This window comes from Telluria sp. GW821-FHT07G12 (assembly GCF_059418525.1).
This window is the reverse complement of the sequence record NZ_JBWKQA010000001.1, coordinates 795,338-907,225: the sequence shown is the minus strand read 5'-3', so window position 1 is coordinate 907,225 and position 111,888 is coordinate 795,338. Positions and strand designations below refer to the sequence as shown.

Genomic DNA, 111,888 nt, shown 5'->3' with positions numbered 1-111,888 from the left:
GTGTTCCACTCGGCGGATCGCGGCAAGACCTGGCGTCCGGCTTCGACGCCGATCCCGGCCGGCGCGGCGGCGCGCGGCGTGTTCTCTGTCGCCTTTCTGAACGCGAAAGAGGGCTTCGCGGCCGGCGGCGACTACAAGGAGACGCAGATGGACGGCATCAATGGCGCGCTGACTACCGATGGCGGCAAGACCTGGGCGCCGGTGCAGGTAGCGCCTGCCGGCTACATGTCGGTGGTGGTGCCGGTGCCGGGGGCGCCCCGTTCGCTGGTCGCTGCGGGCCTGGCTGGGTCGGGCTACTCGCGTGACGGCGGCAAGAGCTGGACGATGCTCGACAAGACGCCGATGAACACGGTCGGTTTTGCTTCGCCCTCCAGCGGCTGGGCGGTGGGCCCGAAGGGCTTGCTGATGAAGTACATCGGGTGGGGGCTGGACGGCAAGGGCGGGCAGTAAGGACGCGCCCCGGGCGCCGCTTCGGCTGGCGTTTTGCCAGGGACTTCAAGCGTCTCCCGGGCTTGCGGTGGCTACCCTATAATCCAGAGCTACCGGAAAAGTCAGAAGGGCTCGTCATGCGTGTCAGCGCCGACGGCTCGCCGCATGATAGCGAGCTCAATTTGCAGGTACTGGCGGATTCGATTCCGCAAATCGTCTGGATCGTCGAGGCTTCGGGCGAAGCCGTCTACTTCAACCGCCAGTGGGTGGCCTACACGGGCGTTCCCATCACCTCCACCACACCGGCGAGTGTCGCTGGCGAATTCGTCCACCCCGAAGATCGCGAGATCACGGTCGCCGCATGGAACGCTGCCTATGAACAGGGCGGCAGCTTTCATGTCGAGCATCGCATCCGTTCCAAGGCAGGCGACTACCGCTGGTTTCTGGTGCTGGCCGAACCCTACCGCAATGAGGCGGGCGAGATCGAACGCTGGTTCGGCACATCGACCGACGTCCATGAGCAAAAGCTGGCCAAAATCGCCCTGACCGAAAGCGAATTGCGCTTCCGTGCCCTCGTCAATGCGACCTCGGACGTCATCTATCGCATGAGCCCCGATTGGCGCTACATGCATCAACTCGACGGACGCGGCTTCCTGAAGACCACCACCAGTCTTGCCGAATATCGCATCGAGGAGTATGTCCATCCTGACGACCTCGAATTGGCGCGCAAAACCATCGCCGCCGCCATCGCCAACAAGTCCTTCTTTTCACTGGAACACCGCGTGCTGCGGGCGGATGGGAGTCACGGCTGGACCTATTCGAGAGCGGCGCCGATACTCGATGACAAAGGCGATATTCGCGAATGGGTCGGCATGGCCAGCGACATCACGGAGCGCAAGGCCGCGGAAGAGCAACTCGAGGAAGCCAGCAAGCATAAGGACGAGTTCCTCGCCATGCTGGCCCATGAGCTGAGAAATCCTCTCTCGCCCATCAAGGCGGCGGCCCAGCTGTTGCAGCGCGGGCCGCTCCCCGCCGAACGCATCCAGCACACCAGCCAGATCATCGAACGGCAGGTCGTGCACATGACGAATCTCGTGGATGAGTTATTGGACGTTTCGCGGGTCTCGAAGAACCTGGTCACGCTCGACCGCGTGCCGCTCGATGTCCGCCATGTGGTCAGGGATGCCGTCGAACAGGTCACGCCGCTCATGCAGGCCCGGCGCCAGCATCTGGAAATCCACTTCGGCCCCGACACCGCCTTCGTCGCCGGCGACAAAAAGCGCCTGGTACAGACGATCGCCAATCTGCTCAACAATGCCGGCAAGTTCACGCACGAGGGCGGCCATGTGCGGCTGAACGTGAATGTCCTCGACGAGCACGTCCGGATCGACGTGATCGATAACGGCATCGGCATGGCGCCCGACACGGCCAGGCATGCATTCGATCTGTTTTCACAAGCCGAGCGCAGCTCCGACCGCTCGCTGGGTGGACTGGGCTTGGGACTGGCGCTGGTCAAGCGCCTGGTCGAACTGCACGATGGCACGGTCGCCTGCCACAGCGAAGGCCTGGGCAAGGGCAGCACCTTTACGGTCTGTCTTCCGCGCTTGCCCGTCCGCGACTTGCTCGAGGAAGCGCGGCCTGGCCAGGCCGCGCCGGACCCGGATTCGCACCGCTTGCAGGTCCTGGTCGTCGATGACAACGAAGATGCGGCCGGCATGCTTGCCATGCTGCTGGAAACGATGGGGCACAAGGTCGCCGTCGAACACGGGCCGAGGCAGGCGCTCGAGCGTGCGGAGAAGGACGCGCCGCAGGTCTGCCTGCTCGACATTGGTTTGCCCGAGATGGACGGCAACGAGCTGGCGAAGCGGCTGCGCGCCAGGCCTGGCACCGCCGGCGCGATCCTGGTTGCGGTGACCGGTTATGGCCAGGAGAGCGACCGCAGGAAATCGATGGAGTCCGGGTTCGATCATCACCTGGTCAAACCCGTGGACATCGAAAAACTCAGTCTCATCCTGTCGGGTGTGAATCGTCAAAATTAAAGCAATATTGTTGTGTTGGCACCACTAATTGAGCAATTTGTCGATTTTTCGCTCTCAATTCAATTAATTTCAGAAGAGCATGATATATTTACATTTATCAACACTAGTTATTAAATTGATAAATGAAAACGACGAGCAAACTCTGTGCAGTACTGCTGGCCTGTGCCACCCTTAACGCCAATGCCAGCCTGATCTCGGTGCAAACCGGCCAGCGCAGCACGGGTTCGCAGTCGAGTGCCGAAGCCTACCGCAGCGTGGTCGAGGCGGACCTGAAAAACACCGGGCCGGGTTACGGCAGCGCCACCCTGGAGTCGTATGACAATGTGCGCAGTTCCTGGTCCTTGGGCGCGTACAGCGATTTCGCATGGAAGTCGACCGTCGACTTCGGCGTAACCGCGGCCCAGGCCGGCAATTGGGACTTCCGCGCCGGCGTCGACTTCGATTACGGCGGTGCGATGTTCATCGACGGCAAAGCAGTCGATTTCAAGTCGAACAATATGTGGTGGGCTGGCAGCTACGGTAACGCCTCGCAGATCCTGCAAGCTTCGCTGGCCCTGGGCGCCGGTAACCATACGCTGACGATTTATGGCATCGAAGGCTGCTGCGACGGCGCGGCCCAGACCCAGTTCAAGTACGGCAGCCAGCAGTTCGTCAGCTTCGCCAAGACCGATGGGCTCGACCAGGTATCCGACGTACCGGAGCCGGCAACCCTGGCCAGCATGACCCTGGGATTGGGCTTGATCGCGGGGCTGCGCCGCCGCCGCAACAAGAAGGACTAAGCAGCTTCCATGAGCCGCGCTGGACGCCGCAGGATTCCGAAAGGACCTGCGGCGTTTTTCGTTACAATCGGCGCCTACAACAAATCCTGGAGACCAAGACCCACCATGAAAAACCTGCTCACTCCGCTCGCCGCCGCCCTGCTGGCCGCCGGCGCCATGTCGATCGCCCACGCCGCCGCCCCGGCTCCAGCTCCAGTCCCTGCCAGCGTCGCCGAACTGAACACGATGGCCAAGCGCTTCGCCCCCGTCGACCTGACCGCCGACACCAGCAAGCTCTCGAAAGGCGACCGCGTCGCCATCGAGAAGCTGATCGAAGCCGCCAAGATCGTCGACACCCTGCAGCTGCGCCAGCGCTGGTCGGGCAACGAGGCGCTGTGGGCCGCGCTGCAGAAGGACACGACGCCGCTGGGTAAAGCGCGGCGCGACTACTTCTGGCTGAACAAGGGCCCGTGGTCCATCATCGATGGCAACCGCTCCTTCATGCCGGCGACCTTCGGCGGCGTGCAGATCCCGGGCGAGAAGCCGCTGGGCGCCAACTTCTATCCGGAAGGCGCGAGCAAGCAGGAACTCGAGACCTGGATGAACAGCCTGGCGCCGAAGGACAAGGAGCAGGCGCAGTGGTTCTTCACGGTTATCAAGCGGACCAAGGACGGCAAGGGCAAGCAGCAATTCACCAGCGTGAACTACTCGGACGAATACGCCACCGAGCTGCAGCAGCTCTCGAAGCTGCTGAAGGACGCGGCGAATGCCACCGACAATGCCTCGCTGAAGAAATTCCTGAACCTGCGCGCCGACGCCTTCCTGTCGAACGACTACCTGGCGTCGGACTTTGCGTGGATGGACCTCGATTCGCCGGTCGACGTCACCATCGGCCCCTACGAGACCTACAACGACGAGCTATTCGGCTACAAGGCCGCCTTCGAAGCCTATGTGAACGTGCGCGATGCGAAAGAGACCGAGAAGCTGAACTTCTTCGGCAAGCATATGCAGGAGCTGGAAAACAACCTGCCGCTCGATCCGAAGTACCGCAACCCGAAGGTCGGGGCGATCGCGCCGATGGTGGTGGTGAACCAGGTGTACGGCGCCGGCGACGGCAACATGGGCGTGCAGACTGCCGCCTACAACCTGCCGAACGACGAGCGCATCATCAGCAAGCGCGGCTCCAAGCGCGTGATGCTGAAGAACGTGCAGGAGGCGAAGTTCGCGTCCACGCTCAAGCCGATCACCAAGCTGGTGCTGCGCCCGGCGGACCAGAAGGACCTCGACTTCGATTCCTTCTTCACCCACATCCTGGCGCACGAGATCATGCACGGCCTGGGCCCGCACGCGACCACGCAGAACGGCAAGCCGTCGACGCCGCGCCAGGACCTGAAGGACGCCTATTCGACCATCGAGGAAGCCAAGGCCGACGTGACCGGCCTGTGGGCGCTGAGCTACATGATGGACAAGGGCCAGCTCAAGTCCTCGCTGGGGCAGGGCACCGCCGCCGAGCGCAAGCTGTACAACACCTTCCTCGCCTCCGCCTTCCGCACGCTGCACTTCGGCCTGACCGACTCGCACGCGCGCGGCATGGCGATCCAGGTCAACTACCTGCTCGACAAGGGCGGCTTCGTCTCGCATGGCGACGGCACCTTCTCGGTGGATTTCAACAAGATCAAGGGCGCCGTGGCCGACCTCGACCGCGAATTCCTGAGCATCGAGGCGACCGGCGACTATGCTAGAGCCCAGGCGCTGATGAAGCAGTACGTGGTGATCCGCCCGGACGTGCAGAAGGCGCTGGACAAGATGAAGGCGGTGCCGAACGATATCCGTCCGGCCTTCACGACGGCGGCCAGCCTGACGGCAGCCGCAAAGCAGTGAAATTTGTACTTCTGGTAAGTTTGCACATTTGAACATCCAGTAAAAAATTTCCTGGCGAGGGGTTCACCGAGGGATAGAATTGCCGTTAGGCATGTTATCTATCCAATGGGGAATCCCTCCATGTTCAAGTCCGTCCTCGCCGCCGCTGCCTTGTGCGCGGTATCCCAGGCTGCCAGCGCCGCCGCCGGCTCCTCCGACCTCACCGCGCTCGAAAAGCGCTGGCTGGTGGCCGCCTATCCCGTCCTCGAATATGCGCGCAGCCTGCTGCTGCCGATCGACATCGTGGTCCAGCCGCAGGCCGGGCCGGACGACGTGCCGCTGGCGATGGGCTTTGACGGCGGACGCTGCAAGTTGGTGATCTCGCTGCGCGGCAATCCGGATGCGGAAAAGCAGCTGGCCGGTGTGGCCCCGGCCGAGCAGGGCCAGCTGATCGAAGCGATGGCGGCGCACGAGATCGCGCATTGCTGGCGCTACGCCCAGGGCGCCTGGCATGCGCTGCCGGCCGGCTTCGTCGAAGTGGGCGAGGAAACCGCGGCCGATCCGTCGCTGCTGGAAGCCTCGAAGGCGATGCGCGACATGCGCCGCGAGGAAGGCTACGCCGACCTCGTGGCGCTGGCCTGGACCCGCCACAGCCATCCCGGCGACTACGCCCGCGTGCATGCCTGGCTGGACAAGCTGCGCGCCGTGCAGCCGGTGGCGCGCAGCGGCCACGATACCCGCGTGTGGGTCAAGCTGGCCGCGGACGGCGGCCGTTTCGGTGTGGCCGCAAAACCATTCGACGATGCGGCAGTCCTCTGGAAAGACGGCCTCGTCAGCGACGACTGAGCGCGTAACAGAACCTTCATGGCGGCGTTGCATCGTCTCGCCGTACTAGCGTACTGTCTTCGACGATGCGCCTTGCCCTGAAGGTCTGTTACACGCTCAGTAGCCGGCTGAGCCCGGTATTTATGGTTTTTTCGACAATTGTACGGTGTCGCACAGATAGTCGGTTCAGGCAGGCGTCTAATCGTCTGCATTACAACAACCGATTACAAGGGCTACCCAAATGAAAACGCTGATTGCGACTTTGCTCGCGACGGCCGCCGGCGCCGCTTTCGCCGCTCCCACCTTTGCGCTCAACCACGATCCGGCCAGCTACCGCGCCGCCACCCAGAAAGCCGCCGCCGACTACAAGGCGGCGACCGCGAAGTGCGGCAGCATGAACGGCAACGACAAGGACGTGTGCATGGCCGAGGCCAAGCTGACCCGTACCCGCACCGAAGCCGACGCCCTGGCCCAGTACAACACCAGCGCTGTCAGCAAAGCCAAGGCGCGCAGCAACATGGCCGATGCCGAGTACGACCTGGCCAAGGCCAAGTGCGGCGCCAAGGCCGGCGCCGACAAGGACGACTGCATGAACAACGCCAAGTCGGTGCACACCGCCGCCCTGGCCGATGCCAAGTCCGCCACCACGGCGACCGGTGCCAGCGCCGCCGGCGCGACTGCTGCGGGTAGTGGATTGGTCAGCACCACCGACAAGACCACTGCAGCCGACAAGTGCGCCCAGCAGGGTGACAGCAAGACCGGCTGCCTGGTGCAGACCAAGCCGTCGACAGTGAAGGAAAACGCGGTCGAGATCGCCAACCGCACCGAGAACGCCGCCGACCACGCCGGCGACAAGGCCGCAGCCGCCACCTCGACCGCCGCCGCCAAGACCAGGGAAGTCGCCGCAAGCGCTGCCGACAAGACCAAGGCCGTGGCTGCCAGCGCTGCCGAGAAGACCAAGGAAGTTGCCAAGGCCGCCGTCGAGAAGACCAGGGAACTCGGCGCGACCGTCGCCCAGAAGACCGACAACGCAGTGGACCGCGCCGGCGACAAGACCCGCGACACCGCGGACGTCACCGCACAGAAGACCGACCACGCGATGGACAATGCCGGCGACAAGACGAAAGACGCCGCCTCGAAGACCAAGCTGGCCGCGTCCGACACCGCCATCACCACCAAGGTGAAGGCAGGCCTGGTCAAGGAGCCGAACCTGGAATCGCTGGGCATCCACGTCGAGACCGAGAAGGGCGTCGTGATGCTGAGCGGCTTCGTGAATTCGAAGGCCGAGGCCGACAAGGCGGTCAAGGTCGCCAAGGGTGTCGACGGCGTCACCAAGGTGAAGAGCGCAATCAAGGTCAAGTAAGCACTTACCCGCGCCTGTCCGGGGCGCATCCGATTTCTGCCATTTTCGGCCGGCTTTCTCTAGCCGGCCGTTTTTTTGCAGCGATACCACAGCGCGTCGGGTACGCGCCGGGAATTGCCTGTAAGCTAAATTTTGCGGGATATAATCGGCCAGTGAACAGAATCGAAGCCTTCGGAACCATCGCCGCCCAGGCAGCGCGCGGCGACATTTCCTTCCCCACCAGCGTCAACGCCGTGTTGCGCCTGCAGCAGGCGCTGAACGATCCCGATTGCCATCTCGAGGAAGCGATCCGGCTGGTGCTGGGCGAGCCGCAGCTGGCGGCGCGGACCGTGGCGCTGGCCAATTCCTCCGCCTTCAACGCCGGCAACCAGTCCATCACCAACGTGCGCGCGGCCGTCACCCGGGTCGGTTACCGCAACCTGCAGATGCTGGTGGCCAGCCTGGTGGTGCGCCAGTTTGGCAATTGCATCCAGGATCCCGCCTTGCGCGCCAAGGCCGAGCAGCTATGGGAGCACACCGTGCAGGTGGCCGCGCTGGCTCAGGTGTTCGCGCGCCGCCTCAGCTTCGTCAATCCGGATACCGCGATGTTCGCCGGCATCGTCCACGAGATCGGCGCTTTTTACCTCTTGCTGCGCGCCGGCGACTTCCCCGGCCTGCTCGACGACGACGAGGAACGCTGGGGCGAGCTGTGCGAAGACGTGGTCACGCGCGAAGTGGGACGCCGCCTGTTCCTGCCGGAGCCGGTGGCCCATGCCGTGTTCGAACTGCGCGGCGCCGAGTTGCACACGCCGCCGGCCTCGCTGCTCGACACGCTGCTGCTGGCCAATCTGTATGCCGGGGTGCCGTCGCCGCTGGGCGCCGCGGCGCCAGTGCCGGAGGATGGCCTGGTCGATGCGGCGATACTGCAGACGATCCTGGACGAGGCCGCCGAGCTCAGCGCGTCGATGGGGCAGGCCGTCCTGGTCTGATCAGCTCCAGCCCAGCACCCCGGCCTGCCAGGCCGCCGTCCGTTCCACCATCTTCCTGCTGTGCAGGATTTTCAGCAGCGCCGCCACTTCCGGCCGCCGCATCGCCGCGGCTTCGCCGGCCAGCGCGAAACTGCGCCTGGCCGGGATCGGCAGGGCCAGGGTGCGCACGCCTTCCGCTTCGGGAAACACCGCCAGTCTCGGCATGATCGACCAGCCCATGCCGCGTCCGACCATGGCGGCGATGCTGGTGTCGTTGGCCAGCCGGCGCCCGGACTGCACCGCCAGACCGGTGGCGCGGCAGCGGTTCAGGGCCTCATCGGCCCCGGGGCAGGCGAGTTGGAGAAAAGGCAGGCCGTCCAGCTGGTCCCAGGACAGCGGCTGCGCGATCCTGCGGCCCGCCGGCAGCACCAGCACGTAGTCGTCGTATAGCCAGGGGAGCGTCGTGAACGGGCGCTCGACCGGCAGCTGGGCGATGGCGACATCGGTGCGGCCTTCGCGCAGCGCGGCCTGCAGCGCGTCGCGGTCGAGGTGGCTGTCGTCGATGTCGAGCAGGATGCCCGGATGGGCGGCTGCGAGGGCCTCGGCCGCATAGGGCAGCAGGTGGGTGCCGACGCTGCGGAAGCAGGCCACGCGCACCACGCCGGACAACGCTTTGTCATCGGCGGCGCTGTCGCGCAGACCCTGTTCCAGCTGCAGCATCTGGCGCGCCTTGTCCAGCACGCGCCGGCCGGCCCCGGTCGGCGCCGAGCCGCCGTGCGAGCGGTCGAGCAGGCGCACCGCTAGTTCTTTTTCGAGTTCGGCAATGGCGTGGCTGATGCGCGATTGCGTGCAATCCAGCTCGGCGGCAGCCGCGCTGAAGCTGCCGTGGTCGGCGACGGCGACGAACATCCGCAACTGGTTGAGCTTGAGAGCCATCGAAATCCTTCATGCTTGAAGCGGCGATTATCCGGGATTTCGGTAGCGCGTGGCGAGGCAGGGCGCGAGCATGCAGCTTCTCGCTCATTTGAAAGGAAAGACCCGATGCCATTGCCTGCGAATACAGCTCTGATCCTGATCGACGTCCAGCAAGGCTTCCTCGACGCGCGCTGGGGCCAGCGCAACCATCCCGCCGCCGAGGACAGGATCGCCACGCTGCTGGCTGCCTGGCGCGCCGCGCGCATGCCGATCGTCCACGTGCGGCATTCTTCGCCGAGCCCGAACGGCGCCTTCCGCGCCGGCACGCCCGGCTTCGCCTTCAAGCCCCAGGCTCAGCCGCGCGAAGGCGAAACCGTGATCACGAAGGAGGTCAACAGCGCCTTCATCGGCACCGACCTGGAGCGGCAGCTGCGCAAGGCCGGCATCGGCAGTGTCGTGCTGTGCGGCCTGACGACCGATCACTGCGTGTCGACCACGGCGCGCATGGCCGGCAATCTGGGTTTCGAGACGGTGGTGGTGGAGGATGCCTGCGCTACTCACGAGCGGATCGGGCCGGACGGCCGCCATTTCACGGCGGAGGAGATGCATGCAACCGCGCTGGCCAGCCTGAACGGCGAGTTTGCGCGCATCCTCGGCACCGCCGAGGTGCTGGCGGCGCTGGAGGCCGCCGCCCGGCCCGTCATGGGCTGAGCGGGCAGCCGGACCTCAGGCCAGGGCGCGCACGCTGCGGCGCCCGTGCGCGTGCATGGCGATGGCCAGCACCAGGCCGGCGCTGGCGAGACCGGCCGCGACCCATTGCGGCGAGGCGTAGGAAAAGCCCAGGACCAGCGGAATGCCACCCAGGAAGGCCCCCAGCGCATTGCCGATATTGAAGCCGGACTGGCCCAGCGAGGAGCCCAGCATCTCGGCTTCGCGCGAGTGCTCGATCAGCAGCATCTGGATCGAGGGTCCCAGCGCCAGCGCGTTGGCGCCGACCAGGAAGGCCAGCACCACCATCGCCGCCTGTGAGGATGCCAGGAAGGCGTTCAGCACCAGCAGCACGATCATCGAAGCCAGCAGGATCTGGATGGCGCGCAGAGGATGCACGCGGTCGGCCAGCTTGCCGCCGAACTGCACGCCGGCCGTCATGCCGACCCCGACCACGGTCATGATCAGCGGGATCATGTCGGCGTGGAAGTGGGTGACTTCGGTCAGCAGCGGCGCGATGTAGCTGAGCCAGGCGAACAGGCCGCCGGTGCCGATCGAGGTGATGCCCAGCGCCAGCCACAGCTTGGAATTGCGGAAGATGCGCAAGTCCTTGGCCAGGCCGGCGCGCTGCGTGCCTTCGAAGTAAGGCACCACTTTGCGGGTCATGAAGGCGGTGGCGAGGCCGATCGCGGCAACGATCAGGAACACCAGGCGCCAGCTCATGTGGTGGCCCAGCCAGGTGCCGGCCGGCACGCCGACCACGTTGGCGATGGTGAGGCCGGAGAACATGCTGGCCAGCGCCGCCGCTTCCTTGCCTTTATCGGCAAGGCGGGTGGCGACCACGGCGCCGACGCCGAAGAAGGCGCCGTGCGGCAGGCCCGCCAGGAAGCGGAACAGCATCATCGCGTGGAAGTTCGGCGCAAAGGCCGACAGCGCGTTAAAAGCGGCGAACATCAGCATGAACAGGACCAGCACGCCGCGCGGCGGACGGTGGCCGAAGATGCTGACCAGGGTCGGGGCGCCGACCACCACGCCGACGGCGTAGGCGGAAATCAGGTAACCCGCTTCGGGGATGGAAATGTTCAGGCCGGTGGCGATGTCTGGGAGGATGCCCATCATGACGAATTCCGTCATGCCAATGCCAAAACCGCCGAGGGCCAGTGGGGCCAGGCTTTTCTTGATCACGTGTGTGCTTTGCTGTGCGGGGAATCGGCAATTATCGCGCCGCACGACGGGCGAGTCCGCTTTCGAGTCGTGATGTCCGGTATAGCCTGGGGTGATGGTGTCAGCGGCTGGCTTCGCTTCTGGCCGGCTCGAGACGAAGATTGCTGCCGTTCAGGGAGCAGTGATAGGACATGGCGAGGTAGACCAGGTAGAGCAGGGAGCGGCCGATCGCGTACCAGAGCACGCTTTGGCACAGCGACAGCGGGGCGCTGAACACCGCCACCGTCATCAGGAACAGTGCGATCTGCCAGCGCAATTCCATCTTCTGCTTGCCGGCGATGAAGAACACGTAGCTCAGCGGGCTGGCGACGAAGTTGAAGAAGCACAGCGGCGCCAGGACGCGCGCAAATTCGCCGGCAGGCCGCCAGTCGCGGCCGAACATCCAGCTGAACAGGTCGGGCGAAAACAGGAACAGCATCAGCGAGGGCACCAGGGCCAGCAGCACCAGGCCCCGGAAGGTGGCGAGGTAGACGCTGCGACAATTGCCGTGGGCCTGGAACTCCTGCACGGCCTGGCGCTTGAACACTTCCAGCACCGAGGCGGCGACCAGGGTAACCGGGGCGCTCAGCACGCGCTGGGTCAGGGCGAACAGGCCCGCCGCCAGCGCGCCGTGGCGCAGTCCGATCATGAACAGCGGCAGTTGCCCGACCAGTGTATTGAGCAGGCTGGACGGCAGGGAAAAGCGCCAGAAGGCCTGGTGCTTGATGAGGTAGCTGCGCTGTGCGGCATCCAGCCGCAGCCCGAGGCGAGGCGCAGGCGGCGCCAGCAGCTGCCGCGCCGCCCAGAGCCCGGCGGCAAGCCCGATCAGCTGGCCCGCCAGCAGGGCCGTGCCGGCCAGGCCGGCGTAGAGAAGGCTCACCTGGGCCAGGGCGATCGTGCCAGCCTGCATCATTTTCGCTTGTGCCGCCTTGCCGAACAGCCTGTGCGAGGCGGCATAGGCGAGTGTGGTCTGCATGATTGCGGTGAGCCAGGTGCCGGCGCCGATGGTGAGCAGTTCGAGCCAGGTCATGGTCTGCACGACGGGAAGATCGACGATGCACGCAGCGACCGCGGCCAGGGTCAGCGCCAGCGCCAGTGCGCTCGCGGCCCAGGCCACGACGCTGAAGCAGAGGCGCTGCTGGCCCAGGCCAAGGTCGAGGACCATGACCGTGTCGATGCGCAAGGTGGCGACGATCGAGGTCACGGCAATCACGCCCAGCCAGACACTGAAGGCGCCCATCTCCGCCGGCGTGCACATGCGCGTGAGCAGCGGCGCGACCAGCAGCGGCAGGGCCTGGGCGCCGGTCGCCCCGGCGAGGACAGTGATCACGTTCTTCCAGAAGCCCGGCTGCGACATGTTCGGCTGGCGTAGAGGGTGGATGGGTTGTGCTTCGGCCATCTTAGTTTGATGCGCCGGGCAGCCTTCCAGCCGCGTCGAAGGGGCAGCGTAAATCTGTGTAAATCGGTGTTAAGGCTTTAGTTCCCGACAGCAGGCAGCGCCCTGCTGAGCGAGCGCAACGGAAAGCTGTGCCGGCTTGGAGGAATGCCGCTGGGAATCAGGCGTCGCTGTCGTCGTCGGTGATCCAGGCGATGCGGCCGCTGCCGGCATCGTTCAGGCGCGCCACCAGGGCATCGGCCTTGTCGTCCGGCAGGGTGAAGGTGAAGCGCACGTCCTGTTCGTGTTCGACCTGCTCCAGCGTCGCCCCGGCCAGTTCCAGTTCGCGCCGCAGCATGCCCTCGAGCGGGTAGGGCAGGGCGCAGCGCAGGGTGCGCTGGCGGATGATGGCGATTTTTTCCGCTTTCAGCAGGGCCTGGGCCACGCTGTCGGTGTAGGCGCGCACCAGTCCGCCTGCGCCCAGCTTGACGCCGCCGAAGTAGCGCACCACGGTGGCCAGCACGCCTTCGAGGTCCTGGTGGCGCAGCACGTCCAGCATCGGGCGTCCGGCGGTGCCGCTCGGCTCGCCGTCGTCGACCGCGGCCGATTGCCCGCCCGCCAGCAGGGCCCAGCACACATGGGCGGCGCCGGGATGCTCGGCACGCAGGCGCGCCACTACCTGCTGCGCGCCGGCGCGGTCCGGCATCGGCTGCACGCAGGCGAGGAAGCGGCTCTTCTTGATGATGAGTTCGTGGTGGACGGGGGCGAGGATGGTTTGAGGCATTGCAGGAACGAATAGGCTTACAGAGGCTGGACTTTACCCGAATTCAATAATGTCGTTGTCGACAGACTTTACATATTCTTCACAAATGAATCGGCGGCATTTTCTTGTGAAAAATAAATTCGTTGAAAATCAGCATTTTGCTTAATTGCATGTGTTTTTGAAGCGAGGTGGAACACTTTATGCGTATAAGCGTTTGCAGTCTGAAATGCCAAGTGTAATGACGGAAAAGCAGCTCGACGGTCAATGTGCAGCTCACTCTTCAAAACTGGGAAAAATGATGAAAATGACAAAGCTACGAATTTCCTTGCTGGCCCTGGCCAGTACAATGGTTCTTGTTTTTGGCAATCCCGCTCAGGCGTCGGTCATCACTGAGATAGGCGACGCCGGCAAGCTTACGACGACGGCGCAAACAAGTTCAGGCAGTGCTGCTATCGAGGCTATCCGTGGATCCCTGCTGAGCTCGAGCAGCGACGATTACGCCGACATTTTCCGCATCTACCTGAAAGCAGGCAACCAGTTCTACGCGACCACGACTGCCTCATCATTCGTCTTCAACAATTTCGACACCAGCCTGTTCCTGTTCAACAGCGCCGGCCTCGGCGTGGTGGCCAATGACGACGATCCGAACGTCGGACCGACCTCGACCATCGGATATACCTCCAGCACGTCCGACTATTACTACCTCGCGATTGCTGGCGCGGGCTACACACCGGCCAGCGCGTCGGGTGCCATCTTCGGCAACCTGATCGGCCAGGACCAGGTCGGCCCGACCGGGATGGGCGGTGCAGACGCCCTGTCGAACTGGACCAGCGTGACCAGCGAAGGCGATAGCTATGAAGTCCAGCTCAGCGGCGCCTTCGCGGGCCCGCAAGCGGCCGATGTGCCGGAACCGGCTTCGCTGGCGCTCGCCGCACTGGGCCTGGGCGCCTTGCGCGCCAGCCGCCGGCGGCTTGCTCGCCATTCCGCCTGAGTCACCCTTGCCATCCATAATAGAACTGGGATCAACCATGAAAAAAGTGTCATTGGCACCAATGATGGTGCTCTTGCTATCGGCCTTTTCGGCCGCCCAGGCCGGTCAGCTCGACAGCCGTCTTTCCGATCTGGTTGCTGCGCAAAAGGCGAGTCAGGGCCTCAGGCAGGAAGCGCGCACGGCGCAATCCGTCGATGCTCCAGTGGCTCGTAGCGGCGCAATGTTCGATGCCGCCGGCCGCGTACTGGTCGACATTCATCTCGATGGTAAGGAGCCGATCGCCGTGATCGTCGAGCGTTTGAAAGCGAGCGGCGCCGAGATAACGGGCGTCAATCCATATTTCCGCAATGGCACCGTGTCGGCCTATATCCCGATCGACCAGATCGAAGTTCTCGCAGCCAGCAGCGGCCTGAAACTCATGAAGATGTCGCTGCGGCCCGCCAGGAACGTCGGCGCCGTCACCTCGCAGGGCACCAAGGTGCTGCGCTCGGACGCGGCCAACGCCAGTGGCTTCAATGGCGCGGGCATCACGGTCGGCGTGCTGTCCGATTCATATAACGCTTCAACCACCGGTTTCACCACGATCCGCGCCGCCAACGACATCGCAAGCGGCGATTTGCGCATGCCGAAACTGGTGATCGACATGCCGGTAAGCGGGTCGAATACGGACGAAGGCCGTGCAATGATGCAGATCGTGCAGGACGTTGCGCCGATGGCAGACCAATGTTTTGCGACTGCGTTCGCCGGCGAGTCGGCGTTTGCCGCCAACATCCGCGCCCTGCGCACCAATCCCGTCTGTAATGCGGACATCATCGTCGACGACGTGTTCTATTATGACGAGCCGTTCTTCTCCGATGGTGAAGTCGCCGAGGCCGTCAACGACGTGGTGACCAGCAGCATATTGCCAGGGAAAAAGGTCAGCTACTTCTCCTCGGCCGGCAATCAAGGCGGCGCCGGCGGCGGCGGCGCGATCGACGTGCCCAACGCGAGCTTCTCCACCACGCCTACCGGCTTGGGCAACATCAACCTGGCAAGCGCCAGCAGCTGTACGAGTGCGCCATCCAGCGGCAGTACCAAGGCCAACGTGGCGGGCGGATGGCTCAACTTCGGTAGCGGCGTCTACGCGCTGCCTGTCACCTACAGCGGCAGCGGCTCGACCTTCATCATGCAGTGGGACGATTTGTTTTATCAAGGCAAGGTTACGACGGACTTGAACTTCTACATGTTCAATAGCGCCGGCAACTGCGTATTTAGCTTCGCCGCGAATAACATTAGCGATGACAACGCAATCGAAGTGGTCGGCTTGGCCGGCGGTGCTTCCGGCACCTATCGCATCATGATCGGCCGCACCGGCGCCGGTAGCAACCAGGCCACGCGAGTGCGCCTGGTCAACCTGGAAGGCTGGGGCGGTTCCATCCTGAACACCGCGAGCAATCCGACTACCTTCGGACACAGCGCGGCGGCGAACGCCAACAGTGTGGCAGCATATCGCTACACAATGCTGAATCCTTCGGTCATGCCGTACAAGCCGGGGCTCGAAGGATTCAGCAGCCCCGGGCCATCGACGATGTATTTCGATGCCGCCGGCAATCGCCTGGCCGTGCCGGAAACCCGCAAGAAACCCGACATGGCGGCTCCAGATGGCGGAGACACGACCTTTTTCTATCCTGGCCAGGACTATGAGGGCAACGGCCGTCCGAACTTCTTCGGCACCAGCGCAGCTGCGCCACATGCGGCAGGTGTAGCCGCGCTGATGTTGCAGAAGGCAGGCGGACCAGGTTCGCTCACGCCGAAGCAGGTCAAGTCGATCATGCAAACCGCCGCGCCGGCACGCGTGGCGCCATTCTCGGGTGGTTCGGCGACCAAGGTATGGAGCATCTACGACGGCTTCGGCTTGATCGATGCTGTTGAATCGCTCAACAAGTTGAACTGAGCGCCAGACGAAAAAAGGGCCTCCCGAAGGAGGCCCTTTTCTTACTGCTTTTGTACTTGGTAGGCCGTGCGGGGCTCGAACCTGCGACCAACGGATTAAAAGTCCGCTGCTCTACCAACTGAGCTAACGACCCAACGGCGAGCATTATAGCGGCTGGTCGGCATCTGGCCAAGGGCTTTCGTGCAGGAAAGTAACGCCTCAACGAAACGCTGATATGCAAAAAGAATCACTGAGCAATAAATCATATATTAGACAAATCACAGGTGCTGCGGCAATCTGATGCCTCGCAAATAGCCGTTCGAGGAGACATCATGCCGACTTACCGTTCACGTACCACCACCCAGGGCCGTAACATGGCGGGCGCCCGTGCCCTGTGGCGGGCAACCGGCATGAAGGATGGCGACTTCGAAAAGCCGATCGTCGCCGTGGTGAACTCGTTCACGCAGTTCGTGCCCGGCCACGTGCACTTGAAGGACCTCGGCCAGCTGGTCGCGCGCGAGATCGAGGCGGCCGGCGGCGTCGCCAAGGAATTCAATACCATCGCCGTCGACGACGGCATCGCCATGGGCCACGGCGGCATGCTGTACTCGCTGCCTTCGCGCGATCTGATTGCCGATTCCGTCGAGTACATGGTCAACGCCCACTGCGCTGACGCCATGGTCTGCATCTCGAACTGCGACAAGATCACGCCCGGCATGCTGATGGCCGCGATGCGCCTGAACATTCCGGTGGTGTTCGTGTCGGGCGGGCCGATGGAGGCTGGCAAGGTCATCAAGACCGTCAACAACGACAGGAAGATCATCAAGCTCGACCTGGTGGACGCCATGATCAAGGCCGGCGACAGCACCGTGTCGGATGCCGACGTGGCCGAAATCGAACGCTCGGCCTGCCCGACCTGCGGCTCCTGCTCGGGCATGTTTACCGCCAATTCGATGAACTGCCTGACCGAGGCGCTGGGTCTGTCGCTGCCGGGCAATGGCACCATCGTCGCCACCCACGCCGACCGCAAGGAACTGTTCCTGCGCGCGGGCCGCCTGATCGTCGACCTGGCCAAGCGCCACTACGAAGGCGACGACTATTCGGTCCTGCCGCGTAGCATCGCCACCAAGACCGCCTTCGAGAACGCGATGACGCTGGACGTCGCCATGGGCGGCTCGACCAATACCGTGCTGCACCTGCTGGCCGCGGCCCACGAGGCCGGCGTCGAATTCACGATGGCCGACATCGACCGCATCTCGCGCAAGGTGCCCTGCCTGTGCAAGGTGGCGCCGATGACGGACAAGTACCACATCGAGGACGTGCACCGCGCCGGCGGCATCGTCGCCATCCTTGGCGAACTGGCGCGCGCGGGCCTGCTCGACACCTCGGTGCCGAGCGTGCACAGCGCCAGCCTGGCCGAGGCGATCGAGAAATACGATATCCGCCGCAGCGACGACCCGGCCGTGCACCAGCTGTTCCGCGCCGCGCCGGGCGGCGTGCCGACCCAGGTCGCGTTCTCGCAGGCCGAGCGCTTCGACGACAACGACATCGACCGCGCCGCCGGCTGCATCCGCGACCTGGCCCACGCCTATTCGAAGGACGGCGGCCTGGCGGTCCTGTATGGGAACATCGCGGAAAAGGGCTGCATCGTGAAGACGGCCGGCGTCGATGAAAGCATCCTCAAATTCTCCGGCAAGGCGCGCGTGTTCGAGAGCCAGGACGCGGCGGTCGACGCCATCCTCGGCGACAGCGTGCAGGCCGGCGACGTCGTCATCATCCGCTACGAAGGCCCGAAAGGCGGCCCCGGCATGCAGGAGATGCTGTACCCGACCTCGTACATCAAATCGAAGGGCCTGGGCAAAGCCTGCGCGCTGTTCACCGACGGGCGCTTCTCGGGAGGCTCGTCCGGCCTGGTGATCGGCCACGCCTCCCCGGAAGCGGCGGAAGGCGGCGCGATCGGCCTGGTGGAAGAGGGCGACCTGATCGACATCGATATCCCGGGCCGCACCATCGACTTGCGCGTCACGACCGAGGAACTGGCGCACCGCCGCGCGAAAATGGAAGCGCGCGGCGCCGACGCCTGGAAACCGGCCGGCCGCGAGCGCGTGGTGTCGCAGGCGCTGCAGGCGTATGCAGCGCTGACGACCTCGGCGGACCGCGGTGCGGTGCGCGATCTGTCGCAGCTGAAGCGCTGACCGGCTAATCCAGCCAGCCGCGCCCCGGCCTCGGCCCGGTCGAGAACATCACCGGCGGATGCCCGCCGGGCGCACGCATGTACTCGACCGCGATGCGCTCGGCGTCGTCGCGCTCGCGCTCGGGCTGGAAGCGGATCGAGACGTCGCCGTCCGGCGACGCGAAGTGGCGCGGTCCGACCAGCTGCAGTTCTTTCTGCGGGCCGGCGCCGATCCGGACATAGAGCTTGTCGTCGAGACCGAAGAGGTGGGCGCGGTAGCCGTCCTGCAGGCCGTAGAGGCCTTCGGCGTTGGCGATTTCCTGGGCCGTAGGCCGGCGCGGATAGTCGCCGCTGGCGCAGCCCGCACAGCCCAGCACCAGGGTAAGGGTACACACAAGAATTCGCATGATCGCTCCTGGGGGAACATGTCGATACCCCTTGGATGCGCCCTATGGTGAGAGGTTCAGAAGCCGAGATGCAGCTTGGCTGCCGGCGAGGACTGCGCCTGCAGCCTGGAAAAATTGTCTATGCCCCGCCGTTGAACCGCCGCGCGCGCGCCAGGGTCCAATACCAGGACATCCGGACGGGGGACTGACATGGCCAAGTATCTGGTGGAAGCAAGCTATCTCAGCAAAGGCATCAACGGGCTGATGAAGGAAGGCGGCACGCGGCGGCGCGAGGCCGTCGACGAGTTGTTCGGCTCGCTCGGCGGGAAGGTCGAAGCGTTTTATTTCGTGTTCGGCGACCGCGACGTCGTCATCATCGGCGAGCTTCCCGACAACACCAGCGCCGCGGCGCTGGCCCTCAGGGTGAATGCCGCCGGCGTCACCACCTGCAAGACCACGGTCCTGCTCACGCCGCAGGAAATCGACAATGCCGTGACCAAGAGCGGCACCTACCGTCCACCGGGCCAGGACGTGCCCTACGAGGTCGAGAACTGGGAGGGCGAGGGCGGCCACCTGGCGGGCGGCTCGTGATACGGAAATCTGCGGCTCGCCGCGGATCTGCTTCATTTCGCATCGATCTAGACTCCATCGGGGTGAGACGGTTTCGTGATGCCAGGCCTGTATGGCTTGCGGCACGGGGGCCTCGCCCTAGACTGGACTTACCAGTCATCTTGTTTTCAAGGAGCGATCATGCGTTCTCGAGTACTGATTCTTCCCGCATCCATGCTGCTGCTGATTTCCAGCGCGGGTGCGCAGACACAAGCGCAAACCCAGGCGCAGACACAGGACTACCCACTGACCACACCCGAATCGATTTCCACGGTGGAGGTGGTCGCCCCGAGCCCGGCCTTCACGTTCCGGGACTACGAGGCGGAGGCGATCAGCGGCGGCTATGCCATGTCGAACGGCTGGCGCCTGAAAGTGGACCCGTCCGCCGACGGCATCGTCGCGCAGATCGACAAGCAGCCCGCGATCCGGCTCGTCGCGCTGTCGCGTGACAGGTATGCCACACGCGACGGCAATGTGGCAATGGAGTTCAACCGCGGCAGGCAGGGCGATGAAATGTTGATGAGCTATGTGCCGGCTTCGCGTACGGCGCAGCTTGTCGTCATCACGACGAGGCTGGCGCAGCGTTGAAGAGGGCGTTTTCTACGATGGCCCTGAAAAGCAAAAAGCCCACGCACCGAAATGCGTGGGCTTCCTGGTAATACTGGTAGGCCGTGCGGGGCTCGAACCTGCGACCAACGGATTAAAAGTCGCCGGGTCGGCACGGACAACCTTTATTAATCAGTGACTTGCAACGCTTGCCAGATGCGATAACCAGTCACACCAAAGGGGAGGGATGGTAACTTATCGGGAGTCACGTCACAAGTACGGCACATGGCTGTGGCGGGACAGTTATCGACCCTCTTAATCGCGCATGCACGAAAGTGGGGCATCCGGCGACACGCTACTAACGACAGCCATGGCTCAGTAGTTGTCGCGCAGTGTGTGTCCGCCGTCTGTTTGCGATTATCCTTGCGGGGTTTGTGACTGTGCTTTAGCACACGAGCGCTCCCGCAAGCGTCGTTCGATGGAAGCTGCCAGGAAATATGATCCAATTGTATACAGGGCGATCAACAGCACGAATCCAGCCGTGTTTGGCTCTGCTATGAGCCAGCCTCCAGCACTCAACCCTACCACGGCAAGGAGTGGTGCTGGCGCGATCAACAGGAAGTAACCGGGCAGCAGAACCAAATTTAGTGCAGGAGAGCGCACAGCAAACGCGAAGACTGCGAGAACGAGATAGGCCATCGTTCCAACCGCGACCCCAGCAGCTACCTTTGAAATAGGGCGGTCTGTCATAGTGTCTCCATTGTGTCCATAACTTCAGGAAACTCATACTTTGAGGTGGTGAGAGAGCCAGCCAATTAGCGGTTAACTCACAACGACGTTATCAATTTTGCTCCACATTCGGTCACGTCGCCATCATAAGCATACGCCTTGCCTTCGTGTCGTGCGCCTGCGCCATCAGGCTTGATCGCAAATTTACCCTTGCACTTCGGGCACTGTGTCATGTCATCTTGAAGTGCTGCGACTAAGCCCATTACGGTTGTGCCGGAAGATGCACTGATGACCTGGCCACCGTGATTGGTCTTGTCATTCAGGCGGATTACGCCGCGTCCTTGATGCTTCATTGTTCGTCCTGTTCGTCCTGTTCGTTCTTGTCGAGATCGTGATTGAACTTCACTGGCCTGCAATTGCAGCGTCGGCTTTACCTGGCATGAAATACGAACCTTCCGGAGCTCTCGGCACCTTGACACGGAACTTCAGGCCGGAGAGAAGCTTGTCCCATAGCGCGACTGCTTCGTTATCGCTAAGTGATGCTAATTTAGCGGCTCCGACAGTATTATGTTCGACCTTTGTGAACATCTGGGCGCTGAAATCAGAAGGATTGGCAATGTCCTTCGGGGTTCCAACGAGAGCCCATTCAAAGTCGTGCGTGCCATCCTTGCGCTTAATGAGTGATTCCTCGCCATGCCAGTGTTGAACGTTGCGCTTTCCTTCACGCAGGACCGTGCGACTGGGATAGTGAATGCCCTGATCATCTTGCGCCTCCTTGATGCGAGCGAGCAGAGAAAGTTTAGGTCGTTGGATTTTTTCGAACTCTTCAGGGGCATAGTCGCCATACGCGTCTTTATTCGAGCTCACTGAGAAGCTTACATCTGGAAAGCTTGGGATGACTATTCCCACACTGACCATCTCTTGGTCACCATAAAAGGAACTGGCCATAAAACCATGCTCGATGCAATAACCCGCTTCTGTAGGGACTTCATCTGGCATGCGCAGGCGTAAGCTCTTTGCTCGCACTGCCTCCCTAGATGCCGTTGCATCTTCGGTTTCATTGTCTTCAATCGCGCCGCCGAGAACGAACGTCGGATCCCCTTTGTTGATATAGGTATCAAAGATATAGAGACCTTCAGATTTTGCATTTTTGCTAGGGTAGTACCGGATTTGCCAGCTGTTTTCGACCGGACCTGCTTGGTTATATTTAATCTCTACAGTTTTATTGTCCTCTTTTAACTTTGCAATGTCATCCTCGATCCGTTGCTTGCTTGTATCTAAGCCGCCGGGGAACACCTCGACCTTAGACGGAAAAGAAGCGCTTCCCCATACGAGTTGCGCTTCTTGGGGAACCTCCAAAGCATAGCGACCGAAGCAGACGAGCTTAGTTTTCGAGAACAGCTTGCTCAAGCGGGGGCTCAGTTGTATAGGTTCAGGCACGGCTGTCTCCTTATTTGAATAGTTGGGCGAGCAGGCTTGTAATAAAACTAAAAATATTAAAGCTACCCAATACTTTACGTGTTTTGATGACATAGTGGTGCCTTAATCCCATTTCGCTGCCTTGGCTATTTGGACGATTGAATACAGCATGGATGCCAGAACTTTCGGGTCCGAATAGCTCGCTTGGTGCTCGTAGCTTTCGCCTTTTGTTCCACCATGCACGAACAGATTGCCTTTGATTAACCGCGCAGAACGTTCCGCAGGAACGGTCTCATCACCGGGCGCGTTAGGATGCTGTAATAACAGAAATAGTTTTTTCTCCCCTGCCTGGACTTTAAGCTCACCTCCGCCATCTTCAGCTAATAGTTTCCATGTCTCGGGCGAGGGCAGTGCCGTGCCAGTTTTTCCAGTCTGCCATAAGAAATTCTGGGTCTTGAAGACAACTTCGCCGTATGTTACGCGCTCAAGAGAGGCGCAGAAACTTGCGTAGCAATTTTTTGGATGAAAGGTGTTTTCGACGGACTGAAGAAAGTCTGCTGCATCCCTTAAGCGCGTCCTGACGTTTTCTAAGCCGCCACCATTTTTCTTTTTGACATTGGCAGGATTAACCCATTTGGGATTGATTAGGCGCCACCAAACGTCTTCGGATTGCAGATAAATACTTTCGAGTGCCGTCTCATCATTGCGCGGCCAACTCCAGAGTGTTTTGCCTGATTCGTCTATTACCTTCAGCCAGTCCTTTCCGTATGCGGTGCCGGGCAGTAATTCCAAGGGCGCGGGCGTGTTGGCAAGGATCGCGGTCGCGTTCTCACCGTTAATGGCGATGATTTTGGCTTTGATTTGTTCTAATTTTCCGAGTTTATCCTGAAAGCCAAATCGCATCCGCTTATATGCACTTCCAGCTCCCATCGTGGGCATTACATTATGGTATATGCCTAATACTTTGACGCTCTGGTCGTTGAGCATATTTCCGTAGTCTGGATGAAGCAGTGCGCGGGCGACAAGGCCGCCCATACTGTGGGTTACAATGATCACTTCGTCGCATTTAAAGCCGCGCTCTTGGTAACCCTTAACTAACCCCCGAATTCGCTTAGCGATTACAGTTGCAGATTTACCATTGCTTTGCAAAAAATTGTAGCCCATCGCGTGAACAGGATACCAGCATTTCGATATTTTCTTGATATCGTTTTCATTAATCGCGGCGCCCTTGCCGGCACCAAGGTGTTTTGGGTCGCCTAGGAGTAGTTCGGAAATATTTCCATATTTCCAATCTGATCTTTTTATAGGTAGTAGAGTGTTCGGACTCGTTGGGTTTTTCTGCCAGCATGGGTTGAGTTGTACCGGCATGATCATATTGTTAAGGAAATGCTCGGCTATTTTCAACATTTCCCCATACGAGCCGGCGAACAGCACTTCGCTCCAACCTCTCCAGCGGGCGATTTGTGCGGGAATCGCTTTAGAACTTTTTACGCGTTTAGTGTCGCTGACGGCCTGCTGACTTCCCATCAACGGGGGAATTGGAGGTAAGCTATCTGGTACGTTTTGATGTCGAGCGTCAGCGGCAAGCGTTTCTTTTCCGTCGGGATCGAAGCGGTTTTTGCTTTCCGTGTAATGGTAGTATTCGACCTCTGTTTCGTTTGGGTCAAAAACGAGTTGGCGCTGCGCTGGTGTTGCGTTTTTGAACCAGTTGCCTAGCCCGTTACCGGCTAGAACATCTAGTTGACCCGATCCAGAAAGAAGGTCATCCGGCCGCCAGGCACGGTTATCAATGCTTTTCAATTCTTTGTTGTTTTGGCGTTCCTTGCTCATGCGTAGATTGCTTCCCATTACGCCTGGCAAAAAGATGACTGGAATTACCTTCCCTGGAGGTGTGATAACGTCATGGCGGACGGTGTCTCCGATTTCAGTCATGTTGACCGTGTATTCAGCCCAGCCACCGACGCCCTGAGTGAACTGCCCTTGATAGTTACCGCGCTTGTTAAGGTTGCTTTTATCGCTCATGGGAGTTCACCTTTCCACCGAATCGTATAGTCATCGAGGCCTGTTCCTTTTTGTATCCCTGTACTGCCGTCAGCACCTGTTTTAGCATTCATCACCGTACCATCATCTCGAACAAGCTCGTATGCAACGTCCCTTGATGGCTTTCCATCCACTTCGAGAAAATTGACTTCTTGGTCGAAGTGATAACCGGTCGGTTTCTCGTTGAAAGCTTGCGAAACGCTCTTGGCAGGCAGGGTTTCTAAGTTGCCGTGAAAGAGCACAGGCGATGAAGTGAAGAACTGCGTTTGATCGCTAATCTCAACCATGTGATTGGCGCCCTGCAGTCTCACCCCTTTCTTGCCCCTGATCGTCACCCAGTCGGACTCGCTCAAGAGCGCAAGCACCTTGTTCGCGATGATTTCCACGTCGTCCTCTTGCGCTTGCACAGACACCTTGCCGCCGGCGGCGATCAGCTTCATCCCGGCTTTATGCACGAACAGTCGGAAGGTCTTACCGACGCTCGCAAACAGACCGTCGATACTGGCGATCGACAGGCTTTTGCCGCTGGTGATGGCGGTATGGCGGCTGCTAGCGATGTGGGTGGATTGTGCCGAGCTGAGTTCGATACCAGCCGGGCTCGCGACGACTAGGTGTGGCTCGGCCAATTCCGGAAACTCGCCCTTGCCGCCGCCCCGGATGCCCTGGTTCTGGGATTTGAGGTCCTCGACGGCATCCGCTTGCTGGGGCTCCTGCTTCTCCTGGGCGCCATAGTGCTGCGCCATTCCGGTCAACTGCTCCTGCACGTCCGCAGCAGCCAACAGCCGCTGGATCGTCTCGCCCATGTCCTTGATATGGGAAGCTGCGTTCGGCCGCGCTTCCGTAGTGATGAGCATCCCTTGATTCGCACGCGCCACGCCTGCGGCGTTAGTCGCCAGTTCCCATCCCTCGCCGCGAGGATCAGTTCGACCGGAGGTGTCCTCGATGCGGGTAATGTGTCCAAGCGACAGCTGGCTGCACTGATGATCGCTCTTCAGCTGCGCCTGGATCTTGCCTGGGGTGTCGTCCAGCACCAAGTGATTACCACGCCCGCTCGCTTCGCCCGCCTGCAGCTCCCGGCTGCGCAGACCGCTCAAAGCCTGCTGTTCCGGCAACTGCCACGGCGGCATGTGCGTGAAGTTGTACAGCACACCAAGAATCAGCGGATGATCGATGTTCCCGTTGACGAAGACAACCCCCACTTCCTCGCCGACGCGCGGCAGGCGGATGTTCCCGAACTCGACGCCGGCACCGGGCGACATCACGCGCACCCAGGCCGAGCTATTCTCGTCGCGCTTGCCCAGCCGGTCCCAGTGGAACTGGATCTTGACCCGCCCGTAGCCATCGGTATGGATCTCGGCGCCGGCCGGCCCGACCACGATGGCGGTCTGGATGCCGTGATAGACGGAGGGCTGACTGTTGTAGTGCCGTCCCGGGCGCCACTGGATATCCCTGCGCATGCAGCGGAAGGTGTTCTCGTAGTTCGATGGCGCACCCGGCCCGGCCTGGTAGTTATTGCTGGCTTCGTGGTCGACGGAAAGGATCAGGTAGTCGCGGTCGCGGATGCTGGGCTTGGCCGGTTCGCCGCGCTTGGGTACGCGCAGCTCGGCGCTGAAGTGGTCGGCAAGCTTAAAGCACCGGCCCGGCTGGGCGGTGCGATCGTTGCCGCGGGCTTCGAAGGTTTGTGTGTTCGCATCAACCTCGCCCATGCGCTGCTGCGCGAGGCGTTCGCCGTCGTCATGGGTACGGAAACCGTACGCGCCTGTGTCTTCGTAGATTTCGTAGGGATAGACGTCGCCCTGATTATTTAGAGATTCGGCGGTCGAGCGCTGCGCGACCGGGTTCTTATAGTCGAAGCTGACCAGCGTTGTCTGGCCGGAGCCGAGCCGGCGCATGGGAATCCATTCACGGATGCCGTCGTCTTCGAGCGAGCCAGCCTTGTCGCGGAACGGGATTTCGCCGGAATCGTCAATGCCGGTCGGGTCGATGGGCTGGGCGAGCGTGCTCCTGTCCCTGAGAAAGAGCGTGTGCCCGTCGGCCCGGTGCTCGTAGTAATAATGCAGCCCGAGCTCTTCCCAGCGCCGGTGCAAGTGGTTGTAGTCGGTCTCGTCGTACTGGTTGGCGCAGGTCAGCCGGGGATACTCCTCGACGATGACTGGATGCCAGTCGTTCTGGCGGTACTGGGCAAAGGTGAGTTCGGTAATTTCGATGACGCTCTTGCCGAGGAACGAACGGTTGTCCTTGCGCAGCTTCGCGAATGCCAGCCAGGGCTCGAGCACCATGTGGTAGAACGCGAAGCCACCATCGGTGCGAAGGAAACGGAATTCGGTGACGTAGCCGTTGAAGTAGCGCAGCGATCCGTCCTCGCGCACCAAGGAGATCGTGACCATTCTAGCCATCATCGCTTTCAGGGGAATCTGCGCGTCGTCCGACAGGAGTTCGACCTCGATGCGAAAGCAGCGCGAGACTTCCTCGCGCGCCTTGAGCCGGTTCGGCAGGAGGATGCGATCCGGCCCGTCGTTGCGAGGGAATTCCAGGCGCATCAGGCGGTCGTGCTGCGCATCGAGACTGAACGCCGACAGCGCAGCTCCCGCCGCGATCGCTTGGCTTCCATCCATGTATTGCCTCCGATGGTAACTGCTATCAAATTTTCCATCGGCTAAGGTAACCAAGTGCTTTCAAACGGCCTTGATAATGAGCAAGAACCGGGCTCTGCTGTTGCCTTGACATGTAGCGACAGGGCGAACAATTTTCTGTGCATAGGCTGATTTTGCTCAGCTTGATTGATCGCAATGTGAATCGATGGGCGGGTTCTACATTTTTCCTTTGGTTGCCAGCAAGCAGCGCAAAACAAGGGGGAAGAGCATGCGCAAGCACGTATCCAACGGAACGCCTACGGGAATGGACATCGTTCTCAGGCCTACAAACAGCAGTCATCCGAACGCCCCCGGCGTGGAGTGCATCGAGGTCGGCCCGGCCTTGAAGAAGAGCCGCGTCGGCAGACTGCATGGCCGCCCGTATCCGGTCCAGTTCCGGAACCAGGGCGCATTCGACGCCTGGAAGCAGGCACTCGGCAGCGGTCCGGAATGGACGCGATGGGTGGACCCGGAGGCGACGTGCTGGAGCATCCGCCAGGAGATCCAGCAGCAGCTTAACGCCATGCATGCAGGTAAACATGACAACCTGGAAGCGAAAGCACGTGCCCAGGTCGACGCGCGCGTACAGGCCATATCGATCAGCGCAAACCTGAAGTACGAACTGCAGAAAGGTGCGATCATCGAGGCGACGCCGGCGCTCGAGACCCTGCTGCTCAATTCCGACATGGACCTGGACCTGCCCATGAAGATGGTTGCGCCTCCCTTTCCTGCGCAATATCTAAGGTTCGGTCCAGAGGCGGCCTGCCACCTGAAGGCACCAGATTCGGATTTGCCGGATCGTCTGTTCGACGGCGTGTTCTGCTTTTTCACGCCGCCATCGAAGCGCTACGGGGATGGAATCCAGTGGACACTCGAGCTCATTTTCATCAGCCAGCGCCAGGACTGCTTTAGTGGCCAGGTCACCCTGTTGGGTGACACGAAGCGCGACGACAAGCCTCTTGGCGAATGGCTCAACCGGGTTCTCGACACGGCGAAGGGACGGTCGATCGAGACCTTCTACAAGCCCATGTACGCAGCGGTGAGCTACGTGGTCAAGGTCTTCCTCTACATGGCGCTCAGACAGGCACGCAGCATCGAGCATCGCGAATACGATGAAGCCACGCGGCGCATCGCCGGACTCGGGGTCAAGAAGCGGGCCCGATTGCTCCAACGCGTCGAGTCGCTCTACAACGGCATCCGGGTTGGACCGGATGACCTGCTGCAGGAGAGTGCCACCCATGAGGGCGGTGGTACTGTGGCGCCGCATTGGCGGCGCGGGCACTTCCGGATGCAGGCTTGTGGAGCCGGGAAACGCGAACGCAAGCTGATATTCGTCGCGCCCATGCTGATCCATGCGTCACAGCTGCAGGGCGAGATCCCGGCGCCGAAGCCGTATCGCGCCGGCAGTACGCAAGATCCTGTGCGCGCCGCTGCTTCGTAGGCGAATTGGGCTACCGCCGAACTACCGGCGCTTGTGCGGAGCGATCCCGTTCTGCTGTCGGGCTCTTTGCGGTCGTCAGCCGAAGGACGGAACGTATATCAGGCCGGCTTGCCTTTCCCGCGCTGACGGTGAGGAAGGAATTCAAGCCAAGACGCTTGCGATCCGGCCCTCTGGTTGCCAGGGTCAAGGGCTTGAGGCATGGCGTGCCCAGCAAAAGCCTGACTTCGTACTGCACCGAAGGCACCGCGAACAGGCGGACCATCTCCTTCAACGCGGCGTGAGACCGGCCATTCGGCAGGAAAGCCTTTGCCGTCTCCTCGTCCAGCGGGCCGATATGCAGGCGGACCCGCAGGTCGTTGCGCCATGCGCGGGCGCCCAAGGCGGCGCCGAAGCCGAGGGTGGGGTGGGTGGCACCCAGCGTGCTGCGGATCTCCTCCGGTATCGGGTCCCAGGCGCCGACGAATTCCTCGACCCGGACAGGAACGCCGAAATATTCGCCCAGAACCCGCTCCACGCTCGAGGCAGCGATTGGACGCGTCCTGAGCAGCCCTGCATAGTAACCGGCGACTTCGGCCGGAATCGACGCATAGGGCCTGGCCAGCCCAAAGCTGGCCGGCCGCAGACCGCCCAATGCGCTCAACAGCGGTAGCAGATCGTCCTGGCCTCGCGTGTCCAGGCCATGCTCGACGCGGTACTTGCCCCAAGCCTCGTAGAACAGGCCGATGACCCGATTGGAGAACAGATCGACGAATGGCTTCCAGCTTTCGTCCGCGCCTAGGCTCGCCTTCGCGGCTGCCCGTTCGGTGTCATGCAGGGGCAGGGTGCCGCTTGCGCCGAGTAGCCCGATGAATGCCGGCGTAATGTGAATGCGCGGCATGCTGTCATCATCCACCGCTTCGACCTGCATGCCCTCGATCTCGCTGGCCGGAAAAGCCAGCGACAGGCTGTTACGAAAGCGCAGCACCTGGCTGAACGCCTGAGGATAGGGGATGCCCTGTTGGCGCAGCATTCGCACCAGGAGGTTCAGCAGTTGTACGAACTGGTAGCGGTACGGCGCCGCGCGCAGGTGCTCGGTCAGGACAGCGGCATGCTGCCGCTTCTCGGTTTGCATCGGAACAGCTCCTCTCCGGACTGGTGTGACAGGATCACGAGCTCGATAAAACTGTTCATCTGGACGTACAGCGCAAAGAACTGGTCGATGACTTGCACGAACAGGTGCAGGCCGGCGCCAACGAAGGCTTCTTCGTCGATCGTCAGGCGTACCTCCGTCCCATGCGCCAGGGATGCCCCGCGCTTGTGCCGCAACCACGCAGTGGCTTCCACATGCTCCAGCCCGACAATGCCAGCGATTTGCCGCCGCGATACCGCCGAGCCGGTGAAGTCGTACAGGGCGAGCATCTCGCGCAGGCCGTCAGCGCCTTCCATGGCGAGCGAGTGATGGTTGAGGGTCAGGTGCGAGATCAGGCGCCACTGGGCGCCCCGGCCGTTTGCCAGGCGATGGGGGCGCGTGGGCCGGCGCAGAAAGCGGATCGCGGCGCCTTCGGTGACGCCTGGGATGGACAGGTCGCCGCCGGCCGCGCCGGTTTTCAACAGACAGGGCAGGTCCCGGTTGGTGCAGGTGAGGTCGAGCGACAGCGTTGTTTGCTCGACCGCGAGCGGTGTACCGTCGATGTCGACGAGCGAGATGACCTTTTCGTGACCTGGGCTGATAGCTGCCAATGTGTCGTCATGGCGTAGTATCCAGTAGCGCCCCTTGCGTGCATCGCACTCGCCGTGCCGCAGCGCATAGAATGGGTGGAATTCGACCGGCGCGATGTCCTTCCCCTGTTGGCGCACCATGTGGACCCGGTCGACCGAATAGACTTCGTACGCCGCCGCATGGGCGGGATGCGCCAGCACCGAATACTCGGCCGTCTTTTGGCTGTAGTCGATCGGCACGCCCGGCTGCCTGAACAGATTGACGACCGGCGTGCAGCCAGGGAGCAGGCTTCGTGCCGACAGGCCGGCGAGCATCCTTGCCTGGCTTGACCCCGGCGGCACGCCTGCCAGCCCAAGATGCAGCGTGCAACGGGTGCACTCTGCGGGCAGACGCGTGCAGAGTGCGGCCAGGTCGATATCGACGAAGTTGAACTTCTCCGGGAAGGCAAAGTACTCTGCAAGGATTCGGTAGGCGCGGTGCGAGCGGGCTTCGAACGGGATCAAGGCGTCGTCATCGGCAAAACCGGCCGCTGCGACCGGTATCGCGGCGAGCGGCACCCATGTACCATCTCCGCCGACCTGGACGTATGCCGCTGCCGTGCGCATGAACAGCGCATCGCGCAGCGCCGCGCTGAACGAAGCGTCGCCGTCGAGATAAAGCCTGCACGGGGCCGACGTCATCAGCGGGGCGGTGGATTCGAACTCGATGCCGATCGATGCCGTCACGCCCGGCGTCAGCCTGGTCGAAGATGGCGCGCGGATGACCTCATCGAAGCGGGCAGAGGTAATCGTGACCGGGGATGGCCTGACATCGTATGCGGTCTGGAACTTGCAGTTCACGCCGCGCACTGGCGCCGACTCCAGCAAGGTTCCGCGCGGGACGGTTCCGGTACTGCCGCCAGCACCTCGGCCGGCCGGGAGAAAGCGCACGATCGCGCACGAGGGAAACGGCCTCAGATAGTGCGGGAACAGGAGGTTGAGCAACGCCTCCGTGAATTGCGGATACGAGTCGTCCAGCCGCTTCGACACCCGGGCGCACAGCAGGGCGACGGACTGGATCAGGCGCTCGACATGCGGGTCGTCGCAAGCCTCGCCGCCAATCTGCAGCTTGGCCGCGACCTTCGGATAGCGCTGGGCATATTCGCGGCAAAGCTGCCGCATCGTGACGAGCTCGCGTTCGTACTGCGCAAACAGTTCATCCATGGTGCTTGTGCCTCGATTGTGCCTAACTAGCGCTGCGTACGCGCTGCACCGAATAGCGCTGCAGCGATGGCTGGAACACGGCGTTGAACTGCATCGGTTCGGCCACCGGCGCGTTCTTCAATTCGGCGGTGATCACGAAGTCGACCCGGTTGATCGCCCTTTTCCTGGGCTGCAGCGTTGCCATCACCCTGTGAAGCCGCGGCTCGTGCCGCTCTATCGCCTTCTGGACCGCGCTACAAATCCGTTTCTGGTCCGTGTCGCTCGTCATGCACATGCCAGCGAAATCGATCAGGCCATAGTTCACGATGGACGCGCTCACCTCGGGGAGGCCGTCCAGCACATCGGGGAGCAGGGCGGAGCGTGTGTTGAGGAGGGCTTCGAGGTCGCGGGTGATGCTCTCCCGCCATTCATCAAGCTTGCGAGGCGATGCTCGGAACTGACTCTGCGGTGCTTCGCCATCGTCATCGGCATCCAAACGGTCGAACAAGCCTGGCACGAAACTCTGCATGCTTTTCCCTTTAAGCCGTCTTGAGGCAGAAGAAGCGTCATTATTGCCTTCCTGTAGGCAGTAAAGTTGCGTCCTATCAACAGATTTATTTAAAGGAAGAAATTTAGCCTTGATGCGCCCGATCAACAATTTCTTGCGCAAGCCGGCCATGCTTTGTGGAATCTGAACAATGCGAACCTGGATCAAGGAGAAAGCAATGAGCATGGGTGCCAAAATTTTGTGGTCTGAAGGACTGACGCTGGGGCCCCAGCATTTTCAGCGGCAGGACCTGTACCATGAAACGCGACTGCTTCGCATGGCGTCGGCTTTGAATCCCAACTTCTGGGGCGCGCGCTCGCTGCAATGGAATATGGAAGCACTCGGCCATAACCTGCTCGAAGCGCAGGCGATGTCGCTGATCTTCCAGGATGGCGCAGTCTACGATGCACCAGCAACGGACCTGTTGCCGCTCCCGGTCGACCTGACCCAGCTGCCGCAGGAAATCAACACCTTCACCATCTATGCGGCACTTCCGACCATCCGGCCGCACGGGGCCAATGCCGAGGAGGGCGGCCGTTATGCGCTAACGGAGGCGGAAACATCCGACCTGTTCAGCGACGCGGTTCCGATCGATGTGCCATTCCTGAAGAAGCGGCTCCGACTGATTACCCACGCCGAGCCGCGCGATGGCCATGTCAGCTTTCCCGTGCTGCGCATCCATCGCGACCCGCGGGGTGGCTTCGAGGCTGACCCGACCTTCGTCCCGCCATGCGTGGCGATCAGTGCCGCCCGTCCGCTCCAGCAACTGCTCGACGGCCTGATGAGCGCGCTATCTGCCAAGATCGTCTCGCTGCACAACTCGCACCGGAAGACCAATGCAGCCACTTTCGAGGTGCATGCCGGCGACATCACATCCTGGTGGATGCTGAACATCATCAGCACGGCGAACGCATCCCTGCAGCACTGTGCGCGCTCGCGGGTACAGCATCCCGAGGACCTGTACGAGAAGCTGCTTGCGCTTGCTGGCGGGTTGATGACATTCTCGGACAGGTACAAAACATCGGATCTGCCGGCCTACGTTCACGCCGACCCAGGCGTCACGTTTGCACAGCTCGATACCGTGATCCGCGACTTGGTCGATACCGTCATCTCGGCAAAGTACTTCATTATTCCGCTCATCGCCGAGGACAATCGCCGCACCCACTACCGGGGAGTGCTCGACGCGTCGAAACTGACCCAGGAAACGCAGCTCTGCCTTGCCGTGAGTGCGGACATGCCGGCGCTCGAGCTGGTGGCGGCCGTACCGGTGAGGTTCAAGATCGGATCGCCCGACGACATCGAGCGCATCGTGGTATCGGCACTTCCCGGCATCACGCTGACGCACATGCCGCAGGTGCCAACGGCGGTGCCGGTTCGACCGGACACCTACTACTTTCTGCTATCGACCAAGAACGGGCTCTACGAGAATGCGCTGAAGGCGCAGGCGATCGCGATCTATGCGCCGGACGGCATGCGTGAGCTGAAGATGGAGCTGATTGCGTTCACGCAGTGAGGCCAAAGCCTCGTTTCCTCTTCCTTGCAGGCGAGAGGGCAACGTGCTCATTCATGGCTTACTTTTCGATGCAGCAAATGGGCTGGTAGGAACGCTAGTGATTTCGTGATTTCCAGGCAGCATTCATGGAATCAACGACTGAATGTCATCGCAAATGCGTGCGCAGACTTCGTTCCGTTTTTCGACATCCGATGGCAGATACGCTAGTGCAAGTAAAGCCAGCGGATGGACACCGATCACCGATGCTAACTCATCCAACTTGGAAATCGTTGGAGCCTTCAGGCCGCGTTCCAAGCTGCTGAGATAAGTCCGGCTTGACACGTCAGAGAAGTCCTCCTGAGTTAACCCGCGTCGTTTGCGTGCCTCACGCAGACCTACACCAAACCTTTCCAATAACTCCATAAGTAGCCTCGTGCCAAAAGACACGATGTACTCACGATGAACACTTTAGGGCTACAATCTATAGTGTTCATTTCTTGGAGTGTCAAATTGCAGGCACAAAAAAAGGCGTCACGATCACTCGTAACGCCTTGATTTGATACTGCAAATTCGTGGTAGGCCGTGCGGGGCTCGAACCTGCGACCAACGGATTAAAAGTCCGCTGCTCTACCAACTGAGCTAACGACCCGAAGGCCGGCATTATACCGGCTCAGCGGTATTTTGCTAAGCCCTTTTGTAGCGCATTGGCTCAGTCGGCGGCGCCGCGGCCCGGACGCTCGCTGGCGGCGAGGCGGATCGTGTCCTGCCTGAGGATGCCGCGGTCGTGCTCGAGGACGATGCGGTCGTTGTCGAGATCGGGACCGAACTGGATGGCCAGCTTGCCATCGCGCGTGGCGAAGCGGTTCGGTCCGGCCAGCCGCAATTCCCTGGGGACGCCACGCGCGATCCTGACGTAGACCCGGTCCTCCACCACATAGATCTCGGCATGGCGGCCGTCGCTGAGCCTGTACGTGCCCGTGATCAGTTCCATCTGCTGGGCGGTTGCACGGCTGAGTTCGGTCGATCCGGCAGCGGCTTGCGCCGTGCTTGCCGTCGTCAGCAGGACGGCAGCCGCCAGGAAGATGGAAAGTGCTCGCATGGTCGGTCCCTTTCGATGTGGTTGAAAAACCTGGATGAACCAAGTGTAGGGACGAGCACACTTAAAAATGTTGATTGCGGACAATTTTAAATGCTTGATAGAATTATTTCCATGCGTCAAGTCAAGCGCAGACATGAATAGAATTCGTGAGAATTCATTCTCGAAATAAGTGTGGAATTCCGCGTTGTGCCTATTCCACATTATTCCCGTATTGAATTGATTGAATAAGCCTCGCAATGCTAGAGTTTTTTGAGGCCGGATAATTATTATTATAAAAGAGGTAAAAATGTCCTTGAACGATCCAGCAGGTCTCGCACAACGTATTCCGGAACTCGAAGCATTGGCGGCCGATCCGAAGATCCGCCGGGCGATTGAGACCGGCGATCCTTTCAAAGTCTACCGGGCACTGGCCTGGGCCAAATGGCTCAAGCGCCTGCCCGAGCATCAGGCAACGCTCGATACGCTGGTCCGCCATCGCAGGTTGTTCGCCAAACCCTTGAATGGCACGCCTGCGCTGGGAACGCTGAATACGGTCGGTTTCGGTTTTGTCGGGTCTTCGGAAAAGGATAATGACGACACCTATATCGCGATGCACGCGTTTGTCGTCCTTCAATTTATTCCCATTATTCCGCTGCGCTCGTATTTGGTCAGAAAAGTCGATTCCGGACTGCTTTCTTCCAAATGGAATATCTTTGCGCGCGTTCCTTCCAGCATGTTCGGCTGGCTGTATTCGAGGGCCCTGGCATTGGGTCTGGTGGCGCTGGTTGGATGGGGCGCGGTCGGCAGCGTCATCAAATCGCGCACCCAGGACGTCGTCGTCGTGAATGGTCTCGACGTGCCGGTGACTGTCGAACTGGATGGCACGCAGCGCACCATTCCGGCCATGAGCCGGGATTCGATTACCGTCAAGACCGGCGAGGTGCAGGGCAAGGCGACTGCGAAGGGCGTCGTGGTCGATACCCTGCAGCAGAAAATCGCCAGCTCCAGCGCGTACACGATGTGGAACATTGCCGGCGCCGCACCCGTGTTCCACCAGCAGGTGGCTTACTACAAGCAGCAGCCTTCGTCGCCCCCCGCTCAACCCGAGCCGACCGTCTATTGCGGCCAGCGCTTCGTCGAGATCGGGCATGTCGACGATGCCTTCACGCCGCCGCCGCAAACGGTCAGCATGAGCAAGCATGTGAACCAGGTGGTGCGGAGCCACCTCGACCTGGCGCCGGCCGATAAACACCCGGGGTACATGAGCTGCATGTATTACCTGGCCGCGCACGACGGCATGAAACAGGCAGCGCGCTTCCTGGAAGCCGAGGCGGAACTGAAGGGCTGGGAAGGCGACGCCGCAGGCATGGCCATGTTCGCCGCGGAGTCGGTGTCGAACGCCGAAGGTATCCGCGTCGCGCAGCGCGCGCTGAAGGCGCATCCGGACGACATCACGCTGCACCGGCGCTACCAGGCCGTGCGCGACAACGCAGGCCAAGCCCAGGAGCTGATGCGGGAATACGCGGACATGGCGCAGCGCCAGCCCGGGTCCGCGCGGGCGCAATACCTGTATGCGAGTCTCATGCGCGGCAAGACCGGCATCGACGCGCTCGAGAAACTCTCGGCCAGATACGCCAACGAACCGCATATCCTGCGCAGCCTGACCTGGCGCCGCATGGCCCATGGCGATTACGCCGGCACGGTGGAAGGGTGGAACCGGTTGCATGCCATCTCGCCCAGCGACGCCGCGCAGGTCGCCGATGCCCAGGTGCGGGCGCTGGTCGCCCGCCAGCGTGGCGCCGAAGCCGCCGGCCTTTTGGCGTCACTGCTGAAGGACCCGAACGACGACAGCAAGGCCGAGCACCTGGGCGAATATCTCATGATCGTCAAACTGAACGGCGGCGACGCGCGCCGGCAGCTCGACAACATCTCCAGCGAGTTGGCAAACGACACGAGCATCGACCACATCCGCGTACGCGCGGGACTCGCGCCGGTGGCGGAGGGCGCGCAGCAAAGTACGCTGGTGCGTCTGACCCTGGCCTTGCGCAGCGATCCCGAGCAGGCGCTGCGCCTTGCGAAGAGCCTGTCGCAAGGGGAGATGCTGCAGATGGGGCCCGAACAATGGGGACTTCTCTACAGCGAAGCGGTGCGCGCCAACGACAAGGCGGTTGTCGCGAAACTCGAACATGACAACCCGCGCACCGATAGTGGCGACCGGGCCGCGCTCAAGCGCTTCGTGCAGGGCGAGGCGGTAAGCCTGGACGATGTCGACCTCGAGCCTGGCCTGCGCGCCGCCGCCATGCTGGTCCGCTCGCGCAACAGCGCGCTGCCGGCCGCCGAGCGCGCGCAACTGCGGGCGCGTGCGGCGCAGACCGACCTGCTGCACAGCGTGGTCACCCAGGCGCTTGCAAAATGGCCGGTGTGACGGCGCGCCAGCCGGCGCCGGACAGCCAGTCGCTGGCCAGCCGCGCCGTGCTGATGCTCGTGCTCTGGCTCGGCTTCTGGCTGCTTGCGGCCGGCCTGGTGGCGGGGCTGCTAAGCATTCCCTTCGCGCAGCTGCACTTCCGCGACGACATCGACCTGTCGGGCTTCATCGCCGCCTGCGCCGGACTGACGCTGGCCTACTCGCTGCGGCCGCGGCGCGCCGACGACGCATCCGGGGACGTGGTGCCGACGCCCCTGCAGCGCGATGAGGCGCCGCGGCTGTTCGGCTTCATCGACGGCGTGGCCGGCAAACTGGGCGTGACGGCGCCCTACGAAATCCACCTGGTCACCTCGGCAACCGCCTATATCAGGGCGGAGCGGAGTTGGACCGGCCGGGTCAGGACGCTGTCCATCGGCATCGGCATGCCGCTGTTCGCCTGGCTGTCGGAAGCGGAACTGGGCGCCGTGATCGCGCACGAATTCGGCCATTTCGTCGGCGGCGACACCTTGCTGACTCCTTGGGTGTACCGGACCCGCAACTCCATCGGCGCCGCCGTCCATGCGCTCGACGACTCGGTGTTTTTCCTCGACCAGCCGTTCCGCCGCTATGGCCAGTGGTTCCTGCGCCTGTCCAGTGCCGTGTCGCGCGCCCAGGAATACTCGGCCGACGCGCTGAGCGCACAGTATTTCGGCGCGGCCGCCGCCGGCGCCGCGCTGGAAAAGATCCATCTGCTGGAGCCCATGTGGTTCGCCTACTTCCACCATGACCTGGTCCCGGCCCTCAATTGTGCTGCCCGCATGCCGGTCTTCGAGGGATACCGCCGCTTTTGCGCGGCATCCCCGAAGCGGCGCGAAGTGCAGGAAGCGATCGACCACGCCGACGACCGGACCGCATCGCCCCACGACACCCACCCCTCGCTGGAAGAACGCCTGGCGGCCCTCGGCGCCGGCGGCGGCAAGCGCCTGCCGCGTCCCGCACACTGCGCCGACCTGCTCGGCGGCGAGGAGCGTATCGAGGCGATGTGGTACCAGCGCATCGGCGCGAGTGATTGGCCCGGGTTGGACTGGGATGCCTTCGGCGACGCAATGCTGCGCGCCAGGATCCTGGAACGCTTCGCCGGTACCGGCATGGCGCCCGACAAGATGGCGCTGGCCGAGCTGCCCGCGGCCGCGCAGTCGCTCGACGAATGGTGGCTCCGGCTCAAGCCGGACGGGCCGAGTTTCCTGTCGCCGGAAGGGCAGCGCAAATATGTGCTGTCCATCTTGCGCGAATGGGTCATTGCCAGCCTTTGCCATGCCGGCTTCAGCCTGAAGGTCAGGCCGGGGGCGGCGCTGGTGCTGGAGCGGGATGGGGTGACGGTCGATCCGGCCGAGCTGCTGGCGTCGGCTTGCGAAGGGCGCTTGTATGCGAGCGATATTGCACGTCTGAGCGCTGCGCCGGCCGAAGCCGCGCCTTAAAACAAAGCGCCAACCCGGAGGCTGGCGCCATTGCGGCTCAGCAGCTGTTGCCGAGCCTCTTGCAGAGCAGAACCGTTCAGTCGGCGCCGCCTTTGCCTGGGCGGTCGTTGGCGGCGAGGCGGATCGCATCCAGCGATCCGATGTCGGGGGCGTGCTCGAGCACGATGTTGCTGTTGTTGGTCTCGGAGTCGAAGCGGACCACGATCTTGCCGTCGCGCGAGGCAAAGCGGTTCGGGCCATCCGACAGAAGTTCTGTCTGCGGGCTGTGGCCGATCCGGACGTACAGCCGCTGATCTTCTACGAACAGCTGGGCGCGACGGCCATCGTCGAGTACGTAGCTGCCTCTCGCGCTGGCCATCTGATGGGAATTTGCCTTACGCAGTCCGGTCGATCCGGCATCGGCGGCCTGTGCGCTGCCTACGGTCGTCAGCAGGGTAGTAACTGCCAGGAAGATGGAGAGTGCTCGCATGGTCGGTCCCTTTCGATGTGGTTGAAAAAACTGGATGAACCAAGTGTAGGGACGCACCGCCATGCAAGTATTGATTGAGGGCAATTATAATTCCATGAGGAAACTAATTTGAGCAGAACGATTCGTGGAATCGCGATACGAAATGCAGCGCGGGTCGTGATTTTTGCATCATGTCTTATTTGTCTGGATCTGGAGCAGTCAAGACCGTTTCGTGATGGGTCGTCCAAATGCCTTGAGCCCGCCTGACGCCGTCCTACACTGAGTTCGCCGCTACTGGCAGCGCCAGCATTGCGGCCAACCTGTTGTTCGCGAAGGAGCGATCATGCGTCTCTCACTATTGGCAATCCCCGCAACCCTGCTGCTGGCATCGAACGCCCTTGCCCAGTCAGGAAATTATCCACCGCCCGACAGCGCTTCCATCGCCACCGTGCAGGTGACGGCCCCAGTCCGTCTCAGCAGCGAGCAGGCCGAGGCGGTGCGCGGCAATTACGCGCTATCGAACGGATGGCACCTGAAGGTGAATACGGTATCGAAAGGCATCATCGCCCAGATCGACCGGCAGAAACCAATCCGCCTGATCGCGGTCACCCCGGACAAATTCGTGTCAGGCGACGGCAATGTCACGATGGATTTCAATCGCGGCGACTTCGGCGACGAGATGCTCATGAGCTATGTGCCGGATCAGCGCATGGCGATCAGGTATGTCGTTACTGCGACCCTGGCGCAACGATGACGCAAAGCAGGTGAAAACCGCAAAAACGCCAACTCTCGGGTTGGCGTTTTTGTTTATTTTTTCGCTCCATGCATCCTGGGTTTCGCGTGCACGAGACGTGCGAGTGAAAATTATTAAATCTGTTATTCTCCAGACACAATTTCTTTACAACAAAACTCTGGAGTCCCATGAAGCTCTCGACTGTTGCTTTGCTCAGCTTGCTCGCCTTGTCGGATGTCGCGTCGGCCGCAAGTGTGCGTACTGAAATCACCCGTACGACCCGCGGTGTCGTCCACGTCAAGGCCAGCGATTTCCGTAGCCTCGGCTATGGCGCGGCCTATGCATACGCGGAAGACAATGTCTGCATGTTCGCCGATTCGCTGCTGACCGTACGCGGCGAACGCTCCCGTTATTTCGGCGGCGCCGCCCCGGCCACCGCGCCCGTGAATGGCGAATACGGCGCCGGCCTCGACCTGTTCATGCAGCTCCCGAACGAGCAGAGCGATTTCTTCTTCAAGGGTTATCTGGACCTGCAACAACTTCGTGCCGGCTACGCGGCCGCTTCCAAGGACGTCAGGGATTTGCTGGCCGGTTATGCGGAAGGCTATAACCGCTTCCTCGCCGACAAGCAGGGCAGGCTGCCGAAGGCCTGCAATGGCGCGGCCTGGGTCAAGCCGATCACCGTCGACGATCTCTACCTGGTCATTGGCGAAAAAGCCCTGCACGCCAGTGGTGAAGCCTTCGCGGCGGCCATCGTCGGGGCCTCGCGCGATCCGTCCGAACCCGTCTCGCTGGCCAGGGCAATGCCGGCTGCAAGGGCGCCGATGCCGACCGGCATACCCGCCGGCGTGGGCAGCAATGCGCTGGCGGTCGGCAGTGCCGCAAGTAGCAACGGCAAGGGCATCCTGCTCGGCAATCCGCATTACCCCTGGTCCGGCCCGGATCGTTTCTACCAGATGCACTTGACGGTTCCGGACCGCTACGACGTGATGGGTGCCAGCCTGGGTGGACTGCCCTTCGTCACCATCGGCTTCAACCGGAACGTCGCGTGGTCGCATACGGTGACGAGCGCCTCGCACTTCACCACCTTCCGCCTCGCCCTCGATCCCTCCGACCCGACCGGCACCACCTATTTCTTCGATGGCGCGCCGCGCAAGATGACCGAGCGGAAGGTCGCGGTCGCCGTTCTGCAGCCCGACGGCAAGCTGGTGACGAAGCAGCGCTCGTTCTTCTTCAGCCACCAGGGCGCCGTGATCGTGCTTCCCGACGCAGGCATCGGCTGGACCAGCGACAGCGCCTTCGTGCTGGCGGATGCGAACCGCTTCAACACGCGCCTCGGCGACCAGTGGCTGAAGATGGGGCAGGCCGCCGACGTGACGCAGCTGCAGAGCGCCATCCATGCGGTAAAAGGACTGCCCTGGGTGAACACCGTCGCGGCCGACAGCAAAGGCAATGCGCTGTATGTCGACGGCAGCGTCGTGCCCCACATGACGACCGATAAGTTCATGTCCGACTGCCTGCTGGTGCCGGCGCTGCTCGCCTTCGACGGCACGCGCAGCGAGTGCGGCTGGGGCCAGGATCCGGACGCGCCGGCCGGCGTGTTCGGCGCCGCGAATTCGCCGGCGACCATACGCCAGGACTACGTCGGCAACTCCAACGATTCCTATTGGCTGACGAACGCCAAGGCGCCGCTGGTCGGCCCTGCGCCCTACGGCTACTCGCCGCTGTTCGGCGCGGTCGGCGAGCCGCAGTCGCTGCGCACGCGGCTCGGCTTCAAGCAGGTTGAAGAGATGCTGGCGGATCGCCGCTTCCTGCGCATCGACGACGTGCAGGATCTGATGTTCGCAAACCGGCTCTACGCCGCGGAGCTGGTGCTGCCTTCGCTGCTGCGTGCATGTTTCAAGGCCAACGACGCGCGCCTGCTGGTGCCATGCGCAACGCTGGCGGCCTGGGACAGGAAAACTGACCTCGACAGCCGTGGCGCCGTCCTGTTCCGCGAGTTCTGGAACCGCGCCCGTGCGCTGCCCGACCTGTGGGCGACGCCCTTCAATCCGGCCGATCCGGTGAATACGCCGAGCGGCGTCGCAGCAAGCGCGGAACCGGCCCTGCTCGATGCGCTGCGCGCGGCATCGGCGGCAATGCAGGCGGTGAACGTGCCGGTGTACGGCCAGCTGGGCGATTACCAGACCGAGACGCGCAACAACAAGCTGTACCCGCTGCATGGCGGCCTGGGCGACGAAGACGGTTCCTACTCGTCCCTGCACATGCGCTCGGCGCTGACGGCGCAGGGGTATCGCAACGTGGACTGGGGCACCAGCTACATCCAGCTCGTCGGCTTCGACAATGCCGGGCCGGTCGCGCGGGGCCTGCTGGTCTATGGGCAGTCGGTGGATCCGAAGTCGCCTTACTATGCCGACCAGCTGACGCTGTTTTCGCAGAAAAAGCTGCCGGCGCTGCCGTTCACGGATCAGCAGATCGGTGCGGAGCGGATCTCGTCGCAGGTGTTGACGGCGAAATAAGATGCTAAAACAAAAACGCCAGCCCGAAGGCTGGCGTTTTCGCTTGCAACTAAATTCTTTGGTAGGCCGTGCGGGGCTCGAACCTGCGACCAACGGATTAAAAGTCCGCTGCTCTACCAACTGAGCTAACGACCCGAAGAAGGCTCGCATTATAGCGGGCCGTTTTGATTTACGCCAGAGCTACGTACGAAAATTACGACAAGGCCGATCGACAACAGTGCCTAGTGCACTGTTGTCGCCTTCAGCACTTCCTCCGCCGTCGTCACCCCTTCCACCACCTTGTACGCCCCCGCAATCCGCAGCGGCTTCATCCCATCGGCCACGCTCTGCTGGCGCAGCGCCGCCAGGTCCGTCACTTCCTTGATCAGGTGCGTAAACGGCTCGGTCACCGTCACCAGTTCGTAGATGCCGGTGCGGCCGCGGAAGCCGGTCTGGCGGCATTCCGGGCAGCCGACCGGGCGGTAGACGGTGGCCGGTTTCGGGATCTTCCAGGCGCCGCCGATGCTGTCCCAGACTTCGTCGGACAGTTCGCCGTCCGGGCTCTTGCAGTGCGAACAGAGGGTGCGCACCAGGCGCTGGGCCATGATGCCGCTCAGGGTCGAGCCCAGCAGGTACCAGGGCACGCCCAGTTCCAGCAGGCGCATCACGGAGGAGGGCGCGTCGTTGGTGTGCAGGGTCGAGAGCACCAGGTGGCCGGTCAGTGCGGCCTGGATCGCCATCTCGGCCGTCTCGAGGTCGCGGATCTCGCCGACCATGATGATGTCCGGGTCCTGGCGCATCAGCGCGCGCACGCCATCGGCGAAGGAGAGGTCGATGCCCGGCTGGACCTGCATCTGGTTGAAGGCCGCTTCCACCATCTCGATCGGGTCTTCGACCGTGCAGACGTTCACGTCGCTGGTGGCCAGCGCTTTCAGGGTCGTGTACAGGGTCGTGGTCTTGCCCGAGCCGGTCGGTCCCGTCACCAGGATGATGCCGTGCGGGCGCTTCGTGAGCGCATCCCAGCGCGCGGCGTCGTCGGGCGGGAAGCCCAGTTCCGGCAGGGTTTTGACGACCACTTCCGGGTCGAAGATACGCATCACCAGCTTTTCGCCGAAGGCGGTCGGCATGGTCGACAGGCGCAGTTCGACTTCCTGGCCGCCGGTGGTCTTGGTCTTGATGCGGCCATCCTGCGGGCGGCGTTTTTCGATGACGTCCATCCGACCCAGCAGCTTGATGCGCGCGGTCATGGCGATCATCACCACCGCCGGCACCTGGTAGACCTGGTGCAGCACGCCGTCGATGCGGAAGCGGATCACGCCGAATTCGCGCTTCGGTTCCAGGTGGATGTCGGAGGCGCGCTGGTCGAAGGCGTAGCTCCACAGCCAGTCGACGATGTTGACGATGTGCTGGTCGTTGGCGTCGACCTGTTTATTCGACTTGCCCAGCTCGACCAGCTGCTCGAAGTTGTTGCGCAGCGCGAGGTCCTGGCCGCTGGACTTGTTCGCATCGCGGATCGACTTGGCGAGGCTGAAGAACTGCGAGATGTACTGGGCGATGTCGAGCGGATTCGCAAGCACCAGTTCGATGCGCCGGCGCGAGATGCGGCCGATCTCGTCCTGCCACTCGGTGTGGAAGGGATCGGCGGTGGCCACCACCAGCGCGTCGCCTTTCAGCTCCACCGGCAGGATGTTGAAGCGCGCCGCATAGCTGGCCGACATCACGTCCGCGACCTTGGTGAAGTCGATCTTCAAGGGGTCGATCCGCAGGAAGGGCAGGCCGACCTTGGAGGCGCACCATTCGCTCAGCACGTCCAGCGTCAACAGCTTGTGTGGCGGCTTGGCGGAGACGATCTTGCACTGGGCGATGGCGGTCAGCGGATGCATGGAGCCGACCGCGTTTTTCAGGATGCCCTGGGCCTGCGCGAAGTGCGGCTTGACCGTCGACTTTTCGACGATGCCGTCGGCCAGCAGCCAGGAGAAGATGGTCTGCAGATCGAGCGCCTTGGGACGGGATTGCGCAGCGGCGGCGGGGGCGTTCATGGTGGCGTCAGCGTTTATCGGCAGCGAGGGCCGTTTGCAATCCTTTTACCCAGGACTTGGCCGGCAGCTTGGTGGCGGCCACGATCTGCGCTGCGCGCGCGGCCAGGCGTTCCGGGTCGAGGTCGGGCTTGTTCTTGAAGCACAGCGCAACCACGTTGCCGTCGTGGACCTCGGGCAGGCAAATCACGGTGTCGAAGGCGAAGCGCATCGCCTTGATGTTCTTTTTAAAACTCGGATGGTCGCCGAACAGGTTGACGGTCATGACGCCATTCTCGGCCAGGCAGGCGTTGCAGGCCTGGTAGAACTCCGGCGTGTCGAGCACCGGGCCGCGCGCAGTGGCGTCGTACAGGTCGCACTGCAGGACGTCGAAGGCGTCGTGGTTGGCGTCGTCGAGCACGAAGTCCATCGCATCCATTTCCAGCACCTGCAGATGCTCGTCGTCGGACGGCAGCTTGAACATCGAGGAGCAGATCGCGATCACGGACGGGTTCAGCTCGACCGCCGTCACCAGGGCTTGCGGGAACTGGCGGTAGCAGAACTTGGTGAGGGTGGCGGCGCCCAGGCCCAGTTGGGCGATGGCGCGCGGCTGCTCGATGAACAGCATCCAGGCCATCATCTGCTGCGCGTATTCGAGTTCCGGCCAGTCCGGTTTGCGGATGCGCATGGCGCCTTGCACCCACTCGGTGCCGAAGTGCAGGTAGCGCACGCCGTCCTGTTCGGACAGGGTGACGGGAGCGAACTTCGGCTTGCGTGCCGCTTTGGGCGCGGAGGCGCGATCGGCTGCGGGAGCGGGACGGCGCGAGGATTCGGCCAGTTCGATGGATTTGCGTTTGATGAGCATAGGGCGACCTGAAGGGAACGTCCTATTATCGATGTAGGTCCTGCCGAGGTGCAAGCACCAAGGCAGGATGCAGCTGGCTTAAGGCTGCGGAGGGACTGACGGCGCGGAAGAAGAGGAGGTCTTCCGCACCGGTAGAACTGATTAGTACTGTTCCGGCTCGACCGAAACGCGCACGCGGATGCGGTTGCCCGGGTCGCGCGGCATGACGGTGGTGTAGGTGTGGCCGCGGTAGTCGTAGGTCACGTCGTAGCCGTTGGTGCGCTGTTCGACCGATTCCACGGTGCGGCAGCGCTGCACTGCCTGCTCCTGGGTGCCGGCGTAGCCGCTGCGGCCGTCGTTTTCGACGTGGTCGCCGACCATGGCGCCGGCGATGGCGCCGGCTGCTGCCGCGGCGACCTTGCCGTTACCGCTGCCGACCTGGCTGCCCAGCAGGGCGCCGGCGATACCGCCGACCACCGAGCCGCCCTGGCTGCGCTGCTGCTGCACCGGCGCCTGCACGTAGTCGGTGCGGCATTCGCGGCGCGGGGTACGGACCTGTTCGATGCGCGGCTGGACGCGTACGACCTGGCCGAAGTCTTCGAAATCGCCAGCCTGGGCCAGCGGCAGGGCGCAGATGCCCAGAGCGGAAAGAATCAGTTTGGCTTTGAAGTTCATGTTCGACCCTCGTTAAGGTGTACTGCGGATTCGTTGGACGTTTACTGCCATGAGTGAATGTTACTGCGAGTCGCGGCATTAAAGCGATCCGCATGGCAACAAAATGTAACAGGGAGAAGAAGACATGCAGATACGTCCCTAGAGCGAAAAAGGGCCAAAAAGCCTTAATACAGGCTGAAAATGCCCATCAATTCTTACAAATCTGGCTTGCCCGTCCATATTCGGGTTGATCTGGATACCACAAAACGTTACCCTTACGGGACTAAGGGTTTTAACGGTGGGAAACTTGAGGGGAAAATGAGTTTGTTGATGAGAGTGCCGCCTAATCTGGTGCAGTCGATCCGGGCCTACCGCGCCACGGAGCTGCAGAAGGAAGCAGGCCGCCTGGGCCATCACTTCCTTTACGCTCATTGCGCCCACGCTCTCACCAAACAGCAAGTCTGCGCCCGCATCGGCGAGCAGTTTACTTTCCCCCGCCAGTGCAGCAAGAATTTTGAAGCGTTGCGTAATTGCATCACCAACGTGATTGCGGAGTCCGGACCGCAGCCGGGTTTCATCGCCGTGCTCGATCAATTGCCGAATACGCAAAAATTCGACAAGGAAGCCCGCGAAACCCTGCTCGACGTCTTCCGCGACGCCGCCGAATTCTGGGCCGAGAAAAAAGTCCCGTTCCGCGTATTTTATTCGTTCGAAGAGCCGCAGTCGCCGCAATCCGTAGGCTGGGTAGGCGCCCGCCCATTCGAATAAACCGCCTTTGCGCGGCCGGCTCGCATTCCTTGAGGCCATGCCTCGGGTTACAATGCGCGCTTATGAAAAATATCGTGATCCTTATTTCTGGCCGCGGCAGCAATATGGAAGCCATCGTGCGGGCGCGCGAAGCGCAGCAGTGGCCGGCCCGCATTGCCGCTGTGATCAGCAATAAGCCTGACGCCAAGGGACTTGAATTCGCGCAGGCGCACGGCATTCCGACCGCTGTGGTCGACCACAAGGCCTACGCCTCGCGCGAAGCCTTCGATGCGGCCCTGCAGGAAACCATCGACGGCTTCCAGCCCGACCTGGTGGTGCTGGCCGGCTTCATGCGCATCCTGACCGTGGGTTTCGTCGAGCATTACGCTGGCCGCATGCTGAACATCCACCCGTCGCTGCTGCCGCTGTTCCCGGGACTGCACACGCACCGGCAGGCCTTGGCCGCGGGCGTGAGCGAGCATGGCGCCACCGTGCACTTCGTTACCGCCGAGCTGGACCACGGGCCGAGCGTGCTGCAGGCGCGCATTCCCGTGCTGCCGGGCGACACCGAGGACAGCCTGGCGAAGCGCCTGCTGGAAGAGGAACACGTCATTTATCCGCAAGCGGTGCGCCTGTTCGTTGAAGACAGGCTCAGCATCGCCGACGGCGAAGTCCGCATCGCCGAGACCACCAGTATTTAAACCAAGGAAACACATGAGATTGCCACCCGCGATTCTCGGCAATGCTGAAGAAGTATTGCGCGAGATCCTGCGCTTTATGTCGCCGGCCGACGTTACCCTGTCGCGCTACTTCAAGGACCATCCCCGCCTCGGCGGCCGCGAGCGCGGCGCCATTGCCGAGTGCGTGTATTCGGTCCTGCGCAACAAGAACTTCTATACCGACTTCGGCGGTTTCGGCACCGGTACCAGCGCCACCATGCGCCGCCTGGTCCTGCTGGGCATGGCCGAAGCCGTCGGCGTCGAGTCGCTGGGCGGCCTGAGCGAAGACGAAACCGCCTTTCTGGCGCGCATCCAGGAAATCGACCGTTCGCTGCTGCCGCCAAAACAGCGCGCCAACCTGCCGGAGTGGCTGTACGACAAATTCGTCGCCCAGTACGGCGAGGAAGAGACCCTGCAGCTGGCCGCCGTGCTGAACACCCCGGCGCCGCTGGACCTGCGCGTCAACACCCTGAAGACCGATCGCGAGAAGGTCGTCGCCGAGCTGGCCACCGCGCCGATCGTCGCCGAGCCGACGCCGTACGCGCCGACCGGCCTGCGCATCATGAAGAAGCCGGCGCTGCAGAACCTGCCGCTGTTCAAGGAAGGCGCGATCGAAGTCCAGGACGAGGGCAGCCAGGTGCTGGCCCAGCTGCTGGGCGCGCGCCGCGGCGAGATGGTGGTCGACTTCTGCGCCGGCGCCGGCGGCAAGACGCTGGCCATCGGCGCCATCATGCGCAGCACCGGCCGCCTGTACGCCTTCGACGTGTCGGAAAAGCGCCTGACCAAGCTGAAGCCGCGCCTGGCGCGTAGCGGCTTGTCGAACGTGCATCCGGTCGTCATCGCCCACGAGCGCGACGCCAAGGTGAAGCGCCTGGCCGGCAAGATCGACCGCGTACTGGTCGACGCTCCATGCTCGGGCATGGGCACGCTGCGCCGCAATCCGGACGTCAAATGGCGCCAGGAAGCCTCGGGCGTGGCCGAGCTGACCGAGAAGCAGATCTCCATCCTGGACGGCGCCTCGCGCCTGGTGAAGTTCGGCGGCCGCCTGGTCTACGCGACCTGCAGCCTGCTGGACGAGGAAAACGACGGCATCGCCGCGCAATTCCTGGCCACCCACCCGGACTTCGAGCTGGTGCCGATGCACAAGGTGCTGGCCGAACAGCGCATTCCGCTGGAAATGGGCGATTATCTGAAAATGCTGCCGCACAAGCACGGCACCGACGGCTTCTTTGCCGCCGTGTTCGAGCGCAAGGCCGGCGACAAGCCCGCCAAGGCTGCCAAGGCGGACGACAGCGCTGACGACGCCGCAGAGTAAGCATCTTGGCTCCGCTGCAGATCACCAGCCTGATCGACGACCTGCTCGATGACCTCAGCCGGCCTGGCATGCCGTGGCAGGTGGGGGCCATCGCCGGCAGCATCCTGATCGGCTGGCTGTGCGCGGGCCTGCTGCAGGCCTGGTGGCGCGCGCGCCGCACGGCGCGGGGCATCACGCTTCACGAAGGCGTGGCCAGCCTGACGCGCGTGCTGGCGCCGCTGCTGGTGGTCGGCCTGCTCTATCTTTCCACCTGGCTGCTGGCCCAGAACCGCTTCCACACGAATATCGTAAAGGTGGCGATTCCGGTGTTCTGGTCGCTGGTGGTAATCCGCGCCGCCTTTTTCCTGCTGCGGCGCGTGTTTGCGCGCCATGGGCAGCTGGGCGAAGCCTTCGTCACCTTCGAGAAGGTGTTCGCGCTGGTGGTATGGGCCGCGGTGGCGCTGTATATCACCGGGCAATGGCCGGATATCTTCGCCTTCCTCGATTCCACCGTTCTCTACAAGAAGGGCCGGAACCAGGTGGTCCTGGGCGACGTCCTGCAGGCTGTCGTGTCGATCGCCGTGCTGATGATCCTGGCGCTGTGGGCGGGCGCGGCCCTGGAAGAACGCCTGATGGGCTTGCAGGCGCTGCACAGCTCGCTGCGCGTGGCGCTGGCGCGGGTCAGCCGCGCCGTCCTGATCATTGGCGCCGTGCTGCTCAGCCTGAGCATGGCCGGCCTCGACCTGACCGTGCTGTCGGTGTTCGGCGGCGCGCTTGGCGTCGGCCTCGGTCTCGGCTTGCAGCGGATCGCCAGCAATTACGTGTCCGGCTTCATCATCCTGCTCGAGCGCAGCCTGTCGATCGGCGACATGATCGCGGTCGACAAGTATTCCGGCAAAGTTACCCAGATCAACACCCGCTATACGGTGCTGCAGGGCCTGGACGGCGTCGAAACCGTGCTGCCGAACGAGATGCTGATTTCCGGCCCGGTGCTGAACCAGACCCTCAGCATGCGCTCGGTGCGCGCCTCGACCAAGCTGACGGTGGCCTATGGTTCCGACCTCGACCTGGTGATGCCGCTGCTGGTGGCGCAAGCCGCCGGCACGCCGCGGGTGCTGGAAACGCCGGCGCCGGGCGTGTCCCTGAGCCGCTTCGCGCCGGAAGGCTATGAGCTCGACCTCGGCTTCTGGATCGGCGATCCGGAGAACGGGCAGGGCGGCGTGGTTTCCGAAATCAACAGGAAAATCTATACCCTGGTCCAGTCCGGGGACATCAAACTTGGCATTCCGTCTCTTGATACTCGCCTGCTCGATGCGCATATAGCATCGGTTGTGGCGCGAATCACGCAGCCTGCCCCGGAATCGCTGCCGAATCCATAAGCAATCCGCACTGATTGCGCCTGAACGTGCCGTACATCAGTGGATACGCGTAAAATGCGTATTGTCGTCATGCGATTCGTATGACATTCAGGCGAATCCAAGCCATCCATTCTGGAGTGTTAATGAATTTTCTGAGCAACATCTTCGAAGCCGTCCTGTCCTTCCTGGACGGTGGCTTGATCGACCTGTCGGGCTGGCAGATGGTCGTGTACACGCTGATCGTGACCCACATCACGATTGCAGCCGTCACCATCTACCTGCACCGTCACCAGGCGCACCGCGCGCTGGAGCTGCACCCGATCGTCAGTCATTTCTTCCGGTTCTGGCTGTGGGCGACCACCGGCCAGGTCACCAAGGAATGGGCCGCCGTGCACCGCAAGCACCACGCCAAGTGCGAAACCGAAGAAGATCCGCACAGCCCGGTCACCCGCGGCATCAAGAAGGTGTTGCTGGAAGGTGCAGAACTGTACCGCGCCGAGACCAAGAATCTGGAAACCCTGGAAAAGTACGGCCATGGCTGCCCGAACGACTGGATCGAGAAGAATCTGTACACCAAGTACAGCTGGCTGGGCGTGTCGATGCTGCTGCCGTTCAACGTGATGATGTTCGGCGTGGCCGGCATCACGATCTGGGCCGTGCAGATGCTGTGGATCCCGATCACCGCGGCCGGCATCATCAACGGCCTGGGCCACTGGACCGGCTACCGCAATTACGATTGCAATGATGCAGCCTGCAACCTGCTGCCGTGGGGCATCCTGATCGGCGGCGAAGAGCTGCACAACAACCACCACACCTTCGCGACCTCGGCCAAGCTTTCGAGCAAGTGGTACGAATTCGACATCGGCTACGCCTACATCCGCATGATGGAAATGGTCGGCCTGGCCAAGGTCAAGAAGACCATTCCGAAACCGCGGCTGGCCAAGAACAAGCTGGAAGCCGACCTCGACACGCTGCAATCCGTCATCACCAACCGCTACGACGTGATGGCCAAGTACGCCAAGTCGGTGAAGGCCGCCTTCCGCGAAGAGATCGAGCACCTGAAGACCAAGGCCGAGCTGGAGAAGCGCTTCCTGAAATCCTCGCGCAAGCTGATGCAGCGCGAGCCGGCCAAGCTGCAGGCCCCGCAACAGGCCCAGCTGAGCGAACTGTTCGAGCACAGCAAGGTGCTGCAGACCATGCACGAGATGCGCGTGGAACTGGGCGCGATCTGGGAACGTTCTCACTCGACCCGCGACCAGCTGCTGCAGCAGCTGCAGGACTGGTGCACCCGCGCGGAAGCGTCGGGCATCAAGGCCCTGCAGGAGTTCTCGCTGCGCCTGCGCAGCTATGCCTGAGCACTGAGTCTGCTGTCATCCAGAACGCCCCTTTCGAGGGGCGTTTTTTTTACGGCGAAGGCGCCCGCATCAGGACGGCGGGCTGCCGCCGTCGTTGCCCTGGTCGTCGAGTGCGGCAGTGTGTGCCGACGCCACCGATTCCTTCACCGATTTGCCGTCCTCGTCGTCGAGTTCGGGCGGATCCAGCATGTCGTGCAGCATGGCCTCCAGCTCGGCGGTGTTCCAGGGCGCGCCGTTGCGGGTCCGGAGATGGATGTAGTGCCGGATTTCGCTGTCCTGTTCGGGGATCAGCGGCAGGCCACGGAATGTGGCCCGCGGCTCGGTCTGTTTCATGATGTTCTCCCGTGCGCGCGGCCTTGCTCGCCGCGGCAAAGGACCGCGGCATGAGGCGGTCAGGCTTTCAATCTACGCGCATGTGCGCTGGCCGGGCGCACGCTACGGGCCGCATCCGCGCATCAGCGGCAGCCCGAAAAGCGCGGGAAGCCGCAGGCGATCAACTCGCCCACATCCGGGTTCTCCAGATAATCCAGGTGCGCCGCCACCGGGTTCTCGATCAATCCCAGCCACGTCCCCGCATTCGACACCAGCACGTCGGCCACCGCCACGTCGGCTACCCGCATGTCCGGCGCCGCATAGCGTGCCGGCAGCAGGCGGTAGGACAGCAGGTCGTTCGGGTCGGTGAAGGCGACCACCGCCAGGCGCGCGATCGTCTCCGCACGCGGCGTCTGCGACTGGCGGCGCCGCAGCTCGAGGAAACGCTGCAGCGAATCCGGCGCGCCCACGCCGCGGGGAACGGGCGACCGTCCGTCCGGACGCGCGTCGATGTTCTGTTCCGACAGGCCGAGGATGGGCAGCTGGTTGCCCGCCATGAACAGCAGACCCAGCCGGCGCGAGGCTTCCAGGCCCAGCTCGCGGGTGCGCGGCTGGCTCGACTCCAGCATGCTGCTGAGGGCATCGAACAGGATCTTGCTGCCCAGGCTCTCGGCGACCACGGCCAGCGTGCGGTCGCCGTTCGGATTGCTTTCGATGATGCGCGACACCGATTCGACCATGGCGTCGCGGATCGCATCGTGGCTTGCGCCCTCGTAGATCACGGCGTCGGACAGGCAGTCGTTCAGCAGCCTATCCTTGACGTAGCCGTTCAGCCAGGCGCGCTTCGGCTTGCACTCGCCCTGGCCGGCGCTCGAGCAGTCGGTGGGCGTGCCGGTGTTATCGTAGTCGAGCTGGCGCTTGAGCGGCGCGGTCAGCGGCGACCAGATCAGGGCGTGGAAGCGCACCGGCGTGCCGGCTATCTGCTGGGTACGCTCGATGAGCTGGATGCCGTTGGCGGTGGCCGCCGCCTGCCCGGGCACATTGGCCGACACCACGCCGGCGATGCGGTCGATGCCGTGATTCGCCCAGGCCGCATCGTGGGTGCACATGCCGTGCACCAGGATGACGTCGAGCGGGCGGCCGCCGCCGTTCTGGACCAGGTTGACGATGCCGGGGAAGGGCGCGCTGTCGCGGACGACGACGGCAGGACGGTAGGGCGTGGTGCAGGCGGCCAGCAGGCCGGGGATCAGCAGGAACAGCAGTCGGAACAGGTTCGGGGGTGAATTGCGCATGATTCTTCCCTCCAAAGCGCCGGCCAGGGCGGTCGGCAGACGGACTCGACTATAGCGAGCCTGCGGAGGAGGGGCCCGAACTAAAACAAAAAAGCCGCGCACTATGAAGTGGGCGGCTTTCTTTTACAACCGAAAGAACCAGATTACTTGATCTTGGTTTCTTTGTAGATCACGTGCTTACGTGCTTTCGGGTCGAATTTGGTGATTTCCATCTTCGCCGGCATCGTGCGCTTGTTCTTGGTCGTGGTGTAGAAGTGACCGGTACCTGCGGTCGATTCCAGTTTGATCTTGTCGCGGCCAGTTTTTGCCATGATAGCTCCCTATTTAGATTTTCTCGCCGCGGGCGCGCAGATCGGCCAGCACAGCGTCGATGCCCAGCTTGTCGATGACGCGCAGGCCGGCATTCGAAATACGCAGGGAGACCCAGCGGTTTTCGGATTCTACGAAGATACGACGGTTCTGCAGGTTCGGCAGAAAACGACGCTTGGTTTTGTTGTTGGCGTGGGAGACGTTGTTGCCAACCATCGGGCCCTTGCCAGTAACTTGGCAAACACGTGCCATAGCGCACTCCTTGAGTAAACTTCCACAATTGGAAAAACGAGAGTATAGCGCGAAAACAGCAGCGTAATCAATAACTTGCGGAAAAAAATTGTTTCTCAAATCATCGCGCAAATTTAACAATCGTAAAATTATGCAAGTATTGCGCTGTAAGGGCTTGTTTTCACACTGTTATCCGGCAGCGCCGGGGCCTTTATCGAGGCCTGGACAGGTGTTGCGCGACGGCCCGCAGGACCGCTTCGATGGCCGGCGAGAAGCGCGCCGATGCCGCAATCGCATCCGGCGCGACGCCGGCGCCGATGACGGGAATGCGCACGCAGGCATCCAGGATCAGCTCGGCCGACATCATGCGCAGGATCTCCCTGAGGCTGTCGTCCGCATGGTGCGACTCCCAGGCCGGATTCAGCAGCGCCACCGGCTTGCCGACGAAGCCCGGATGCCCGACCAGCCAGTCCAGCGTGTTCTTGATGGTGCCGGTGACGCCATGCGCATATTCGGGACTGGCGATGAGCAGGGCGTCCGCGCCGTCGATGGCCTCGTACAGGGCGCGCACCCCGGCCGGCAGCGCGGCCAGCTCGGGATTGAACAGCGGGAACTGCTTGTGCTCTTCGAAGAGAAGGACATCGACCCCGCCCGGCGCCAGCGCGTGGCAGGCGCGCAGCAGGCCGCCGCTCATCGAGCGCGTGCGCTTGCTGCCGCACAGGGCCAGCAGTTTCATGGCTGCCCGTGCATGACGGCCTCGGCGATTTCCTGGGCGCGCTGCACGCTGATGCCCTGGTGATAGTCGACCGAGAGTGGATGATCGGTTTCCTCCAGCACGATGAACGGCCGTTGCTTGTCTGCGCGCGGATGGACTTCGGTCTTGAGCTTGAGGCTGTCCGGATACCAGGGCAGCCAATTGCAGAACCAGCCGAAATAGCGGTCGCTCGTATCCGGCGCATCGTAGTTGTCCACGTAGCGCTGGTAATTCGTTTCGCTCAGCGAGACCCAGACGCCCCACAGGAAGGGATCTTCGACGCCGTGGATGGGCACTTCGAGCAGGACGCGAATGAAGAAATGTGGGCCGTCCACGTCCTCGTAGCGGCAGAGGTCGCTGCCGAGATGGCCGGCGTTCTGCACCGCTTCCGGCTGGGCCAAGAAGGGATCGGGCGCGTGGAAGGCAAAGCTGGGCGATCCCTCGTGGACGTCGTCGCAGGATGGGCATCTGAAGCTGAAGATCGCGGCCATTCCCCGTCCATTCGCAGAAATAATCCGCTCAGTGTAGCGCAAGTAACTACAGCTGTCCGTGCTCGGCAAACGAGTACACCTGCGGCCCGGCCACCACGAAATGGTCGAGCACGCGCACGTCGACCAGGCCCAGGGCCTGGGACAGCGTGTGCGTCAGGCGCAGGTCGGCCTCGCTCGGGTCCGGCGAACCGGACGGGTGGTTGTGCGCGAGTAAAACGTTGGCGGCATTGCAAGCCAAGGCCTCCTTGACCACCTCGCGCGGGTGCACGCTGGCGTGGGTGAGGGTGCCGCGGAACAGCTCCTTGTCGGCAATCAGGCGGTTCTTGACGTCTACAAACAACACCGTGAAGGATTCGTAGGGACGGCCGCCGAGCTTGATCCGCAGGTAGCGCTTGACCGCCTCGGGCGAGGACAGCAGGTCCCCGGCCTGCAGCTGTTCGGCGATCGCGCGCCGGGCGAGCTCCATCACGGCCTGCATCTGCGCATACTTGGCCATGCCGAGCCCGTGCACTTCGGAAAAATCGGACAGCGTGGCCCCGAACAGGCCGTGCAGGGAGCCGAAATGCTGCAGCATGTCGCGACCCAGCTCCACCGCGCTCTTGCCCCGCACGCCCACCCGCAGCAGCAGGGCCAGCAGCTCGGAATTGGACAGCGCCTGCGCGCCGTCGCGCACCAGGCGTTCGCGCGGTCTTTCCTGCTCCGACCAATCGTTAATTCCCATGTTTTTCCCATTTGTAAAAACTTTGAGGGCCGGGACGGAAGGGGCGGCTCTGGCTTACAATAGCGGTTTGCACGTCAAGTCAACCTCAACACGCAATGTCCACCACCAACGCTCCCATCGTCACCGAATCGGCTTACCTGACTCTGCATTATCGTCTTGCCACCGCCGACGGTACTGATATCGTCACAACCTTCGGCAGTACGCCGGCCACGCTGATGCTGGGCCAGGGCCAGCTTGCTCCCTCCCTCGAGCAGCGCTTGCTGGGCATGGCGGAAGGCACGCATACCACCTTCGACCTGGGCCCCAACGAAGCCTTTGGCGAGCGCAACCCGGACATGATCCAGGCGGTGTCGAAGAAGACGCTGGAAGAGAACTCGGTGCCGGACGCGGATTACCAGGTCGGCGACCTGGTCGACTTCGCGGCGCCGGGCGGCGGCCGCTTTGCCGGCGTCCTGCTGCAGATGCGCGAGAACGATGCCCTGTTCGACTTCAACCACCCGCTGGCCGGCCAGCCGCTGAAGTTCGAAGTGAACCTGATTTCCGTCCTTTAAAAAAGATTATGGAAAACGAAATCCTGTTAGCCCAGCCGCGCGGCTTCTGCGCCGGCGTCGACCGCGCGATCGAGATCGTCGAGCGCGCCCTGCAGCAGTTCGGCGCGCCCATCTATGTGCGCCACGAGATCGTGCACAACGCCTATGTCGTCAACGACCTGCGCAACAAGGGTGCGATCTTCATCGAAGACCTGGACGACGTCCCGGCGGGCAACACCCTGGTGTTCTCGGCCCACGGCGTGTCCAAGGCAGTGCGCGAAGAAGCCGAATCGCGCGGCCTGAAGGTGTTCGATGCGACCTGCCCGCTGGTCACCAAGGTCCACGTCGAAGTCGCCAAGATGCGCAAGCAGGGCGCCGAGATCATCATGATCGGCCACGCCGGCCACCCGGAAGTCGAGGGCACCATGGGCCAGGCGGAAGAGGGCATGCACCTGGTCGAGACGGTCGAGGACGTGCAAACACTGCAGGTCGCCGATCCCGACAATCTGGCCTATGTCTCGCAGACCACGCTGTCGGTCGACGATACCGCCGAGATCATCGAAGCCCTGAAAGTGCGCTTCCCGAACATCATCGAGCCGAAGAAGGGCGACATCTGCTACGCCACCACCAACCGCCAGGAAGCCGTGAAGTTCCTGGCGCCGCAGGTCGAGGTCGTGGTCGTGGTCGGCAGCCCGAACAGCTCGAACTCGAACCGCCTGCGTGAAGTGGCGGACAAGATGGGCACGCCGGCCTACATGGTCGACAACGCCGAAGGCATCGACCCGGCCTGGATCGCGGGCAAGAAGCGCATCGGCGTGACGGCCGGCGCCTCGGCCCCGGAAGTGCTGGTGCAGGCCGTGATCGACCGTCTGAAGGAACTGGGCGCGGCCAGCGTGCGTGCGCTCGAAGGCGTGGAAGAGCACGTCACCTTCCCGCTGCCGAAGGGTTTGACCGGCGACGCCCCCGCGGCGGCCTGACCGGAAGCTTATGAGCGGTTTCGACGCAATTCCCCTGGAGTTCTTCCAGGATTACCCGGAGCCGGGCGTCAATTTCATCGACGTCGGCTGCGTGTTCGACGACCCGGTGCACTGGCAGCTGGCGATCGACACCCTGTACGAGCGCACCGCGCACCTGCATTTCGACTTCATCCTGGCGATGGATGCGCGCGGCTTCATGATCGCCGGCGCGCTCGCCTATAAACGCGCGATCGGCTTCGCGATGGCGCGCAAGCCGGGCAAGCTGCCGGGCGAGGCGATCAGCATCGACTACAAGCGCGAATACGGCAGCGCCACCATCGAGATCCAGCCGGCGCGCATCAAGGGCGAGCGCGTGCTGATCGTCGACGACGTGCTGGCCACCGGCGGCACCATCGAGGCGGCCGGGGCGCTGCTGCGCCAGATCGGCAAGGACGTGGTCGGCGCCGCCGCGCTGTTCGACATCGGCTTCTTCGAGGACAAGCGCACGCTCACCATGCCCGTCACCACCCTGCGCAAAGTCTGAGAGCGCTCTGCGCTTGCTAATGGTGCGTCGGCGCCCCGCGGCGGCGCATTCATTCTCCCATCTGTTATTTTCTAAAAATAATATTTGGCTGATGAGCAATTTTCCGATGTCAGTTTCCCAAAAATCTAGCTATGATGTGAGCGCGGCACTTCGGCCATCCGGGTGCCGTTTTTTTTAAGCGAGACATTGAACAATGGAAACTTTCGTCCAACAGATCCTCAATGGACTGGTGCTGGGCAGCATGTATGCGCTCATCGCGCTCGGCTACACCATGGTGTATGGCGTGCTCAACCTGATTAACTTTGCCCACGGCGACGTGCTGATGATCGGCGCCATGGTCGGCCTGAGCATCCTGAAAGGCCTCGAGGCCGCTTTCCCGGGCATGTCCGGCTGGCTGCAGCTGGCCATCGCCATCCTCGGCGCGATCCCGGTGGCGATGCTGGTCAACGTGCTGATCGAACGCATCGCCTACCGCCGCCTGCGCAATGCGCCGCGCCTGGCGCCCCTGATCACCGCGATCGGCGTCTCGATCCTGCTGCAGACCTTCGCCATGATGATCTGGGGCCGCAGCCCGCTGCCTTTCCCGCAGCTGCTGTCGTCCGACCCGATCTTCATCGCCGGCGCCGTGATCTCGCACACCCAGGTGCTGCTGCTGGTGCTGGCCGCCGTCGCCATGATGGGCCTGGTGTTCCTGGTCGAAAAGACGAAGATGGGACGCGCCATGCGCGCCGTCGCCGAGAACCCGCGCGTGGCCGGCCTGATGGGCGTGGACGCGAACCGCGTGGTGGTCACCACCTTCGCCATCGGCGCCGCGCTGGCTGCCGTGGCCGGCGTGATGTGGGGCGCGAATTACGCCTCGATCCAGTTTGCGATGGGCACGGTGCCGGGCATGAAGGCCTTCTCGGCCGCGGTGCTTGGCGGTATCGGCAACATCTATGGCGCGATGATCGGCGGGATCGTCCTCGGCATCATCGAGAGCCTGGGCGCCGGCTATATCGGCGACCTGACCGGCGGCTTCCTCGGCAGCCACTACCAGGACATCTTCGCCTTCATCGTGCTGATCCTGGTGCTGACCGTGCGCCCGTCCGGCATCATGGGCGAGCGCGTGGCCGACCGCGCGTAAGGAGACGACGACATGGCTCTCCTGACTTTCGACACCGCCCACAAACCGCGCCAGGCCTATGCAAGCATGGGCATCCTGCTGGCCGTGATGCTGGTCTTCCCCTTCGTTGCCAGCCAGTTCGGCAACTCCTGGGTGCGCATCCTCGACATGGCCCTGCTGTACATCATGCTGGCGCTGGGCCTGAACATCGTGGTCGGCTTTGCCGGCCTGCTGGACCTCGGCTACATCGCCTTCTTCGCGGTGGGCGCCTATCTGACCGGTTTGATGGCCTCGCCGCAGTTCGCGTCGCTGCTGGAATCGGTGGTGAATTATTCGCCGGCGCTGGGCGACTCCCTCGTCGCCATGTTCGGCGAGGACATCCGCACCAACGGCATCCATTTGTCCGTGTGGGCGATCGTGCCGCTGGCGGCGATCATCGCGGGCCTGTTCGGCGCGCTGCTGGGCGCGCCGACCCTGAAGCTGCGCGGCGACTACCTGGCCATCGTGACCCTGGGCTTCGGCGAGATCATCCGGATCTTCATGAACAACCTGAACGATCCGATCAATTTCACCAACGGTCCGCAGGGCATCAACCTGATCGATCCGATCCGCATCTTCGGCGTCTCGCTGGCGGGGGAGGCAGGCTCGAAGGCCACCGTGTACATCGGCGGCTTCGGCATGCCCTCGGTGAACGCCTACTACTTCCTTTTCCTGCTGCTGTGCATCGTGACCATCTTTATGACCAGCCGCCTGCAGCACTCGCGCCTGGGCCGTGCCTGGGTCGCGATCCGCGAGGACGAAATCGCGGCCAAGGCGATGGGCATCAACACCCGTAACGTCAAACTGCTGGCCTTCTCGATGGGCGCCTGCTTCGGCGGCGTCGCGGGCGCGATGTTCGCGGCTTTCCAGGGCTTTGTTTCGCCGGAATCCTTCTCCTTCACGGAATCGATCGCCGTGCTGGCGATGGTGGTGCTGGGCGGTATCGGCCACATCCCCGGTGTGGTGATGGGCGGCGTGCTGCTGGCGGCGCTGCCGGAAGTGCTGCGCCACGTGGTCGAGCCGGCCCAGCAGGCGCTGTTCGGCAAGGTGCTGATCGAGGCGGAAGTGCTGCGCCAGCTGCTCTACGGCCTGGCCATGGTCGTGATCATGCTGTACCGCCCGGCGGGCCTGTGGCCGTCGCCGCGCAAGGAAGATCGTCCGGCCGCGGCGCTGGCGAAGGAAGAAGCGGAGGAGGCAGCATGAGTAACTATCTGCTGAACATCTCCGGCGTGAACAAACGCTTCGGCGGCCTGCAGGCCTTGACCGACGTCGGCATCAAGATCGCGCAAGGCCAGATCTATGGCCTGATCGGCCCGAACGGCGCCGGCAAGACCACCTTTTTCAACGTCATCACCGGCCTGTACCAGCCGGACAGCGGCAGCTTCGAGCTGGCCGGCAAGCCCTACTCGCCGTCCGCGCCGCACCAGGTGGCCAAGGCCGGCATCGCCCGCACCTTCCAGAACATCCGCCTGTTCGGCGAGATGACGGCGCTGGAAAACGTGATGGTCGGACGCCACGTGCGCACCCGCCAGGGCGTGATCGGCGCGATCCTGCGCCACAAGGCGGCGCGTCTCGAAGAAGCGGCGATCCGCGCCAAAGCCCAGGAGCTGCTGGACTTCGTCGGCATCGGCCAGTTCGCCGACCGCACCGCGCGCTACCTGTCCTACGGCGACCAGCGCCGCCTCGAGATCGCACGCGCGCTCGCCACCGAGCCGACCCTGCTGGCGCTGGACGAGCCGGCCGCCGGCATGAACGCGACCGAGAAGCTGGCGCTGCGCGAGCTGCTGGTGAAGATCCAGGGCGCCGGCATCACCATCCTGCTGATCGAGCACGACGTGAAGCTGATGATGGGCCTGTGCGACCGCATCTCGGTGCTGGAATACGGCAAGCTGATCGCGGAAGGGGTGCCGGCCGAGATCCAGAAGAACAAGGCGGTGATCGAGGCTTATCTCGGCACCGGGAGTACGCATTAATGAGCGAGAACATTCTTAAAATTTCCGGTCTCAAGGTGGCCTACGGCGGCATCAAGGCCGTCAAGGGCATCGACCTCGAGGTCAACCGCGGCGAGCTGGTGACCCTGATCGGCGCCAACGGCGCGGGCAAGACCACGACCCTGAAGGCCATCACCGGCACTCTGCCGGCCTGCAAGGTGGAAGGCACGGTCTCGTACATGGGCCAATCGCTGGCGAGCGCCAAGTCCTTCAAGCTGGTGCAGGACAAGCTGTCCATGGTGCCGGAAGGACGGGGCGTGTTCACCCGCATGACCATCCACGAAAACCTGCTGATGGGCGCCTATACGCGCAAGGACCAGGCCGGCATCGACGCGGATATCGAGAAGTGGTACTCGGTGTTCCCGCGCCTGAAGGAGCGCGCCGCCCAGCTGGCGGGCACCCTGTCCGGTGGCGAGCAGCAGATGCTGGCGATGGCGCGCGCGCTGATGTGCCATCCGACCCTGCTGCTGCTGGACGAGCCTTCGATGGGCCTGTCGCCGATCATGGTGGAGAAGATCTTCGAGGTGATCCGCGATGTCTCTAGCCAGGGGATCACCATCCTGCTGGTCGAGCAGAACGCCAGGCTGGCGCTGCAGGCGGCGCACCGGGCCTACGTGATGGAGTCGGGCGCGATCACGATGAGCGGGAATGCGGCGGACATGCTGCACGATCCGCGGGTGCAGGCGGCCTACCTGGGCGAGTGAGGTCCGCCGGCGCGGATTGGTGCCTTCCGCTCAACATGCCGGCGCCCGGCCAGGGGCTAGTCCGCTACATGGGCCTTCCCTAAGATGCTGAGCGTACCGGCCCGCGTGGCGACCCGATCCTCAGAGTAAAGCTTCCACGCGCATGTCGGCCATCCCAGCCATCAGGAGCAGCCATGCGTCGTCTACTTTTCCCTCTCGTCATCCTGTCGGGTATCGGCGGCTCTGCCGGCGCCGCCGACGTGCAATCCATTTCCCGCCTCGAGGCCGGTCCCGGCAACGTGCTCTTCGTCGCCGACTGGAAGACGGCCCGCGTGCATGCGATCGAACTGCCGCCCGCGCCGCACAAGCCTGCCGGAAGTTTCAATATCCTCGACCTCGAATCGCTGCTGGCGCGCCAGCTCGGCGGCGCCAGGGTCACGGTGCAGGACATGGCGGTGCGTCCCGGTACAGGCGAAGTCTATGTTGCCGCAAGTACCGGCCCGGCGAAGGCGCCGGCGCTGTTTGCCGTGACCAGCGACGGCGCCGCGCGGCGCATCGATCTGAAAGCGGCCAGGTCGACCTCGGTGGCCTTGCGTAGCGCACCGGCCGGGCAGGAGAAGTTCTGGAAGGAGACGCCCGAGCGCAGCTTTACCGTCACCGACATGAAATGGCGTGAAGGCGAACTGTTCGTCGCCGGGCTGTCGAACCAGGAGTTCTCGTCCACCTTGCGGCGCATCCGCTTTCCGTTCACCGCGCAGCAATCCGTGACCTCGGTCGAGATCTTTCACGGCGGTCACAACATGATGGAAACGCGTGCGCCGGTGCGCGCCATGAGCTTTGCAAAGCTCGACGGCAAGCCCTATCTGGTTGCCGCCTACACCTGCACGCCGCTGGTGCTGATTCCGCTCGACGCCCTGCAGGATGGCGCCCATGTGAAGGGCAAGACGGTGGCGGAACTCGGTTACGGCAATACGCCGGCGGACATGATCTCGTACACCATGAGCGTCAACGGCAAGACCGAGGAATACATGATGCTGGTGAACTTCAACCGCGTATCGAACGTCATTCCCGTGTCCGAACTCCAGGCGGCGAATGCGCGTCCGGGCATCGAGAAGGTGGTTCCCTTCGGCCAGATTGCCGGGCTCGACGTCCAGCAGGCGCCGCTGGCCGGCGCGCTTCGTATCGACAACCTGGACGAGCAGTCCTTCGTGCTGGTGCGCCGCCGGCTGGAAACCGACGCGCTGCAACTGGTCAGCCTCGGCAAGGATCTGAGTTTCCGCATGACCGACCACGTGTCGGAATACGCGTTCAGGGACTACAGCTTCAAGGGCGACAGCTGGCAGCAGCAGAACATCAAGCCGCGCCAGGACGTCCTGCTCCGCCAGGAGGGCGTGCCCGAGCTGATCAAGCCGGCGGAGTAAGGCATGGGCCCACGTCGATGGCGCCGGGGCTGGGCCGCGGCCGCGCTGGTAGTCATGCTGGGCGGCGCGCAGGCGCAGCCGGCGGCGCCTCCTTTCGTCCGCCCGTCGGCCGGGCATGTACCGGCCAATCTGCTGCGTATTTCGCTGGCCTTCACGGCGCCGGTCGACGGCGATGTCCTGTCCCGGCTCGCACTGGTGCATGCCGACGGCAGTCGCGTCGAGGCTCCCTTCCTGCCCCAGGAACTGTGGTCGCCCGACGGCACCGTACTGACGCTGCTCCTGCATCCGGGGCGCGTGAAGACCGGGCTGCAGGCGCGCGAGGCACTGGGTCCCATCCTGGCGGCCGGCGACACCGTCACGCTCACGCTCGACGGCCGGCCGCTGCACCGGTGGCAGGTGGATGCGGCCGATACCGAGGGGCCGCAGGTCGCGTCCTGGCGGGTCGCGCCGGTCCTTGCCGGCACACGGCAGGTGCTGGCCGTGACGCTGGATGCGCCGGTCGACGGCCGCGCCGCCGGCCATATCGGCATCGCCGACGCCCGGGGACGCAGGGTCCCGGGCCAGGCCGTACTAGCCAAGGGCGAAAGCCGCTGGATCTTCAGCCCGGCGCGGCCATGGCGGCCCGGCCGCTACCGGCTGATGGTGCGCAGCACGCTGGAAGATGCCGCCGGCAACCGCGCCGCCAGCCGCTTCGAGACCGCGCCCGGCGCCGACCTGGAAGCGGCCGCCGGGCAGGTTCTCGATTTCTCGGTCGGGCCGCCGGCGCCCGCCGCTTTCTTGACATCCCGACGCTAAGCGGTAACATCGGTTCATGCTACCGACCCATCAAGCCCGGCTCATCCTGTTCGTCGCTTTCCCCGGCACAGGCCTGCTCGACCTGACCGCGCCCCAGACCGTGTTCTGGGCCGCGCAGCGGCACATGGCCGGGCGCCACCTGCTTCCCTACGAAGGCCATACGGTGAGCCTGCACGGCGGGCCGGTGCGCACGGAGGAGGGCGTCGTCATCGACACCCTGCCGGTTTCCATGTTCGACAGGCGCGCCATCGACACGGTCGTCGTGCCCGGCGCCGCCGGCATTGCCGGCATCCTGGACGGGCTGGGCGAGACCGTCGACTGGGTCAGGCAAACTTCCGGCCGCGCGCGGCGCACCGCATCGGTGTGCACGGGCGCCTTCCTGCTGGCCGCGGCCGGTCTGCTGGACGGCAGGCGCGCGGCGACGCACTGGGGCATGTCGGACCTGCTGGAGCAGCGTTTCCCGGCCCTGACCGTCGATCGCGACGCCATCTTCGTGCGCCAGGACGAGGTCTGGACCTCGGCCGGCGTCACCGCGGGCATCGACCTGGCGCTGGCGCTGGTCGAGGAAGATTGCGGACGCGCCGTCGCCATGGATCTCGCGCGCGACCTGGTCGTCTTCATGAAGCGCCCTGGCGGACAGGCCCAGTACAGCGAGCTGCTGCGGGCCCAGGCGCGCGACAGCGCCAGCTTCGACGAGCTGCATGCCTGGCTGGTCGACAACCTGCACAATGCCGATCTGGGCGTCGAAGCGCTGGCCGAGCGCGCCCGCATGAGTGCCCGCAACTTCGCCCGGGTCTACAAGGAGAAAACCGGGCGCACGCCCGGCAAGGCGCTCGAGCACTTCCGGGTCGAAGCCGCGCGCCGCATGCTCGAACAGTCCGCGCGCAACTTCGAACAGATCGCACGGCAATGCGGCTTCGGCGACGAAGACCGGATGCGCCTCACCTTCCAGCGTCATCTCGGCATGACGCCATCCGAATACCGCCGCCGCATGGCCGAGCTACATCAGGATGTGGCCGCTTGACGGGGCGGCGCGCTGGCCGGGCAGTCCCAGCAGGCCGCGCAATTCCTGCTCGATCGCCTGCGACAGCCAGGTGATCGGCACGTCGTTGGCGCTGCCTTCGAACGGGTTCTCGGTACTCTCGCCAACCTGGTCGAGGGCCAGGTACATCCAGGCGATCAGCACGCTGAAAGGCAGCGCCAGCCAGCCCATCTGGCCATGCATGAAGCCGGGCGCGGGCAGGGCCGCGAATTCCTTCACCATCGCCAGCGGCAGCAACAGGGCGAACAGCCATACGAACAGCGAATTGACGATCGCGTACTGGCGCGGGTAAGGAAAATTCTTGATGCGCTGGGCGCGGGCGTGCTGGTCGATCAGGTCCTTGAGGGTCTTTTGCATTTCGGCGTAATGCAGCACCTGCAGGCTCTGGGCCAGGAACAAGGTATGGATGGCCCGGCTTTGCAAGCCCATCAGGGCCGCTGGAATGTCGCTGCCTGCCAGCAGTTCGGCGATGGTCTGCGGCGCCAGGTATTTGGCCAGCTCGGCTTCGAGCGGTATGCGGCGTTCCGCCACGTCGAAACTGCGTTCCCGGTATTCGGCATTCTGGGCGGCCGCGGCCGCTTCCCAGACCCGCGGCGCGCGCAACTCGTAACGCACTGCCGCCAGCCAGGCCAGGTGCCTGGCCACCAGCTCCTTGACGGCCTCGCCGTCAGCGGGGAAATCGCGGCTGATCAGACCCCAGTAGCGGCTGGCAGCGGTAATCGAGGACCAGATCTGCTGCGCTTCCACCGTGCGGCCATAGCTCTGCGAATTCTTGAAGCCGACGATGAAGGAGGCGGCGGTGCCGAGCAGCGCCAGCACCGGCCACGGCAAGGCCAGCCAGTGCCAGCCGCCCAGCTGGTACAGCGCTGTCACCGCGCCGGCGCTGGCCGCGACAAGGTAGATTCTGCGCCGGGTCCAGTAGAGAAACTCGGCCAGGCCATAGGATTTTCCGACGTGCATCCGTCTTCACTCCCCGTGCTCGACCAGCGTGACGATGCTTTCGATACCCTGGCGCGCCATCTTGGTATAGGGGCAGACCCGTTCGGCATTGCGGACCAGTTCCGCGGCGGCGATGCGGGGTGTGCCCGGCATGCGTACGCGTACATGGGATGCCAGCATGAACAGGCCATCGCTCGGATCGCGGCCGAAGCTGACCGAGACAGCGACTTCGGCGCTGTCGGCGGCAATGCCGCGGTAGGACGCCAGCAGCACCAGGGAACCGTGGAAGCAGGCGGCATAGCCGGCTGCGAACAGCTGTTCCGGATTGATGCCGCCCCCTTGCCCGCCCAGTTCGGGCGGCATGCGCAGCTCGAGTTCCAGCGCTCCGTCGCTCGATCGCACGAGGCCGGAAACGCGGCCGTGTCCGGCCGCGCCGCCGGTGACGGACACGGAGGCGACGTACAAGTCGCCGTCGCCTGCTAGCCCGCGCTTCATCGATGGCATGCCGGGTCAGTGGGCCGGCGCCTGCGTCTGCAGCCAGTTCTGCAGCCTGACCGCCCCCAGGCGCGCCGCCCCGTGCGGCACCAGCGTGTCCTCCTTCAGCTCGGCGCCGAAATAGCGGGCGTGGACATCGGCCCGCACGCTACGCGGGTCCTTCTTGACCGTCAGGTACTGCTGCACCAGCTCGGCAAGACGGAAGCGGTCCGGACCGGCAATCTCGACGATCCCGTTGACCGGCGCGCCCAGCGTGAGGTCGGCCATGGCGATTGCCACGTCATCCGAGGAAATCGGCTGCACCAGGGCCGGCGACAGGACGATGGCATCGCCCTGGCCGGCGGAGGCCGCGATCCCGCCCAGGAACTCGAAGAACTGGGTCGAATGCACGATGGTATAGGGCAGGCCCGACTCGCGGATCAGCTTTTCCTGGGCGATCTTGGCACGGAAGTAACCGCTTTCGGCAAGGCGGTCGGTACCGACGACGGACAGGGCGACGTGATGCTTCACGCCCGCCCTGGCGGCCGCCGCCAGCAGGTTGCGCCCGGAGACCGTGAAGAATTCCATCACCGCGTCGTCGGCGAACGAGGGCGAATTCGCCACGTCCACGACGACGTCGGTGCCGGCCAGCGCCTGGTCGAGACCTTCGCCTGTGATCGTGTTGACGCCCGAATTGGGCGATGCCGCGATCGCTTCGTGGCCGCGCTCGCGCAGGATGTTCACCAGTTTGCTGCCGATCAGGCCGGTGCCGCCGATGACGACGATTTTCATGCCGTTCTCCTCAGGACAGATTGGCTTTGTCGAGACCCCATTCCTTGTCGAAGGCGCCTGGCACCACCTTGAACGCGACGTTCACGCGGTTCCACGCATTGATGGCCATGATCTCGTAGGTCAGGTCGGTCAGTTCCTTTTCCGACAGCTGGGTGCGGACGCGCTCGTAGATCTCGTCCGGCACGCCCTGCGGTGACAGCGTCGTCAGCGCTTCGGTCCATGCCAGCGCGGCGCGTTCGCGCGGGATGAACAGGGTCGACTCGCGCCAGGCCGCAAGGTGGTGCAGGCGCAGCGGGCGCTCGCCGTGCAGGGTGGCCTGCTTCACGTGCATGTCGAGGCAGAAGCCGCAGCCGTTGATCTGCGAGGCGCGGATGGCCACCAGGTCGCGGATGCTTTCCTCGATGCTGCCGTCGTGCACGAGGGTGTTGAACTCGACGAATTTCTTGAAGAGGTTAGGGGCCTGCTTGATGTAGTCGATACGCTGGGTCATGATGTTTCTCCTTGGTTTGGGTACTGCGGTGCAGTGAAAGCAGTGTAGGCAGCATCGCGCCGTCGCAGTAGAGCCATGGCAGGCCGCACGCTGGTGCGCAAAACGCACCAATCGGCGGTTTACCTTGCAAGGCGCACGCCGCCCAGCACGAGCAGCAGCGCGGGGAGCAGGCGCCACCAGGCGCTGCCGGCGAGGGCGCCGGTGGCGGCAAGCGACAGCGTGGACAGCACCGGCGTCAGGTAGGACAGCGAACCGATGGTCGAGGCGCTGCCGGCACGCATGGCCCGGTCCCACAGGACGAAGGACAATCCGAGCGGACCGACGCCGATCGCGGCCATGCCCGCCCACTCGCCGGCGGACGGACGGTAGGGCGCTTCGAACAGGAAGTGGGCGCCGAGGGCCAGCAGGCCGGCGCCCAGGCAGAAGCCGCCCGTCGCCCATGAGGAATACGCGGCCATGTAGCCGGGCGCCACCGAGTACACGGCCCAGCAGAGCGCGGCAAGGAGGGCGAGCGCGTAGCCGCCCAGATGGTCGCTGGACAGTCCGGACGACGAGGGTGCGATGACGACGGCGCAGCCGGCGAAGGCGATCGCGCAGCCCGCCAGCTGGCGCGGCATCAGCCCGGAACCGGCAGGGCCGCAGGCGGCCAGCACGACGATCAGCAGCGGCCACAGGTAGTTGAGCAGGTTGGCCTCGGCGATCGGCGCCATGCGGAAGGCCGCGACCAGGCAGGCGTGGTAAAGGAACAGGCTCGCCACGCCGAAGCCGAAGACGGGCGCCGATACCCGCCACTCGCGCCATCTGTGCGCGGAAGCGGCGCTGCCGCAGCACAGCGCAACGCCGGTCAGCAGCAGTGGCGGGGCATCGCCGGCAAAGCGCACCAGGGTCGCGAACAGCGCCCACAACAGGATCGCGCCGAGCGCACAAGTCCACGCGGTCCTACTCATGCGGGACTCCCGTCTGGCCAGCCAGCAGGACGTCGAGGCAGTGCAGGTCGAGCGCGCGGATGCGCTCCGTCATGTAGTCGATGAAGACGCGTGTGCGCATCGGCATGTGATGGCGGCTGAGGTAGCACAGGTAATGCCCGCGATCGTCCGGTGCATGCTGCGCCAGGACCGCCTGCAGGCGGCCCGCACGCAGGTGTTCGCAGATCTGGTAGCCGGCCATCTGGGCGATGCCTTCGCCATTCAGGACCGATTGCAGTACGAGGTCGGCGTCGTTGAAGCACAGCCAGCCTTTGGGCAGGTGCTTGTGCACCAGCCCGTCCACCTTGAATTCCCATTCGAATATCCGGCCCGAGGCAAAGCGGAAGTTGACGCAGGCATGTCCCGCAAGCTCGCCTATCGTGCGCGGCACGCCGTGGCGGCGCAGGTAATCGGGCGTCGCACAGAGCAGCATCTGCATCGGCACCAGCTTCTTGGCCACGATCTGCGCGTCTTCCATGCGGCCGTTGCGGAAGGCGACATCGATCCGGTCGGAGGTGAAATCGGTGGGGCTGTCGTCCAGGATGAGGTCGAGCGTGATCTCGGGGTACTGCAGATGGAAATCCTTCAGCAGCGGCGCGACGACTTTGCGCCCGAAGCCGACCGTGGAAGAGATGCGCAGGCTGCCGCGCGGGATGCCGGTGCGCAGCTCGTGCATTTCCTCGACCGACTGCAGGATGCGGTCGACGCCGGGCCGGCAGTTCTCGAAAAACAGCTCGCCTTCCGCCGTGAGCGTCGTGCTGCGCGTCGTGCGCAGGAACAGGCGGGTATCGAGCTGGGTTTCCAGCTTCTGGACGCTGCGGCTGACCGCCGAGCGGCCGATGCCCAGGCGTTCGGCGGCCCTGGCGAAACTGCCTTCGTGGACGACGGCAATGAAGGCGACGACGCCGGCATAGGTCGTCGCAAAGCTCGAGGCCAGAGCGTCGTTATGCTCTGCGGCCATCCTCGGCGGCAGCGGCATGTTACCCATGGCTGACCTTTGCAAACGGGACTGTAAGGAAATTCAAATGCACGGGCAAATGGTAGTGGTGCAGGCAGGCACCAGCAATGACAAAAATCCCCTGTTTTCTGCCAGACGGAAGCGCGGGGCGTCGCCGGCGTGGCGCTCAGTCTTCCTCGGCAAGCAGCGCGGCGCGGACGGCCGGGTCGAGCGACAGGCGCGCATGGAAGGATGCCAGCGCGTCCAGGCCCGTCATGTCGACGCCTTTGGCATGCGCCCAGCGCAGGACCACGTACAGGTAGGGGTCGGCGATCGAGCGTTGACCCGCAAGCCACTCGCGGCCGGCCAGCGCCGCATCGATGCGCTCGAGGTAGTCGCGGATATGGCGGCGCGCGTTGTCCGCCAGCTGCTCGTCGAGGTCGCGCCGCTCGAGGAAGCGCGCCGGCGAGAACAGGGGCTTGAAGGCCTTGTGCACATCGGAGTTGAGAAAGGCAAGCCAGCGCATGACCTCCGCGCGCCCGCGCACACTGCCGTCGCCCGCGAGTTGCGCATGCGGGTAAAGGTCGGACAGGTAGGCCAGGATGGCGACGTTTTCCGTCAACACGAAATCGTCGTGGACGAGCAGCGGCACATTGCCGCCGGGATTGATCGCCAGGTAGTCCGGCGACTTGATCGAGTCCATCGTCATCGGCACGACTTCGTGCGGCGCGCCGACCCAGCGCAGCACGATCAGGTCGGCGAGCGAGCAGGCGCCCCGCATGTGATACAGCTTCATGGTTTCCCCTTTGTTGTCGATAGCGGCCATCACTATCGCACCCGCGGGGAAGGCGGATTGGTGCTTTTCCTGCACCAGCGTGCGTCCCTGCGCACGGCTAGCCCGCAGGCTTCACCCTCCCTAGACTGAAGCTGCTGCGGATACCGCGGCCGGTTCTCAGCCGCACTGAGCTCATCTCGTGAAGGACTGCATCATGTTTCAATCGACCCGGCGTATCCGCGCCCTTGCTTTCTCCCTCATGCTGGCTGCCGGCGCACAGGTCCAGGCCGCGCCGCCGGGCCCTGCCGTGACGGCGCTCATGAACAAGGCGCTGGAAGACTATCCCGGCAAGGAGGTCCTGATGATCACCGTCGACTTCCCGCCCGGTGCGGTCGATCCGCTTCACCGGCACGATGCCCATGGCTTCATCTACGTTCTCGAAGGATCGATCGTCATGGGCGTGAAAGGCGGCAAGGAGCAGACGCTGACGCCGGGCCAGACCTTTTATGAAGGGCCGAAGGACCTGCACACGGTGGGGCGGAATGCCAGCAAGACCAGGCCGGCAAAGTTCCTGGTGTTCCTGCTGAAGGACAAGAACAAGCCGGCCGTCATTCCGGTCAAGTAGCTATAAATGAAACGGCCCGGACCGCTTTCGCAGTCCGGGCCGTTCTCCTTTGCAGGAGCGCGTATTACTTAGGCAGCGTTGGCAGCACCGTTGGCGGCCTTGCCGGCAGCAGCGGTGAACTGCGAGACGGCGGCGTTCATGTTCGACTCGATGGCTTCGGCAGCCTGCTTGGTGGTCTTGGTGAACTGCTCGTAGCCGGCATTGGCGTTGCTGATAGCGGTCTTCAGGGCCGACACATAGGTTTCCGAACCGGCCGGGGCGTTCTTGGTCACTTCGTCGACCAGCGAGATCACCTTGCGGTTGACTTCGGCGATCTGGCTTTCGGCAGCGCGCGAGAACTCGGCGCCGGTGTCGGCGGCGATGGTCGCCACTTGACGGCCGTAGGCCAGGGCTTTTTCAGCGCTCGGCTGGGCCTGGGCGGTGGTCACCGAAAAGAATTCCTGCGGATCTTTCACGGCCAGCAGCTGGCGTGCGGTTGCCGACGAGTTTTCCAGTGCGGCTTTAGCCGTGGTGATGTTCAGGTCCACCAGCTTCTCCACACCCTCGAAAGTTTTGGAGGTCAGGGCCGACAGCAGGGCGAATTGGGATTCCAGGTTGGCTTTGGTCGCGTTCGAAAACTGCTCGGGGAATGCAAACATGTAGTTCTCCAGTATTGGATGAATATTGAACTTGGTGGTAGACCCGGATGTTGCTCGGATTCTCTCGCGGCTAGTTTCGAACAGCTCTTGTGCGCCGCAACATGAACAGATTTTACCGGGTTCCGATTATGCGTCAAGCACTTTTGATGCGGCGCACAATACAAATGCGATGTTTTGATATATATCAATCCATACAATCGTTTGCGTGCTTGTTTGTTTGCACCGATACAACAACCAGGGCGGGCAAGGGCAGGCCGGCAGGGACCCGGACAGCATGCTAGACTGGCAATCCGATGAGCCACGACACTTCCCCAACCCCCGCCAAGCCTTTGCCCGCGGCCCCGGCGCACGCCGGCTGGCTGGCCCCGGTGCCGCTGTTCTTCGTCGTCCTGTGGAGTACCGGTTTCATCGCCGCCAAGTACGGCCTGCCGTATGCGCCGCCCTTGAGCTTCCTGATCCTGCGCTGCCTGGGCGCGCTGCTGGTCCTGATCCCGATGGTGCTGGTGGGCGGCGCACCATGGCCGCACGGGCGCATTCTGCACGTGGCGGTGGCCGGGCTTTTGCTGCAGGCCGGTTACCTGGGCGGGGTCTGGAGCGCCATCAAGATCGGCATGCCGGCCGGTCTGTCCGCCCTGATCGTCGGCCTGCAGCCTATCCTCACCGCCTTCGCCGCGCCGCTGATCGGCGAGCGCGTCACGCCGCGCCAATGGCTGGGCCTGCTGCTCGGCCTGGGCGGCGTCGGCCTGGTGGTATATGCCAAGATCAGCCTGAACGGCCTGTCGCCCGCCGCCATCGGCTATTGCGTGCTGGCGCTGCTGGCGATCACTTGCGGCACGCTCTACCAGAAGCGCTTCTGCCCGCAGTTCGACCTGCGCACCGGCACCCTGATCCAGTTCGCGGCCACGGCCCTGGTGCTGCTGCCGCTGGCAGCCGTGTTCGAAGATTTCGGCCCGACCCTGTCCAGGATTCACTGGACCGCGCAATTCATCGGCGCGCTGCTGTGGTCCATTCTCGCCCTTTCGATCGGCGCCATCTTCTTGTTGTTCAGGCTCATCAGCCGCAACGACGCCACCAAGGTGACGAGCCTGCTCTATCTGACCCCACCGACCACGGCCGTGATGGCCTGGCTGATGTTCGGCGAAGCGCTCAGCCCGCTGGGGCTGGTGGGCATGGTGGTCGCGGTGACGGGCGTTGCCTTCGTCGTCAGAAAATAAAACTCAGGAGAACCGAACATGATCAGCAGCCAGCAGCAACAGGACGTCGACGCCGCCATTACCTCGCGCCGCTCGATCCGCGCCTACCTGCCGACGCCGGTGGCGCGCGAAGACATCGAAGCGCTGCTCGAGGTGGCGGCGCGCGCGCCGTCCGGCACGAATACCCAGCCGTGGAAGGTGTATGTGCTGACGGGCGCCGCCAAGGAGCGATTCAGCGACGCGATCCTGGCCGCCTATGCCGACCCGCAGCAGGCCAGGGAGCATACCGAGGAGTACGCCTACTATCCGCGCGAATGGGTGTCGCCCTTCATCGACCGCCGCCGCAAGGTCGGCTGGGACCTGTATGCGCTGCTGGGCCTGACGCGCGAGAACAAGGCCGGCATGGCGGCCCAGCATGGCCGCAACTACCGATTCTTCGACGCGCCGGTCGGCCTGATCTTCACCATCGACCGCGTGATGGAGCAGGGCTCCTGGCTCGACTATGGCATGTTCCTGCAGAACATCATGGTGGCCGCGCGCGGCCGCGGCCTCGACACATGCCCGCAGGCGGCCTTCACCCAGTTCCACCGCATCATCCGTGAACAGCTGGGCTTGCCTGAGAATGAAATGGTGGTGTGCGGCATGGCGCTCGGCCATGCCGACCGGAACAAGGTCGAGAACACCCTGATCACGGAACGTGAACCGCTTGCCAATTTCGTGCGCTTCGTCGAGTAGCTTGTTCGATATACTTGACGCCAAGCTGTTGAAATATCAAGAGATTTCTACAACGCGAGCAACCTTGCGTTGTAGCAAAATGCGGGCGCAGATGCTACATTCTCTTGCGCTTCACTCGTCTTTCGCTACACTGCATTAAGTGCTCATCAGTTCGCGTTCAAGGATTTACAGATGCTCAAGCTTGCGTTGGCTGCCGCCATGTCCATGATGTTCCTGCTTGCTCCGCCGGACGCTTCCGCCAGGACCAAGCACAAGGCGCACACGACTTCGGCGAAAAAGGTCAAAGCCAAGCGCGCCGACCTGGCCAAGGTCATCGCCGACGATAACCGCGAACGCATGGTGCGACGGATCGAGATGGTGCACGGCAAGCGCCGGGTGGTCTACCAGCATGTGCGCCGCGCCGCCCCGGCCATCGCCATCCTCAGCGCCGGCGACCTGGTCGGCCTGAACAAGACCCAGGATCCGCTGGCCCTGCGCTCGTCGGTGGCCTATGTGATGGACCAGAACAGCTCGGAAGTGCTGTTCGAAAAGAATTCCACCGTCGCCCTGCCGATCGCCTCGATCACCAAGCTGATGACGGGCCTGCTCGTGGTCCAGGCCCAGCAGAACCTGGACGAGGTGCTGACCATCACCGATGCCGACGTCGACAAACACAAGTACACCAGTTCCCGCCTGCCTGTCGGCACCCGCATGACGCGCGGCAACCTGCTGCACATCGCACTGATGAGCTCGGAAAACCGCGCTGCCGCCGCACTCGGCCGCAACTATCCGGGCGGTATCGACGCCTTCGTCGCGGCGATGAATGCCAAGGCCAGGGAACTTGGCATGAACGATACGCATTATGTGGATTCGAGCGGCCTGTCGAGCCAGAACGTCTCTAGCGCGCGCGATCTGGCCAAGCTGGCGATGACGGCCCACCAGGAGCCGCTGCTGCGCCAGTACACGACCGACCCCAACTATGCGGTCCAGGCCAGCGGCCGGACCCTGCAATACCACAACACCAACTACCTGGTGGCCATGCCGGACTGGAATATCGGCCTGCAGAAGACCGGCTTCATCAACGAAGCGGGGCGCTGCCTGGTGATGCAGGCCATGATCCAGGGACGCAACGTGATCATGGTGTTCCTGGATTCGAAGGGGAAACAGTCGCGGACCGCGGATGCGGGCCGGATGCGCAAATGGCTGGAGGCCTTGAAGCCGGCCAGCGTCCCGGCGGCGGCTGCCGCGGCGGTGCCGGTGACGGTGTCGGCGGTGGTGCCGGGGACTTCGGCACAATAAAACAAGGTCATTCCCGCGCAGGCGGGAATCCAGGTTAGTTTGCAGACTGCTTGCGCAACTTGGATTCCCGCCTTCGCGGGAATGACGGTTTTTGGGCTAACGATTCTTTAAACGCCCGCACCAACCCTGTGCCCCAGCGTCGCCGAAATCTGCGCCGCTGTATTCACCAAGTCTTCCAGCCATTCTTCCTGCAGCCGGTCCGCCGGCGCCGAGATCGACAGTCCCGCCACCAGCTTGCCGCTGTCGTCATGAATCCCGGCGGCCATGCAGCGCACGCCCAGTTCCAGTTCCTCGTTGTCGCGCGCATAGCCGCGTGAGCGCACCAGCGCCAGCTCGCGCTCCAGGCGGCCGAGTTCAGTGATCGAGTTCTTGTTGTGGCCGGCCAGACCGGTGCGGGTGGCGTAGGCGCGGATGGCCTTCGCTTCGTCGACGGACAGGAACAGCTTGCCGGTCGAGGTCAGGTGCAGCGGACCGCGGCCGCCGATCGCGCGCACCACCTGCATGCCGGAACGCTCGGAGAAGGCGCGGTCGATGTAGACGATCTCGTCGCCCTGGCGCACCGACAGGTTCACGGTCTGGCGGGTCTTGTTGTGCAGGGCGCGCATCAGGTCGACCGCCGCTTCGCGCACGGATAGACGGCTCTTCACCACATTCCCCAGTTCCAGCAGGCGCATGCCGAGGCGGTAGGTGCCCGGCTCGACGCGGTCGACAAAGCGGGTCACCACCATATCGTTCAGGATCCGGTGCGCGGTGGACGGATGCAGGCCGGATACCTTCGACAATTCCTTCAGACTGACGGGATCCGAGTAGCTGGCCAGGACGTCGAGCAGGGCGACCATGCGTTCGATCACCTGGATGGAAGTTTTCGCGGGTTCGAGAGTTTCCATTTTCATGATGTGGTTGCTGCGGTGCGGTATATTTCTCTACTTTATACCATAATGTGAAAATTGTGTTTAACGTGTTGTTGCAAGCTGCGGCATAATGCCAATCCTGCAAGCAACCACGACATCCATGGATCAACCAAGCAGCGAGTTCAAGAGCAAGGGCGGCCTGGCGCGCATCGCCGCCGCCACCGGCTATTCGATCGCCGGTTTCAGGCATGCCTGGCAGCACGAGCATGCCTTCCGCCAGGAGCTGATGGTGGCAGTGCCGGCGGCCATCGTGGCGCTGTTCCTGCCGATTTCCGCCTTCCAGAAACTGGCGCTGATCGCCGTGCTCGGGCTGGTGCTGCTGGTCGAGCTGATCAATGCCGCCATCGAGGCGGTGGTCGACCGCGTGTCGCTGGAACGCCATCCGCTGTCCAAGGCCGCCAAGGACCTGGGCAGTGCGGCGGTGGCGCTGGCGATCGCGATGGCCGGGGCAACCTGGGCCGTGGTGCTGTACAACCGTTTCTTTTGATGTACTAACCTGAAGGAGATCAGCATGACTTTACGCCTGGGCGACACCGCTCCCGACTTCGAGCAGGATTCCACCATCGGCCGCATCCGCTTCCATGACTGGGCGGGCGATTCCTGGGTGGTGCTGTTCTCGCACCCTGCCGACTTCACGCCGGTGTGCACGACCGAGCTGGGCCTGACCGCCAAGCTGAAACCCGAGTTCGACAAGCGCAACGTCAAGGCCATCGCCCTGTCGGTCGACCCGGCCGAGCAGCACAAGGCCTGGATCAAGGACATCGAGGAAACCCAGCAGACCGTGGTCGGCTTCCCGATCATCGCCGATGCGGATAAATCGGTCTCGCAGCTGTACGACATGATCCACCCGAACGCCTCGGCCACCGCCACCGTGCGCTCGCTGTTCGTGATCGACCCGGCCAAGAAAGTGCGCCTGATCATCACCTACCCGATGAGCACCGGCCGCAACTTCGACGAAGTCCTGCGCGTGATCGACGCCCTGCAGCTGACCGACGGCTATACCGTGGCCACCCCCGGCAACTGGAAAGACGGCGATGACGTGATCATTCCGCTGACCATCCAGGATCCGGAGCAGCTGAAGCAGAAGTATCCGAAGGGTTTCACCGCGCCGAAACCCTACCTGCGCCTGACGCCGCAGCCGAACAAATAAGCAAATAAGAAAGCTGTTGTTGGCTTAACGGCTGAGGCGCTTTACCCTTGGAGTCAATCTGGGGGTAAAGCATGTCTATTCAGTATATTTTGTCGGGCTTCGCTGTCGGCTTGCTGGTCGGAATGACCGGCGTCGGTGGCGGCTCGCTGATGACGCCGCTGCTGACGCTGCTGTTCGGCGTCACGCCGTCGGTCGCCGTCGGCACCGACCTCGCCTTTGCCTCGCTCACCAAGAGCGCCGGCACCGTCACCCATCGTTCGCGCGGCAATGTGCACTGGCACATCGTCGGCCGCCTGTGCCTGGGCGCGCTGCCTGCCGCGCTGCTGGCCACCCTGGCCCTCCAACACTTCGGTCCGCTGAACGCCGCCATCGGCCAGACCATCCGCTATTCGATCGCCGTCTCCGTGATGCTGACCGTGGTCGCGATCCTGTTCCGTTCGAAGATGCTGGCCTGGGTCAATGCCAAGCCCGGCCGTCAGCTGCAGGGGAGGGTGCTCACTGCCGCGACCATCGCTTCCGGCGCCGTGCTCGGCATCCTGGTCACCGTCTCCTCGATCGGCGCGGGCGCGATCGGCGCCACGCTGCTGGTGATGCTGTACCCGAAGCTGAGCCCGGCCGAAGTGGCGGGCACCGACATCGCCTATGCCGTGCCGCTGACCGCCATCGCGGCCGCCGGCCATTGGTGGCTGGGCTCGATCAACTGGCTGCTGCTGGTGACCCTGCTGGTCGGCTCGGTGCCCGGCATCACGCTCGGTTCCTGGGCCGCCAAGGCCGTACCGGAAGGTTTCCTGCGCGGTTTGCTGGCCATGACGCTCGCGGGCGTGGCGTTCAAGTTGATTTCCTAATACCGGAATCGTCTATGCAAATGAGGAATGCTTCGTTTGCATTATGAGTTCTGAGTGCGATTATGTCGCGTTATTAGAAGAATTTGTAATAAGGACTCCATGAATACGCTAGTGACCAGCCGCAGCAGCGCCAACCGGGTGATCCCCGGTTTCGGGCTGTCGCTCGGCTTCACGATCTTCTACCTGGCGCTCATCGTGCTGGTGCCCTTGTCGGCGATCTTCCTGAAAACCTTCACCATGACCTGGGACGCGTTCTGGAACGCCGTCACCTCGGAACGGGTGATGGCGTCCTACCGCCTGAGCTTTGGCGCGGCCCTGATCGGCGCCGCCATCAACGTCGTGTTCGGCGGCATTGTCGCCTGGGTGCTGGTGCGCTACCAGTTTCCCGGCAAACGCTTCGTCGACGCCCTCGTCGACCTGCCGTTCGCGCTGCCTACCGCCGTGGCCGGCATCACGCTCACCGCGCTGTACTCGAGCAACGGCTGGATCGGCAAATACCTGGAGCCGCTCGGCATCAAGGTCGCCTTCACGCCGCTGGGCGTGGTGGTGGCGCTGACCTTCATCGGATTGCCCTTCGTGGTGCGGACCGTGCAGCCGGTGCTGGAAGACGCCGAGCGCGAGCTGGAAGAAGCGGCCGCCAGCCTTGGCGCCAGCCCCTGGCAGACATTCACCCGCGTGATCCTGCCGGGCATCGTGCCGGCTCTGCTGACGGGCTTCGCGCTGGCCTTCGCGCGCGCGACCGGCGAGTACGGCTCGGTGGTCTTCATCGCTGGCAACATGCCGATGGTCTCGGAGATCACGCCGCTCTTCATCATCACCAAGCTCGAGCAGTACGACTATACGGGCGCCACCGCCATCGCCGTGGTCATGCTGGTCGCTTCCTTCATCCTGCTGCTGGCAATTAACCTGCTGCAGGCCTGGACACGCAAGCGGGCGGGTAAATAACATGAGTGCAGTCCTGGAAAAACTCGAACCCGCCAAGGCCGCCGCCACGCAGGCGCCGCGCAAGGCCACCAACACGCTGGAACCCAGCTGGGTGCGCTACGCCTTGATCGCCGTGGCGCTGCTGTTCCTGACCCTGTTCCTGTTCGTGCCGCTGGTGGCCGTGTTCTTCGAAGCCCTGAAGCATGGCTGGGCCACTTACAAGGAAGCCGTGATCGAGCCGGATGCGCTGGCGGCCATCAAGCTGACCCTGATCGCGGCCGGCATCTCGGTGCCGCTGAACCTGGTGTTCGGCGTGGCCGCGGCCTGGGCCATCGCCAAGTTCGACTTCCGCGGCAAGAGCGTGCTGCTGACCCTGATCGACCTGCCGTTCTCGGTCTCGCCGGTGATAGCCGGCCTGATCTACGTGCTGCTGTTCGGTTCGCAGGGCTGGTTCGGTCCCTGGCTGATGGACCACGACATCAAGATCCTGTTCGCGGTGCCGGGCATCGTGCTGGCGACCGTCTTCATCACCTTCCCCTTCGTGGCGCGCGAACTGATCCCGCTGATGCAGGCCCAGGGCAGCGAGGAAGAAGAGGCGGCGCTGGTGCTGGGCGCGTCCGGCTGGGCCACCTTCCGCCGCGTGACCCTCCCCAACATCAAGTGGGGCCTGCTGTACGGCGTGATCCTGTGTAATGCCCGCGCGATGGGCGAGTTCGGCGCCGTCTCGGTGGTGTCGGGCCACATCCGCGGCGAGACCAACACCATGCCGCTGCAGGTCGAGATCCTCTACAACGAATACAACTTCACGGCGGCGTTCGCGATCGCTTCGCTGCTGGCCCTGCTGGCGCTGGTCACGCTGGCGGTGAAATCCTTTATCGAGTGGCGCCTGCACCAGAGCCGCAAAGCCAACATCACGGAGCAATCGGCATGACGATCGAAGTCCAACACATCCGCAAGCAGTTCGGCCAGTTCACGGCCCTGGATGACGTCTCGCTGCAGTTCGCCGACGGCGAGCTGACCGCGCTGCTGGGCCCTTCCGGCTGCGGCAAGACCACGCTGCTGCGCATCATCGCGGGTCTTGAATTCCCGGATGCCGGCCGCGTGCTGCTGGACGGCGCCGATGCCTCCGCCAGCCACGTGCGCGAGCGCCAGGTGGGCTTCGTATTCCAGCACTATGCGCTGTTCAAGCACATGACCGTGTTCGAGAACGTCGCCTTCGGCCTGCGGGTGAAACCGCGCAAGGAGCGCCCGTCCGAGGCGCAGATCCGCGAGAAGGTCAAGAAGCTGCTCGAGCTCGTGCAGCTGGACTGGATCGCCGACCGCTATCCGCCGCAGCTGTCCGGCGGCCAGCGCCAGCGCATCGCCCTGGCGCGCGCCCTGGCAGTGGAGCCGCGCGTGCTGCTGCTCGACGAACCCTTCGGCGCACTGGACGCCAAGGTGCGCAAGGAACTGCGCCGCTGGCTGCGCCAGCTGCACGACGAGCTGCACGTGACCTCGATCTTCGTCACCCACGACCAGGAAGAAGCGCTGGAAGTGGCCGACCAGGTGGTGCTGATGAACAAGGGGCGCGTCGAGCAGCTCGGCACCCCGGACGCCGTCTACAACCAGCCGGCTTCGCCCTTCGTCTACGGCTTCCTCGGAAACGTCAACCTGTTCCACGGCCGCGTCAACGACGGCGTGCTGGCCAGCGGTGAAGCGAAATTCGATGCGCCGCAGTACGCCGGCGTGCAGAACGGCGAAGGCATTGCCTACGTGCGCCCGCACGACCTCGAAGTCGAGCGCTATGCGCCGGGCCTGGAAGGCGTGGCGGTCAAGCTGCGCCGCGCGCATGCGATCGGCCCGCTGGCCCAGCTCGACCTGGAGCGCGCCGACAATGCTCAATTGATCGAAGCGGTGATCCCAAATGAGCAGTACCGTGCGCTCAATCTGCGCGACGGCGAGACCCTGCTGGTGAAGCCGCGCCGGATGCACGTGTTCGTTGACCAAAATCTTGTAGAGCAAGGCGGGGGCATATGAACTTCCAGCAGCTGCGTTCGGTGCGCGAGGCGGCGCGCCGTAATTTCAACCTGACCGATGTGGCGAACGCCTTGTTCACCTCGCAGCCAGGGGTGTCGCGCCAGATCCGCGAACTCGAGGAAGAGCTGGGCGTGGTCATCTTCGAACGCAACGGCAAGCGCCTGACCGGCATGACCGATCCCGGCAAGGGCATTCTGAAGATCATCGAGCGCCTGCTGGTCGAGGCCGAGAACCTGCAGCAGGCCAGCAGCGAGTACGCGGCCCAGGACAGCGGCACGCTGACGGTGGCCGTGACCCACACCCAGGCGCGCTACGCGCTGCCGCAGGTGGTGCAGGCCTTCCGCAACAGCTATCCGGAAGTGCGCATCGCCCTGCAGCAGAGCGCGCCGGAACACATCGCCGAATGGGTGCTGTCGGGCCGCGCCGACATCGGTATCGCCACCGAAGGCCTGTCGACTTTCCCGGACCTGGTGTCCTTCCCCTGCTACCGCTGGAGCCACCTGGTAGTGGTGCCGGACGGCCACCCGCTGCTGAGCCGCAGCCCGATCAAGCTGGCCGACCTGGCCGAGTTCCCGCTGATTACCTACGACGTCGGCTTCACCGGCCGCGGCCACATCGACGCGGCATTTGCGAGCGCCGGCGTGAGCCCGGACATCGTGCTGACGGCGATGGATTCGGACGTGATCAAGCAGTATGTGTCGCTGGGGATGGGCGTGGGGATCGTGGCCTCGATGGCCTTCGATCACGGTCGCGACCGGGGTTTGCGGGCGATCGAGTCATCGCACTTGTTTGCGCCGAATGTGACGCGGCTGGCGGTGCGGAAGGGGGCCTACCTGCGGGCGTATGCGTATGATTTTATTGAGCGGTTTGCTCAAGGATTTACTCGCGCCGATATTGAGCGCGCCTTACATCCCGTTGTGGCCGATTAGCCACCTCGTCATTCCCGCGTGCGCGGGAATGACGTATACAAGCCGCGGGTCACTGGCCCGGGTTGGTGTAGCGCGAGTGAATTTCATCAATCGCCTTCATCACCTCGACTGGCAAGATGACGCTCTCCGCATCGATGTTCTCCTTCAGCTGCACCAGATTGGTCGCGCCGACGATGGTCGACCCCACGAACCAGCGCGAATAACACCAGGCCAGCGCCATCTGCGCAGGGCTCATGCCATTCGCACGCGCCAACTCCGCATACTCCTTCGCCGCCGCCAGTACCGACGGCCTCAGATAGCGCGGGCTCCAGGTCGGCGGATAGATCGTCAGGCGGCCGATGGCCTGCGGATTGTCGATGTACTTGGCGCTCAGCTGGCCGAAGGCGAGCGGGCTGTAGGCCAGCAGGCTCACGTCTTCGCGGTAGCAGACTTCGTCCAGCAAGGTGGTCTCGAAGGCGCGCGCCGTCAGGTTGTACAGGTTCTGGATGGTGGCGATGCGCGGCAGGCCCTGCATCTCGGCCTGCTTGATGTACTCGCACACGCCCCACGGGCTCTCGTTCGACACGCCGATGTGGCGGATCTTGCCTTCCTTGATGAGTTCGCCCAGCACGGCCAGCGTGTCTTCGATCGGCACGCTGGTGCGTTCCTTCTTCGGCTCGAACTGGTTGGCGCCGAAGATCGGCACGTTGCGGCTCGGCCAGTGCAGCTGGTAGAGATCGATGTAGTCGGTCTGCAGGCGCGCCAGGCTGGCGTCGACGGCGGCGCGGATGTTCTTCGCGTCCAGGTTGTGCTTGCCGCCGCGGATCCAGGTCTGGTTCGCATTCGGGCCGGCGGCCTTGGTGGCCAGCACGATCTGGCGGCGCTTGCCGGATTTCTTCAGCCAGCTGCCGATGAAGCGCTCGGTCGAGCCCTGGGTGTCGGCCCTGGGCGGCACCGGGTACATCTCGGCAGTGTCGATGAAGTTGATGCCGCGCTCGATCGCATAATCGAGCTGGCTGTGGGCGTCGGCTTCCGTGTTCTGTTCGCCGAAGGTCATGGTGCCCAGGCAGATGCGCGAGACGGACAGGTCGGTGCGGCCGAGCTGGTGCTTCTTCATTTGATGCCCTTGAGCGCGTCCGCACACTCCTTCACCAGCGCCGGCCCACGGTAGATCAAGCCGCTGTACAGCTGCACCAGCTGCGCGCCGGCCGCGATCTTGGCCTTGGCGTCGCGCCCGCTCAGGATGCCGCCCACGCCGATGATGGGCACGGCGTCGCCGACTTCCTTCTTCAGCGCGCGGATCACGATGTTCGACAGGTCGAACACCGGTGCGCCGGACAGGCCGCCCTGCTGTTGCGCGTAGCGGTGGTTTTCGACGTCGCGGCGGCTGAGCGTGGTGTTGGTGGCGATCACGCCGTCGATGCCGTGGCGCAGCAGGGCCGCGCCGATGTCGCGGATCTGGTCGGCATCCACGTCCGGCGCGATCTTCAGGGCCAGCGGCACGTAGCGGCCGTGCTCGTCCGCCAGGCGCGACTGCTCGCCCTTCAGCTGGGCCAGCAGGGCGTCTAGTTCCGACGCGCCCTGCAGCTGGCGCAGGTTCTTGGTGTTCGGCGAGGAGATGTTCACCGTCACGTAGCTGGCATAGGGATAGACCTTGCGCAGGCAGTGCAGGTAGTCCTCGGCGGCGCGTTCGATCGGGGTGTCGGCGTTCTTGCCGATGTTCAGGCCCAGCACGCCGCGCTTTTCCTGGTAGAAGCGAGAGGCCTGCACGTTGGCGACGAAGGCGTCGACGCCGCCGTTGTTGAAGCCCATGCGGTTGATGATGCCGCGCGCGGAGGGCAGGCGGAAGATACGCGGCTTCGGATTGCCGGCCTGCGGGCGCGGCGTGACCGTGCCGACTTCGATCGAGCCGAAGCCCAGCGCCGCCAGGCCGTCGATGTAGGCGCCGTCCTTGTCCAGGCCTGCCGCCAGGCCGACCGGATTCGGGAAGGTGATGCCCATGACGGTGCGCGGATCGGGTTTGGGCCTGCTGACGAGACCGGTCAGCCCGAGCGCGTTCGCGCGGCGCAATGCGGGCAGGGTGACGTTATGGGCCGTTTCCGGGTCGAGGGCAAACAGCAGCGGGCGGGCGAGGGCGTACAGGAGTTTGTCGGACATGGTTACCTAAACGTGAATTGCCGACATTTTACCCTGTAAGATTGAGATCCCGTGTAAATACACCCTAGCGTTCGAGCACTCCCCACACGCCGTCGATGCGCGCTTCCAGCGGCCGGAAGTTGATCTTGTACGCCATCTTCGGGCTCTGTTCGATCCAGTAGCCGAGGTAGACGTAGGGCAGGCCCAGCTCGCGCGCCTGCTCGATCTGCCACAGGACGTTGTAGGTGCCGTAGGAGGCGCCTTCGACGTCCGGATCGAAGAAGGTGTAGACCGAGGACAGGCCGTCCGACAGCACGTCGATGATCGACACCATGCGCAGCGTGCCGTCCGGTTCGCGGAATTCGACCAGGCGCGTGTTCACGCGGCTCTGCAGCAGGAACTGGGCGTACTGGTCGCGGCTGTCCTGGTCCATGCCGCCGCCGACGTGGCGGGTGGTCTGGTAGCGCAGGTAGAGCGCATAGTGCTCGTCCGAGAACGACAGGTTGGCCACCATTGCCGACAGGTCGCCATGGCGCTTCCAGGCGCGGCGCTGGCTGCGGTTGGGGCCGAAGTCGTTCACGGCCACGCGTACGGGTATGCAGGCGCGGCAGCCGTCGCAATAGGGACGGTAGGTGAAGATCCCGCTGCGGCGGAAACCGTTGCGCACCAGCTCCGAATACACGTCCGCATTGATGAGGTGCGAAGGCGTGGCCACCTGCGAGCGCGCCTGGCGCGCATCGAGGTAGCTGCACGGATAGGGCGCCGTGGTGTAGAACTGCAGCGTGGAAAAGGGCAGGTCATTTAAGTGCGTCATGCAATGCTCTCGAGACGACGTGTTTGACCCATTGTAGCCAAAGACGGCGCGGCGCACCGTTAGGTGGTCAACGGTGGCGCAACTTCCCAACGTTCGATGGCGGGCTCGGCGATCGCCTGGCGCAAATGATCGAGGAAAGCCTGGCGCGGAATCGGGACGGCGCCCAGCGAGGCCAGGTGGCCGGTCTCCTGCTGGCAATCGAGCAGGCGCACGCCCTGGCTGCGCAGGAAAGCCACCAGGTAGGCCAGCGCCACCTTGGAGGCGTCCGACACCCGCGCGAACATCGATTCGCCATAGAACATGCGGCCGATGCAGACGCCATAGGCGCCGCCAACCAGTTCGCCGTCCAGCCACACTTCCGCCGAATGCGCGTGGCCCATGCGATGAAGGCCGGTGTAGCCGGCGATGATGTCCTCGGAGATCCAGGTGCCGGGGCCGTCCTTGCGCGGCGCGGCGCAGGAGCGCATCACGGATTCGAAGGCGCTGTCGAAGCGCACCACCCAGGGGCCGCCTTCGAGGCGCGAGCGCTCGACCTTGCGCAAGGTTTTCTTCAGGCTGTCGCTGACCTTGAAGCGTTCCGTGTACAGCACCATGCGCGGATCGGTGCTCCACCACAGGATCGGCTGGCCTTCCGAGAACCAGGGGAAGATGCCGTTGCGGTAGGCCTGCAGCAGGCGCTGGGGCGACAGGTCGGCGCCGGCCGCGAGCAGGCCGGGAGCGTCCGTGGTCAGCGCCTCGGATACGTCGGGGAAGGGCGTATTCGCTTCGAGCCAGGGGATCATGTCGTTGCGTCAGTCTGGTTCGACGGGAGCCCGCATCGGCTTGGTGATGTCGCGGCTATGAAAACCGTAGCTGCCGCCTTCGAGCACCTTGCGGCGGTCGGCGAAGAACAGCTCCAGCGTGGTGCGGATGGTCGGGAAGGCCAGGTCGTCCCAGGGGATCTCGTGCTCGGCGAACAGCTGCACGTCCAGACTCTCGACCCCGGCTTCATAATCGAGGTCGAGCAGGCGCGCCAGGTAGAACAGGTGGACCTGGTGCACGTGGGCGACGTTCAACAGCGTGAACAGGTCGCCCAGTTCGACGTTGGCGCCGGCTTCCTCCTCGGTTTCGCGCACCGCCGCCTGGCCGGTGGTCTCCTCGTTTTCCATGAAGCCGGCCGGCAGCGTCCAATAGCCATAGCGCGGCTCGATCGCGCGCTTGCACAGCAGCACTTTCAGCTCGCCATCCTGCTCCCAGACGGGGATCGAGCCGATCACCATCTTCGGGTTCTGGTAATGGATGGTGCCGCATTGGGTGCACACGTAGCGCGGACGGTTGTCGCCTTCGGGGATGGCCACCGTCACCGGATGGGCGCACTCGGAGCAGAATTTCATGGAATCTGTTGGTAATGACGTTGCCCTTACTTTACCACCGTATCGGGCCAACTGTGCCGCAATCCGTACACCACGCAAGGCCCCGATCCGGGTGGCTTATGCTGCGATCCGCTGGGGAAATGGCATTGGCATTGCCTAAACCGGGGAAGCTGCGTATAATACGAATCATCAGACGCGGGGTGGAGCAGTCTGGCAGCTCGTCGGGCTCATAACCCGAAGGTCACAGGTTCAAATCCTGTCCCCGCAACCAGATTCGGAGGCCGTTGATTCTGTTTAGGATCAGCGGCCTTTTCATTTTCGCTGCCGGTCCCGGCCGCGCCTGAAGTGCCTCAATCCCCCTCTCCCTTGCCGCAACGTATGCGGCCCAGCCCGGTCGAATACCTGTCGCGATTAACCTTGCGGAGGCCATTTCTATGATCGATGTCGACGAGATTAACGAGGCATGGGGCTGGGTGGGCTTGAACGCGGAAGAGGTGCTGGGCGAGAACGCCTTCGGCAACCTGATCATCCGCGACGACGAAGGTAGGTACTGGCGCCTGTCGCCGCAGGACCTGTGCTGCGAACCGGTGGCCGAAGACCGCGCCGCCCTCGATGCGCTGTCGTATAACCAGGAATTCCTGAACGAGTGGTACATGCTGGAGCAGGTGCACCTGGCCGAATCCGCGCTGGGTCCGCTGAGCGCGGGCCGCAAGTACTGCCTCAAGATCCCGAGCGCACTCGGCGGCCACTACCGGCGCGACAACCTGGCCACCGTGCCACTGGCCGAGCTGATCCGCTTTGCCGGCGAGAGCGCCCAGCAGTTCGAGGGCCTGCCGCGCTGGAACTAGCTTAAAAATCTTTCAGGAAGCCTACCTGGAACAGGTCGCGGTCGTCGGTCTGGCGGAAGGTCTTCACGCGGTTGAAGTTCGCGAACACGCGTGCGTGGCGCGTCAGCGCATGCTCGGCCTGGAAGGTGATCAGCAGGTTGCCGTGGGTGATGTTGTCGGCGCGCCGGTTCCGCGCCACATATGGGCCAAGCCCGGCGCTCATCGCGAAGCGCGGCGTGACCCTTTGCACGTAGAACAGCTGGGCGGCCAGGCCGCGGCGGTCGACCCGGGCGCCGTCGTCGCCTTCGAACAGGAACTTGCCCGACACGGCCCAGTGCTCCATGCGCTCGCCCAGGTAGCGGCGCGCTTCCAATACGGCGGCCAGGGCGCCGTCGGTACCGGACATATTGGTGATCGAGTTGCCGGCCGAAATGCCGAACCAGGTCTGGCCGTCCGCCGGGTCGGTTTCGGGATCGGCCTCCGAGCGGCCGAACTGGCGGCCGATGCCGATCATCAGCGCATCGGAGCGGTGCACATTGCGCATCTGCACATGGTTGTAGCCGATGCGCAGGTGGGTGCCGTCCGGCATGAAGCCCAGCGGCAGCCGCAGGCCCAGGCTGAGCAGGGCGCCGACATTCGCGTCGTCGATCTGGCGGCCGTCGATGACGGTCGTGTTCATGCTGAGATAGGGACCGATGCCCAGCTCGACGGCGCTGCGTGCGCCCAGCTGGCGCACCATCAGCCATTGCACCGCGAAACCGTCGCGGTGGTTATTGTCTGGATGGCCTTCGTTGTAATGCACGAAGTCGATGCGCTCGCTGAGGCTGTCCGGCAGCGTCGAACCGAACAGGGTGCGCTGCTGGCGTCCCGCACGGATTTCGAAGGTGCGGCCGCGCATCCAGACATTGCCTTCGGCGTTGCCGCCATGGATGCGACCGTTGCCGAATACCGCCGACAGGTAGGCGCCGTGGTCATCCGGGGCATCGGTGACGTCGGTGGGTGCGGTCTGGGCCTGGGCCATGCCGGCGCAGGCCAGCAGCAGCGCGGCCAGGGAGCTAGAGAGGGTCGGTACGATTTTCATTATCGAAGTGTAATGAAAATCGGGGTGTAGTGCAGCGTCTGTTTTCAGGCGCTCAGGCTAGCCCACAAGTGGGCCGCGGTCATCGTCCGGTGTGGACGATAAGCCGCGAGAAAAGCTGCCGCCTCCGCCAGGTTCGGGCGTTCTTCCTCACCGAGCAGGCGCCCGATGGCGGTCCGTACGGCCACGTCGCCTTCGAGCGAGCAATCCGCGAACCCGTAGCCGCGCAGCAGCGCATAGTTCACGGTCCACGGGCCGATCCCTTTCACCGCCAGCAGGCGCTCGCTGACCGTGGGCAGGTCGGCGTCGCGCGCCAGGTCCAGCGCGCCCTCGTCGGCCAGGCGCGCCAGGCGCAGCAGGGTCTCGGCTTTGGCGCGCGAGAACTTGCGGCTCGTAAGATCCTCGAGTTCGAGGCGGGCCGCATCGCTCGCCTCCGGATAGCACCACAGGCCGTTCGGATGCGCGCGTCCGGCCAGCGAAATGAAGGTGCGGCGCAGGGCGATCGCGAAACTGAGGTTGATCTGCTGGCCGATGATGGCCCAGCTCAGGGCTTCGAAGATGGTGGCGGACTGGATCACGCGCAGGCCGCGTTCGCGCTCTACCAGCCGCGCGAACAGCGGGTCTTCGCGCACCGCAGCCTCGAAGGGTTCGGGGGCGATGCGCAGGCCCAGTACGTTGAGCAGGATGTCGTCGCGCTGTGCGGGCGCCAGCGCGCCGTCGGCGTCGACGGTGCACAGGGCCTGGCCCGGCCGCGCGCCGAGCTCGATCGACAGCGCCACCGGCACGCCGTCCACCATCACGCCCTTGCGGATGCACTGGCCTTCGATGCGCTCGGCCAGGCCTTCGGCATCGCGGCCGTGGAAGTTGAAGACGTCCTGCCGGCGGTAGTCCGGCGGCAGCTCGATCGCGAGTTCGACCCGGCTCATTTGCTCGCGGCCGCCGCCGCAGCCCTGCGCCCGAAGCGCGGCACGAAGCCGGTCACCAGCGCGGTCCCGACCAGGGTGATCGCGGAGCCGGCGATGGTGTACCAGCCGATGGTCTCGCCGAGGAAGAGCGCGCCCCACAGGATGCCGAAGACCGGATTCAGGAAGGTGACGGTGAGGGCGGAGGTGGTGCCGACTTCCTCGATCAGGCGGAAGTAGAGGATGTAGGCGATGCCGCTGCACAGCACGCCCAGCGCCACCACGGCGCCGACGATGCCGGCGGTCGGCTCGCCCGTCATCGGGAAGAAGGGCAGTGCCGGCAGCACCATCAGGCTCGAGGTCCACATGGTGCCGTGCGCATTCGCGAAGGGTTCGACGCTTTTCGCGGAGCGCGCGTACTGGCTGGCGATGCCGTAGCTCAGGCTTGCTGCCAGCGCGGCCGCCACGGCAAGGCCGGCGCCCGGCTTGCTCGACACGTGATCGAAGCCGACCAGCAGGGCAACGCCCGCGGTCCCCAGCAGCAGCCCGAGGGCGGTGCGCAGGCTGATCGCATGGCGGGTCCACACGGCGCCGACCAGTGCGCCCCACATCGGCGCGGTGGCGTTCAGCACCGACAGCACCGAGGCCGACAGGGTGCGCGCACCGAACGCAAACAACAGGAAGGGCAGGGCCGAGTTGAAGAAGCCGAGGATGAAGAAGTGCTTCCAGTTGGCGCGCAGGTCGAGGCGCTTTTTCAGCACGAAGCCGACGACTGCCAGGAACAGCGCCGCGAACAGCACCCGGAACTCGATCAGCACCGCCGGCCCGAGCACGGGCGCGCTGATGCGCATGAAGAGGAAGGAACCGCCCCAGATGGCGGCAAGCAGGATGAGGCGCAGCAGGTTGGCGGTGTTCATTGCGTTCTTCTCGGTTGGAGCGGCAGGCATGATGGCCTGGCTCGGCGCCCGGACGCTTCCTGTTTCTTGCTGCCGAATTCAGGGAGGTCCGGTGATGAACTGACAATGATACAAAAAACCGCAGCAGCCTGCTGACGGCGGCTTAGGGCACCAGCGCCTTCTTGGCCCGCTTGTCCGCCTTGATTTCCGCCTGCGCCTTCCCGATCGCCGCCAGCCTTGCCGCCAGCGAGGGATGATTCGCGTTGTACCCGTTCAGCACCGTGGCCGGGACGGTTTCGTTCAGGCGCTTCCAGAAGTTGTCGGCGTCGTCGACGTCGTAGCCGGCGCGGGCGGCCAGGTAGAGGGCGAGGCGGTCGGCGGCGGCGTCCATCTCGGGCGGCATCGCCTTGATGCCGCCGCTGCCGATCAGCATCGAGGTATCCGGCGTGACGCTCTTGAGGTTGTCAATGATGCTGCCGATGGTGCTGACGTTGCGCTGCGCGGCGGCGTGGCCGAGCATGTTGTGGGCCATGGTCTTGGCCAGCACATAGGCCAGTTCTTCGTCGTTGCGGGTGAAGTTGATCATGCCGCGCGTGACCAGCACGCGCGAGCCGTCGGCGTAGGCGTTGACGTTGTCGGCGTTGCCCAGTTCGATCGCGAAGGCGCAGGCGCGCGTGACCGGAATCGACAGCTGGCGCTCGCTGTTGTGGCGTTCGATCGTCATCGGCAGCGCGGCCTGGGCGGCGACGATCTTGCCGAAGACGGAACCGGCCTGGCTCAGCGCATGCTGGCCGGTCGGCAGCGGCTTGCCGGCGGCGGCCAGCAGCACGTCGCCGGTCTGCAGGCCGGCCTTGGCGGCGCCGCTGCCGGCCAGCACGCTGGTGACTTGCAGGCGTTCGTCCATGCCGAAGGCGACATGCGCGGCTTCGTTGTAGTCGCCCGGGTAGGACCAGCGGTTCTTGGCGGTGAAGCCGAGCAGGTTGCGGGCTTGGCCCTTGCACAGTTCGGCGTTGTGGATGAGGAGCGGGGAAGCGACCTTGTACAGGCGGTTCTGCAGGTCGGCCATCTTGCTGAGCGTATCGGCGGCGGCGGCCATCTGTGGATTCAGGCCGGGCGCTTCGGGCGTGCGTTCGACGACGCGCGGCGCGGTGCCGGCTTGCTGCGGCGCCTGGGTGGCGCAACCTGTCAGCAGAAGGGCGGTGGCGGCCAGTATGGCCGCGAGGCGATGGGCGCTCATAAACTCCTCATGTCATATTATTGTTTTCCGGTGCTGCCGAAACCGCCGGCGCCCCGGTCGCTCGATGCGAACTCCTCCACGACGTTGAAACCGACCTGAACGACGGGAACCACGACCAGCTGCGCGAGCCTGTCCATCGGCTGCAGCGTGAACGCGGACTGGCCCCGGTTCCAGGTCGAGACCATCAGCTGGCCCTGGTAATCGGAGTCGATCAAGCCTACCAGATTGCCGAGAACGATGCCGTTCTTATGGCCGAGCCCGCTTCGCGGCAGGATCATGGCTGCATAGCCCGGATCGGCGATGTGGATGGCGAGGCCGGTCGGCACCAGCACCGTCTGTCCCGGTTCGAGGGTCAGCGGGGCATCGATGCAGGCGCGCAGGTCCAGGCCCGCGCTGCCGCCGGTGGCGTAGGCGGGCAGGAAGTCCTTCATGCGCGCGTCGAGAATCTTGAGGTCTACTTGTTTCATTGAGAGTGAAGCGTTGATGCGTTGATGGGGTGGTCAGGTCAGCAGTGAACGTTGTTCGAGGCGCTTGGCGATTTCCGAAACCAGCTGGCGCGCCAGTTGCAGCTTGCCCGCCTGCGGCAGCACGGTGTGGCCGCCGTCGTCGAACAGCACGATCGAATTCTCATCCTGCCCGAAGGTATGGTGGCCGATATTGCCGACCAACAAAGGGATGCCCTTCTTTTCGCGCTTGGCGGCGCCGTATTCGATCAGGTTTTCCGACTCCGCCGCAAAGCCCACGCAGTAGGGCCAGCCGTTGAGCGAGGTGGTGCCGGCCACGGTGGCGAGGATGTCCGGGTTCTGCGCGAACTGCAGCTGAGGCGTGCCGCTGCCGTCCTTCTTGATCTTCTGTTCGCTCGCGTTCTCGACGCGCCAGTCGGCGACGGCGGCCACGCCGATGAAGACGTGCTGGCCATGGATGCCGGCCATGACGGCGTCCAGCATCTGCTGGGCGCTCTGGACGTCGATGCGGCGCACGCCATGCGGGGTGTCGAGCGCGGTCGGTCCGGACACCAGGGTGACCTCGGCGCCGGCTTCGCGCGCGGCGCGCGCCACCGCATAGCCCATCTTGCCGGACGAGAGATTCGTGATGCCGCGCACCGGGTCGATCGCCTCGTAGGTCGGGCCGGCCGTGATCAGGACGCGCTTGCCCGCCAGGACCTTGGGCTGGAAGGACGCCACCAGTTCCTCGAGCAGCTCGTCCGGCTCCAGCATGCGGCCCATGCCGGTCTCGCCGCAGGCCTGGGAGCCGGCGGCCGGGCCCAAGATGCAGACGCCGTCCGCGCGCAGCTGCGCGACGTTGCGCTGGGTGGCCGGCTTGTCCCACATCTCGACGTTCATGGCCGGCGCCACCAGCAGCGGCACCTGGTTCGGGCGCGCCAGGCACAGGGTCGACAGCAGGTCGTCGGTGGCGCCGTGGGCCAGCTTGAACAGGAAGTCGGCCGAGCAGGGCGCGATCAGGATCGCATCGGCGTCGCGCGTCAGGTCGATATGGGCCATGTTGTTGGGGATGCGTCCGTCCCACTGGTCGGTGTAGACGGTGCGGCCGGACAGGGCCTGCATCGTCACCGGGCCGATGAAGTGGGTGGCGGCCTCGGTCATCACGACCTGCACCGTCGCGCCTTCCTTGGTCAGCGCGCGGCACAGCTCCGCGGCCTTGTAGCAGGCCACGCCGCCGGACAGGCCGAGGACGATCTTCTTGCCCTTCAGGTCCATGCTCATTGCTTGTCTCCGATGCTCAGTGCGTGCTCAGCGCTTGTTCACCCGGCGCAGCTCGTCGAAGATGAAGAGGATTGCGCCGATGGTGATCGCCGTGTCGGCGATGTTAAAGGCCGGGAAGTGGCCGACGCCGGACAGGTGGAAGTCGAGGAAGTCGATCACGTGGCCGTAGGCCAGGCGGTCGATCAGGTTGCCCAGCGCGCCGCCCATGATCAGGGCCAGGGCCCAGCAGAACATGCGCTGGCCGGCGTGCTTGCGCAGCAGGTAGATGATGAAGACGACCGCGGCGATCGCGATGCCGGCGAAGAAGTACTTCTGCCAGCCGCCCTGGTTGGACAGGAAGCTGAAAGCCGCGCCGGGGTTATACGCCAGCACCAGATTGAAGAAGCCGGTGATCGGCTTCTCTTCGCCGTGCATGAACATGCGCGTGATCGTGATCTTGCTGATCTGGTCGAGCAGGATCACGATGAAGGCGATGCCCAGCCAGGGCGTCAGACTGGCGCCCCCGCTGGATTTGACGGCGCTGAAGCTGGCGGGTTTCGATTTTTTCGTGGCCATGGTCTACCTTGAATTACGCGAAGCGGCGCGGTTCGCCGGCGCCGAGCAGGTTGCTCGTGCAGCGGGCGCACAGACCCGGGTGGGCTGCGTCGTGGCCGACGTCGCGGCGGTAGTGCCAGCAGCGCTCGCACTTTTCCGCTTCCGACGGCGTCACGGCCACCGCTTCCTGGGCCGCGTCCTCGACCTTCTCGACGGCTGCCTGCGAGGTGATGAAGACGAACTTCAGGTCGTCGTCCAGGCTGGCCAGCGCGGCGTACTTGTCGCCGGCGGCTTTCAGCGCCAGTTCCGCCTGCAGCGAGGAGCCGATCGCACCCGAAGCGCGCACTTCTTCCAGCTGCTTGGTGACGTCGGTACGGACCGCGCGCAGCAGCGCATACTTGTCCAGCAGGGTGGCGCCGTCCGGCACTTCCGGGAAGGTCCACAGGGTCTGGGTGAAGATGGTCTCATCACTGTCCGCGAAAGCCTTTTGGCCCGCGAACACGGCCCAGGCTTCCTCGGCGGTGAAGGACAGGATCGGCGCCATCACGCGCAGCAGGCTGTGCGCGATGTGCCACAGCGCGGTCTGGGCCGAGCGGCGGGCAAGCGAATCGACGCCGGTGGTGTACAGGCGGTCCTTCAGGATGTCGAGGTAGAAGCCGCCCAGGTCTTCCGAGCAGAAGTTCTGCAGGCGTGCGACCACCGGGTGGAACTCGTAGCGCTCGAAGTGCGCGGCGATGTCGCTTTGCAGGCGCGCGGTTTCGGCCAGCGCGTAGCGGTCGATCTCGAGCATCTCGGCGACCGGCACGGCGTTTTTGGTCGGATCGAAGTCCGAGGTGTTCGCCAGCAGGAAGCGCAGGGTATTGCGGATGCGGCGATAGGACTCGGTCACGCGCTTCAGGATCTCTTCGCCGATCGACAGCTCGCCGGTGTAGTCGGTCGAGGCCACCCACAGGCGCAGGATGTCGGCGCCCAGGGTATCCGAGATCTTCTGCGGCGCCATCGTGTTACCCAGCGACTTCGACATCTTCTTGCCGTTCTCGTCGACCGTGAAGCCGTGGGTCAGCAGCGCCTTGTAGGGCGGACGGCCGTTCAGCATCGAGGAGGTCAGCAGCGACGAGTGGAACCAGCCGCGGTGCTGGTCCGAGCCTTCCAGGTAGAGATCGGCCGGGAACGCGGACTGCTCTTTATGCGAGCCGCGCAGCACGGTCTGGTGGGTGGTGCCGGAATCGAACCAGACGTCCAGGGTGTCGCGGTTCTTTTCGTAGGTCTCGGCGTCGTCGCCCAGCAGCTCGCGCGGGTCGAGCTGGTGCCAGGCGTCGATGCCGTTCGCTTCGATCAGCTTGGCCACCTGCTCCAGCAGCTCCGGGGTGCGCGGGTGCAGGTCGCCGGTCTCCTTGTGGATGAAGAAGGCCATCGGCACGCCCCACTGGCGCTGGCGCGACAGAGTCCAGTCCGGACGGTTGGCGATCATGCCGTGCAGGCGCGCCTGGCCCCAGTCCGGGAAGAATTTCGTTTCGTCGATACCGGCCAGCGCGGTCTCGCGCAGGGTCGGGCCGCCATCCTTCGGGGTGACGTCCATGCCGGCGAACCACTGGCTGGTGGCGCGGTAGACGATCGGGGTTTTATGACGCCAGCAGTGCATGTAGCTGTGGTCGAACATTTTGAGTTCGAACAGGGCGCCGGCTTCGGTCAGCGCCGAGCAGATCGGCTTCGATGCTTCCCAGATCGTCATGCCGCCGAACAGCGGCAGGGTGCTGGCGAAGCGGCCATCGCCCATCACGGGTTTGAGGATCTCGTCGTCCTTCATGCCATGGGCTTTGCAGGACTGGAAGTCTTCGAGACCGTAGGCCGGCGCCGAGTGGACCACGCCGGTGCCGCTCTCGGTGGTGACGTAGTCCGCCAGGTAAACCGGCGACATGCGGTCGTAGAACGGGTCGGCTGCGTGCAGCGGATGCTTGAAGCGGATGCCTTCCAGTTTCGCGCCTGCGGTGGTCGCGACGATCTCGCCTTCCAGCTTGTAGCGCGCCAGGACCGATTCGGCCAGGTCTTTCGCCACGATCAGCAGGACAGGCTTGCCTTCGCGTTCGGTCTTCACCAGCGCGTACGTCACTTCCGCGTGCACGTTCAGCGCCTGGTTCGACGGGATGGTCCACGGGGTGGTGGTCCAGATCACGATGAAGCCGTCACCCGCCGGCGGTTCGGCCAGGCCGAAGGCGGCGGCCAGCTTTTCCGGCTCCGCAAAGGGGAAGCCGACGTCGATCGCCGGGTCGCGCTTGTCCTGGTATTCCACTTCCGCTTCGGCCAGCGCCGAGCCGCAGTCGAAGCACCAGTTCACCGGCTTCAGGCCGCGGTACACGTAACCCTTTTCCAGCAGCTTGCCGAGGGCGCGCAGTTCGTCGGCCTCGTTACCATAGGCCATGGTCATATAGGGATTGTCCCATTCGCCCAGCACGCCCAGGCGGATGAAGCCGGCGCGCTGGCGGTCGATCTGTTCGAGCGCGTAGGCGCGTGCTTTCTGCAGCACTTCGGCGGTCGGCAGGTTCTTGCCGAACTGTTTTTCGATCTGGATCTCGATCGGCATGCCGTGGCAGTCCCAGCCCGGCACATAGGGCGCATCGAAGCCGGCCATGGTGCGCGACTTGACGACCATGTCCTTCAGAATCTTGTTGACGGCGTGGCCCAGGTGGATGTCGCCGTTGGCGTACGGAGGACCGTCGTGCAGGATGAACTTCGGACGGCCGGCGGCGGCCTTGCGCACGCGCTCGTAGATTTTCTTGTCCTGCCACTGCTTGACCCAGCCCGGCTCGCGCTTGGCGAGGTCGCCGCGCATCGGGAAGGCGGTGTCGGTCATGTTGACCGGGTATTTGCTGTCGGGTTTATTGCCTTGCTTGGCGCCTTTCGGGCCGTTCTTCGTATCGGACATAGGATTCTTCTAGAGTGAAATGCGGTTGTACGTGATTGGCTCAGGCCGCGGCAGGCGGCGAGGCCGGGTGGCTCACGTTCAAATTCGGTCGGTGGCGGTGAGGGCAGACCTGCGCTGGGCGAACCAGGCACGCGCCTGCTGGGCGTCGCGCTCGATCGCCGCCGTCAGGGTCGGCAGGTCGATGTATTTTTCTTCGTCGCGCAATTTGTGCAGGAATTCGACGCGCACCAGCTTGCCGTAGCAGGGCTGGTCCCAGTCGAACACGTGGACTTCGAGCAGCATGCGGCCCGCATCCTCGACGGTCGGGCGCACGCCCAGGCTGGCGACGGCCGGCAGCGGCTGGTCCGCCAGGCCATGCACCTGCACCACGAAGATGCCTGCCAGGGCAGGGCGGTGGGCGACGCGCAGGTTCAGGGTCGGGAAGCCAAGGGTGCGGCCCAGCTTGGCGCCATGGATCACGTGGCCGGACATGGAATACGGGTGGCCGAGCAGGGCGCGGGTGGCCTCGAAATCGCCGGCCGCCAGCGCGGCCCGCACGGCGGAGGACGAAATGCGGGTCGAATCGTGCAGCACGGCCGGCAGGCTGTGGACCTCGAAGCCGAACTCCTTGCCGGCCTCAAGCAGCTGGGCGACGTTGCCGGCGCGCTTGGCGCCGTAGCAGAAGTCGTCGCCGACCATCAGCCATTTCACGTGCAGGCCGTCGACCAGCACGCGCTGCGTGAAGTCCTGCGGCGACATGGAGGCAAAGTGCTCGTTGAAATGTTCGACGATGACGCGGTCGACGCCGGCCTCGGACAAGGATTCCAGCTTGTCGCGCAGGTTGGCGATGCGGGCAGGGGCCTTGGACAAATCGTTGGTGCGGCGCGCGAAGTATTCGCGCGGATGCGGCTCGAAGGTCATCACGGCGGATTCCAGCCCGAGGCGCTGCGCAGCTGCGGTCACGTGCGCCAACAACGCCTGATGTCCGCGGTGGACACCGTCGAAGTTGCCGATCGTGAGTGCGCAAGGGGCGCGCGCCCTGTCGTTGGGAAGTCCGCGAAATACCTTCATTGGATGATTCGTGCTCCGAGGCGAAATACCAGATTATACGGCAACCCGGAGGAAACAAAAAAAGCGCCCCCTGCTGGGCAGGGCGGCGCTTTTCAGCACAAGCGTGGCTAAGTGAGGCTTAGGCCGCCGGCTTGTTGATCGCCATGATGAAGTAACGGGCCAGTTCGGCAGTACCTTCCTTGCCGCCCACACCTTTCAGGGTGCTGATGGCCTGCTGCTTCTTGCCGGCCACGGCATAGGCTTCGCCCAGGTGCAGCTTGGCTTCGTCCGGATACTTCAGGTTGCCGGCCTTGATGGCTGCTTCCATCATCTTCAGACCCTTGTCGCTCTGACCCGACTGGACCAGCGCATAGCCCATGGTCGCCAGGCCGTCGTTGTCGCCGGCCTTGGTCAGCTCGGCTTCGTCGGCGGCCAGGTTCTTGTTCTGCTCGGCCAGGGTCTTCTCGGCCAGGTCTTTCAGACGCTGGTGACGCGCGGCATCCGGGCCGGTGCCCAGTGCGCCTGCCTTGTAGCCCTTGTCGATGACCTTGATGGCTTCAGCCGGGGCCTTAGCCTGCAGGACGAGCTGGCCCATTTCCATGAACTCGCTCGGCTTCTTCATCAGGTTGTTGGCCAGCTTCAGGCGCCAGACGTCGACCGACAGGCGGCTGGAGAAGCCAGGCTTGCCCTGCACGCGGTTCAGCAGGTCGGTCCAGTACTGGGCCTTCGGATAGTTGGCGGCCAGCTTCTCGATGGTGTTGACGTAGCCAGCCTTGTCGTTCTTCTTCAGCTGGATGTTGGCCAGCATGCCCAGCATGTCTTCGTTCATCGTGCCGCGCTTTTCGGCGTTGCGCAGTTCGTTCTCGAGCGCGGTGACGTTGCCCTGCTTGTAATAGTTCTGCAGCAGGTAGGCGCGCAGCTTCGGATCGTCGTGTTCCTTCAGCTGCTTCTCGATGGCGGCATTCGCCTTGCCCAGGTCGCCGGCACGCATGTAGATGCCGATCAGGCCTTCCGAGATCTGCGCCTTTTCGGAGCCGGACAGCTTGCCCGAGGCGATCAGGGTTTCGGAGGATTTTGCTGCGGTGTCGTAGTCGCCCGCTGCCACGGCGGCGCCGAGGCGGGTACGCTCGATCAGATAGGACTCGTTAGCGGATTTGCCGCTGACGCTGTCGAGCTGACGCAGCTTGGCCAGGGCATCCTTGTTCTTGCCCGACTTCATCAGTTGCTGCGCTTCTTGCAGCGGCTTGCCGACTTCCGGACGGAGCGTCTCGGCGGCGTAGGCGGGGGCCAGGCCAACCACGGGGGCGGCGGCGGTGAAACCGAGGGCGGCCAGTGCGAGGCCGAGGTGTGCGAGGCGGAACTTGGACATTATCGGAATTCTTTCATTCAAAATAGACACGGCAGGGAATCCCTGCCGTGTTCATTATAGCCAAAGCTAATTACTGGAACTGTTCGTTACCGACCATACCGATCTTGGTTACGCCCAGACGCTGAGCCGAAGCCATCACGCCTGCCACAACCTTGTATTCGACCAGTTTGTTCGGACGGAGGTGCACTTCCGGCTGATCAGCTTGGGCTGCCACGGCGGACAGCTTCGACTCGAGGGTGGCGCGATCGGGGACGGGGACGTTATCCCAGAGGATAGTGCCGTCGAAGTCCACGTCGATCGTGATCACTACGGGTTCCTTGGTCGGCGGCGGCGGATTGCCAACCGGCATGTTCAAGTTGACCGAGTGATTTTGCTTCGGAATGGTGATGATCATCATGATGATCAGCACCAGCATGACGTCGATCAGCGGCGTCATGTTCATTTCCATCATCGGTTCCGGATCTGCTCCTTTAGCTCCGGAAGAACCAACGTTCATAGACATGGTGTTTCCTTTCAAATCTTGGGGATCCGCCCGATGCCGGCAATGCCGGTATCGAGCGGAAGGGTTGGGCCTTTGTCAGGTTTAACCCTTATCAGGCGGTTCGGTGATGAAACCGACCTTCTGAACCCCGGCACGCTGGGCCGTGTACAGCACCTTGCCAATGAACTCGTAGCGGGTAGCTTGGTCGCCACGAATCTTCACTTCCGGCTGCGGCACCTTCACCGATTCCTTGCTCAGGAAATCGAACAGTTCGTCGGTGTTGGCCAGCCGCTTCTGGTTCCAGTACATCTCGCCATCTTTATTGACGACGATGTTCACGTCTTCAGGCGTGGTTTTAACAACCTGGTTGGTCTCGATCGGCAGGTTAATCTTCTGCAGGTGGAGGACAACCGGGCTGGTGATCAGGAAGATGATCAGGAGAACCAACATGATGTCCACGAGGGGCGTCGTGTTGATCTCCGACATCACGGTATCTTCATCTCCGCTATCGGAGCCGACACTCATCGACATGGTTTAACCAACCTTTTTAGTACCAGCTGCGCGGGCAGCTTCCGAGGTGTGCATGGCGCCCGAGATCAGGACCGAGTGAACGTCGGCGCTGAAGGAACGGACGTCTTCCATTGCGGTCTTGTTACGACGGACCAGCCAGTTGTAGCCCAGAACGGCCGGAACTGCAACGAACAGACCGAATGCGGTCATGATCAGTGCTTCACCCACCGGACCTGCAACCTTGTCGATCGACGCGTTACCGGACATACCGATACCGATCAGTGCGTTGTAAATACCCCAGACGGTACCGAACAGACCGATGAACGGTGCGGTCGAGCCGACGGTTGCCAGGAACGACAGGCCATCTTGCAGACGCGACTGGACTTTGTCCACGGCGCGCTGGATCTGCATGGTGGTCCAGGTCGACAGGTCGATCTGCTCGAGCAGGGCGCCGTCGTGGTGCTGGGTTGCCTTGGTGCCGGTTTCAGCGATGAAGCGGAACGGCGAGCCGTTGCTCAGCTGTGCCGAGCCAGCAGCGATCGACGGAGCTTTCCAGAACTTCTGGTTGGTTTCCTTCGACTGCTTGAAGATCTTCATCTGGTCCAGCAGCTTGGTGACGATGATGTACCACGAACCCATCGACATCAGGGCCAGGATGATCAGGGTGCCGCGCGACACGACGCCGCCAGCCCACACGGCTTCGAAGCCGTACGGGTTCTCGACTTCTTCGGTCTTGCCGGCTGCTGCCGGAGCGGCTGCTGCCGGAGCTGCAGCGTCGGCTGCCGGGGCTGCAGCAGGAGCAGCTGCGTCAGCTGCCGGAGCGCTTGCCGCTGCAGATGCCGGGGCGTCGGCGAAGGCCGGTGCCGACACCAGCGCCGAAGCGGCCGTAACCGAGAACAGGACAGCCGCCAGCAGAGCGGACAAACGGGTATTCTTAAACATGCTTCCTCCAAAAATTTAAAATGAACTGTTCGCTGAACAGATGACAACGAAAATCACAGTTTGAGACGATCCTACTGCCTCGGGTTAGTCCAGCGTCCAGACGTACTGCACAGGCTGCGAGGATTCTACCGCTTGGCCGTTCTCAGTTGCCGCTTTGAATCGGCATTTGCTCAAGGCTGCCATTGCGGCCTTGTCCAGGTCACGGAAGCCACTCGATTTTTGAATCGAAGCTCCCTGCACCGAACCGTCTGCCGCGATCTTGAACAGGATGGTCGAGACACCTGTTTCTTCGTTACGCAGCGACGATTTCGGATATTCCGGTTTCGAACACGTATTGAAATCCACCACCGCTGCAGTCCGTGCCGGGCCTTTCGCTGCGGGCGGCGCCGGCGGCGCCGTAGGCGCTGGCGGCGTGCGGTTCAGTTCGGTCGTCGCCGGTTTCGCTTGCGTCGTGTTAGCGATCACATTCTGTTGCGGCGGCGGCGTCTGCACCTGCACTTCGACCGGCGGGATAAACGGAGGCGGCGGGGCCTTCATTTCCGGCGGCGGAGGCGGTGGCGGCGTTTCCGGCGGTGGCGGCGGTTTCACGTCTTCGACAATCTTGGTTTCCACTGCCTCGGCCATCTTGGTGACCATTCGCTTACCGAGACCAGTAACGATCCCGTAAGCAACGATCAGGTGCAAGATGACAACAATGGCGATACCAGTGACGTTTTTCCCGGGGTTCTTCTCGTGCGAAAAATTCATCCTGCTTTCTCCAATACCAACCTTTTTTGTTGCTACCAAACCCACAAAACACGACAAAAAGCTAAGAGCCGCATCCGGGACATCGGCGAATTATACCTACGAATTCTTTTTTGCACATACATTTTTATACCTTCAAAGAGAGGCTAACTGCCTGTAAAAACAAGCAAACAAGCTCATCAGTTATGAGGGTGCGTAGGGTGCATGATGGGGAATGTAGTTAGTTATTTTGCAATTTTGGCAGGAACCCTTTCTTGATGTGTGGAAGATGAGGCAAGGCTACCCTATTCGCCGAATTTTCCATGCTGATTTTGCCATCCGGCAAATATCATATGATCCATTCATGGCGTTTCTGCAAACTATAGCCAGATTCATCAAGGGGGGGCGTACTGTTGAAACGGATTGCGCTCTGTTAGAAGGCCTGGAGTCATAAGAGGCACTTATGTGCAGACACCTGTTTGATATGGCTCAGCGACCACGAAGAAAGATTTTTGCGTTGACACAGAAAAAAAGCCTGCCAGGGGAGGGCAGGCTTCTTGACACCGCGCACTCGGCGCGTTCTCAATAGCGGGCGCGCTTCTCGCGGCGGCACTCGAGGCTGCTGACCACGCGGCCGGACGGGTCCACCGTTTCCAGCCGGACGTCGAAGCCCCAGAGCCGGGCCACGTGCTTGAGAACTTCGTGCGCCTGCTGGTTCAGCGGACGGCGCTGGAACTGGGTATGGCGCAGCGTCAGGGCGCGGTCGTCGCGGGTGTTGACCTGCCAGACCTGGATGTTGGGCTCGCGGTTGCCCAGGTTGTACTGCTCGGCCAGCTGCTGGCGCACGTAGCGGTAGCCCTGCTCGTCGTGGATGGCCGAGATCGTCAGCTTGTCGCTGCGGTCGTCGTCCAGCACGGCGAAGAAGTGGAAGTCGCGGATCAGCTTGGGCGACAGGTACTGGGCGACGAAGCTCTCGTCCTTGAAATTGCGCATCGCAAAGTCGAGAGTCTTGATCCAGTCGCTGCCGGCGATGTCCGGGAACCAGGCGCGGTCCTCGTCGGTCGGGTCTTCGCAGATGCGTTTTATATCGGTCATCATCGCAAAGCCGAGCGCGTAGGGATTGATGCCGTTGTAATAGGGGCTGGTCGCGGGCGGCTGGTAGACCACGTTGGTATGGCTCTGCAGGAACTCGAGCATGAAGCCGTCGCCAACGATCCCCTCTTTATATAGTTCCTGCAGGATGGTGTAGTGCCAGAAGGTGGCCCAGCCCTCGTTCATGACCTGGGTCTGGCGCTGCGGATAGAAGTACTGCGAGATCTTGCGCGTGATGCGCACCAGCTCGCGCTGCCAGGGTTCCAGCAGCGGCGCATACTTCTCGATGAAGTAGAGCAGGTTTTCCTCGGGCTCGGCCGGGAAGCGCAGCGGCTGGGCATCCCGCTGGGCTTCTTCGCGCCGCGGCAGGGTGCGCCAGATCTCGTTCACCTGCGACTGCGCATATTCCTCGCGTTCCTTCAGGCGATTCTGTTCCTGGGCCACGGACAGCTTGGCTGGACGCTTGTAGCGGTCGACGCCGTAATTCTGGATCGCGTGGCAGGAATCGAGCAGCTCCTCGACGGCGTCGATGCCGTGCCGCTGCTCACATTCGGCAATATAGTTCTTGGCGAAGACCATATAGTCGACGATGGCGTCGGCGTCGGTCCAGGTGCGGAACAGGTAATTGCCCTTGAAGAAGGAGTTGTGGCCATAGGCCGCGTGCGCGATCACCAGGGCCTGCATCGTCAGGCTGTTCTCCTCCATCAGGTAGGCGATGCAGGGATTCGAGTTGATCACGATCTCGTAGGCCAGTCCCATCTGGCCGCGCTTGTAGCTCTTTTCCGTGCTCAGGAAGTGCTTGCCGAAGGACCAGTGGTTATAGGAGACTGGCATGCCCACCGAAGTGTAGGCATCCATCATCTGTTCGGCGGTAATGATTTCGAGCTGGTTGGGGTAGGTGTCCAGGCCGAACTTCCTGGCCACCCGGCGGATTTCTTCGTGCGCCTGCTCGATCAGGTCGAAGGTCCACTCCGACTGATCAGGCAAGGCGCGCGGGTTTTTCGGATCTCTTGGCATGAGCGGGCCTCGTCTACTTGGGCTGCTTCTTGAACAATTCGCGGAACACCGGATAGATGTCGGCCGGCGTGACGATCTTCTGCATCGCGAAGTTCGCATGCGTGGTCGCGACCTCGGAATACTGCTCCCACAGGTTTTGTGGAGGGCCGTCCGTGATCTCGACATAGGTGTAGTACTGCACCCGCGGCATGATGGCGTTGGTCAGGATCTGTTTGCACAGGACCGAGTCGTTGTCCCAGTTGTCGCCGTCGGAGGCCTGGGCCACGTAGCTGTTCCAGTCGCCGCTGCTGTAGCGCTCGCTGATCACCTTGTTCAGCAGGTGCAGCGCCGAGGACACCACGGTGCCGCCCGATTCGCGCGAGTGGAAGAAGTCGTTCTCGTCGACCTCGGCTGCGGCGGTGTGGTGGCGGATGAAGACCACGTCGATCTTCTCGTACACGCGCTTGAGGAAGAGGTAGAGCAGGATGAAGAAGCGCTTGGCGGTGTCCTTGCGGCTCTCGTCCATCGAGCCGGAGACGTCCATGATGCAGAACATCACGGCGGCGGTCGAGGGCTTCGGGATCTTGATCCGGTTGCTGTAGCGCAGGTCGATCGGATCGATGAAGGGAATCGCCAGCAGCCGCGTGTGCAGCGCGTGGATCTTGTGCTTCAGTTCGAGCACGCGCGGGTCGTCATCCTCGGCGCCGAGCGCCTTGATTTCCTCGAGCTCTTCTTCGAGTTTGGCCAGGCTTTTCCGGCTGGGGCCGCCGACGGCGATGCGCCGGCCGAGCGCGCCGCGCAGCGAGCGCAGCACGTGGATGTTGGAAGGCGTGCCGGAGATGTTGTAGCCGGCGCGCTGGTTCTTGAATTCGACGACCTGGGTCAGCTGCGTCTTGACCATGTTCGGCAGTTCGAGGTCCTCGAAGAAGTAATTCATGAATTCTTCGCGGCTCAGTTCGAAGATGAAGTCATCCTCGGTGGTCTGCTCGCTGTTGCCGGCACGGCCGCGGCCGCTGCCTCCGCCACCGCCGCGCGGGCGGTTGATCTGGTCGCCTTTCTGGTATTCGGTGTTGCCGGGATTGACGACTTCCCAGACACCCCCGTGGGCGTGTCCGAAATGCGGCTCGCTCACGTCCTTGACGGGAATCGAGACCTTTTCGCCATTTTCGATGTCGGTGATCGAGCGACCCTTGATCGCCCGGCCGACCGCATCCTTGATCTGCGCCTTGTAGCGGCGCAAGAAGCGTTCGCGGTTGACCGCAGACTTGTTCTTGCCCTGCAAGCGTCGGTCGATGAGGTAAGTCAAAACAGGCCTCCTGCTCAAATTCGCGGCGGGCCGGATGCTAACCGGTACCCTATATTAACGCGCCGCGCATTAACGTGGTTGGCGTCCCTGAATTTTGGTGGGACAAAGCCTACGGGCGGACCAGAAAACGGTCCGCCCGGCCACGCACCTTGGTGCCGCGGGCCTTCTTACGAGGACTTACGAACCCTCAGGTACCACTCGCACAACAAACGAACCTGCTTCGGCGTGTAACCCTTCTCCACCATGCGCGCCACGAAGTCGGCGTGCTTGGTCGCGTCTTCCGTGCTGGCTTTTGCATTGAACGAAATGACGGGCAGGAGTTCCTCGGTATTCGAGAACATTTTTTTCTCGATCACGGTGCGGAACTTTTCGTAGCTCGTCCAGGCCGGATTCTTGCCGCCGTTCGTCGCACGGGCGCGCAGGGCGAAGTTGACGATTTCGTTTCGGAAATCCTTCGGATTCGAGATGCCGGCCGGCTTCTCGATTTTCTCCAGCTCGGCGTTCAGCGATTCGCGGTCGAAGCTTTCGCCGGTGTCCGGGTCGCGGAATTCCTGGTCCTGGATCCAGAAGTCGGCAAAGGTCACGTAGCGGTCGAAGATGTTCTGGCCGTACTCCGAATAGCTTTCCAGGTAGGCGGTCTGGATTTCCTTGCCGATGAAATCGACGTAGCGCTGCGCCAGGTGTTCCTTGATATAGGACATGTAGCGCTGCTCGGTCTCGCCCGCGAACTGCTCGCGCTCGATCTGCTGTTCAAGCACGTAGAGCAGGTGCACCGGATTCGCCGCAACCTCGGTGTTGTCGAAGTTGAAGACCTTGGACAGGATTTTGAACGCGAAGCGCGTCGACAAGCCGTTCATGCCTTCGTCCACGCCGGCGTAGTCGACGTATTCGTGCATCGACTTGGCCTTCGGATCGGTGTCCTTCAGGTTCTCGCCGTCGTACACCAGCATCTTCGAATAGATGCTCGAGTTTTCCGGGTCCTTCAGGCGCGACAGGATCGCGAACTGGGCCATCATGCGCAGCGTGCCCGGGGCGCAGGGCGCTTTGTCGAGCGAGGAGTTGCGCAGCAGCTTGTCGTAGATCTTGATCTCGTCGGACACACGCAAGCAGTAGGGCACCTTGACGATGTAGATACGGTCGAGGAATGCCTCGTTGTTGCGGTTGTTGCGGAAGGTCTTCCACTCGGATTCGTTCGAGTGCGCCAGGATGATGCCCTCGAAGGGAATCGCGCCGAAGCCCTCGGTGCCCTTGTAGTTGCCTTCCTGGGTGGCCGTCAGCAGCGGGTGCAGGACCTTGATCGGGGCCTTGAACATCTCGACGAATTCCATCAGGCCCTGGTTCGCCAGGCACAGGCCGCCGGAGTAGCTGTAGGCGTCCGGATCGTCCTGGGAATAATCCTCGAGCTTGCGGATGTCGACCTTGCCGACCAGCGAGGAAATGTCCTGGTTGTTCTCGTCGCCCGGCTCGGTCTTGGCGATCGCGATCTGCTTGAGGATGGACGGATAGCGTTTGACCACGCGGAACTTGTTGATGTCGCCGCCGAACTCGTGCAGACGCTTGACCGCCCATGGACTCGGCACGTTGCGCAGGTAGCGGCGCGGGATGCCGTAGTCCTCTTCTAGGATGGCGCCGTCTTCGTCTTCGCTGAACAGGCCGAGCGGCGATTCGTTCACCGGCGAGCCCTTGATCGCGTAGAAGGGGATCTGCTCCATCAGGTGCTTGAGCTTTTCGGCGATCGACGATTTGCCGCCGCCAACCGGGCCCAGCAGGTAAAGGATCTGCTTACGTTCTTCCAGGCCCTGCGCCGCATGGCGGAAATAGGAAACGACCTGTTCGATCACTTCCTCCATGCCGTAGAACTCGCGGAAGGCGGGATAAATCTTGATGACCTTGTTGGCGAAGATGCGCGACAGGCGCGGGTCGAGGCGGGTATCGACCAGGGTGGGGTCGCCAATGGCGGCCAGCATGCGCTCCGGAGCGCTGGCGTAAGTCAGGGGGTCTTTCTTGCAAAGCTGAAGGTACTCCGTCAGGGAGTATTCCTCTTCCCGGGTACGCTCATAGCGGGCTGCGTAGTTATCAAAAATGGTCATGTGAATGTCCTCTAATGTGCTAACACTGATCACTGTCGCGGCAGCCGATGAAAGACGGCTGCCCAGGCCCCGGTTTAGGCATCGAGCTGTGTGGGGGCGCCGTCTGCATTCGAGAGGTCAGGCCGTGCAGCCTGACGTGGAAGCGGAGGGCGATTTTCTTGTTCTCATCCGGTATGGCCACCGGTTTGTTAGCGCCCGCTGAGAGCGTCTTCTTACGCTTATGAAATTTATTATGTGCCTATTAGTTCCCGAAGTCAAAACCGTGTCGTGCGTAGCATGGTCCTAACGATAAGTCGCTGAAAACAAAGAAAAATAAGCCATTTTGACGAGCCTGCCGAATCGTTCTTGACGCCGCTTTTCGGAGTCCTGACGAGCTCATGTTGGCGGGGCTTTTGACCCCGTTTGACAACGTCATGTTTATCAAAAGGTAAGTAGATAGTGCACCAACTTGCTAAGCAGTGGCGCACGCATATCGTGCCGTCTTTCTATAAAATTCCAGAGTGAAATGACCCTCGGCGGCGCATGCGCTACACTTTCCTTTCGAGGCGTTTATCGCCGGTCCAACGTGGAGATCCCGATGCTGAATGAAGAGCTGCGCCGCACCCTGACGGCGATGCCGAAGGCAGAATTGCACATCCATATCGAGGGCTCTTTGGAACCCGAGCTGATTTTTGAGCTAGCGCAAAGGAACGGTGTTTCCCTGGCTTACCCCTCCGTCGAAGCGTTGCGCCAGGCGTACGCCTTCAGCGACCTGCAATCCTTCCTCGATATTTACTATGCAGGGGCCAGCGTGCTGCTCACCGAGCAGGATTTCTACGACATGACCGCGGCCTATCTGAAACGGGCGGCCGCGGACAACGTGCGCCACACCGAGATCTTCTTCGACCCGCAGACCCATACCGCGCGCGGCGTCGCCATCGAGACCGTCATCAATGGCATCTGGCGCGCCTGCCAGGATAGCCCGGTGAGCGCGAGCCTGATCCTGTGCTTCCTGCGCCACTTGTCGGAAGAAGAAGCCATTGCCACGCTGGAGGAGGCGATTCCGTACCGCGACAAATTCATCGGCGTGGGCCTCGACTCGTCCGAGGTCGGCCACCCGCCGGAGAAATTCGCGCGCGTGTTCGAGCGCGCCCGAAACCTCGGCCTGCATCTGGTGGCACATGCGGGCGAGGAGGGGCCGCCAGCCTATATCGAGAGCGCGCTGGACGTGCTGAACGTGGAGCGCATCGACCACGGCGTGCGCTGCCTCGACGATCCCGCACTGGCCGAGCGCCTGGCGCGCGAGCAGATGGCGCTGACGGTGTGCCCGCTGTCGAACATCAAGCTGCGCGTGTTCGACGTGATGGGCGAGCATAACCTGCGCCGCCTGCTCGACGCCGGCCTGGCCGCCACCGTCAATTCCGACGACCCGGCCTACTTCGGCGGCTACGTCAACGATAATTACCTGGCCGCGTTCGAGGCACTGCCGCTGGACGTATCGCATGCGCGCCAGCTGGCGCGCAACAGCTTCAATGCAGCCTTCCTCGAACCCGAACAGAAGCGCGCCTACCTGGCCGAAGTCGACCGCTTTTTCAGTGAGATCCAATAAATGTTGATGCAATCCCTGCGCATGACCGCGCGCGACTGGCGCGCCGGCGAGCTGCGCTTCCTGCTGGTGGCCCTGGTGGTCGCGGTATCGGCCCTGACCGCGGTCGGCTTCTTTGTCGACCGCATGCGCGCAGGCCTGAACCGCGACGCCCACCAGCTGCTCGGCGCCGACCTGCTGATCAATGCCGACCAGCCGCTGCGCCAGGACTGGCGCGATGAAGCCGTCAAACGCGGCCTGCTGCTGGCCGATACCGTCACCTTCCCCAGCATGGCGCAATCGGGCCAGGGCGATGATTCGCAAGCCGTGCTGGCGTCGGTGAAGGCGGTCTCGCCCACGTATCCGCTGCGCGGCCAGCTGAAGATCACCACCAGTCTTGAGGATGCCAGCGAGGCGCTCGGCGACGCCACCCACGAGACGCCGGCGCCGGGCACGGTCTGGGTCGACGTCAACCTGCTGCCGGCGCTGAAGATCAAGCTGGGCAGCACCATCCAGCTGGGCGACAAGAGCTTCAGGGTCGCGCGCCTGATCGCCTCCGAACCCGACCGCGGCGCCTCCTTCTCGAACTTCGCGCCGCGCGTGATGCTGGCCATGGCCGACCTGAAGGCGACCGGCCTGGTGGATAACTATGCGCGCATCACCTACCGGATCCAGGTGGCCGCGCAATCGCTGAACGACCGCGCGACGGTGGCAGGCTACGAGCAATGGCTGCGCGAACGCATGGCCGCCGACAACGTGAAAGGCGTGCGCATCGAAACGCTGGAAAACGGCCGCCCCGAAATGCGCTCGACCCTCGACCGCGCCGAGCGCTTCCTGGCCCTGGTCGGCCTGCTGTCGGCGATGCTGGCGGCAGTCGCCGTCGCGATGGCGGCGCGCCGCTTCATGCAGCGCCACCTGGATTCGGTGGCCATGCTGCGCTGTCTTGGCATGACCCAAAACCAGGTCGGCATGCTGTTCCTGATCGAGTTCGCGCTGGTCGGCCTGGCGGGCAGCGTGCTGGGCGTGCTGGTCGGCTTTGGCGCGCACTACGTGCTGCTCGAACTGATCGGCAAGCTGATCCCGACCGAGCTGCCGCCGGTGTCGCTGCTGCCGGCGCTGCAGGGCGTCGCCACCGGCATGCTGCTGCTGGTCGGCTTTGCGCTGCCGCCCGTGCTCCAGCTGCGCAACGTGCCGCACAACCGCGTGATCCGCCGCGAACAGTCGCCGCCCAAGCCGATGGCGCTGGCCACTTACGGTCTCGGCACCGCGGTCTTCATCGGGCTGCTGCTGTGGCAGGCCGGCGACCTGAAACTGGCGCTGATCACCGCCGGCGGCTTCCTCGGCGGCCTGGCCGTGTTCGCGCTGGTCGGCTGGCTGGCGCTGCTCGGTTTGCGCAGCCTGCGCGGCGTCTCGAAGAACCAGGGCTGGCGCTTCGCCATCACCTCGCTGCAGCGCCGCCCCGGCGCCACCGTGGTGCAGATCGTCTCGCTGTCGCTGGGCCTGATGGCGCTGCTGGTGCTGACCGTGGTGCGCGGCGACCTGATGGAGGCATGGCGCGTGGCCACCCCGGCCGATGCGCCGAACCGCTTCATCATCAACATCCAGCCCGACCAGAAGGCCGGCGTGGAAAAGAGCATCCGCGCGGCCGGCGTCGACAACCCGATGCTGTACCCGATGATCCGTGGCCGCCTGGTGGCGGTCAACGGCAACCCGATCACGGCCAGCACCTACACGGACGAGCGCGCGAAGGGACTGTCGGACCGCGAATTCAACCTCTCCAGCGTGAACGATCTACCGGAAGGGAACGACGTCGTCGCCGGCCAGTGGTACCGCGACGCCCCCGGCGTGGCCGAAGCCTCGGTCGAGCAGGGCATCGCGCAGACCCTGGGCCTGAAGCTCGGCGACACCATGCGCTTCGACATGGGCGGCCTGCTGGTCGAGGCGAAGATCACCAGCCTGCGCAAGCTCGAATGGGGCTCGATGCGGGCCAACTTCTTCGTCATCATCAACCCGGCCGCGATGGGTGACGCGCCCACGACCTACATGACGGCCTTCCACCTGCCGGCGCGCGGCGTGGGGCTGGCGAACGCGCTCACGCGCCAGTTCCCGAACCTGACCGTGATCGACGTCAGCGGCATCATCCGCCAGCTGCAGGACGTGCTGGACCAGGTCGTGACCGCGGTCGAGTTCCTGTTCATGTTCACCCTGGCGTCCGGCGTGCTGGTGCTGTACGCGGCGCTGATGGGATCGACGTCCGAGCGCACCCGCGAAGCCGGCCTGCTGCGCGCGCTGGGAGCCACCCGCGGCCAGCTGGCCAGCGCGCAGCGCATCGAATTCGTGCTGGTGGGCGGCCTGTCCGGCCTGCTGGCGGCGAGCGGCGCGGCGGCGCTGGGCTGGGCGCTGGCCGAGTACCAGTTCAAGTTTCCCTGGCACTTCGAACCGCAGGTCTGGGCGGCCGGACTGCTGGTGGGCGCGGTGTGCGCATTGGTCGGCGGCTGGCTGGGACTGCGCAATGTGTTGCGGCAGCCACCGCTGCAGACGCTGCGCGAGGCCTGATCGGAACGGCGAACGCGGGCACGGGGTGCCCGCCCTACGGCATATCGGTAGGGTGGGCACCCCGTGCCCACGCGCTGTTGCGAATCGCCGACCTTGGACAAAAGGCCCTCCCACGGGTCTTGGCCGCTGCGCTATCATGGGCAAATGCAAGAATCCCAGAACACCCAACAAGACGCTGGTCAGGAACAGGATGAGCGCACCGCATATGAACTGATCGGCGGCGAAGCCCGCCTGCGCGAACTGGTCGACCGCTTCTACGACATCATGCAGCTGGAAGCCGACTTTGCCGGCATCCACGCCATGCACCCTGTGCCCAACGACAGCTCGCGCGACAAGCTGTTCATGTTCCTGTCCGGCTGGCTGGGCGGGCCGAATCTGTTCATCGAAAAGTACGGCCACCCGATGCTGCGCGCGCGCCACCTGCCGTTCGCGATCGGCACCACGGAGCGCGATCAGTGGCTGCGCTGCATGGCGATGGCGCTCGAAGATCTCGGCTACGACTACGATCTGCGGCTGCGCCTGATGGGCGCCTTCTACCAGACCGCCGACTGGATGCGTAATCGTCCACACTGACACCATCATGTCCACCATCGAGTTCATCGTTCTCGCGCTTGGCCTGCTGGCCGTGCTCGGGCTGCAGTTCGTCCTGTTCTCACGCGGCCGGCGCACCGACGGCTCCGCCCACGCCCTCGAACGCCTGGAGCGCGAGCTGCGCCACGAACTGCAAACCAGCGCGCAAGCCACGCGACAGGAACTGGCAAACCACCTGGCGCAAAACCAGGCCGCCACTGCCCAACAGCTGGAGGCGATGCGTCAGCAGATCCAGCTGCAGTCCGCCGGCGGACGCGAGGAACAGGCGCGCACACTCAAGCGCTTCGCCGACAGCATGAGCAGCGCGCTGGCGAACCTGACGGAATCGAACGCCCAGCGCATGCTGGAAGTGCGCGGCACGCTCGAGACCAAGATCCGCGACCTGCAGACCGACAATGCGCGCCGCCTGGAAGAGATGCGCCAGACCGTCGACGAAAAGCTGCACGCGACGCTGGAAACGCGGCTGACCGAATCCTTCCGCCAGGTGTCCGACCGCCTCGAGCGCGTGCACCAGGGCCTGGGCGAGATGCAGCAGCTGGCCGTCGGTGTGGGCGACCTGAAACGCGTGCTGACCAATGTGAAGACGCGCGGCACCTGGGGCGAGGTCCAGCTCGAGATGCTGCTCGAGCAGGTGCTGACCGTCGAGCAGTACGCCAAGAACGTCGAGACCGTGGCCGGCACCAACGCGCGTGTCGAATTCGCGATCAAGCTGCCCGGCACGGTCGAGGGCGGCCCGCCGCTGTGGCTGCCGATCGACGCGAAATTCCCGAAAGAGCAGTACGAGCGCCTGGTCGAAGCGGCCGACAGCGCCGATGCCGATGGCGTCGTGCGTTATGGCGCCGAACTCGAACGCGCGGTGCGCAACGAAGCGAAAACCATCTGCGAAAAATACGTCTCGCCGCCGCAGACCACCGACTTCGCGATCCTGTTCCTGCCTACCGAAGGCCTGTACGCCGAGGTGATGCGCCGTCCTGGCCTGGCCGACGATCTGCAACGCACGCTGCGCGTGACCATCGCCGGTCCGTCGACGCTGACAGCGCTGCTGAACAGCCTGCAGATGGGCTTCCGCACGCTGGCGCTGGAAAAGCGCTCGTCCGAGGTGTGGCAGGTGCTGGGCGCGGTCAAGACCGAGTTCGGCAAGTTCGGCGACGTGCTGGCAGCGACCAAGACCACTCTGGAGCGGGCAGCGAAAAACATCGAGAACGCCGAGGTGCGCAGCCGGCAGATGGCGAGGAAGCTGAAGTCGGTGGAGGCGCTGCCGAGTGAGGCGGCGCAGTTGATGCTGGGTGGTGCGCCCGCGGACGGCGACGACGTGGCTTAATTATTCGCCACCGTAATCGCCTGTCGTCGGAATCAATGTCGCGCCGCACGTCGTCTTGTGGCCGTCGTGTGCAACTTCGATCCCATCGATGACGTGATGCGGGTCGCCCTCGGCGATCGTGCAGTTGTCGTGGCCCTTGATGGGACAACTGCACTTGTCGCCGACGCGGGCGACCGGGATGCCGCCGACTGTGAAGTGCGTTGCGCTGACGCTTTCGACCTTGCCGCCGTGTGAAGTCGGATCGCCGAGACGGATTACGTTGCGCATCGCTCAGCCTTTCTGGTTGGGTGAGCCTTGTTCCTTAGTGCTGCCGTTTGCGGCGGCAACGTCAGTGGCTGCCGGGGCGGGCGCGTCGCCATGCGCGACCAGCTTCCACACCGTGGCCGTGTGGCGCGCTGCTTGTTCCCCTTTGAGCTTCTGCCATAGCGATGGCGCGACGTGCGATACCACGTGCGGCATCCGCTCTCCTTTCTTGATGT

At 63.5% G+C, this 111,888-nt stretch carries 109 protein-coding genes and 4 tRNA genes (2 of these 113 only partly in view); 51 read left to right on the top strand and 62 right to left on the bottom strand.

The features are described from left to right. The 7 genes from AC07PE_RS04375 to AC07PE_RS04345 all read left to right on the top strand — a co-directional run. Positions 1-450 carry the end of a WD40/YVTN/BNR-like repeat-containing protein gene (locus tag AC07PE_RS04375; protein WP_498761938.1) on the top strand. It extends 609 nt beyond the left edge of the window, so the window shows 450 of its 1,059 coding nt (coding positions 610-1,059); its start codon lies off the left edge, out of view; it ends in the stop codon at positions 448-450. A gap of 116 nt (positions 451-566) precedes the next feature. Then, positions 567-2,468: a PAS domain-containing hybrid sensor histidine kinase/response regulator gene (locus AC07PE_RS04370; protein ID WP_498761936.1), complete on the top strand. Its 1,902-nt coding sequence runs from the start codon at positions 567-569 to the stop codon at positions 2,466-2,468. 122 nt (positions 2,469-2,590) lie between these two features. Further along, on the top strand, positions 2,591-3,247 hold the full coding sequence (locus AC07PE_RS04365) for a CCXG family PEP-CTERM protein (RefSeq protein WP_498761934.1): 657 nt from the start codon (positions 2,591-2,593) through the stop codon (positions 3,245-3,247). A gap of 105 nt (positions 3,248-3,352) precedes the next feature. Continuing rightward, entirely contained in the window at positions 3,353-5,107 is a 1,755-nt protein-coding gene (locus AC07PE_RS04360; RefSeq protein WP_498761933.1) for a DUF8614 domain-containing protein, read from the top strand. A gap of 120 nt (positions 5,108-5,227) precedes the next feature. Continuing rightward, entirely contained in the window at positions 5,228-5,932 is a 705-nt protein-coding gene (locus tag AC07PE_RS04355; RefSeq protein ID WP_498761931.1) for a hypothetical protein, read from the top strand. Between the two features lie 220 nt (positions 5,933-6,152). Then, positions 6,153-7,274: a BON domain-containing protein gene (locus AC07PE_RS04350; protein ID WP_498761929.1), complete on the top strand. Its 1,122-nt coding sequence runs from the start codon at positions 6,153-6,155 to the stop codon at positions 7,272-7,274. A gap of 152 nt (positions 7,275-7,426) precedes the next feature. Beyond that, the gene (locus AC07PE_RS04345; protein ID WP_498761927.1) at positions 7,427-8,242 is read left to right on the top strand and encodes an HDOD domain-containing protein; all 816 of its coding nucleotides are present in this window, start codon (positions 7,427-7,429) and stop codon (positions 8,240-8,242) included. Here the strand turns inward: AC07PE_RS04345 and AC07PE_RS04340 are convergent, their stop codons facing one another. Next, complete coding sequence (locus AC07PE_RS04340) at positions 8,243-9,157, bottom strand: LysR family transcriptional regulator (protein ID WP_498761925.1); 915 nt, start codon at positions 9,155-9,157, stop codon at positions 8,243-8,245. It lies immediately after the preceding gene. Between the two features lie 105 nt (positions 9,158-9,262). Between AC07PE_RS04340 and AC07PE_RS04335 the strand changes: the two genes are divergently transcribed. Continuing rightward, positions 9,263-9,847: a cysteine hydrolase family protein gene (locus AC07PE_RS04335; RefSeq protein ID WP_498761923.1), complete on the top strand. Its 585-nt coding sequence runs from the start codon at positions 9,263-9,265 to the stop codon at positions 9,845-9,847. Between the two features lie 15 nt (positions 9,848-9,862). Here AC07PE_RS04335 and AC07PE_RS04330 read toward each other — a convergent pair whose 3' ends face one another. The 3 genes from AC07PE_RS04330 to AC07PE_RS04320 all read right to left on the bottom strand — a co-directional run bounded on the left by AC07PE_RS04330 (position 9,863) and on the right by AC07PE_RS04320 (position 13,206). Further along, positions 9,863-11,029: an MFS transporter gene (locus tag AC07PE_RS04330; RefSeq protein ID WP_498761921.1), complete on the bottom strand. Its 1,167-nt coding sequence runs from the start codon at positions 11,027-11,029 to the stop codon at positions 9,863-9,865. Between the two features lie 100 nt (positions 11,030-11,129). Next, complete coding sequence (locus AC07PE_RS04325; protein ID WP_498761919.1) at positions 11,130-12,446, bottom strand: lipopolysaccharide biosynthesis protein; 1,317 nt, start codon at positions 12,444-12,446, stop codon at positions 11,130-11,132. A 157-nt stretch (positions 12,447-12,603) separates the two neighbouring features. Beyond that, a complete protein-coding gene (locus tag AC07PE_RS04320) occupies positions 12,604-13,206 on the bottom strand; it encodes an IMPACT family protein (RefSeq protein WP_498761917.1) in 603 nt (200 codons plus the stop codon). 217 nt (positions 13,207-13,423) lie between these two features. Between AC07PE_RS04320 and AC07PE_RS04315 the strand changes: the two genes are divergently transcribed. Both AC07PE_RS04315 and AC07PE_RS04310 read left to right on the top strand, forming a co-directional pair. Next, positions 13,424-14,176, top strand: a complete 753-nt coding sequence (locus AC07PE_RS04315) for a PEP-CTERM sorting domain-containing protein (protein ID WP_498761915.1) — start codon at positions 13,424-13,426, stop codon at positions 14,174-14,176. Between the two features lie 37 nt (positions 14,177-14,213). After that, positions 14,214-16,109: a S8 family serine peptidase gene (locus AC07PE_RS04310; RefSeq protein WP_498761914.1), complete on the top strand. Its 1,896-nt coding sequence runs from the start codon at positions 14,214-14,216 to the stop codon at positions 16,107-16,109. 57 nt (positions 16,110-16,166) lie between these two features. Here AC07PE_RS04310 and AC07PE_RS04305 read toward each other — a convergent pair. After that, positions 16,167-16,242: transfer RNA gene (locus AC07PE_RS04305), tRNA-Lys, on the bottom strand. Between the two features lie 178 nt (positions 16,243-16,420). Between AC07PE_RS04305 and ilvD the strand changes: the two genes are divergently transcribed. After that, positions 16,421-18,283 (top strand): dihydroxy-acid dehydratase, encoded by a 1,863-nt coding sequence (ilvD, locus tag AC07PE_RS04300; RefSeq protein WP_498761912.1) that lies wholly within the window; start codon positions 16,421-16,423, stop codon positions 18,281-18,283. A 4-nt stretch (positions 18,284-18,287) separates the two neighbouring features. Here ilvD and AC07PE_RS04295 read toward each other — a convergent pair whose 3' ends face one another. Further along, positions 18,288-18,668, bottom strand: a complete 381-nt coding sequence (locus tag AC07PE_RS04295) for a hypothetical protein (protein WP_498761910.1) — start codon at positions 18,666-18,668, stop codon at positions 18,288-18,290. A gap of 189 nt (positions 18,669-18,857) precedes the next feature. On the opposite strand from AC07PE_RS04295, the gene AC07PE_RS04290 reads away from it, so the two are divergent. Continuing rightward, on the top strand, positions 18,858-19,238 hold the full coding sequence (locus AC07PE_RS04290; RefSeq protein WP_498761909.1) for a GYD domain-containing protein: 381 nt from the start codon (positions 18,858-18,860) through the stop codon (positions 19,236-19,238). Between the two features lie 159 nt (positions 19,239-19,397). Then, positions 19,398-19,844 carry a hypothetical protein gene (locus AC07PE_RS04285; RefSeq protein ID WP_498761907.1) on the top strand — a complete coding sequence of 149 codons (447 nt, stop codon included), beginning with the start codon at positions 19,398-19,400 and terminating at the stop codon, positions 19,842-19,844. 785 nt (positions 19,845-20,629) lie between these two features. Here the strand turns inward: AC07PE_RS04285 and AC07PE_RS04280 are convergent. The 4 genes from AC07PE_RS04280 to AC07PE_RS04265 form a co-directional block, all read right to left on the bottom strand. Continuing rightward, positions 20,630-20,884, bottom strand: a complete 255-nt coding sequence (locus AC07PE_RS04280) for a PAAR domain-containing protein (protein WP_498761905.1) — start codon at positions 20,882-20,884, stop codon at positions 20,630-20,632. A 49-nt stretch (positions 20,885-20,933) separates the two neighbouring features. After that, on the bottom strand, positions 20,934-21,941 hold the full coding sequence (locus tag AC07PE_RS04275; RefSeq protein WP_498761904.1) for a T6SS immunity protein Tli4 family protein: 1,008 nt from the start codon (positions 21,939-21,941) through the stop codon (positions 20,934-20,936). 132 nt (positions 21,942-22,073) lie between these two features. Next, on the bottom strand, positions 22,074-23,972 hold the full coding sequence (locus AC07PE_RS04270) for an esterase/lipase family protein (protein WP_498761902.1): 1,899 nt from the start codon (positions 23,970-23,972) through the stop codon (positions 22,074-22,076). Then, positions 23,969-26,605, bottom strand: a complete 2,637-nt coding sequence (locus AC07PE_RS04265) for a type VI secretion system Vgr family protein (protein WP_498761900.1) — start codon at positions 26,603-26,605, stop codon at positions 23,969-23,971. The genes AC07PE_RS04270 and AC07PE_RS04265 overlap by 4 nt, the downstream gene beginning before the upstream one ends. A gap of 247 nt (positions 26,606-26,852) precedes the next feature. On the opposite strand from AC07PE_RS04265, the gene AC07PE_RS04260 reads away from it, so the two are divergent. Next, entirely contained in the window at positions 26,853-28,064 is a 1,212-nt protein-coding gene (locus tag AC07PE_RS04260; RefSeq protein WP_498761898.1) for an AcrVA2 family anti-CRISPR protein, read from the top strand. A 10-nt stretch (positions 28,065-28,074) separates the two neighbouring features. Here the strand turns inward: AC07PE_RS04260 and tssG are convergent, their stop codons facing one another. Genes tssG through tssE form a run of 3 tightly spaced genes read right to left on the bottom strand, consistent with a single transcriptional unit; the run spans position 28,075 to position 31,677 of the window. Then, positions 28,075-29,175 (bottom strand): type VI secretion system baseplate subunit TssG, encoded by a 1,101-nt coding sequence (gene tssG, locus AC07PE_RS04255; RefSeq protein WP_498761897.1) that lies wholly within the window; start codon positions 29,173-29,175, stop codon positions 28,075-28,077. Next, the gene (tssF, locus tag AC07PE_RS04250; protein ID WP_498761895.1) at positions 29,139-30,965 is read right to left on the bottom strand and encodes a type VI secretion system baseplate subunit TssF; all 1,827 of its coding nucleotides are present in this window, start codon (positions 30,963-30,965) and stop codon (positions 29,139-29,141) included. Before tssF ends, tssG begins: the two co-directional genes overlap by 37 nt. A 22-nt stretch (positions 30,966-30,987) precedes the next feature. Next, complete coding sequence (gene tssE, locus AC07PE_RS04245) at positions 30,988-31,677, bottom strand: type VI secretion system baseplate subunit TssE (RefSeq protein ID WP_498761894.1); 690 nt, start codon at positions 31,675-31,677, stop codon at positions 30,988-30,990. On the opposite strand from tssE, the gene tssK reads away from it, so the two are divergent. Continuing rightward, positions 31,670-33,004, top strand: coding sequence for a type VI secretion system baseplate subunit TssK (gene tssK / locus AC07PE_RS04240; protein WP_498761892.1), 1,335 nt, complete (start codon positions 31,670-31,672; stop codon positions 33,002-33,004). The genes tssE and tssK overlap by 8 nt on opposite strands. Positions 33,005-33,127: 123 nt before the next feature. Here the strand turns inward: tssK and AC07PE_RS04235 are convergent, their stop codons facing one another. The 4 genes from AC07PE_RS04235 to AC07PE_RS04220 all read right to left on the bottom strand — a co-directional run bounded on the left by AC07PE_RS04235 (position 33,128) and on the right by AC07PE_RS04220 (position 34,695). Next, complete coding sequence (locus tag AC07PE_RS04235) at positions 33,128-33,406, bottom strand: helix-turn-helix domain-containing protein (RefSeq protein ID WP_498761890.1); 279 nt, start codon at positions 33,404-33,406, stop codon at positions 33,128-33,130. 150 nt (positions 33,407-33,556) lie between these two features. Further along, positions 33,557-33,632 (bottom strand) — tRNA-Lys (locus tag AC07PE_RS04230). Positions 33,633-33,692: 60 nt separating this feature from the next. Then, positions 33,693-34,082 (bottom strand): hypothetical protein, encoded by a 390-nt coding sequence (locus AC07PE_RS04225; RefSeq protein ID WP_498761888.1) that lies wholly within the window; start codon positions 34,080-34,082, stop codon positions 33,693-33,695. A gap of 190 nt (positions 34,083-34,272) precedes the next feature. Further along, positions 34,273-34,695, bottom strand: coding sequence for a hypothetical protein (locus tag AC07PE_RS04220; RefSeq protein ID WP_498761887.1), 423 nt, complete (start codon positions 34,693-34,695; stop codon positions 34,273-34,275). 99 nt (positions 34,696-34,794) lie between these two features. Between AC07PE_RS04220 and AC07PE_RS04215 the strand changes: the two genes are divergently transcribed. Next, a complete protein-coding gene (locus tag AC07PE_RS04215) occupies positions 34,795-36,486 on the top strand; it encodes a tetratricopeptide repeat protein (RefSeq protein ID WP_498761885.1) in 1,692 nt (563 codons plus the stop codon). Next, positions 36,474-37,943 (top strand): M48 family metallopeptidase, encoded by a 1,470-nt coding sequence (locus AC07PE_RS04210; protein ID WP_498761883.1) that lies wholly within the window; start codon positions 36,474-36,476, stop codon positions 37,941-37,943. Before AC07PE_RS04215 ends, AC07PE_RS04210 begins: the two co-directional genes overlap by 13 nt. Before the next feature lie 76 nt (positions 37,944-38,019). Here the strand turns inward: AC07PE_RS04210 and AC07PE_RS04205 are convergent, their stop codons facing one another. Then, on the bottom strand, positions 38,020-38,412 hold the full coding sequence (locus tag AC07PE_RS04205; protein WP_498761881.1) for a hypothetical protein: 393 nt from the start codon (positions 38,410-38,412) through the stop codon (positions 38,020-38,022). Positions 38,413-38,734: 322 nt separating this feature from the next. Here AC07PE_RS04205 and AC07PE_RS04200 point away from each other — a divergent pair, with 322 nt between their 5' ends. Together AC07PE_RS04200 and AC07PE_RS04195 are read left to right on the top strand one after the other, a co-directional pair. After that, positions 38,735-39,145, top strand: coding sequence for a hypothetical protein (locus tag AC07PE_RS04200; RefSeq protein WP_498761879.1), 411 nt, complete (start codon positions 38,735-38,737; stop codon positions 39,143-39,145). Positions 39,146-39,312: 167 nt separating this feature from the next. Then, a complete protein-coding gene (locus AC07PE_RS04195; protein ID WP_498761877.1) occupies positions 39,313-41,643 on the top strand; it encodes a penicillin acylase family protein in 2,331 nt (776 codons plus the stop codon). A 59-nt stretch (positions 41,644-41,702) separates the two neighbouring features. Here the strand turns inward: AC07PE_RS04195 and AC07PE_RS04190 are convergent. The 4 genes from AC07PE_RS04190 to AC07PE_RS04175 all read right to left on the bottom strand — a co-directional run bounded on the left by AC07PE_RS04190 (position 41,703) and on the right by AC07PE_RS04175 (position 45,156). Further along, a tRNA-Lys gene (locus AC07PE_RS04190) sits at positions 41,703-41,778 on the bottom strand. An 86-nt stretch (positions 41,779-41,864) separates the two neighbouring features. Further along, complete coding sequence (gene tfpB, locus AC07PE_RS04185) at positions 41,865-43,661, bottom strand: type IV pilus assembly ATPase TfpB (protein ID WP_498761875.1); 1,797 nt, start codon at positions 43,659-43,661, stop codon at positions 41,865-41,867. A 7-nt stretch (positions 43,662-43,668) separates the two neighbouring features. Next, the gene (locus tag AC07PE_RS04180) at positions 43,669-44,502 is read right to left on the bottom strand and encodes a spermine/spermidine synthase domain-containing protein (RefSeq protein ID WP_498761873.1); all 834 of its coding nucleotides are present in this window, start codon (positions 44,500-44,502) and stop codon (positions 43,669-43,671) included. 141 nt (positions 44,503-44,643) lie between these two features. After that, positions 44,644-45,156 (bottom strand): glycine zipper 2TM domain-containing protein, encoded by a 513-nt coding sequence (locus AC07PE_RS04175; RefSeq protein ID WP_379767889.1) that lies wholly within the window; start codon positions 45,154-45,156, stop codon positions 44,644-44,646. A gap of 297 nt (positions 45,157-45,453) precedes the next feature. Here AC07PE_RS04175 and AC07PE_RS04170 point away from each other — a divergent pair, with 297 nt between their 5' ends. The 5 genes from AC07PE_RS04170 (at position 45,454) to AC07PE_RS04150 (ending at position 50,608) form a co-directional block, all read left to right on the top strand. After that, positions 45,454-45,903: a barstar family protein gene (locus AC07PE_RS04170; RefSeq protein ID WP_498762969.1), complete on the top strand. Its 450-nt coding sequence runs from the start codon at positions 45,454-45,456 to the stop codon at positions 45,901-45,903. Between the two features lie 62 nt (positions 45,904-45,965). Beyond that, positions 45,966-46,583: a phosphoribosylglycinamide formyltransferase gene (gene purN, locus AC07PE_RS04165; RefSeq protein ID WP_498761871.1), complete on the top strand. Its 618-nt coding sequence runs from the start codon at positions 45,966-45,968 to the stop codon at positions 46,581-46,583. A gap of 13 nt (positions 46,584-46,596) precedes the next feature. Further along, positions 46,597-47,916, top strand: a complete 1,320-nt coding sequence (locus AC07PE_RS04160; RefSeq protein ID WP_498761869.1) for an RsmB/NOP family class I SAM-dependent RNA methyltransferase — start codon at positions 46,597-46,599, stop codon at positions 47,914-47,916. A gap of 5 nt (positions 47,917-47,921) precedes the next feature. Next, positions 47,922-49,274, top strand: coding sequence for a mechanosensitive ion channel family protein (locus tag AC07PE_RS04155; protein WP_498761866.1), 1,353 nt, complete (start codon positions 47,922-47,924; stop codon positions 49,272-49,274). Positions 49,275-49,396: 122 nt separating this feature from the next. After that, positions 49,397-50,608 (top strand): DesA family fatty acid desaturase, encoded by a 1,212-nt coding sequence (locus tag AC07PE_RS04150; protein ID WP_498761863.1) that lies wholly within the window; start codon positions 49,397-49,399, stop codon positions 50,606-50,608. A gap of 69 nt (positions 50,609-50,677) precedes the next feature. On the opposite strand, the gene AC07PE_RS04145 is transcribed toward AC07PE_RS04150, so the two are convergent. From AC07PE_RS04145 to radC, 7 genes are all read right to left on the bottom strand, one after another. Further along, positions 50,678-50,941, bottom strand: coding sequence for a hypothetical protein (locus AC07PE_RS04145; protein ID WP_498761862.1), 264 nt, complete (start codon positions 50,939-50,941; stop codon positions 50,678-50,680). Between the two features lie 122 nt (positions 50,942-51,063). Next, positions 51,064-52,212: a hypothetical protein gene (locus tag AC07PE_RS04140; RefSeq protein ID WP_498761860.1), complete on the bottom strand. Its 1,149-nt coding sequence runs from the start codon at positions 52,210-52,212 to the stop codon at positions 51,064-51,066. Between the two features lie 143 nt (positions 52,213-52,355). After that, a complete protein-coding gene (gene rpmG, locus AC07PE_RS04135; protein WP_005665735.1) occupies positions 52,356-52,523 on the bottom strand; it encodes a 50S ribosomal protein L33 in 168 nt (55 codons plus the stop codon). A 13-nt stretch (positions 52,524-52,536) separates the two neighbouring features. Next, positions 52,537-52,773, bottom strand: coding sequence for a 50S ribosomal protein L28 (gene rpmB / locus AC07PE_RS04130; RefSeq protein ID WP_060567073.1), 237 nt, complete (start codon positions 52,771-52,773; stop codon positions 52,537-52,539). A 190-nt stretch (positions 52,774-52,963) separates the two neighbouring features. Next, positions 52,964-53,488 (bottom strand): NADPH-dependent FMN reductase, encoded by a 525-nt coding sequence (locus AC07PE_RS04125; protein ID WP_498761856.1) that lies wholly within the window; start codon positions 53,486-53,488, stop codon positions 52,964-52,966. Continuing rightward, a complete protein-coding gene (locus AC07PE_RS04120; RefSeq protein ID WP_498761854.1) occupies positions 53,485-53,997 on the bottom strand; it encodes a DUF2199 domain-containing protein in 513 nt (170 codons plus the stop codon). Before AC07PE_RS04120 ends, AC07PE_RS04125 begins: the two co-directional genes overlap by 4 nt. Positions 53,998-54,043: 46 nt before the next feature. Then, on the bottom strand, positions 54,044-54,718 hold the full coding sequence (gene radC / locus AC07PE_RS04115; RefSeq protein ID WP_498761852.1) for a RadC family protein: 675 nt from the start codon (positions 54,716-54,718) through the stop codon (positions 54,044-54,046). Between the two features lie 95 nt (positions 54,719-54,813). Between radC and AC07PE_RS04110 the strand changes: the two genes are divergently transcribed. The 10 genes from AC07PE_RS04110 (at position 54,814) to AC07PE_RS04065 (ending at position 63,803) form a co-directional block, all read left to right on the top strand. Then, the gene (locus tag AC07PE_RS04110) at positions 54,814-55,269 is read left to right on the top strand and encodes an FKBP-type peptidyl-prolyl cis-trans isomerase (RefSeq protein WP_498761850.1); all 456 of its coding nucleotides are present in this window, start codon (positions 54,814-54,816) and stop codon (positions 55,267-55,269) included. Between the two features lie 8 nt (positions 55,270-55,277). After that, positions 55,278-56,225, top strand: a complete 948-nt coding sequence (ispH, locus tag AC07PE_RS04105; protein WP_498761848.1) for a 4-hydroxy-3-methylbut-2-enyl diphosphate reductase — start codon at positions 55,278-55,280, stop codon at positions 56,223-56,225. Positions 56,226-56,235: 10 nt separating this feature from the next. Then, the gene (locus tag AC07PE_RS04100) at positions 56,236-56,748 is read left to right on the top strand and encodes an adenine phosphoribosyltransferase (RefSeq protein WP_498761845.1); all 513 of its coding nucleotides are present in this window, start codon (positions 56,236-56,238) and stop codon (positions 56,746-56,748) included. Between the two features lie 193 nt (positions 56,749-56,941). Next, positions 56,942-57,871, top strand: coding sequence for a branched-chain amino acid ABC transporter permease (locus AC07PE_RS04095; protein ID WP_498761843.1), 930 nt, complete (start codon positions 56,942-56,944; stop codon positions 57,869-57,871). A gap of 12 nt (positions 57,872-57,883) precedes the next feature. Further along, positions 57,884-59,092: an ABC transporter permease subunit gene (locus AC07PE_RS04090; protein ID WP_498761841.1), complete on the top strand. Its 1,209-nt coding sequence runs from the start codon at positions 57,884-57,886 to the stop codon at positions 59,090-59,092. Then, entirely contained in the window at positions 59,089-59,862 is a 774-nt protein-coding gene (locus AC07PE_RS04085; protein WP_498761839.1) for an ABC transporter ATP-binding protein, read from the top strand. Before AC07PE_RS04090 ends, AC07PE_RS04085 begins: the two co-directional genes overlap by 4 nt. After that, positions 59,862-60,584: an ABC transporter ATP-binding protein gene (locus tag AC07PE_RS04080; protein ID WP_498761838.1), complete on the top strand. Its 723-nt coding sequence runs from the start codon at positions 59,862-59,864 to the stop codon at positions 60,582-60,584. The genes AC07PE_RS04085 and AC07PE_RS04080 overlap by 1 nt, the downstream gene beginning before the upstream one ends. 173 nt (positions 60,585-60,757) lie before the next feature. Further along, positions 60,758-61,984, top strand: coding sequence for a hypothetical protein (locus tag AC07PE_RS04075; RefSeq protein ID WP_498761836.1), 1,227 nt, complete (start codon positions 60,758-60,760; stop codon positions 61,982-61,984). Between the two features lie 3 nt (positions 61,985-61,987). Beyond that, a complete protein-coding gene (locus AC07PE_RS04070) occupies positions 61,988-62,779 on the top strand; it encodes a hypothetical protein (RefSeq protein ID WP_498761834.1) in 792 nt (263 codons plus the stop codon). Positions 62,780-62,795: 16 nt separating this feature from the next. Then, entirely contained in the window at positions 62,796-63,803 is a 1,008-nt protein-coding gene (locus AC07PE_RS04065) for a GlxA family transcriptional regulator (RefSeq protein WP_498761832.1), read from the top strand. On the opposite strand, the gene AC07PE_RS04060 is transcribed toward AC07PE_RS04065, so the two are convergent. The 7 genes from AC07PE_RS04060 to AC07PE_RS04030 form a co-directional block, all read right to left on the bottom strand. Further along, positions 63,780-64,781, bottom strand: coding sequence for a bestrophin family protein (locus AC07PE_RS04060; protein ID WP_498761830.1), 1,002 nt, complete (start codon positions 64,779-64,781; stop codon positions 63,780-63,782). The two genes, AC07PE_RS04065 and AC07PE_RS04060, sit on opposite strands and share 24 nt — an antisense overlap. A 6-nt stretch (positions 64,782-64,787) precedes the next feature. After that, complete coding sequence (locus AC07PE_RS04055) at positions 64,788-65,264, bottom strand: Ohr family peroxiredoxin (protein WP_498761828.1); 477 nt, start codon at positions 65,262-65,264, stop codon at positions 64,788-64,790. 6 nt (positions 65,265-65,270) lie between these two features. Beyond that, on the bottom strand, positions 65,271-66,026 hold the full coding sequence (locus tag AC07PE_RS04050; protein ID WP_498761825.1) for an SDR family oxidoreductase: 756 nt from the start codon (positions 66,024-66,026) through the stop codon (positions 65,271-65,273). A 10-nt stretch (positions 66,027-66,036) separates the two neighbouring features. Next, positions 66,037-66,516 carry a carboxymuconolactone decarboxylase family protein gene (locus AC07PE_RS04045; protein WP_498761822.1) on the bottom strand — a complete coding sequence of 160 codons (480 nt, stop codon included), beginning with the start codon at positions 66,514-66,516 and terminating at the stop codon, positions 66,037-66,039. Positions 66,517-66,635: 119 nt separating this feature from the next. Then, positions 66,636-67,463: a DMT family transporter gene (locus AC07PE_RS04040; protein ID WP_498761820.1), complete on the bottom strand. Its 828-nt coding sequence runs from the start codon at positions 67,461-67,463 to the stop codon at positions 66,636-66,638. Then, positions 67,456-68,469 carry a LysR family transcriptional regulator gene (locus tag AC07PE_RS04035; protein ID WP_498761819.1) on the bottom strand — a complete coding sequence of 338 codons (1,014 nt, stop codon included), beginning with the start codon at positions 68,467-68,469 and terminating at the stop codon, positions 67,456-67,458. Before AC07PE_RS04035 ends, AC07PE_RS04040 begins: the two co-directional genes overlap by 8 nt. Positions 68,470-68,605: 136 nt before the next feature. Then, positions 68,606-69,214, bottom strand: a complete 609-nt coding sequence (locus AC07PE_RS04030; protein WP_498761817.1) for a glutathione S-transferase N-terminal domain-containing protein — start codon at positions 69,212-69,214, stop codon at positions 68,606-68,608. A gap of 193 nt (positions 69,215-69,407) precedes the next feature. Between AC07PE_RS04030 and AC07PE_RS04025 the strand changes: the two genes are divergently transcribed. After that, positions 69,408-69,818, top strand: a complete 411-nt coding sequence (locus AC07PE_RS04025; protein ID WP_498761814.1) for a cupin domain-containing protein — start codon at positions 69,408-69,410, stop codon at positions 69,816-69,818. A 68-nt stretch (positions 69,819-69,886) separates the two neighbouring features. On the opposite strand, the gene phaP is transcribed toward AC07PE_RS04025, so the two are convergent. Beyond that, a complete protein-coding gene (gene phaP, locus AC07PE_RS04020; RefSeq protein ID WP_498761812.1) occupies positions 69,887-70,456 on the bottom strand; it encodes a TIGR01841 family phasin in 570 nt (189 codons plus the stop codon). A gap of 293 nt (positions 70,457-70,749) precedes the next feature. On the opposite strand from phaP, the gene AC07PE_RS04015 reads away from it, so the two are divergent. From AC07PE_RS04015 to pbpG, 3 genes are all read left to right on the top strand, one after another. Beyond that, complete coding sequence (locus tag AC07PE_RS04015; protein WP_498761810.1) at positions 70,750-71,670, top strand: DMT family transporter; 921 nt, start codon at positions 70,750-70,752, stop codon at positions 71,668-71,670. 18 nt (positions 71,671-71,688) lie between these two features. Continuing rightward, complete coding sequence (locus AC07PE_RS04010) at positions 71,689-72,384, top strand: nitroreductase (RefSeq protein ID WP_498761808.1); 696 nt, start codon at positions 71,689-71,691, stop codon at positions 72,382-72,384. A gap of 171 nt (positions 72,385-72,555) precedes the next feature. Further along, entirely contained in the window at positions 72,556-73,662 is a 1,107-nt protein-coding gene (gene pbpG / locus AC07PE_RS04005) for a D-alanyl-D-alanine endopeptidase (RefSeq protein ID WP_498761806.1), read from the top strand. Positions 73,663-73,769: 107 nt separating this feature from the next. Here the strand turns inward: pbpG and AC07PE_RS04000 are convergent, their stop codons facing one another. Beyond that, positions 73,770-74,555 carry an IclR family transcriptional regulator gene (locus AC07PE_RS04000; protein ID WP_498761804.1) on the bottom strand — a complete coding sequence of 262 codons (786 nt, stop codon included), beginning with the start codon at positions 74,553-74,555 and terminating at the stop codon, positions 73,770-73,772. Positions 74,556-74,673: 118 nt separating this feature from the next. On the opposite strand from AC07PE_RS04000, the gene AC07PE_RS03995 reads away from it, so the two are divergent. The 7 genes from AC07PE_RS03995 to AC07PE_RS03965 all read left to right on the top strand — a co-directional run bounded on the left by AC07PE_RS03995 (position 74,674) and on the right by AC07PE_RS03965 (position 80,437). After that, a complete protein-coding gene (locus tag AC07PE_RS03995) occupies positions 74,674-75,060 on the top strand; it encodes a diacylglycerol kinase (protein WP_498761802.1) in 387 nt (128 codons plus the stop codon). Between the two features lie 24 nt (positions 75,061-75,084). Beyond that, positions 75,085-75,723, top strand: a complete 639-nt coding sequence (locus AC07PE_RS03990; RefSeq protein WP_498761800.1) for a peroxiredoxin — start codon at positions 75,085-75,087, stop codon at positions 75,721-75,723. A 71-nt stretch (positions 75,724-75,794) separates the two neighbouring features. Continuing rightward, positions 75,795-76,568, top strand: coding sequence for a sulfite exporter TauE/SafE family protein (locus AC07PE_RS03985; protein ID WP_498761798.1), 774 nt, complete (start codon positions 75,795-75,797; stop codon positions 76,566-76,568). Between the two features lie 99 nt (positions 76,569-76,667). Continuing rightward, a complete protein-coding gene (gene cysT, locus AC07PE_RS03980) occupies positions 76,668-77,513 on the top strand; it encodes a sulfate ABC transporter permease subunit CysT (RefSeq protein WP_498761796.1) in 846 nt (281 codons plus the stop codon). Between the two features lies 1 nt (position 77,514). Further along, positions 77,515-78,423 (top strand): sulfate ABC transporter permease subunit CysW, encoded by a 909-nt coding sequence (gene cysW, locus AC07PE_RS03975; protein WP_498761794.1) that lies wholly within the window; start codon positions 77,515-77,517, stop codon positions 78,421-78,423. Continuing rightward, a complete protein-coding gene (locus AC07PE_RS03970) occupies positions 78,420-79,508 on the top strand; it encodes a sulfate/molybdate ABC transporter ATP-binding protein (protein ID WP_498761792.1) in 1,089 nt (362 codons plus the stop codon). Before cysW ends, AC07PE_RS03970 begins: the two co-directional genes overlap by 4 nt. After that, positions 79,505-80,437: a CysB family HTH-type transcriptional regulator gene (locus AC07PE_RS03965; RefSeq protein ID WP_498761790.1), complete on the top strand. Its 933-nt coding sequence runs from the start codon at positions 79,505-79,507 to the stop codon at positions 80,435-80,437. The genes AC07PE_RS03970 and AC07PE_RS03965 overlap by 4 nt, the downstream gene beginning before the upstream one ends. 49 nt (positions 80,438-80,486) lie before the next feature. On the opposite strand, the gene AC07PE_RS03960 is transcribed toward AC07PE_RS03965, so the two are convergent. The 5 genes from AC07PE_RS03960 to AC07PE_RS03940 all read right to left on the bottom strand — a co-directional run bounded on the left by AC07PE_RS03960 (position 80,487) and on the right by AC07PE_RS03940 (position 84,739). Next, a complete protein-coding gene (locus AC07PE_RS03960) occupies positions 80,487-81,533 on the bottom strand; it encodes an aldo/keto reductase (protein WP_498761788.1) in 1,047 nt (348 codons plus the stop codon). Beyond that, positions 81,530-82,573, bottom strand: coding sequence for a quinone-dependent dihydroorotate dehydrogenase (locus AC07PE_RS03955; protein WP_498761786.1), 1,044 nt, complete (start codon positions 82,571-82,573; stop codon positions 81,530-81,532). Before AC07PE_RS03955 ends, AC07PE_RS03960 begins: the two co-directional genes overlap by 4 nt. Before the next feature lie 64 nt (positions 82,574-82,637). After that, on the bottom strand, positions 82,638-83,366 hold the full coding sequence (locus AC07PE_RS03950) for an arginyltransferase (protein WP_498761784.1): 729 nt from the start codon (positions 83,364-83,366) through the stop codon (positions 82,638-82,640). A gap of 59 nt (positions 83,367-83,425) precedes the next feature. Further along, entirely contained in the window at positions 83,426-84,148 is a 723-nt protein-coding gene (gene aat, locus AC07PE_RS03945) for a leucyl/phenylalanyl-tRNA--protein transferase (RefSeq protein WP_498761782.1), read from the bottom strand. Positions 84,149-84,157: 9 nt separating this feature from the next. Next, a complete protein-coding gene (locus AC07PE_RS03940) occupies positions 84,158-84,739 on the bottom strand; it encodes an NUDIX hydrolase (RefSeq protein ID WP_498761780.1) in 582 nt (193 codons plus the stop codon). Between the two features lie 173 nt (positions 84,740-84,912). Here AC07PE_RS03940 and AC07PE_RS03935 point away from each other — a divergent pair. Next, positions 84,913-84,989 (top strand) — tRNA-Met (locus AC07PE_RS03935). Between the two features lie 163 nt (positions 84,990-85,152). Beyond that, on the top strand, positions 85,153-85,566 hold the full coding sequence (locus AC07PE_RS03930; protein WP_498761779.1) for a T6SS immunity protein Tdi1 domain-containing protein: 414 nt from the start codon (positions 85,153-85,155) through the stop codon (positions 85,564-85,566). 1 nt (position 85,567) lies between these two features. Here the strand turns inward: AC07PE_RS03930 and AC07PE_RS03925 are convergent, their stop codons facing one another. The 17 genes from AC07PE_RS03925 to AC07PE_RS03845 all read right to left on the bottom strand — a co-directional run bounded on the left by AC07PE_RS03925 (position 85,568) and on the right by AC07PE_RS03845 (position 105,377). After that, complete coding sequence (locus AC07PE_RS03925; protein WP_498761777.1) at positions 85,568-86,626, bottom strand: hypothetical protein; 1,059 nt, start codon at positions 86,624-86,626, stop codon at positions 85,568-85,570. 44 nt (positions 86,627-86,670) lie between these two features. Continuing rightward, entirely contained in the window at positions 86,671-87,549 is an 879-nt protein-coding gene (locus AC07PE_RS03920) for a DNA-3-methyladenine glycosylase 2 (RefSeq protein ID WP_498761775.1), read from the bottom strand. Beyond that, the gene (locus tag AC07PE_RS03915; RefSeq protein ID WP_498762967.1) at positions 87,546-88,442 is read right to left on the bottom strand and encodes a DMT family transporter; all 897 of its coding nucleotides are present in this window, start codon (positions 88,440-88,442) and stop codon (positions 87,546-87,548) included. The genes AC07PE_RS03920 and AC07PE_RS03915 overlap by 4 nt, the downstream gene beginning before the upstream one ends. Positions 88,443-88,584: 142 nt before the next feature. Further along, positions 88,585-89,658, bottom strand: coding sequence for a M48 family metallopeptidase (locus AC07PE_RS03910; protein WP_498761773.1), 1,074 nt, complete (start codon positions 89,656-89,658; stop codon positions 88,585-88,587). A gap of 17 nt (positions 89,659-89,675) precedes the next feature. Continuing rightward, positions 89,676-90,125, bottom strand: a complete 450-nt coding sequence (gene dut / locus AC07PE_RS03905) for a dUTP diphosphatase (RefSeq protein WP_498761771.1) — start codon at positions 90,123-90,125, stop codon at positions 89,676-89,678. Between the two features lie 33 nt (positions 90,126-90,158). After that, a complete protein-coding gene (coaBC, locus tag AC07PE_RS03900) occupies positions 90,159-91,376 on the bottom strand; it encodes a bifunctional phosphopantothenoylcysteine decarboxylase/phosphopantothenate--cysteine ligase CoaBC (protein WP_498762965.1) in 1,218 nt (405 codons plus the stop codon). A 33-nt stretch (positions 91,377-91,409) separates the two neighbouring features. Beyond that, positions 91,410-91,937, bottom strand: coding sequence for a signal peptidase II (lspA, locus tag AC07PE_RS03895; protein ID WP_498761770.1), 528 nt, complete (start codon positions 91,935-91,937; stop codon positions 91,410-91,412). 13 nt (positions 91,938-91,950) lie between these two features. Next, positions 91,951-94,839: an isoleucine--tRNA ligase gene (gene ileS, locus AC07PE_RS03890; protein ID WP_498761768.1), complete on the bottom strand. Its 2,889-nt coding sequence runs from the start codon at positions 94,837-94,839 to the stop codon at positions 91,951-91,953. 78 nt (positions 94,840-94,917) lie between these two features. After that, complete coding sequence (locus tag AC07PE_RS03885; RefSeq protein WP_498761766.1) at positions 94,918-95,889, bottom strand: bifunctional riboflavin kinase/FAD synthetase; 972 nt, start codon at positions 95,887-95,889, stop codon at positions 94,918-94,920. Between the two features lie 118 nt (positions 95,890-96,007). Further along, entirely contained in the window at positions 96,008-97,237 is a 1,230-nt protein-coding gene (locus tag AC07PE_RS03880) for a tetratricopeptide repeat protein (RefSeq protein WP_498761765.1), read from the bottom strand. Between the two features lie 70 nt (positions 97,238-97,307). Then, positions 97,308-97,739, bottom strand: coding sequence for an ExbD/TolR family protein (locus AC07PE_RS03875; protein WP_498761763.1), 432 nt, complete (start codon positions 97,737-97,739; stop codon positions 97,308-97,310). A gap of 81 nt (positions 97,740-97,820) precedes the next feature. After that, positions 97,821-98,249 (bottom strand): ExbD/TolR family protein, encoded by a 429-nt coding sequence (locus AC07PE_RS03870; RefSeq protein WP_498761761.1) that lies wholly within the window; start codon positions 98,247-98,249, stop codon positions 97,821-97,823. A gap of 3 nt (positions 98,250-98,252) precedes the next feature. Then, complete coding sequence (locus AC07PE_RS03865; protein ID WP_498761759.1) at positions 98,253-99,170, bottom strand: MotA/TolQ/ExbB proton channel family protein; 918 nt, start codon at positions 99,168-99,170, stop codon at positions 98,253-98,255. Positions 99,171-99,254: 84 nt separating this feature from the next. Next, the gene (locus tag AC07PE_RS03860) at positions 99,255-99,917 is read right to left on the bottom strand and encodes an energy transducer TonB (protein WP_498761757.1); all 663 of its coding nucleotides are present in this window, start codon (positions 99,915-99,917) and stop codon (positions 99,255-99,257) included. Positions 99,918-100,475: 558 nt separating this feature from the next. Further along, positions 100,476-102,002 carry a SpoVR family protein gene (locus tag AC07PE_RS03855; RefSeq protein WP_498761755.1) on the bottom strand — a complete coding sequence of 509 codons (1,527 nt, stop codon included), beginning with the start codon at positions 102,000-102,002 and terminating at the stop codon, positions 100,476-100,478. A 13-nt stretch (positions 102,003-102,015) separates the two neighbouring features. Continuing rightward, complete coding sequence (locus AC07PE_RS03850; protein ID WP_498761753.1) at positions 102,016-103,287, bottom strand: YeaH/YhbH family protein; 1,272 nt, start codon at positions 103,285-103,287, stop codon at positions 102,016-102,018. 167 nt (positions 103,288-103,454) lie between these two features. Continuing rightward, positions 103,455-105,377, bottom strand: coding sequence for a PrkA family serine protein kinase (locus AC07PE_RS03845; RefSeq protein WP_498761752.1), 1,923 nt, complete (start codon positions 105,375-105,377; stop codon positions 103,455-103,457). Positions 105,378-105,954: 577 nt separating this feature from the next. Here AC07PE_RS03845 and AC07PE_RS03840 point away from each other — a divergent pair. The 4 genes from AC07PE_RS03840 (at position 105,955) to AC07PE_RS03825 (ending at position 111,409) form a co-directional block, all read left to right on the top strand. Continuing rightward, positions 105,955-106,965: an adenosine deaminase gene (locus tag AC07PE_RS03840; RefSeq protein WP_498761750.1), complete on the top strand. Its 1,011-nt coding sequence runs from the start codon at positions 105,955-105,957 to the stop codon at positions 106,963-106,965. After that, the gene (locus AC07PE_RS03835; RefSeq protein WP_498761748.1) at positions 106,966-109,497 is read left to right on the top strand and encodes an ABC transporter permease; all 2,532 of its coding nucleotides are present in this window, start codon (positions 106,966-106,968) and stop codon (positions 109,495-109,497) included. Positions 109,498-109,641: 144 nt separating this feature from the next. Then, entirely contained in the window at positions 109,642-110,070 is a 429-nt protein-coding gene (locus AC07PE_RS03830; RefSeq protein ID WP_498761746.1) for a group II truncated hemoglobin, read from the top strand. Between the two features lie 7 nt (positions 110,071-110,077). Continuing rightward, positions 110,078-111,409 carry a DNA recombination protein RmuC gene (locus tag AC07PE_RS03825; protein WP_498761744.1) on the top strand — a complete coding sequence of 444 codons (1,332 nt, stop codon included), beginning with the start codon at positions 110,078-110,080 and terminating at the stop codon, positions 111,407-111,409. Here the strand turns inward: AC07PE_RS03825 and AC07PE_RS03820 are convergent, their stop codons facing one another. Then, entirely contained in the window at positions 111,410-111,676 is a 267-nt protein-coding gene (locus AC07PE_RS03820) for a PAAR domain-containing protein (RefSeq protein ID WP_498761742.1), read from the bottom strand. A 3-nt stretch (positions 111,677-111,679) separates the two neighbouring features. Further along, positions 111,680-111,888 carry the 3' portion of a T6SS immunity protein Tli4 family protein gene (locus AC07PE_RS03815; RefSeq protein ID WP_498761739.1) on the bottom strand. It continues 1,219 nt past the right edge of the window, so the window shows 209 of its 1,428 coding nt (coding positions 1,220-1,428); its start codon lies beyond the right edge, outside the window; the stop codon is at positions 111,680-111,682.

Coding starts and splice junctions, on each gene's coding strand:
- AC07PE_RS04370 (WP_498761936.1), top strand. CDS start 567: ATGCGTGTCAGCGCCGACGGCTCGCCGCATGATAGCGAGCTCAATTTG.
- AC07PE_RS04365 (WP_498761934.1), top strand. CDS start 2,591: ATGAAAACGACGAGCAAACTCTGTGCAGTACTGCTGGCCTGTGCCACC.
- AC07PE_RS04360 (WP_498761933.1), top strand. CDS start 3,353: ATGAAAAACCTGCTCACTCCGCTCGCCGCCGCCCTGCTGGCCGCCGGC.
- AC07PE_RS04355 (WP_498761931.1), top strand. CDS start 5,228: ATGTTCAAGTCCGTCCTCGCCGCCGCTGCCTTGTGCGCGGTATCCCAG.
- AC07PE_RS04350 (WP_498761929.1), top strand. CDS start 6,153: ATGAAAACGCTGATTGCGACTTTGCTCGCGACGGCCGCCGGCGCCGCT.
- AC07PE_RS04340 (WP_498761925.1), bottom strand. CDS start 9,157: ATGGCTCTCAAGCTCAACCAGTTGCGGATGTTCGTCGCCGTCGCCGAC.
- AC07PE_RS04335 (WP_498761923.1), top strand. CDS start 9,263: ATGCCATTGCCTGCGAATACAGCTCTGATCCTGATCGACGTCCAGCAA.
- AC07PE_RS04325 (WP_498761919.1), bottom strand. CDS start 12,446: ATGGCCGAAGCACAACCCATCCACCCTCTACGCCAGCCGAACATGTCG.
- AC07PE_RS04320 (WP_498761917.1), bottom strand. CDS start 13,206: ATGCCTCAAACCATCCTCGCCCCCGTCCACCACGAACTCATCATCAAG.
- AC07PE_RS04315 (WP_498761915.1), top strand. CDS start 13,424: ATGACGGAAAAGCAGCTCGACGGTCAATGTGCAGCTCACTCTTCAAAA.
- AC07PE_RS04310 (WP_498761914.1), top strand. CDS start 14,214: ATGAAAAAAGTGTCATTGGCACCAATGATGGTGCTCTTGCTATCGGCC.
- ilvD (WP_498761912.1), top strand. CDS start 16,421: ATGCCGACTTACCGTTCACGTACCACCACCCAGGGCCGTAACATGGCG.
- AC07PE_RS04295 (WP_498761910.1), bottom strand. CDS start 18,668: ATGCGAATTCTTGTGTGTACCCTTACCCTGGTGCTGGGCTGTGCGGGC.
- AC07PE_RS04290 (WP_498761909.1), top strand. CDS start 18,858: ATGGCCAAGTATCTGGTGGAAGCAAGCTATCTCAGCAAAGGCATCAAC.
- AC07PE_RS04285 (WP_498761907.1), top strand. CDS start 19,398: ATGCGTTCTCGAGTACTGATTCTTCCCGCATCCATGCTGCTGCTGATT.
- AC07PE_RS04280 (WP_498761905.1), bottom strand. CDS start 20,884: ATGAAGCATCAAGGACGCGGCGTAATCCGCCTGAATGACAAGACCAAT.
- AC07PE_RS04270 (WP_498761902.1), bottom strand. CDS start 23,972: ATGAGCGATAAAAGCAACCTTAACAAGCGCGGTAACTATCAAGGGCAG.
- AC07PE_RS04265 (WP_498761900.1), bottom strand. CDS start 26,605: ATGGATGGAAGCCAAGCGATCGCGGCGGGAGCTGCGCTGTCGGCGTTC.
- AC07PE_RS04260 (WP_498761898.1), top strand. CDS start 26,853: ATGCGCAAGCACGTATCCAACGGAACGCCTACGGGAATGGACATCGTT.
- tssG (WP_498761897.1), bottom strand. CDS start 29,175: ATGCAAACCGAGAAGCGGCAGCATGCCGCTGTCCTGACCGAGCACCTG.
- tssF (WP_498761895.1), bottom strand. CDS start 30,965: ATGGATGAACTGTTTGCGCAGTACGAACGCGAGCTCGTCACGATGCGG.
- tssK (WP_498761892.1), top strand. CDS start 31,670: ATGAGCATGGGTGCCAAAATTTTGTGGTCTGAAGGACTGACGCTGGGG.
- tssE (WP_498761894.1), bottom strand. CDS start 31,677: ATGCTCATTGCTTTCTCCTTGATCCAGGTTCGCATTGTTCAGATTCCA.
- AC07PE_RS04235 (WP_498761890.1), bottom strand. CDS start 33,406: ATGGAGTTATTGGAAAGGTTTGGTGTAGGTCTGCGTGAGGCACGCAAA.
- AC07PE_RS04225 (WP_498761888.1), bottom strand. CDS start 34,082: ATGCGAGCACTTTCCATCTTCCTGGCGGCTGCCGTCCTGCTGACGACG.
- AC07PE_RS04215 (WP_498761885.1), top strand. CDS start 34,795: ATGTTCGGCTGGCTGTATTCGAGGGCCCTGGCATTGGGTCTGGTGGCG.
- AC07PE_RS04210 (WP_498761883.1), top strand. CDS start 36,474: ATGGCCGGTGTGACGGCGCGCCAGCCGGCGCCGGACAGCCAGTCGCTG.
- AC07PE_RS04205 (WP_498761881.1), bottom strand. CDS start 38,412: ATGCGAGCACTCTCCATCTTCCTGGCAGTTACTACCCTGCTGACGACC.
- AC07PE_RS04200 (WP_498761879.1), top strand. CDS start 38,735: ATGCGTCTCTCACTATTGGCAATCCCCGCAACCCTGCTGCTGGCATCG.
- AC07PE_RS04195 (WP_498761877.1), top strand. CDS start 39,313: ATGAAGCTCTCGACTGTTGCTTTGCTCAGCTTGCTCGCCTTGTCGGAT.
- tfpB (WP_498761875.1), bottom strand. CDS start 43,661: ATGAACGCCCCCGCCGCCGCTGCGCAATCCCGTCCCAAGGCGCTCGAT.
- AC07PE_RS04180 (WP_498761873.1), bottom strand. CDS start 44,502: ATGCTCATCAAACGCAAATCCATCGAACTGGCCGAATCCTCGCGCCGT.
- AC07PE_RS04175 (WP_379767889.1), bottom strand. CDS start 45,156: ATGAACTTCAAAGCCAAACTGATTCTTTCCGCTCTGGGCATCTGCGCC.
- AC07PE_RS04170 (WP_498762969.1), top strand. CDS start 45,454: ATGAGTTTGTTGATGAGAGTGCCGCCTAATCTGGTGCAGTCGATCCGG.
- purN (WP_498761871.1), top strand. CDS start 45,966: ATGAAAAATATCGTGATCCTTATTTCTGGCCGCGGCAGCAATATGGAA.
- AC07PE_RS04160 (WP_498761869.1), top strand. CDS start 46,597: ATGAGATTGCCACCCGCGATTCTCGGCAATGCTGAAGAAGTATTGCGC.
- AC07PE_RS04150 (WP_498761863.1), top strand. CDS start 49,397: ATGAATTTTCTGAGCAACATCTTCGAAGCCGTCCTGTCCTTCCTGGAC.
- AC07PE_RS04145 (WP_498761862.1), bottom strand. CDS start 50,941: ATGAAACAGACCGAGCCGCGGGCCACATTCCGTGGCCTGCCGCTGATC.
- AC07PE_RS04140 (WP_498761860.1), bottom strand. CDS start 52,212: ATGCGCAATTCACCCCCGAACCTGTTCCGACTGCTGTTCCTGCTGATC.
- rpmG (WP_005665735.1), bottom strand. CDS start 52,523: ATGGCAAAAACTGGCCGCGACAAGATCAAACTGGAATCGACCGCAGGT.
- rpmB (WP_060567073.1), bottom strand. CDS start 52,773: ATGGCACGTGTTTGCCAAGTTACTGGCAAGGGCCCGATGGTTGGCAAC.
- AC07PE_RS04125 (WP_498761856.1), bottom strand. CDS start 53,488: ATGAAACTGCTGGCCCTGTGCGGCAGCAAGCGCACGCGCTCGATGAGC.
- AC07PE_RS04120 (WP_498761854.1), bottom strand. CDS start 53,997: ATGGCCGCGATCTTCAGCTTCAGATGCCCATCCTGCGACGACGTCCAC.
- radC (WP_498761852.1), bottom strand. CDS start 54,718: ATGGGAATTAACGATTGGTCGGAGCAGGAAAGACCGCGCGAACGCCTG.
- AC07PE_RS04110 (WP_498761850.1), top strand. CDS start 54,814: ATGTCCACCACCAACGCTCCCATCGTCACCGAATCGGCTTACCTGACT.
- ispH (WP_498761848.1), top strand. CDS start 55,278: ATGGAAAACGAAATCCTGTTAGCCCAGCCGCGCGGCTTCTGCGCCGGC.
- AC07PE_RS04100 (WP_498761845.1), top strand. CDS start 56,236: ATGAGCGGTTTCGACGCAATTCCCCTGGAGTTCTTCCAGGATTACCCG.
- AC07PE_RS04095 (WP_498761843.1), top strand. CDS start 56,942: ATGGAAACTTTCGTCCAACAGATCCTCAATGGACTGGTGCTGGGCAGC.
- AC07PE_RS04090 (WP_498761841.1), top strand. CDS start 57,884: ATGGCTCTCCTGACTTTCGACACCGCCCACAAACCGCGCCAGGCCTAT.
- AC07PE_RS04085 (WP_498761839.1), top strand. CDS start 59,089: ATGAGTAACTATCTGCTGAACATCTCCGGCGTGAACAAACGCTTCGGC.
- AC07PE_RS04080 (WP_498761838.1), top strand. CDS start 59,862: ATGAGCGAGAACATTCTTAAAATTTCCGGTCTCAAGGTGGCCTACGGC.
- AC07PE_RS04075 (WP_498761836.1), top strand. CDS start 60,758: ATGCGTCGTCTACTTTTCCCTCTCGTCATCCTGTCGGGTATCGGCGGC.
- AC07PE_RS04070 (WP_498761834.1), top strand. CDS start 61,988: ATGGGCCCACGTCGATGGCGCCGGGGCTGGGCCGCGGCCGCGCTGGTA.
- AC07PE_RS04065 (WP_498761832.1), top strand. CDS start 62,796: ATGCTACCGACCCATCAAGCCCGGCTCATCCTGTTCGTCGCTTTCCCC.
- AC07PE_RS04060 (WP_498761830.1), bottom strand. CDS start 64,781: ATGCACGTCGGAAAATCCTATGGCCTGGCCGAGTTTCTCTACTGGACC.
- AC07PE_RS04055 (WP_498761828.1), bottom strand. CDS start 65,264: ATGCCATCGATGAAGCGCGGGCTAGCAGGCGACGGCGACTTGTACGTC.
- AC07PE_RS04050 (WP_498761825.1), bottom strand. CDS start 66,026: ATGAAAATCGTCGTCATCGGCGGCACCGGCCTGATCGGCAGCAAACTG.
- AC07PE_RS04045 (WP_498761822.1), bottom strand. CDS start 66,516: ATGACCCAGCGTATCGACTACATCAAGCAGGCCCCTAACCTCTTCAAG.
- AC07PE_RS04040 (WP_498761820.1), bottom strand. CDS start 67,463: ATGAGTAGGACCGCGTGGACTTGTGCGCTCGGCGCGATCCTGTTGTGG.
- AC07PE_RS04035 (WP_498761819.1), bottom strand. CDS start 68,469: ATGGGTAACATGCCGCTGCCGCCGAGGATGGCCGCAGAGCATAACGAC.
- AC07PE_RS04030 (WP_498761817.1), bottom strand. CDS start 69,214: ATGAAGCTGTATCACATGCGGGGCGCCTGCTCGCTCGCCGACCTGATC.
- AC07PE_RS04025 (WP_498761814.1), top strand. CDS start 69,408: ATGTTTCAATCGACCCGGCGTATCCGCGCCCTTGCTTTCTCCCTCATG.
- phaP (WP_498761812.1), bottom strand. CDS start 70,456: ATGTTTGCATTCCCCGAGCAGTTTTCGAACGCGACCAAAGCCAACCTG.
- AC07PE_RS04015 (WP_498761810.1), top strand. CDS start 70,750: ATGAGCCACGACACTTCCCCAACCCCCGCCAAGCCTTTGCCCGCGGCC.
- AC07PE_RS04010 (WP_498761808.1), top strand. CDS start 71,689: ATGATCAGCAGCCAGCAGCAACAGGACGTCGACGCCGCCATTACCTCG.
- pbpG (WP_498761806.1), top strand. CDS start 72,556: ATGCTCAAGCTTGCGTTGGCTGCCGCCATGTCCATGATGTTCCTGCTT.
- AC07PE_RS04000 (WP_498761804.1), bottom strand. CDS start 74,555: ATGAAAATGGAAACTCTCGAACCCGCGAAAACTTCCATCCAGGTGATC.
- AC07PE_RS03995 (WP_498761802.1), top strand. CDS start 74,674: ATGGATCAACCAAGCAGCGAGTTCAAGAGCAAGGGCGGCCTGGCGCGC.
- AC07PE_RS03990 (WP_498761800.1), top strand. CDS start 75,085: ATGACTTTACGCCTGGGCGACACCGCTCCCGACTTCGAGCAGGATTCC.
- AC07PE_RS03985 (WP_498761798.1), top strand. CDS start 75,795: ATGTCTATTCAGTATATTTTGTCGGGCTTCGCTGTCGGCTTGCTGGTC.
- cysT (WP_498761796.1), top strand. CDS start 76,668: ATGAATACGCTAGTGACCAGCCGCAGCAGCGCCAACCGGGTGATCCCC.
- cysW (WP_498761794.1), top strand. CDS start 77,515: ATGAGTGCAGTCCTGGAAAAACTCGAACCCGCCAAGGCCGCCGCCACG.
- AC07PE_RS03970 (WP_498761792.1), top strand. CDS start 78,420: ATGACGATCGAAGTCCAACACATCCGCAAGCAGTTCGGCCAGTTCACG.
- AC07PE_RS03965 (WP_498761790.1), top strand. CDS start 79,505: ATGAACTTCCAGCAGCTGCGTTCGGTGCGCGAGGCGGCGCGCCGTAAT.
- AC07PE_RS03960 (WP_498761788.1), bottom strand. CDS start 81,533: ATGAAGAAGCACCAGCTCGGCCGCACCGACCTGTCCGTCTCGCGCATC.
- AC07PE_RS03955 (WP_498761786.1), bottom strand. CDS start 82,573: ATGTCCGACAAACTCCTGTACGCCCTCGCCCGCCCGCTGCTGTTTGCC.
- AC07PE_RS03950 (WP_498761784.1), bottom strand. CDS start 83,366: ATGACGCACTTAAATGACCTGCCCTTTTCCACGCTGCAGTTCTACACC.
- aat (WP_498761782.1), bottom strand. CDS start 84,148: ATGATCCCCTGGCTCGAAGCGAATACGCCCTTCCCCGACGTATCCGAG.
- AC07PE_RS03940 (WP_498761780.1), bottom strand. CDS start 84,739: ATGAAATTCTGCTCCGAGTGCGCCCATCCGGTGACGGTGGCCATCCCC.
- AC07PE_RS03930 (WP_498761779.1), top strand. CDS start 85,153: ATGATCGATGTCGACGAGATTAACGAGGCATGGGGCTGGGTGGGCTTG.
- AC07PE_RS03925 (WP_498761777.1), bottom strand. CDS start 86,626: ATGAAAATCGTACCGACCCTCTCTAGCTCCCTGGCCGCGCTGCTGCTG.
- AC07PE_RS03920 (WP_498761775.1), bottom strand. CDS start 87,549: ATGAGCCGGGTCGAACTCGCGATCGAGCTGCCGCCGGACTACCGCCGG.
- AC07PE_RS03915 (WP_498762967.1), bottom strand. CDS start 88,442: ATGAACACCGCCAACCTGCTGCGCCTCATCCTGCTTGCCGCCATCTGG.
- AC07PE_RS03910 (WP_498761773.1), bottom strand. CDS start 89,658: ATGAGCGCCCATCGCCTCGCGGCCATACTGGCCGCCACCGCCCTTCTG.
- dut (WP_498761771.1), bottom strand. CDS start 90,125: ATGAAACAAGTAGACCTCAAGATTCTCGACGCGCGCATGAAGGACTTC.
- coaBC (WP_498762965.1), bottom strand. CDS start 91,376: ATGGACCTGAAGGGCAAGAAGATCGTCCTCGGCCTGTCCGGCGGCGTG.
- lspA (WP_498761770.1), bottom strand. CDS start 91,937: ATGGCCACGAAAAAATCGAAACCCGCCAGCTTCAGCGCCGTCAAATCC.
- ileS (WP_498761768.1), bottom strand. CDS start 94,839: ATGTCCGATACGAAGAACGGCCCGAAAGGCGCCAAGCAAGGCAATAAA.
- AC07PE_RS03885 (WP_498761766.1), bottom strand. CDS start 95,889: ATGAAGGTATTTCGCGGACTTCCCAACGACAGGGCGCGCGCCCCTTGC.
- AC07PE_RS03880 (WP_498761765.1), bottom strand. CDS start 97,237: ATGTCCAAGTTCCGCCTCGCACACCTCGGCCTCGCACTGGCCGCCCTC.
- AC07PE_RS03875 (WP_498761763.1), bottom strand. CDS start 97,739: ATGTCTATGAACGTTGGTTCTTCCGGAGCTAAAGGAGCAGATCCGGAA.
- AC07PE_RS03870 (WP_498761761.1), bottom strand. CDS start 98,249: ATGTCGATGAGTGTCGGCTCCGATAGCGGAGATGAAGATACCGTGATG.
- AC07PE_RS03865 (WP_498761759.1), bottom strand. CDS start 99,170: ATGTTTAAGAATACCCGTTTGTCCGCTCTGCTGGCGGCTGTCCTGTTC.
- AC07PE_RS03860 (WP_498761757.1), bottom strand. CDS start 99,917: ATGAATTTTTCGCACGAGAAGAACCCCGGGAAAAACGTCACTGGTATC.
- AC07PE_RS03855 (WP_498761755.1), bottom strand. CDS start 102,002: ATGCCAAGAGATCCGAAAAACCCGCGCGCCTTGCCTGATCAGTCGGAG.
- AC07PE_RS03845 (WP_498761752.1), bottom strand. CDS start 105,377: ATGACCATTTTTGATAACTACGCAGCCCGCTATGAGCGTACCCGGGAA.
- AC07PE_RS03840 (WP_498761750.1), top strand. CDS start 105,955: ATGCTGAATGAAGAGCTGCGCCGCACCCTGACGGCGATGCCGAAGGCA.
- AC07PE_RS03835 (WP_498761748.1), top strand. CDS start 106,966: ATGTTGATGCAATCCCTGCGCATGACCGCGCGCGACTGGCGCGCCGGC.
- AC07PE_RS03830 (WP_498761746.1), top strand. CDS start 109,642: ATGCAAGAATCCCAGAACACCCAACAAGACGCTGGTCAGGAACAGGAT.
- AC07PE_RS03825 (WP_498761744.1), top strand. CDS start 110,078: ATGTCCACCATCGAGTTCATCGTTCTCGCGCTTGGCCTGCTGGCCGTG.
- AC07PE_RS03820 (WP_498761742.1), bottom strand. CDS start 111,676: ATGCGCAACGTAATCCGTCTCGGCGATCCGACTTCACACGGCGGCAAG.